The sequence below is a fragment of the Embleya sp. NPDC020630 genome (genome assembly GCF_044334985.1).
In the GTDB taxonomy this organism is placed as follows: domain Bacteria; phylum Actinomycetota; class Actinomycetes; order Streptomycetales; family Streptomycetaceae; genus Embleya.
In genome coordinates this window covers 365428-480770 of record NZ_JBIRUB010000003.1, presented here as the reverse complement: position 1 = coordinate 480770, position 115343 = coordinate 365428, and the positions used below count along the sequence as shown (strand labels likewise).

At 71.8% G+C, this 115343-nt stretch carries 83 protein-coding genes and 1 pseudogene (1 of these 84 running past the window's edge); 57 read left to right on the top strand and 27 right to left on the bottom strand.

The genetic code is table 11. The annotated features are described in order from the left end of the window. From ACH4XV_RS13530 to ACH4XV_RS13520, 3 genes are all read left to right on the top strand, one after another. A protein-coding gene (locus tag ACH4XV_RS13530; protein ID WP_395789317.1) for a CoA-acylating methylmalonate-semialdehyde dehydrogenase crosses the window boundary here: on the top strand, window positions 1-1229 show its 3' portion. 274 nt of this gene lie to the left of the window's left edge; 1229 of the gene's 1503 nt are visible here — the last part of the coding sequence; its start codon lies beyond the left edge, outside the window; it ends in the stop codon at window positions 1227-1229. Between the two features lie 164 nt (window positions 1230-1393). Next, window positions 1394-2353, top strand: a complete 960-nt coding sequence (locus tag ACH4XV_RS13525; RefSeq protein ID WP_395789315.1) for a metallophosphoesterase — start codon at window positions 1394-1396, stop codon at window positions 2351-2353. Between the two features lie 106 nt (window positions 2354-2459). Next, window positions 2460-3254 (top strand): tyrosine-protein phosphatase, encoded by a 795-nt coding sequence (locus ACH4XV_RS13520; RefSeq protein ID WP_395789313.1) that lies wholly within the window; start codon window positions 2460-2462, stop codon window positions 3252-3254. Between the two features lie 99 nt (window positions 3255-3353). Here the strand turns inward: ACH4XV_RS13520 and ACH4XV_RS13515 are convergent, their stop codons facing one another. Next, window positions 3354-4772: an APC family permease gene (locus tag ACH4XV_RS13515; RefSeq protein ID WP_395789311.1), complete on the bottom strand. Its 1419-nt coding sequence runs from the start codon at window positions 4770-4772 to the stop codon at window positions 3354-3356. Between the two features lie 239 nt (window positions 4773-5011). Continuing rightward, window positions 5012-5659: a phosphatase PAP2 family protein gene (locus ACH4XV_RS13510; RefSeq protein ID WP_395789309.1), complete on the bottom strand. Its 648-nt coding sequence runs from the start codon at window positions 5657-5659 to the stop codon at window positions 5012-5014. A gap of 383 nt (window positions 5660-6042) precedes the next feature. On the opposite strand from ACH4XV_RS13510, the gene ACH4XV_RS13505 reads away from it, so the two are divergent. Beyond that, a complete protein-coding gene (locus tag ACH4XV_RS13505; protein WP_126638447.1) occupies window positions 6043-6630 on the top strand; it encodes an anti-sigma factor antagonist in 588 nt (195 codons plus the stop codon). 232 nt (window positions 6631-6862) lie between these two features. Here the strand turns inward: ACH4XV_RS13505 and gabT are convergent, their stop codons facing one another. Beyond that, window positions 6863-8218, bottom strand: a complete 1356-nt coding sequence (gene gabT, locus ACH4XV_RS13500; RefSeq protein WP_395789306.1) for a 4-aminobutyrate--2-oxoglutarate transaminase — start codon at window positions 8216-8218, stop codon at window positions 6863-6865. 256 nt (window positions 8219-8474) lie between these two features. On the opposite strand from gabT, the gene ACH4XV_RS13495 reads away from it, so the two are divergent. From ACH4XV_RS13495 to ACH4XV_RS13445, 11 genes are all read left to right on the top strand, one after another. Continuing rightward, window positions 8475-10877 (top strand): hypothetical protein, encoded by a 2403-nt coding sequence (locus ACH4XV_RS13495; protein WP_395789304.1) that lies wholly within the window; start codon window positions 8475-8477, stop codon window positions 10875-10877. 43 nt (window positions 10878-10920) lie between these two features. Continuing rightward, window positions 10921-12441: a PucR family transcriptional regulator gene (locus tag ACH4XV_RS13490; protein ID WP_395789302.1), complete on the top strand. Its 1521-nt coding sequence runs from the start codon at window positions 10921-10923 to the stop codon at window positions 12439-12441. Between the two features lie 108 nt (window positions 12442-12549). After that, entirely contained in the window at window positions 12550-13992 is a 1443-nt protein-coding gene (locus ACH4XV_RS13485) for an aldehyde dehydrogenase family protein (protein WP_395789301.1), read from the top strand. A 206-nt stretch (window positions 13993-14198) separates the two neighbouring features. Further along, window positions 14199-16124 carry an acyl-CoA dehydrogenase family protein gene (locus ACH4XV_RS13480; RefSeq protein WP_395789299.1) on the top strand — a complete coding sequence of 642 codons (1926 nt, stop codon included), beginning with the start codon at window positions 14199-14201 and terminating at the stop codon, window positions 16122-16124. Window positions 16125-16254: 130 nt separating this feature from the next. After that, window positions 16255-17517 carry a 1-deoxy-D-xylulose-5-phosphate reductoisomerase gene (gene dxr / locus ACH4XV_RS13475; protein WP_380003073.1) on the top strand — a complete coding sequence of 421 codons (1263 nt, stop codon included), beginning with the start codon at window positions 16255-16257 and terminating at the stop codon, window positions 17515-17517. Then, a complete protein-coding gene (locus tag ACH4XV_RS13470; RefSeq protein ID WP_395789297.1) occupies window positions 17514-18815 on the top strand; it encodes a M50 family metallopeptidase in 1302 nt (433 codons plus the stop codon). Before dxr ends, ACH4XV_RS13470 begins: the two co-directional genes overlap by 4 nt. A 161-nt stretch (window positions 18816-18976) precedes the next feature. After that, the gene (ispG, locus tag ACH4XV_RS13465) at window positions 18977-20134 is read left to right on the top strand and encodes a flavodoxin-dependent (E)-4-hydroxy-3-methylbut-2-enyl-diphosphate synthase (protein ID WP_380003075.1); all 1158 of its coding nucleotides are present in this window, start codon (window positions 18977-18979) and stop codon (window positions 20132-20134) included. Between the two features lie 260 nt (window positions 20135-20394). Then, window positions 20395-21843, top strand: a complete 1449-nt coding sequence (locus ACH4XV_RS13460) for an alpha/beta hydrolase (RefSeq protein ID WP_395789295.1) — start codon at window positions 20395-20397, stop codon at window positions 21841-21843. Further along, on the top strand, window positions 21840-23336 hold the full coding sequence (locus ACH4XV_RS13455; protein ID WP_395789293.1) for an alpha/beta hydrolase: 1497 nt from the start codon (window positions 21840-21842) through the stop codon (window positions 23334-23336). The genes ACH4XV_RS13460 and ACH4XV_RS13455 overlap by 4 nt, the downstream gene beginning before the upstream one ends. Window positions 23337-23438: 102 nt before the next feature. Beyond that, window positions 23439-24296, top strand: a complete 858-nt coding sequence (locus ACH4XV_RS13450) for a GNAT family N-acetyltransferase (protein ID WP_371863021.1) — start codon at window positions 23439-23441, stop codon at window positions 24294-24296. Between the two features lie 64 nt (window positions 24297-24360). Further along, a complete protein-coding gene (locus ACH4XV_RS13445; protein WP_395789291.1) occupies window positions 24361-24888 on the top strand; it encodes a GNAT family N-acetyltransferase in 528 nt (175 codons plus the stop codon). A 32-nt stretch (window positions 24889-24920) separates the two neighbouring features. On the opposite strand, the gene ACH4XV_RS13440 is transcribed toward ACH4XV_RS13445, so the two are convergent. From ACH4XV_RS13440 to ACH4XV_RS13430, 3 genes are read right to left on the bottom strand one after another with little or no spacing between them, the layout of a single operon-like run. Then, window positions 24921-25838 carry an aminoglycoside phosphotransferase family protein gene (locus ACH4XV_RS13440; protein WP_395789289.1) on the bottom strand — a complete coding sequence of 306 codons (918 nt, stop codon included), beginning with the start codon at window positions 25836-25838 and terminating at the stop codon, window positions 24921-24923. Continuing rightward, on the bottom strand, window positions 25835-26320 hold the full coding sequence (locus ACH4XV_RS13435) for a ferritin-like domain-containing protein (protein WP_395789287.1): 486 nt from the start codon (window positions 26318-26320) through the stop codon (window positions 25835-25837). The genes ACH4XV_RS13440 and ACH4XV_RS13435 overlap by 4 nt, the downstream gene beginning before the upstream one ends. Continuing rightward, complete coding sequence (locus tag ACH4XV_RS13430) at window positions 26317-26787, bottom strand: hypothetical protein (RefSeq protein WP_395789285.1); 471 nt, start codon at window positions 26785-26787, stop codon at window positions 26317-26319. The genes ACH4XV_RS13435 and ACH4XV_RS13430 overlap by 4 nt, the downstream gene beginning before the upstream one ends. A 232-nt stretch (window positions 26788-27019) precedes the next feature. Here ACH4XV_RS13430 and rimP point away from each other — a divergent pair, with 232 nt between their 5' ends. The 9 genes from rimP (at window position 27020) to ACH4XV_RS13385 (ending at window position 36520) form a co-directional block, all read left to right on the top strand. Next, window positions 27020-27583, top strand: coding sequence for a ribosome maturation factor RimP (gene rimP / locus ACH4XV_RS13425; protein WP_395789283.1), 564 nt, complete (start codon window positions 27020-27022; stop codon window positions 27581-27583). A 3-nt stretch (window positions 27584-27586) separates the two neighbouring features. Then, complete coding sequence (gene nusA, locus ACH4XV_RS13420) at window positions 27587-28609, top strand: transcription termination factor NusA (RefSeq protein WP_078977439.1); 1023 nt, start codon at window positions 27587-27589, stop codon at window positions 28607-28609. 8 nt (window positions 28610-28617) lie between these two features. Continuing rightward, a complete protein-coding gene (locus ACH4XV_RS13415; protein WP_395789982.1) occupies window positions 28618-28986 on the top strand; it encodes a YlxR family protein in 369 nt (122 codons plus the stop codon). A 98-nt stretch (window positions 28987-29084) separates the two neighbouring features. Next, window positions 29085-32258, top strand: coding sequence for a translation initiation factor IF-2 (infB, locus tag ACH4XV_RS13410; RefSeq protein ID WP_395789280.1), 3174 nt, complete (start codon window positions 29085-29087; stop codon window positions 32256-32258). A 224-nt stretch (window positions 32259-32482) separates the two neighbouring features. After that, a complete protein-coding gene (locus ACH4XV_RS13405; RefSeq protein ID WP_078977441.1) occupies window positions 32483-32776 on the top strand; it encodes a DUF503 domain-containing protein in 294 nt (97 codons plus the stop codon). Between the two features lie 167 nt (window positions 32777-32943). Continuing rightward, complete coding sequence (gene rbfA / locus ACH4XV_RS13400; protein ID WP_395789278.1) at window positions 32944-33438, top strand: 30S ribosome-binding factor RbfA; 495 nt, start codon at window positions 32944-32946, stop codon at window positions 33436-33438. After that, the gene (locus ACH4XV_RS13395; RefSeq protein WP_395789276.1) at window positions 33435-34565 is read left to right on the top strand and encodes a bifunctional oligoribonuclease/PAP phosphatase NrnA; all 1131 of its coding nucleotides are present in this window, start codon (window positions 33435-33437) and stop codon (window positions 34563-34565) included. Before rbfA ends, ACH4XV_RS13395 begins: the two co-directional genes overlap by 4 nt. Continuing rightward, window positions 34562-35455, top strand: a complete 894-nt coding sequence (gene truB / locus ACH4XV_RS13390) for a tRNA pseudouridine(55) synthase TruB (RefSeq protein WP_395789275.1) — start codon at window positions 34562-34564, stop codon at window positions 35453-35455. Before ACH4XV_RS13395 ends, truB begins: the two co-directional genes overlap by 4 nt. A 114-nt stretch (window positions 35456-35569) precedes the next feature. Then, window positions 35570-36520 carry a bifunctional riboflavin kinase/FAD synthetase gene (locus ACH4XV_RS13385; RefSeq protein ID WP_395789273.1) on the top strand — a complete coding sequence of 317 codons (951 nt, stop codon included), beginning with the start codon at window positions 35570-35572 and terminating at the stop codon, window positions 36518-36520. A 53-nt stretch (window positions 36521-36573) separates the two neighbouring features. Here the strand turns inward: ACH4XV_RS13385 and ACH4XV_RS13380 are convergent, their stop codons facing one another. From ACH4XV_RS13380 to eccE, 3 genes are all read right to left on the bottom strand, one after another. Further along, window positions 36574-40377 carry an AAA family ATPase gene (locus tag ACH4XV_RS13380; protein ID WP_395789271.1) on the bottom strand — a complete coding sequence of 1268 codons (3804 nt, stop codon included), beginning with the start codon at window positions 40375-40377 and terminating at the stop codon, window positions 36574-36576. Window positions 40378-40581: 204 nt separating this feature from the next. Beyond that, entirely contained in the window at window positions 40582-41412 is an 831-nt protein-coding gene (locus ACH4XV_RS13375; RefSeq protein WP_395789269.1) for a hypothetical protein, read from the bottom strand. 40 nt (window positions 41413-41452) lie between these two features. Beyond that, on the bottom strand, window positions 41453-42739 hold the full coding sequence (eccE, locus tag ACH4XV_RS13370) for a type VII secretion protein EccE (RefSeq protein WP_395789267.1): 1287 nt from the start codon (window positions 42737-42739) through the stop codon (window positions 41453-41455). Window positions 42740-42906: 167 nt separating this feature from the next. Between eccE and eccB the strand changes: the two genes are divergently transcribed. The 4 genes from eccB (at window position 42907) to mycP (ACH4XV_RS13350) (ending at window position 46905) form a co-directional block, all read left to right on the top strand. Then, on the top strand, window positions 42907-44385 hold the full coding sequence (eccB, locus tag ACH4XV_RS13365) for a type VII secretion protein EccB (protein ID WP_395789265.1): 1479 nt from the start codon (window positions 42907-42909) through the stop codon (window positions 44383-44385). A gap of 276 nt (window positions 44386-44661) precedes the next feature. Further along, window positions 44662-44967: a WXG100 family type VII secretion target gene (locus tag ACH4XV_RS13360; RefSeq protein WP_380003093.1), complete on the top strand. Its 306-nt coding sequence runs from the start codon at window positions 44662-44664 to the stop codon at window positions 44965-44967. A gap of 136 nt (window positions 44968-45103) precedes the next feature. After that, window positions 45104-45391, top strand: a complete 288-nt coding sequence (locus ACH4XV_RS13355) for a WXG100 family type VII secretion target (protein WP_078977448.1) — start codon at window positions 45104-45106, stop codon at window positions 45389-45391. Window positions 45392-45663: 272 nt separating this feature from the next. After that, window positions 45664-46905, top strand: a complete 1242-nt coding sequence (gene mycP, locus ACH4XV_RS13350) for a type VII secretion-associated serine protease mycosin (protein ID WP_395789262.1) — start codon at window positions 45664-45666, stop codon at window positions 46903-46905. Between the two features lie 372 nt (window positions 46906-47277). Here the strand turns inward: mycP (ACH4XV_RS13350) and mycP (ACH4XV_RS13345) are convergent, their stop codons facing one another. The 4 genes from mycP (ACH4XV_RS13345) to eccCa form a co-directional block, all read right to left on the bottom strand. Next, window positions 47278-48534 carry a type VII secretion-associated serine protease mycosin gene (gene mycP / locus ACH4XV_RS13345; protein WP_395789260.1) on the bottom strand — a complete coding sequence of 419 codons (1257 nt, stop codon included), beginning with the start codon at window positions 48532-48534 and terminating at the stop codon, window positions 47278-47280. A gap of 353 nt (window positions 48535-48887) precedes the next feature. Next, a complete protein-coding gene (locus tag ACH4XV_RS13340) occupies window positions 48888-49118 on the bottom strand; it encodes a hypothetical protein (protein ID WP_395789258.1) in 231 nt (76 codons plus the stop codon). 1109 nt (window positions 49119-50227) lie between these two features. Next, complete coding sequence (locus ACH4XV_RS13335) at window positions 50228-50629, bottom strand: hypothetical protein (RefSeq protein ID WP_395789256.1); 402 nt, start codon at window positions 50627-50629, stop codon at window positions 50228-50230. Between the two features lie 235 nt (window positions 50630-50864). Beyond that, a complete protein-coding gene (gene eccCa / locus ACH4XV_RS13330; RefSeq protein WP_395789254.1) occupies window positions 50865-54815 on the bottom strand; it encodes a type VII secretion protein EccCa in 3951 nt (1316 codons plus the stop codon). Between the two features lie 275 nt (window positions 54816-55090). Here eccCa and eccD point away from each other — a divergent pair, with 275 nt between their 5' ends. The 6 genes from eccD (at window position 55091) to ACH4XV_RS13300 (ending at window position 62172) form a co-directional block, all read left to right on the top strand. Then, the gene (gene eccD / locus ACH4XV_RS13325; RefSeq protein WP_395789252.1) at window positions 55091-56491 is read left to right on the top strand and encodes a type VII secretion integral membrane protein EccD; all 1401 of its coding nucleotides are present in this window, start codon (window positions 55091-55093) and stop codon (window positions 56489-56491) included. A gap of 144 nt (window positions 56492-56635) precedes the next feature. Continuing rightward, entirely contained in the window at window positions 56636-56923 is a 288-nt protein-coding gene (gene rpsO, locus ACH4XV_RS13320) for a 30S ribosomal protein S15 (protein ID WP_020553079.1), read from the top strand. Between the two features lie 327 nt (window positions 56924-57250). Next, the gene (locus ACH4XV_RS13315) at window positions 57251-59476 is read left to right on the top strand and encodes a polyribonucleotide nucleotidyltransferase (protein WP_380003103.1); all 2226 of its coding nucleotides are present in this window, start codon (window positions 57251-57253) and stop codon (window positions 59474-59476) included. Next, window positions 59473-60834: a M16 family metallopeptidase gene (locus ACH4XV_RS13310; RefSeq protein WP_395789249.1), complete on the top strand. Its 1362-nt coding sequence runs from the start codon at window positions 59473-59475 to the stop codon at window positions 60832-60834. Before ACH4XV_RS13315 ends, ACH4XV_RS13310 begins: the two co-directional genes overlap by 4 nt. A gap of 124 nt (window positions 60835-60958) precedes the next feature. Further along, window positions 60959-61711, top strand: a complete 753-nt coding sequence (gene dapB / locus ACH4XV_RS13305; RefSeq protein WP_395789247.1) for a 4-hydroxy-tetrahydrodipicolinate reductase — start codon at window positions 60959-60961, stop codon at window positions 61709-61711. A 5-nt stretch (window positions 61712-61716) separates the two neighbouring features. Continuing rightward, window positions 61717-62172, top strand: coding sequence for a hypothetical protein (locus ACH4XV_RS13300; RefSeq protein WP_395789245.1), 456 nt, complete (start codon window positions 61717-61719; stop codon window positions 62170-62172). Here ACH4XV_RS13300 and ACH4XV_RS13295 read toward each other — a convergent pair. Further along, window positions 62169-62888, bottom strand: a complete 720-nt coding sequence (locus tag ACH4XV_RS13295; RefSeq protein ID WP_395789243.1) for a TetR/AcrR family transcriptional regulator — start codon at window positions 62886-62888, stop codon at window positions 62169-62171. The genes ACH4XV_RS13300 and ACH4XV_RS13295 overlap by 4 nt on opposite strands. A gap of 169 nt (window positions 62889-63057) precedes the next feature. Then, window positions 63058-63603 carry a GNAT family N-acetyltransferase gene (locus ACH4XV_RS13290; protein ID WP_395789241.1) on the bottom strand — a complete coding sequence of 182 codons (546 nt, stop codon included), beginning with the start codon at window positions 63601-63603 and terminating at the stop codon, window positions 63058-63060. Between the two features lie 176 nt (window positions 63604-63779). Here ACH4XV_RS13290 and ACH4XV_RS13285 point away from each other — a divergent pair, with 176 nt between their 5' ends. The 8 genes and pseudogenes from ACH4XV_RS13285 to ACH4XV_RS13250 all read left to right on the top strand — a co-directional run bounded on the left by ACH4XV_RS13285 (window position 63780) and on the right by ACH4XV_RS13250 (window position 71803). Then, complete coding sequence (locus tag ACH4XV_RS13285) at window positions 63780-64502, top strand: hypothetical protein (protein ID WP_395789239.1); 723 nt, start codon at window positions 63780-63782, stop codon at window positions 64500-64502. A gap of 72 nt (window positions 64503-64574) precedes the next feature. Continuing rightward, window positions 64575-64868, top strand: a pseudogene (locus ACH4XV_RS13280) (FAD-dependent thymidylate synthase); the annotation flags it as partial. Between the two features lie 111 nt (window positions 64869-64979). Continuing rightward, a complete protein-coding gene (gene thyX, locus ACH4XV_RS13275; protein ID WP_395789980.1) occupies window positions 64980-66227 on the top strand; it encodes an FAD-dependent thymidylate synthase in 1248 nt (415 codons plus the stop codon). Between the two features lie 311 nt (window positions 66228-66538). After that, on the top strand, window positions 66539-67438 hold the full coding sequence (gene dapA / locus ACH4XV_RS13270; protein WP_395789237.1) for a 4-hydroxy-tetrahydrodipicolinate synthase: 900 nt from the start codon (window positions 66539-66541) through the stop codon (window positions 67436-67438). A 127-nt stretch (window positions 67439-67565) separates the two neighbouring features. After that, window positions 67566-69254, top strand: coding sequence for a ribonuclease J (locus tag ACH4XV_RS13265; RefSeq protein WP_126638412.1), 1689 nt, complete (start codon window positions 67566-67568; stop codon window positions 69252-69254). Between the two features lie 597 nt (window positions 69255-69851). Next, window positions 69852-70169, top strand: coding sequence for a peptidoglycan-binding protein (locus ACH4XV_RS13260; protein WP_395789235.1), 318 nt, complete (start codon window positions 69852-69854; stop codon window positions 70167-70169). Window positions 70170-70341: 172 nt separating this feature from the next. Further along, entirely contained in the window at window positions 70342-71262 is a 921-nt protein-coding gene (locus ACH4XV_RS13255) for a type IV toxin-antitoxin system AbiEi family antitoxin domain-containing protein (RefSeq protein ID WP_395789233.1), read from the top strand. A gap of 19 nt (window positions 71263-71281) precedes the next feature. After that, window positions 71282-71803 (top strand): GNAT family N-acetyltransferase, encoded by a 522-nt coding sequence (locus ACH4XV_RS13250; protein ID WP_395789231.1) that lies wholly within the window; start codon window positions 71282-71284, stop codon window positions 71801-71803. A 106-nt stretch (window positions 71804-71909) separates the two neighbouring features. Here ACH4XV_RS13250 and ACH4XV_RS13245 read toward each other — a convergent pair whose 3' ends face one another. Further along, the gene (locus ACH4XV_RS13245; RefSeq protein ID WP_395789229.1) at window positions 71910-74432 is read right to left on the bottom strand and encodes a SpoIIE family protein phosphatase; all 2523 of its coding nucleotides are present in this window, start codon (window positions 74430-74432) and stop codon (window positions 71910-71912) included. Window positions 74433-74750: 318 nt separating this feature from the next. Between ACH4XV_RS13245 and ACH4XV_RS13240 the strand changes: the two genes are divergently transcribed. From ACH4XV_RS13240 to ACH4XV_RS13205, 8 genes are all read left to right on the top strand, one after another. Next, window positions 74751-80444: a HAMP domain-containing protein gene (locus ACH4XV_RS13240; RefSeq protein WP_395789227.1), complete on the top strand. Its 5694-nt coding sequence runs from the start codon at window positions 74751-74753 to the stop codon at window positions 80442-80444. Window positions 80445-80845: 401 nt separating this feature from the next. Further along, window positions 80846-81538 carry a two-component system response regulator gene (locus ACH4XV_RS13235; protein WP_395789225.1) on the top strand — a complete coding sequence of 231 codons (693 nt, stop codon included), beginning with the start codon at window positions 80846-80848 and terminating at the stop codon, window positions 81536-81538. 110 nt (window positions 81539-81648) lie between these two features. Continuing rightward, window positions 81649-84162 (top strand): DNA translocase FtsK, encoded by a 2514-nt coding sequence (locus ACH4XV_RS13230; protein ID WP_395789223.1) that lies wholly within the window; start codon window positions 81649-81651, stop codon window positions 84160-84162. Between the two features lie 57 nt (window positions 84163-84219). Then, a complete protein-coding gene (locus ACH4XV_RS13225; protein ID WP_395789221.1) occupies window positions 84220-85011 on the top strand; it encodes a helix-turn-helix domain-containing protein in 792 nt (263 codons plus the stop codon). 81 nt (window positions 85012-85092) lie between these two features. Beyond that, entirely contained in the window at window positions 85093-86592 is a 1500-nt protein-coding gene (gene rimO, locus ACH4XV_RS13220; protein ID WP_380003122.1) for a 30S ribosomal protein S12 methylthiotransferase RimO, read from the top strand. After that, on the top strand, window positions 86589-87263 hold the full coding sequence (gene pgsA, locus ACH4XV_RS13215) for a CDP-diacylglycerol--glycerol-3-phosphate 3-phosphatidyltransferase (protein ID WP_126638402.1): 675 nt from the start codon (window positions 86589-86591) through the stop codon (window positions 87261-87263). The genes rimO and pgsA overlap by 4 nt, the downstream gene beginning before the upstream one ends. A gap of 46 nt (window positions 87264-87309) precedes the next feature. Continuing rightward, a complete protein-coding gene (locus ACH4XV_RS13210; RefSeq protein ID WP_395789218.1) occupies window positions 87310-88587 on the top strand; it encodes a CinA family nicotinamide mononucleotide deamidase-related protein in 1278 nt (425 codons plus the stop codon). Window positions 88588-88831: 244 nt separating this feature from the next. Continuing rightward, window positions 88832-89221: a helix-turn-helix domain-containing protein gene (locus ACH4XV_RS13205; protein ID WP_078977475.1), complete on the top strand. Its 390-nt coding sequence runs from the start codon at window positions 88832-88834 to the stop codon at window positions 89219-89221. Between the two features lie 113 nt (window positions 89222-89334). Here ACH4XV_RS13205 and ACH4XV_RS13200 read toward each other — a convergent pair whose 3' ends face one another. The 4 genes from ACH4XV_RS13200 to ACH4XV_RS13185 form a co-directional block, all read right to left on the bottom strand. Then, window positions 89335-90132: an SDR family NAD(P)-dependent oxidoreductase gene (locus ACH4XV_RS13200; RefSeq protein ID WP_395789216.1), complete on the bottom strand. Its 798-nt coding sequence runs from the start codon at window positions 90130-90132 to the stop codon at window positions 89335-89337. Window positions 90133-90225: 93 nt separating this feature from the next. After that, window positions 90226-90696 (bottom strand): hypothetical protein, encoded by a 471-nt coding sequence (locus tag ACH4XV_RS13195; RefSeq protein WP_395789214.1) that lies wholly within the window; start codon window positions 90694-90696, stop codon window positions 90226-90228. Continuing rightward, window positions 90693-91526 carry a DNA-formamidopyrimidine glycosylase family protein gene (locus tag ACH4XV_RS13190; protein ID WP_395789212.1) on the bottom strand — a complete coding sequence of 278 codons (834 nt, stop codon included), beginning with the start codon at window positions 91524-91526 and terminating at the stop codon, window positions 90693-90695. Before ACH4XV_RS13190 ends, ACH4XV_RS13195 begins: the two co-directional genes overlap by 4 nt. 355 nt (window positions 91527-91881) lie before the next feature. Continuing rightward, the gene (locus ACH4XV_RS13185) at window positions 91882-96486 is read right to left on the bottom strand and encodes an ATP-dependent helicase (protein WP_395789210.1); all 4605 of its coding nucleotides are present in this window, start codon (window positions 96484-96486) and stop codon (window positions 91882-91884) included. Between the two features lie 101 nt (window positions 96487-96587). Here ACH4XV_RS13185 and ACH4XV_RS13180 point away from each other — a divergent pair, with 101 nt between their 5' ends. Further along, window positions 96588-96785 (top strand): DUF3046 domain-containing protein, encoded by a 198-nt coding sequence (locus ACH4XV_RS13180; RefSeq protein ID WP_078977480.1) that lies wholly within the window; start codon window positions 96588-96590, stop codon window positions 96783-96785. 146 nt (window positions 96786-96931) lie between these two features. Beyond that, entirely contained in the window at window positions 96932-98146 is a 1215-nt protein-coding gene (locus ACH4XV_RS13175; protein WP_395789208.1) for an AI-2E family transporter, read from the top strand. Here the strand turns inward: ACH4XV_RS13175 and ACH4XV_RS13170 are convergent. Beyond that, window positions 98119-98922, bottom strand: a complete 804-nt coding sequence (locus ACH4XV_RS13170; RefSeq protein ID WP_395789206.1) for a site-2 protease family protein — start codon at window positions 98920-98922, stop codon at window positions 98119-98121. The two genes, ACH4XV_RS13175 and ACH4XV_RS13170, sit on opposite strands and share 28 nt — an antisense overlap. Window positions 98923-98990: 68 nt before the next feature. Beyond that, a complete protein-coding gene (gene panB, locus ACH4XV_RS13165; protein ID WP_395789204.1) occupies window positions 98991-99872 on the bottom strand; it encodes a 3-methyl-2-oxobutanoate hydroxymethyltransferase in 882 nt (293 codons plus the stop codon). Between the two features lie 290 nt (window positions 99873-100162). On the opposite strand from panB, the gene ACH4XV_RS13160 reads away from it, so the two are divergent. The 3 genes from ACH4XV_RS13160 (at window position 100163) to ACH4XV_RS13150 (ending at window position 103634) form a co-directional block, all read left to right on the top strand. Further along, a complete protein-coding gene (locus tag ACH4XV_RS13160; protein WP_395789202.1) occupies window positions 100163-101770 on the top strand; it encodes an MFS transporter in 1608 nt (535 codons plus the stop codon). Between the two features lies 1 nt (window position 101771). After that, window positions 101772-102464, top strand: a complete 693-nt coding sequence (locus tag ACH4XV_RS13155; protein WP_395789200.1) for a TetR/AcrR family transcriptional regulator — start codon at window positions 101772-101774, stop codon at window positions 102462-102464. Between the two features lie 114 nt (window positions 102465-102578). Then, on the top strand, window positions 102579-103634 hold the full coding sequence (locus ACH4XV_RS13150; RefSeq protein ID WP_395789198.1) for an endonuclease/exonuclease/phosphatase family protein: 1056 nt from the start codon (window positions 102579-102581) through the stop codon (window positions 103632-103634). Between the two features lie 72 nt (window positions 103635-103706). Here the strand turns inward: ACH4XV_RS13150 and ACH4XV_RS13145 are convergent, their stop codons facing one another. Continuing rightward, entirely contained in the window at window positions 103707-105494 is a 1788-nt protein-coding gene (locus tag ACH4XV_RS13145) for an NAD+ synthase (RefSeq protein ID WP_395789196.1), read from the bottom strand. A 504-nt stretch (window positions 105495-105998) separates the two neighbouring features. Between ACH4XV_RS13145 and ACH4XV_RS13140 the strand changes: the two genes are divergently transcribed. After that, window positions 105999-107360: a glutamine synthetase family protein gene (locus ACH4XV_RS13140; RefSeq protein ID WP_078977486.1), complete on the top strand. Its 1362-nt coding sequence runs from the start codon at window positions 105999-106001 to the stop codon at window positions 107358-107360. A gap of 232 nt (window positions 107361-107592) precedes the next feature. Here ACH4XV_RS13140 and ACH4XV_RS13135 read toward each other — a convergent pair whose 3' ends face one another. Further along, window positions 107593-108219, bottom strand: a complete 627-nt coding sequence (locus tag ACH4XV_RS13135; RefSeq protein ID WP_078977487.1) for a TetR/AcrR family transcriptional regulator — start codon at window positions 108217-108219, stop codon at window positions 107593-107595. 253 nt (window positions 108220-108472) lie between these two features. On the opposite strand from ACH4XV_RS13135, the gene ACH4XV_RS13130 reads away from it, so the two are divergent. Continuing rightward, window positions 108473-111481 carry a bifunctional [glutamine synthetase] adenylyltransferase/[glutamine synthetase]-adenylyl-L-tyrosine phosphorylase gene (locus ACH4XV_RS13130; RefSeq protein WP_395789978.1) on the top strand — a complete coding sequence of 1003 codons (3009 nt, stop codon included), beginning with the start codon at window positions 108473-108475 and terminating at the stop codon, window positions 111479-111481. Here ACH4XV_RS13130 and ACH4XV_RS13125 read toward each other — a convergent pair. From ACH4XV_RS13125 to ACH4XV_RS13115, 3 genes are all read right to left on the bottom strand, one after another. Continuing rightward, the gene (locus tag ACH4XV_RS13125; RefSeq protein ID WP_395789194.1) at window positions 111445-112413 is read right to left on the bottom strand and encodes a phosphatase PAP2 family protein; all 969 of its coding nucleotides are present in this window, start codon (window positions 112411-112413) and stop codon (window positions 111445-111447) included. The two genes, ACH4XV_RS13130 and ACH4XV_RS13125, sit on opposite strands and share 37 nt — an antisense overlap. A gap of 197 nt (window positions 112414-112610) precedes the next feature. Further along, complete coding sequence (locus tag ACH4XV_RS13120; RefSeq protein ID WP_395789192.1) at window positions 112611-114056, bottom strand: MFS transporter; 1446 nt, start codon at window positions 114054-114056, stop codon at window positions 112611-112613. A 202-nt stretch (window positions 114057-114258) separates the two neighbouring features. Beyond that, window positions 114259-115251, bottom strand: coding sequence for an HNH endonuclease (locus ACH4XV_RS13115; protein ID WP_395789190.1), 993 nt, complete (start codon window positions 115249-115251; stop codon window positions 114259-114261). Between the last annotated feature and the right edge of the window lie 92 nt (window positions 115252-115343).

Genomic DNA, 115343 nt, shown 5'->3' with positions numbered 1-115343 from the left:
ACGGCAAGGTGCACTCGGACGCGCTCGGCGAGATCGCCCGCGGCCAGGAGGTCGTGGAACTCGCCTGCGGCATCCCGCATCTGCAGAAGGGCGGCCACTCCGAGCAGGCGTCGACCGGCATCGACGTCTACTCGATCCGCCAGCCGCTCGGCCCGGTCGCGATCATCTCGCCGTTCAACTTCCCGGCGATGGTCCCGATGTGGTTCTTCCCGATCGCGATCGCCACCGGCAACACGGTGATCCTCAAGCCGAGCGAGAAGGACCCCTCGACCGCGAACTTCCTCGCCGAGCTGTGGAAGCAGGCCGGCCTGCCCGAGGGCGTGTTCAACGTCGTGCACGGCGACAAGGTCGCGGTGGACCGCATCCTGGAGCACCCCGACATCAAGTCGGTGTCCTTCGTCGGCTCGACCCCGATCGCCAAGTACGTCTACGAGAACGGCACCCGCTACGGCAAGCGTGTCCAGGCCCTGGGCGGCGCCAAGAACCACATGCTGGTGCTCCCGGACGCCGACCTCGACCTGGTCGCCGACGCCGCGGTCAACGCCGGCTTCGGCGCGGCCGGTGAGCGCTGCATGGCGATCTCCGCCCTGGTCGCGGTCGAGCCGATCGCCGACGAGCTGATCGGCAAGATCAAGGAGCGGATGACCAAGCTCGAGGTCGGCGCGGGCAACGACGCCGCGTCCGAGATGGGCCCGCTGGTCACCCGGCAGCACGCCGACAAGGTGCTGTCCTATGTACAGGCCGGCGTGGACCAGGGCGCGACGCTCGTGGTCGACGGCCGCACCCACCCGATCAACGGGGACGACACGGCCGACGGCTACTGGGTCGGCCCGACCCTGTTCGACAACGTCACCCCCGAGATGTCGATCTACACCGACGAGATCTTCGGCCCCGTGCTCTCCGTGCTCCGGGTCGACTCGTACGACCAGGGCCTGGCCCTGATCAACGCCAACCCGTACGGCAACGGCACCGCGATCTTCACCAACGACGGTGGCGCGGCCCGCAAGTTCCAGAACGAGGTCGAGGTCGGCATGATCGGGATCAACGTGCCGATCCCGGTCCCCGTCGCCTACTACTCGTTCGGCGGCTGGAAGAACTCGCTGTTCGGCGACCTGCACGCGTACGGCGCCGACGGCGTGCAGTTCTTCACCCGGGGCAAGGTCGTCACCCAGCGCTGGCTCGACCCGAGCCACGGCGGGATCAACCTGGGCTTCCCCACCAACGACTGATCGCCTCCTCGCCTCGGCGAGACCTCACGGCGAGCCCGCCGGACCCCGACGACGTGGTCCGGCGGGCTTCGCCATTTCCTCCACGCGCCTTCCCTGGCAGCATGCGTGACGGGTCGTCAGATGATCAGTCGACGGCCGTTACGGACGTGACAGGGGAACGGCGCATGCCCATCCAAGACAGTCCGGCCGGCGACACCGCCGTTCGGTTGATCCAGATCTCCGACGTGCACTACCGGGACGCCCCGGGCACCCACGGATTCGTACAGCACGACCCGGACGAGGGACTGGCCGCCACCCTGGAGGGCGCCGCCGACGCGCTCGCCGCGGCGGACGTACTGGTCGCCTCCGGCGACCTGGCCGACACCGGCGAGCCGGGCGCCTACCGGCGGCTCGGAGACGTGCTCCAGGGACTGTCGGTGCCGGTGTACTGCCTCCCGGGCAACCACGACAGCCACGACGCCTACACCGCCGGCCTGCCCCGCACCGGCGTGCACCTGGAACCCGCGGTACGGATCGGGTCCTGGCTGCTGCTGATGGTGGACACCAACGCGCTCGGCCGCGAACACGTCGGGGACGGGGTGTACCGCGACCTCGACGACCGCATGACACGTGCCGACGGGCCGGAGCTGAGCGCGCCGGAGGCGGCCCGGATCCGGGAGATCCTGGCCGGCTCGGACGCCGAGCACGCGCTGCTGTTCCTGCACCAGCCGCCGCTCGCGGAGATCTGTCCGAACCTGGACCCCTCCGGCCGACTCGGCGCGCTGCTGCGCGACTTCCCGCGGATCCGGGCGATCTCCGGCGGACACCTGCACGGCTCCCTGGAGGGCGAGTTCGCGGGTGTACCGGTGTTCGTGGCGCCCTCGACCACGTACAGCATCGACTACGAGGGCAGGCACTTCGACGGCCCCGGCTACCGGACCTTCACCCTGCACCCCGACGGCCGGGTGGAATCCGCCGCGCACACCGTGCCCGGGCCGATCACCGACGCGATGCGGGCCAGGCCCGCGCCGCGCTTCCTCACCGACCTGATGATGGGCCTGGTGACGGTCGAGGAGCTGCGCGCGCTGACCGACGAGCAGTTCGAGGAGCGGTTCGGCGAACCCCGGCCGGTACGGGGCGCCTGAGCCCGACGCACAGCCCGCGCGGCGGCCCGATCGACCCCGACCGATCGACCCCGGCCCCGGATATCGCGGCTGTTCCCATCCCGGCCCGACCAGCACGAGGAGACACGTGACACAACATCAGGCGCACGCCGGAGTCGCTCTCGAAGGCGTCCGCAACTTCCGCGACATCGGCGGTCTGCCCACCGTCGACGGCCGACATGTCCGGACCGGTCGCTACTTCCGCAGCGGCCACCTGGCCACGCCCACCGACGCCGACCGGGCGAGTCTGGCCCGACTGGGCATCCGGCTCGTGGTCGACCTGCGCAGCCCGGCCGACATCGAGCTGGATGGCGCGGACGTGCTGCCCGAGGGCGCGCGATGGCTCAACCTGTCGATGTCCGACCCGGCCCGGGGCGCGGAGTTCTGGCGCGACATGCGCTCGGCGGACCTCGACGTGCTGCGCGAGCGGCTGGGCGACGGGCGGGCGGAGAAGTCGATCGCCGCGGACTACCGCGACCAGGTGGTGAGCCGGGTCGACAAACACGCGGCGCTGGTGCACGCGCTGATCGAGGCCGACGGCCTGCCGGTGGTGGTGCACTGCTCGGCCGGCAAGGACCGCGCGGGCATCGCGGCGGCGCTGGTCCAGCGCCTCCTGGGCGTCGGCGTCGACGACGTGGTGGCGAACTACCTGATCAGCAACGACCCGGCGCACCGCTACACGCCCAACAGCGACCGGCTCGCGATGCGCCCCGGCCTGCTGGAGCTGTTCCGGCCGTTCCTGGAGGTGCGCGAGGAGTACCTGCGCGGCGCGCTGGAGGTGATGGACACCCACTGGGGCGGCTTCGACGCCTACCTGGAACGCGGCCTGGGCCTGGACGCGGACCGACTGGAGCGGCTGCGCGCGGCGCTGCTGACCGACTGACGAAGGGCCGAGCCGTACCGGCCCGGAGCACACCCGAGGGCGGTGCCCACAGGAGGAGGCACCGCCCTCGGGCGGGTGGTCACGGGAACCGGGGAGGGTTCAGGAGTCGTCGGCCATCAGCTTGATGTTCCAGCGGGTCTCCTGGCGCGGGCGCAGGTAGAGCACCCAGTACAGCGCGGCCACCACGACGATGCCGCCGGTGATCTCCAGCGCGCGCATCGGCTGTTCGGTCAGCACGTAGATCATCGCCGCGATCAGCAGCACCGGGATCGCCGGCCACAGCGGCATCCGCCACGCCTGGCCGCTCTTGTGCACACCCCGGCGGGCGACCAGTGCGGCCAGCGCCACGGTCAGGTAGAGCGCGGCGACCGCGACGCCGGTGACCTCGCCGAGGATGTCGAGGTTGACGAAGCACAGCAGTGCGCCCGGCACACCGACCACCAACGTGGACACCCACGGCGAACCGAACCGGTTCACCTTGCCGAAGGCCCGGTTGATCGGTTCGGGCCAGGCCCTGTCCCGCGCCGAGGCGTAGACCACGCGCGAGTTCTGGATCACCATGACCACGCCCGCGTTGATGATCGCCAGCGCGATGCACAGCCCGATGAAGGTCGCCATGCCGTGGTTGGACCAGCCCTCGACCAGGCCGAGGATGTCGCCCTCGGCCAGTGCCGCCTGGGACGGCGCGCCCAGCGAGATGGCGATGGTCGGCACGATCAGGATCACGCCGCCCAGACCCAGGGTCCACAACACCGTGCGCGAGACCGTGCGCCGCGGGTTCTCCATCTCCTCGGCCAGGTAGACCGCGGTGGAGAAGCCCTGCAACGCGAAGAGCGCGCCGGCCATGCCCGCGATCAGCAGGCCCATCTTCAGCGGGTCGGTGGTGCCTGCCGCGGCGTCCGCGACCACCTCGGGCTTGACCAGCGTCGAGGCGGACTGGTGCACGTTGCCGAACCCGAGGAAGGCCACGATCGCCGCGGCGACCACCTCCAGGGCCAGGAACACACCGGTCACCCACGCGTTGGCGCGCAGGTCGAGCAGGCCCATGATCGTCGCCAGGATCATCACCGCGGCGCCGGCCCACATCGTGTCGACCGTGGCGATCGAGGTCAGATAGTCGGCGGTGCCGAGCGCGATGATCGGCGGCACGATCATCACCACGACGGTGGCGATGATGAACACCAGCCAGCCCATGAAGCGCCCCATCAGGGTGCCGACCATGGCGTACTCGCCGCCGGCGCTGGGGATCAGCGTGCCCAACTCGGAGTAGCAAAACGCCACCCCGATACAGAGCACGGCGGCCACAACCAGGGCCAGCGAGGTGCCGGACCCCAGGTCCGCGAACATGCCCGGCACGATCACGAACAGGGACGACGCGGGGGTCAGACAGGACAGGGTGAGCAGTGTGCCGCCGACGACCCCGATGGATCGTTTGAGCGGGGCGGGTGCGCCACCGACGTCTTCGAGCGTGACTGGAGTCAGGGTCCCGGACGGCGGTGGGGTGGTTTCTACAGCCATGAGCGCTACCTCTGCGGGACAGAGCGGGGTGCGGTTTATCGCCTCCGGGACGGATGTGAGCCGTTCGCACGTTCCGAACGGTGCGGCGTAATACAAACGCCCGTTTGATCACGCGTCAAGGTTCCGCTACCAACTGATTCCGTAGGTTGTTCACCCGGATTTCGTCGGATAACGCTTCAAGCTGGCAGGTGATGGTGCGTAATCCGCAGATCGGCATGCGGGAAAAGTTCTCCGACCGTTCACCTGGCGAGACGGTCGCCGGATCCGGTCCTCGTCCGGTCCGCCGGGCCGTGCGTCGGACGGGTCGCCATCCGGGCCGTCAGGTGCGCCGCCGCCCACAACACGATCCCGCACAGGGCCCACGCGGCCAGCACATCCGCCAACCAGTGGTAGTCGCACCACAACAGGGAGAGGCCGATCGCCGCGCACAACACCACCGCGCCGTGACGCCACCACCGGGCCGCGCGCGCGGAGCCGACACGCCCGAGCAGCAGCGCGGCCGTGCCGTAGCAGATCGTCGAGGTGGCGGTGTGGCCCGACGGGAAGAAGCCCCACTGGTCGGCGGGCAGCGGCGACTCGCTCGGCCCGGTCCGGCCGATCAGGTCCTTGCCGGCGATCACCGCGACCGTCACCACGAGCACCGCGCCCGCCGCGATCGTGATCGGGTACGCCCGGCGCAGCCGCCACGCGGCGAACAGCGCCGCCGCGGCGAGCGTGAAGCCGGCGGGGAGCGGTCCACCGAGGTCGGCGAGGGTGTGCATGGGTCCGTCGAGCCAGGCCGCGCCCGTGGCCTCGGCGAGGTTCCGCGTGCCGTCGCGGACGATCCGGTCCAGCGTGATCGAGGGTCCGCTTTCGGCCATCACCTGCACGGTGAGCACCAGGAGCACGACGGCGAGAAGCAGCGGCGCTGCGAGGCGGCGCGTGTACTGTGAGTGAACAGACCACCGCCCCGGAACGGGGGGCGTTGTCCCGGGGCGGCCACCGGCTTGCTCAGGGCCGGTGTCGGAGGAAGGTCTGTGCATCTCACTCGAAGATACGCGGAGAAGGCGTTGTCGAGTTCCCCGACGCGCGGCCTCCTTACAAACCCTGCACACGTTCTCCACGGCCTGGAAGGTGGGACATACACGCTGTACGTTGGAGCATTGAAGGTTGTGAGCGGGGTCACAGCGTGCGTGGCGTGACTCCGGACACCCCGGAGGGTCCAAGCACACGGAGAACATCCGTAAATAGGACAAATAGACGGCGGCTTGAGTGACGTCGCATTGACGCAATGTCGTCGATCGCCCCTCTGCTGTCAGCACGCAAAGGTAGGGTTGGCCAGGTGGTTGAAGAGTCCGATTACTCGACATACCGCGTGCCGTGCATCCCGGCCCCTGCGGGGAGCGGGCGCGTCCGCCGGATCGAGGCTCCGGTGGTTTCCAAGGGCGTCAAGGCGGGCGGTGCCGTGTTCGATTCCTCGGTGGAACCCCGGCCGGGTCGCGGCGCGGGCGCGATGGGTGTGGTCCTGACCAGCGACCGCCAGCTTCGCGTCGTGCGCACCACCCGACCGCGCGGCCTCCGGCTCGAAGGCGAGATCGACCTGGCGAACGTGGACGTGGTGCGCCGCGTCCTCGCCGCCGCCGCGCGCGACGGTGGCGACGTCCGGGTGGACGTGAGCAAGCTCGTGTTCATCGACGTCGCGGGGCTGCGCGTGTTCGTCGACCAGGCCGGCGCGTTGGCGCGGCGTGGTGGGCACATGGTTCTGGTCGGCGCGAGCCGGCAGATGGTGCGCGTGCTCGCCCTGTGCGGGTGGGACGCCGTCCCGGGCCTGACCATGGTCGAGCGGATCGCTCCGGCGCCGCGCCGACCACGGATCTGATCGCCCGAACCCGATTGCTCGACCCCGATCGTTCGACCCCGATCCTCGAACCCCGAGTCCCGAGTCCCGAATCCGGGTCCGAAGCATCTGGATGCGGTCGCCCGCCGAGCGCGGGTCCGACCTTGCGACCCGATTTCCCGACACGACGCCGAACCCCCGGCCGCCGGAGCATTCCGGTGACCGGGGGTTCGTGGTGATCGGACCGTTCGGGCCGTTCGGGGTGGCGCCCGACTCAGACCGTGGCGGCGAAGGCCTGCTCCAGCAGGTCCAGGCCCTCGACCAGCAGGTCCTCCGGGATCACCAGCGGCGGCAGGAAGCGCAGCACGTTGCCGTAGGTGCCGGCGGTCAGCACCACCAGGCCCTGCGCGTGGCACGCCTTGGCGAGCGCGCCGGCCAGCTCCGGGTTCGGCTCCTTCGAGCCGGGCTTGACCAGCTCGATCGCGATCATCGCGCCGCGCCCGCGGACATCGCCGATCTCGGCGAACTTCTCGCTCATCGCGCCCAGTCGGCCCAGCATGATCTCGCCGATCCGGCGGGCCGCGCCGTTCAGGTCGAGCGCGCGCATGGTCTCGATCGCGCCGAGCGCCGCGGCGCACGCGACCGGGTTGCCGCCGTACGTGCCGCCCAGACCACCCGCATGGGCGGAATCCATGATCTCGGCGCGCCCCGTCACCGCGGCCAGCGGCAGGCCGCCCGCGATGCCCTTGGCGGTGGTGATCAGGTCGGGCACGATGCCCTCGTCCTCGCACGCGAACCACTGGCCGGTGCGGCAGAACCCGGTCTGGATCTCGTCCGCGACGAAGACGATGCCGTTCTCCCGACAGAACTCCACGATCCTGGGCAGGAAGCCCTTGGCCGGCTCGATGAAGCCGCCCTCGCCCAGGATCGGCTCGATCACCACGGCGGCGACGTTGTGCGCGCCGATCTGCTTGGTGATCGCGTCGATCGCCTGCGCGGCGGCCTCCTCGGCGCAGTTCTCCGCGCCGGTGAGCCAGCGGTAGGGGTAGGCGACCGGGACCCGGTACACCTCGGGCGCGAACGGGCCGAACGACTCCTTGTACGGCATGTTCTTCGCGGTCAGCGCCATGGTCAGGTTGGTGCGACCGTGGTAGCCGTGGTCGAACACCACGACGGCGGGGCGCTTGGTGTGGGCGCGCGCGATCTTGATCGCGTTCTCCACCGCCTCGGCGCCCGAGTTGAACAGCGCGGTGCGCTTGTCGTGGTCGCCGGGGGTCAGCTCGTTCAGCTGCTCGGCGACGGCCACGTACGACTCGTACGGGGTCACCATGAAGCACGTGTGGGTGAAGCGCTGCAACTGCTCGGAGGCGCGACGCACCACGCCCTCGGCCGAGTTGCCGACGCTGGTCACCGCGATGCCGGAGCCGAAGTCGATCAGCGAGTTGCCGTCCACGTCGACGACCACGCCGCCACCCGCCTGGGTCACGAAGACCGGCAGGGTGGTGCTGACGCCGCGCGGGACCGCCGCGTTGCGGCGGTTCATCAGCTCGGTCGACTTCGGGCCGGGGATGGCGGTGACGAGCCGGCGCTCCTGCGGGAGCGAGGGCCCGCCGGGCTGCGAAGCGCCCATGCTGGTCTCCTGTGGGGTCGAGGTGGGTCGGCGCGGTGGCACCGTGGTCCTCTCCGCAGGCTAGGCGCCGGGTGGTGTTCGCCGCATGCGCCGCATCGGTGAGTCGCCCGGTTGCTTGTGTCCGGGATGGACAAATGCCGATCGGGCAGAACAACTCCGAACGGATTGCGGACTCGCCTCGGAATGATCGTCACGAGCGCGGGTTCCGCGCCTAGATTGAGTCCCGGCCGAAGGTGTGGTTCCGGAAGGGCGAGGCGTGAACGTGGAACGGTCGGATTCCCCTGCGTCGCGGGCCGTCGAGGCCGAGGCCCTTCGCGGTGATCGCAGCCGCGGTGATCGCGGCCGAAGCGATCGCACCCGCGCCGACGAGCCGCCGGGCCGTCGCCCGCCCGCCGGCCGGGCCCGGGTGCCGGCGCCGGCCTCGCCCGGACGCGGCCTCGACCCCGACGGCTTCGACCTGCGCGGCTGGCTGCGCGGGCCGCGACACCGCGAGGCCCCCGGCATCTACGGATTCGGGCGCGACGAGCGGGAGATCCGGCTGCGCGCGGCCGAGCGCGACGCCCGCACCCGGCCCGAGGCCGCGCTGGTGCGCAGGGCCGTGCTGTGGCTGGTGATCGCGATCGCGAGCCTGAACTGGGTGATCCTCGCCTACGTCTGGCTGGTCCGGAAGATCCTGCCCGAGTTCCTGTGGCCGCTGCTGTTCAACAACCTGCTCTACGTCCTGGTGTTCGCGCTCTTTTGTTACCTCGGCCGCTGGTACGAGATCGCCTGGCCGTTCCTGCGCCCGTGGTGGCAACGACTGGACCGGCGCGCCGAGCTGAACGGGCGTCCGCGCCCCGAACAGTGGCGCCGGGCCGCGCTGTTCCTGGTGCTCGGCTTCGTCGCCTGGATCGTGCTGATGCGGCCGTTCGTCGCGCTGCTCCTGCTGATCTTCCCGCGCGGGGCGCTGCACGACATGCAGTGGCTGGTGCGCCTCGTCTACAACGGCGGCTTCGTCTACGCCGCCGCGGTGCTCGGCCGCTGGCGCGTGGTGGTCGAGCCGTACACCCGCGCCCCGCGCGAGCACGCGACGCCCGAGGACGAGGAGGCGCCCGTCGACGCCGACCTGTGGCCCGAGTTGCGCGACGCGGGGCAGCACGAGGCCGCCGACGTGCTCGACGACGAGGTGGCGGCGGGGCGATTGCGGGACGTGGACTACCTGCGGCTGCGCCGGGTGATCGAGGCGGGCGACCAGGACCCCGAGTATCTGGCGGACGTGGCCGAGGAGATCGTCGATCACGGCGCCGCGGCCTGTCGGCACGGCTCCGGGCAGCGCGATGTGCGGCCGCGGCGGGCCGAGCACGACCTGCTGACCGGGCAGGTACGGATCGGGGCGGGCACCGACCACGCGCGCAATCCGGCGCTGTACCGCGCCGCCGACTTCGCCCTGGACCCGGACGTGCTCGGCGCATCGATGCTGGTGGTCGGCGCGTCCCGGGCCGGCGAGCCGGGGCGGCTGCTCGAACCGGTCGTGGAGGCGATGAGCCTGCGCGCGCTCACCGGCACCGCCTCGCTGCTGGTGATCGACGCCAAGGGCGACGAGTTCGAGCGCCCCGGCGGCTACGACCGCGAAGTGATCGTCGGCGACCGCGACTCGCCGTGGGGCCTGGACCTCTACGGCGGCGCCGGCACCCCCGAGGACGCGGCCGATCGGCTCGCCGCCGCCGCGCTGCCGCCGAGCGCGCTGGGCCTGGGCGAGGGCGCGAGCAACGCGCTGCGCCAGGTGCTGGGCGCGTATGTGGCCGGGCACGACCGCTATCCCGACGTGGGTACGCTGCTGGACCTGCTCGACGGCACCGAGGCCGCGCTGACCGCGCTGGAGGAGGCGTTGCGCGCGGCGGGCCGCTACCCCGAACACGAGCGGGCGCTGCGGGCGATGGCGCGCGGCGACGACGACGCGCGGATGCTGGTGCAGCGGCTCGCGGTGCTGGAACGGCCCGGCGTCGCCGAGCTGTTCCACGCCGACCGGGAGCGGTTCGGCGCGGGCGAGATCGACCGGCCGCTGCGGGTGCGGATCGCGCTGAACGAGGCGGCGCACCCCGAGGCGGCCCGGCTGATCGGCCGGCTCGTGCTGGCCCAGTTCGTCCAGGCGATGGCCACCCCGCGGCGCGAACGCGGACCGCGCCGGGTGTTCGCGTGCCTGGTCGCCGACGACGCGGGACGGCTGATCGACGAGTACGCGGCCAAGGGCCTGCAGTGGGCCCGCAACCGCCGGGCCGGCCTGGTCCTGTCGGTGCGCTCGCTCGACGACCTGGCCCCGGCGCTGCGGCACGGCGTGTTCGCCGCGGCCGGCTGCAAGGCGATCGTCCCGGGCGCCTCCCGCGCCGACGCCGAACTGTTCGCCGAACACTGGGGCATGACCAGGGAGCAGGAGCGCTCGATCACCATGGGCTCGCCGGAGGGCGGCCTGGTCAAGCGGCTGCGCTACTCGGTGCTCGGCGCGCTGTTCGGCGAGAAGGCGAGCGGACGCTCCGAGCGGGTGACCACCCGCACCGTCGAGCGTTATCGCTGGTCGCCGGCCGAGCTGACCAGCGACCTGCCCACCGGGCACGCCGTGCTCAGCCTGACCACCCGAAAAGGCGAGCGCACGCCTCCCGTGCTGATCGATCTCGGCCGCTGAGTCACACTGGAGACCTCTCCCACTCCAGTCTGGACAAACCGACATGCCGCCCACCCTCGCCTCCCTGGTCCGCGCGCCCGCCCTCGACCTGCGCGTGCTCGCGGGCAAGGGCGGCCTGGAGCGCGAGGTGCGGTGGGTGCACACCAGCGAACTGGCCGACCCCACGCCCTACCTGGAGGGCGGCGAACTGCTGCTGACCACCGGGATGAAGCTCGGCCGCAGCAATGCCGAGCGGCGCGCCTACGTCGAGCGGCTGGCCGCGGCCGAGGTGGCGGGTCTGGGCATCGGCGTGGGCCTGACCCTGGACCGGGTGCCCGCGGTGATCGTCGAGACCGCCGAGAGCTGCGGCTTCCCGGTGTTCGAGGTGCCCCGGCCGACCCCGTTCATCGCGATCAGCAAGGTGGTCTCCTCGGCGCTCGCGGCCGAGCAGTACGAGACGGTCACCACCGGATTCGCGGTGCAGCAGGAGTTGACCCGGGCTGCCGCCGGGCGTGAGGGCGCCGCGACGCTGATCCGCCGACTCGCGGGCCGGCTCGACGGCTGGGCCGCGCTCTACGACGCCGACGGTACGCTGCGCCAGGTTGCGCCGGCGGCGGCCCGCCCGCGGACCGAGGCGCTGCGCGCCGACATCGACAAGCTGCGCCGGATGCCCGCCCCGTCCTCGGCGTCGCTCCAGGAGGACGAGGGCGGCGGGCGGGTCGTGGTGCAGTCGCTGGGCGCCGAGCGACGGATCAGCGGGTTCCTGGCGGTGGGCACCGACCGGCCCGCGCGTACCGCCGACCGGCAGACCCTGGGCACCGCCGCGTCGCTGCTCACCCTGGCCTTGGAGCAGTCCAGGGCGGGCGCCGACGCCGGCGCCCGGATGCGGACGGCGCTGTTGCGGCTGCTGCTCACGGGGGAGCGGGCGACACCCGCCGAACTGGCCCACGACATCGCGGCCGATCTGCCGCCGGGGCCGTGGCGGATGGTGGTGGCCACCGGACCGGACGCGGCGGTGGCCGCGTTCGCGGAGCGGCTGTGCGCGCGGGCGGTCCGGGCGGGCACCCCGGCGCTGACCGGCGAACTGGCCGGCGCGACGGTGCTGGTGTTGCCGGAGTCGGTGGACCCGGTCGAGCCGGTCGACCTGCCGGGGCTGGTCGCGGGCGTGTCCGGTCCGGTCGAGCCGGACCGGGCGGATGAGGGCTATCGGCAGGCGCTGGGCGCGCACGCGGTGGGCCTGCGCTCGCAGAAGGCGCTGACCGTGCACGGCCGGGACGCGGGCGGCCTGCTGCCGCTCCTGGACGGCGACGCGGTGCACGCGTGGGCCGATCAGGTGCTCGCGCCGCTGCGCGCGCACGACGCGGGCGGTCGGGGCGACCTGATCGTCTCGCTGCGCGCGTGGCTGGCCCGGCACGGGCAGTGGGACGCGGCGGCGGGGGATCTGGGCGTGCACCGCCACACGCTGCGCTATCGCATCCGCCGGGTCGAGGAGATCCTCGGCCGCACTCTGGACGATCCGGACACCCGCGCGGAACTGTGGTTCGCGCTGCGCGACACGACCGGCACCGCCGAGGACAAGTCGTAGCACCGGCGGGCCGGGATTGGCCGGCATGGACAAAAACCCGTACGCCCGATCGACGTACCGTGGACGACACCGGGATCATCGGCGCCCGTTGACGGAGAAGGAGCAGCAGTGACCACCACCCACGCGTTCTGGCTGGCGGGCCGCCAGGCCACCGGCGAGTCGACCTTCGACGTCACCAACTCGTACGACGGCCGGCTGGTCGGCCGGGTCTCCGAGCCCACCGACGCGCAGATCGAGGAGGCCGTCGCCGCCGCCCACGCGAGCGCGCACGAGTTCGCCGCGCTGCCCGCGTACCGCCGCGCCGCGGCCCTGGACCACGTCGCCCGGCGCCTGGGTGAGCGCACCGAGGAGATCGCCCGGCTGATCACCGCCGAGAACGGCAAGCCGATCAAGTGGGCCCGCGGCGAGGTCGGCCGCGCGGTGTCGGTGTTCCGCTGGGCCGCCGAGGAGGCCCGCCGGTTCAACGGCGAGGGCATGCGCCTCGACACCGACGCGGGCGGCACCGGCCGCTACGCGCTGGTCCGGCGGATCCCCAAGGGTGTGGTGCTCGGCATCGCGCCGTTCAACTTCCCGCTCAACCTGGTCGCGCACAAGGTCGCCCCCGCGATCGCGGTCGGCGCGCCGATCATCCTCAAGCCGGCGCCGGCCACCCCGCTGTCCGCACTGGTCCTGGGCGAGATCCTGGCCGAGACCGACCTGCCGGCCGGCAGCTGGAGCGTGCTGCCGGTGCCCAACGACCGGATGCCGGCCCTGGTCAAGGACGAGCGGCTGCCGGTCATCTCGTTCACCGGCTCGGGCCCGGTGGGCTGGAGCATCATGGACTCGGTCCCGCGCAAGCACGTGACCCTGGAGCTGGGCGGCAACGCCGCCGCCGTCGTGCTCGCCGACTGGTCCTCCGAGGCGGACCTGGAGTGGGCCGCGCAGCGGATCGCGACGTTCTCCAACTACCAGGGCGGCCAGTCCTGCATCTCGGTGCAGCGGGTGATCGCCGACACGAGCGTGTACGACCGCCTGGTGGAGAAGGTCGTGGCCAAGGTCGCCGCGCAGGTCACCGGCGATCCCGAGGACGACGCGGTCGACGTCGGCCCGCTGGTCAGCGTGGCCGCCGCCGAGCGGGTGCAGGCGTGGGTGGACGAGGCCGTACAGGCCGGCGCCAAGGTGCTGACCGGCGGCACCCGCGACGGCGCGAACTACGCGCCGACCGTGCTCAGCGAGGTCCCGGCGGGCGTCACCATCGCCTGCGAGGAGGTCTTCGGCCCGGTGCTCACGCTGACCCGGGTGGACGGCACCGACGCCGCCTTCGCCGCGGTCAACGACTCCGAGTTCGGCCTCCAGGCCGGCGTGTTCACGCACGACATCCAGACCGCGTTCCGGGCCCAGCGCGAACTGGAGGTGGGCGGCGTGATCATCGGCGACGCCCCGTCCTACCGCGCCGACCAGATGCCGTACGGCGGCGCCAAGAACTCCGGCGTCGGCCGCGAGGGCGTCACCTACGCGATGACCGACTTCACGTACGAGCGCGTGATGGTCCTCACCGGCCTCGACCTGTAGGCCCCACCGACGAAGGGCCCGGCCACCTGGGGTGGTGTCGCCGGGCCCTTTCGCATGCCTGGGAACAACGCGGCGCATGGCTTGACGTCGGCGGTGGCATAGCTCTGGACAAAACCCCGTCACCCGGCATTCAGTGGACGTGCACGGGCAGGTAACACCGGCCGGTAACAACGTCGGTTCCGCTGCGAGTCCGCGAGGAGTCCGCCATGCCCCCTGTCAGCGAACGCGAAGCGCGCAAGGTCGCCGAGGAAGCGCGACAGCAGGACTGGGACAAGCCCAGCTTCGCGAAGGAGTTGTTCCTCGGCCGGTTTCGGCTCGACCTGGTCCACCCGCACCCCGAGGCGGACGCGGAGGAGATCCGCCGGGGGGAGGACTTCCTCGCGGTGCTGCGCGAGTTCCTGACCACCCGGGTGGACGCGACCGTGATCGAGCGCGACGCGCAAATTCCCGACGAGGTGATCAAGGGCCTCGCCGAGATCGGCGCGCTCGGAATGAAGGTCGACACCGAGTACGGCGGCCTCGGCCTGAGCCAGCTGTACTACAACAAGGCGCTGGTCCTGGTCGGTTCGGTCAACGCCGCGCTCGGCGCGCTGCTGTCCGCGCACCAGTCGATCGGGGTGCCGCAGCCGGTCAAGCTGTTCGGCACCGACGACCAAAAGCGCGAGTTCCTGCCGCGCTGCGTGCGCGAGGTCAGCGCGTTCCTGCTCACCGAGCCCGACGTCGGCTCCGACCCCGCCCGACTGGCCACCTCCGCGGTGCCCACCGAGGACGGCGACGCGTACATCCTCGACGGGGTGAAGTTGTGGACCACGAACGGCGTGGTCGCCGGACTCCTGGTGGTGATGGCCCGGGTGCCCGAGGCCGAGGGGCGGCGCGGCGGGATCACCGCGTTCGTCGTGGACGCCGACAGCCCCGGGATCACCGTGGAGAACCGCAACGCCTTCATGGGCCTGCGCGGCATCGAGAACGGCGTCACCCGCTTCCACCGGGTCCGGGTGCCCGCGGCGAACCGGATCGGCGCCGAGGGCGCGGGCCTGAAGATCGCGCTGACCACGCTCAACACCGGCCGGCTCTCGCTGCCCGCGATGTGCGCCGGCGCCGCCAAATGGTCGCTCAAGGTCGCGCGCGAATGGGCGGGCGAGCGCGAGCAGTGGGGCCGTCCGATCGCCGCACACGAGGCGGTCGCGGGCAAGATCGCCTACATCGCGGCCAACGCCTTCGCGCTGGAGGCGGTCCTGGAGCTGACCGCCCGGATGGCCGACGAGGGCCGGCGCGACATCCGGATCGAGGCGGCGCTGGCCAAGCTGTACTCCTCCGAGGTGGGCTGGCTGGTCAGCGACGAACTGGTGCAGATCCGCGGCGGACGCGGCTACGAGACCGCCGCCTCGCTGCGCGCCCGCGGCGAACGCGGAGTGCCGGCCGAGCAGATGTTGCGCGACATGCGAATCAACCGGATCTTCGAGGGCTCCACCGAGATCATGCACCTGCTGATCGCCCGCGAGGCGGTGGACGCCCACCTGGCCGTGGCCGGCGACATCATCGACCCCGACGCGGACCTCAAGGCCAAGGGCAAAGCCGCCGCCGACGCGGGCGTCTTCTACGCCAAGTGGCTGCCCAAACTGGTCGCGGGCAAGGGGCAGGTGCCCACCTCCTACCGCGAGTTCGCCCCCGCCGGGCTGCCGAGCCTGGCCGCGCACCTGCGCTTCGTCGAGCGCACCTCGCGCCGGCTGGCCCGCTCGACCTTCTACGGCATGGCCCGCTGGCAGGGCGCGATGGAGCGCAAGCAGGGCTTCCTCGGCCGGATCGTCGACATCGGCGCCGAACTGTTCGCGATGAGCGCGGTGTGCGTGCGCGCCGACATGCTGCGCCGCCACGACGCCGAGCAGGGCCGGGCCGCGTACGAGCTGGCCGACCTGTTCTGCCGGCAGGCGCAGATCCGGGTGGACGAGCTGTTCGGCCGGTTGTGGACCAACACCGACACGCTGGACGGGCGAGCCGTCGAGGGCGTGCTGGCGGGCCGCTACCTGTGGCTGGAGGAGGGTGTGCTCGACGTCTCCACCGAGGGCCCCTGGATCGCCGACGCGACGCCGGGACCGTCCAAGGTGGAGAACGTGCACCGACCCGTCGGCTGAGCCACGCGCGGGGGCCGGCGGGCGGGTACCGCGGGCCCCCGCGCGCCGACTCGCGCCGTTCGGGGCGGTCGCCGCGGGCAATCGGCCGACCTGTGCTCGGTGCCCCGCCGGCGCGGGCCACAATGGACGGATGGACTCCCTGGCCGATCCGTACGCACCCTTCGCCGCCCCCGACCAGCCGCCCGGCCGACGGGACGTCGTCCTGCTCGGTTCCACCGGGTCGATCGGCACCCAGACCATCGACGTGGTGCGCGCCCACCCCGAGCTGTTCCGCATCGTCGGCCTGTCCGCCGGCGGCGGCCGGGTCGACGAACTGGCCCGGCAGGCGCTCGAACTCGGGGTCGAGGTGGTCGCGGTGGCCAAGGCGTCCGCCGCGCAGGACCTGCAACTGGCCTTCTACGCCGAGGCGCAGCGCCGCGGCTACGCCAAGGGGCAGTACAAGCTGCCGCGCATCCTGGCCGGCCCCACCGCCGCCACCGAACTCGCCGAACACCCGTGCGACGTGGTGCTCAACGGCATCACCGGCTCGATCGGCCTGGCCCCCACGCTGGCCGCGCTGACCGCAGGACGCACCCTCGCGCTGGCCAACAAGGAGTCGCTGATCGTCGGTGGCCCCCTGGTCAAGGCGATCGCCAAGCCCGGCCAGATCGTCCCCGTCGACTCCGAGCACTCCGCGCTGATCCAGGCGCTGCGCGGCGGCCGGGCCGATCAGGTCAAGCGGCTCGTGGTCACCGCCAGCGGCGGCCCGTTCCGCGGTCGCACCCGCGCCGACCTGGTCGACGTCACCCCCGCGCAGGCCGCGGCACACCCCACCTGGGACATGGGCCCGGTGATCACGATCAACTCGGCGACCCTGGTCAACAAGGGGCTGGAGGTGATCGAGGCGCACCTGCTCTACGACATCCCCTTCGACCGGATCGACGTGGTGGTCCACCCGCAGTCGATCGTGCACTCGATGGTGGAGTTCACCGACGGCTCGACGCTGGCCCAGGCATCCCCGCCGGACATGCGGCTGCCGATCGCGCTCGGCCTGTCCTGGCCCGACCGGGTGCCCGACGCGGCGGCCGGCTGCGACTGGACGAAGGCGGCCACGTGGGAGTTCTTCCCGCTCGACCACGAGGCCTTCCCGGCGGTCGGGCTGGCCTGCGCCGCGGGCCGCGCCGGCGGCACCGCGCCCGCGGTGTTCAACGCGGCCAACGAGGAGTGTGTGGACGCGTTCGTCGCGGGACACCTGGGGTTCAACGGCATCACCGACACCGTCGCCGCCGTGGTGAGCGAGCATGATGTACGTGGGGACGGCAACCGGTTGACACTGGAGGACGTCCTCGACGCGGAGGACTGGGCGCGCCGACGGGCACGCGAGATCATCGCCCACGGAGGAGAACCCCGTTGACCCTGTTCATGACGATCCTCGGCATCGTCGTCTTTGTCGTGGGCCTGCTGTTCTCCATCGCCTGGCACGAGGCGGGCCACCTGGTCACGGGCAAGATGTTCGGTGTCCGGGTGCCGCAGTACATGGTCGGCTTCGGCAAGACGTTGTGGTCGAAGAAGATCGGCGAGACCGAATACGGCCTCAAGGCGATCCCGGCCGGCGGCTACTGCCGGCTGATCGGGATGTTCCCGCCCGACGCGTCGGGCAAGGTCCAGGCCCGCAGCACCTCGCCGTGGCGCAGCATGATCGAGGATGCCCGGGAGGCGTCCTACGAGGAGGTCGGCCCCGGCGACGAGGACCGGATGTTCTACCAGCGCAAGCCGTGGCAGCGCACGATCATCATGCTCGCGGGCCCGTTCATGAACCTGATCCTGGCCATCGGGCTGCTCGCGGTGTACCTGATGGGCTTCGGGATCAACAAGACCACCTCGACGGTGAGCACCGTCTCCGAATGTGTGGTCAGCGCCGACGCGAAGACCGACAAGTGCCCCGAGGGCGCCAAGGCGGCACCCGGCAAGGCCGCGGGGCTGCTGCCGGGCGACCGCATCGTCTCGTTCAACGGGCAGAAGATCGGCGACTACGACAAGCTCCAGGGCCTGATCCGCAAGTCGTCCGGCGAGGTCACCCTCGTGGTCGACCGCAAGGGCCAGAAGCTGACCCTCAAGCCGGTGCTCGAACAGAACAAGATGATCAAGATCGACGGCGACGGGCGGGCCGTGCCCAACCAGTACGTCACCACCGGCTTCCTGGGCATCAGCCCCGCGACCGGGATCCAGCGCCAGAGCGCCGCCGAGTCCGTCGAATTCACCGGTGACATCGTCAAGAACGCCTTCCACGGCCTGTTGCGCATCCCGCAGAAGGTCCCCGCTCTGTGGGGCGCGGCCTTCCAGGGCGACAAGCGCGACCAGGACTCCCCGGTCGGCGTGGTCGGCGCGGCCCGGGTCGGCGGCGAGGTCGCCGCGCTGGACGTGCCCCCGTCCCAGCGGGTCGGCCTGATGATCTTCATCATCGCCGGCTTCAACGTGTCCCTGTTCCTGTTCAACATGCTGCCGCTGCTCCCGCTCGACGGGGGCCATGTGATCGGCGCGTGGTGGGAGGCGATCCGTCGCCGGATCGCGAGCCTGCGCAAGCGTCCGGACCCGGGCCCGTTCGACGTGGCCCGGCTGATGCCGGTCGCCTACGTCGTGGCCTCGATCTTCATCGCCTTCACCGTCCTGGTGTTGATCGCCGACCTGATCAACCCCGTGAAGGTCACCTAGGTCCTCGCGGAGAACGCGCCCGTATCCCGACCGGGCCGGCCCACCGTGTGTCGATCAGGCAACAGGGGGACGGCACAGGGGTACGGGCGCGTCCGTACCGGAAGGCGGTGGCGTAGCGTTGACGACGACCTACCCGCCGAACCCACGGGACTCAAGCGAACATGACCGCGATCCAGCTCGGAATGCCGTCCGTACCTGCCCGGCCCCTCACGCCGCGCCGCAAGTCACGGCAGATCATGGTCGGCAACGTGGCCGTCGGCGGAGACGCCCCGGTGTCGGTGCAGTCCATGACCACCACCCTGACCTCCGACGTCAACGCCACGCTTCAGCAGATCGCCGAGCTGACCGCGTCCGGCTGTCAGATCGTCCGTGTCGCGGTCCCCTCGCAGGACGACGCCGACGCGCTGCCCGCGATCGCGCGCAAGTCGCAGATCCCGGTGATCGCGGACATCCACTTCCAGCCGAAGTACGTCTTCGCCGCGATCGACGCCGGTTGTGCCGCGGTGCGGGTGAACCCGGGCAACATCAAGCAGTTCGACGACAAGATCGCCGAGATCGCCAAGGCGGCCTCCGCGGCGGGCACCCCGATCCGGATCGGCGTCAACGCCGGATCGCTGGACAAGCGACTGCTCGCCAAGCACGGCAGGGCCACCCCCGAGGCGCTGGTGGAGTCCGCGCTGTGGGAGTGCTCGCTGTTCGAGGAGCACGACTTCCGCGACATCAAGATCTCGGTCAAGCACAACGACCCGGTCGTGATGATCGAGGCCTACCGGCTGCTCGCCGAGCGCTGCGAATACCCGCTGCACCTGGGCGTCACCGAGGCCGGGCCCGCCTTCCAGGGCACGATCAAGTCCGCGGTCGCGTTCGGCGCGCTGCTGTCGCAGGGCATCGGCGACACCATCCGGGTCTCGCTGTCCGCCCCGCCGGTCGAGGAGATCAAGGTCGGCAACCAGATCCTGGAGTCGCTCGGACTGCGGCAGCGCGGCCTGGAGATCGTCTCCTGCCCGTCCTGCGGCCGGGCCCAGGTCGACGTGTACAAGCTCGCCGAGGAGGTCACCGCGGGCCTGGACGGGCTCAAGGTGCCGCTGCGGGTGGCCGTGATGGGCTGCGTCGTCAACGGCCCCGGCGAGGCCCGCGAGGCGGACCTGGGCGTGGCGTCCGGCAACGGCAAGGGGCAGATCTTCGTCAAGGGCGAGGTGATCAAGACCGTGCCCGAGTCGAAGATCGTCGAGACGCTGATCGACGAGGCGCTCAAGCTGGCCGAGCAGATGCAGGCCGACGGTGTGATCAGCGGCGAGCCGATCGTCGACATCGCCTGAGCCGGTCGCCCGAGCCGGTCGCCCGAGCCGGTCGCCGGGCGGGGCGTCGCCGGGGGCGGATTTTCGGCCGGCGTGCGATCCGGCCGCGGTCGGTTCGATCCGGTCGGGTCCACCCCCGTCCGCCCCGGTTCGAGCCCGACCGGATCAATCGGCTCGCCCACGCGAGTGACATATCGTTGATGCGCCCCGACCCCAGGTAATCGACCCCGATCATCGAGACACATGATCGGGGCGTCGCCCCCGGGGGAGGGGCGTCGCGCGTGGGACGCATCGTCGTGGCCGTAGTGGCCGTCGCCGCCATGATCGCGGGCACCGCCGCAGGACCCGCGAGCGGTCCCGATACGGCGCACCCGGCCGTCGGGAGCACGCCCGGCGTCGTGTGGGGCGGTTGCCCTGACGACGTCGCCGAACCGGGACTGCGCTGCGGCACGCTGGCCGTGCCCGTCGACCACGCGCGCCCCGACGGGCCCACCACCACGCTGGGCCTGTCGCTCGCGGCGGCGACCGGCGGGCGGGCCCGGCGCGGCACGATCGTGGTCAACCCCGGCGGACCGGGCGGCGGCGGGATGTGGCTGGCCGGGCTGGTCCGCCGCGCCCTGCCCGAACGGGTGCGGCAGAGCTACGACATCGTCGGCGTCGACCCCCGCGGCAACCACCACAGCGACCCGATCTCGTGCGTCGACGCGAGCTTCGACCGGGCGCCCAGGCCCGACCCGGTGCCCGCCACGGCGCGGGACGAGGAACGGCTGGTCGAGCGCGCCCGCACCTATGCCGGCGGCTGCGCCGAGCGCGCCGGCCGGCTCCTGCCGCACCTGGGCACCCTGGAGAACGCCCGCGACCTGGACCTGGTCCGCGCCGCGCTCGGCCGGCCGAAACTCTCCTTCATCGGCTGGTCCTACGGCACCTATCTGGGCGCGGTCTACGGGCAGTTGTTCCCCGAGCGGGTCGACCGGATGATCCTGGACAGCATCGTCGACCCGCGCCCCGACCAGGTCTGGTACGGCTCCAACCTGCGTCAGGACGTCGCCTTCCAGGGCCGTTGGCGCGACTTCCTCGACGCCTTTGGCGCCGACCTCGACCCGATCTTCACGCGTGTGCTCGCCGCCGCCCGAACCCGCCCCCTCGACGCCGCGGTCGGCCCGGCCGAGCTCTACGACCTCGCCACCCGGACCCTGTACGGCTCGCAGAACTGGCCCGGCTTCGCCGACGCCCTGCGCGCCTGGGACCGCGGCGACCCGGCTCCGCTCGCCGCGCTGTACACCCCGCCCACCGCGCAGGACGCCAACGGCACCGCGATCTACACCGCCGTCGAGTGCCACGACGGGCCGTGGCCGCGCGACTGGGCGGTGTGGGACCGCGACACGCGCGCCGTGGACGCCACCGCCCCGCTCACCGCCTGGTCCAACACCTGGCTGAACGCGCCCTGTGCGTTCTGGCCGGTGCCCGCCCGGACCCCGACGCGCATCGACGGCCACGACCTGCCGCCGGTGCTGCTCATCCAGGGCACCCGCGATCCGGCGACCCCGCCCGCCGGTGCGAACGCGCTGCACGACGCGCTGCCCTCCTCGCGCCTGATCACCGTGCTCGGCGAAGGCGACCACGGGATCCTCGCGTTCCAGCCCAACGACTGCGTCCTGGCCGCCGCCGCGGCCTACCTGACCGACGGCACGCTCCCGGCGGGCCGCGACACCACCTGTGAGGAATCGTGACCCGCGCCGTCCGCGCCCTCCTGGCCGGCGCGCTCACCGCCGCCGCGCTCACCGCCGCCCCCGCCCCGGCCCGCGCGGGCACCGAGCCGGTCACGTGGGGCGACTGCCCGACGGGCACCGCGCCGGGCGAGCGCTGCGGCAGCATCGGTGCGCCGCTCGACCACGCCCGCCCCGACGGCGCCCGGATCCGGGTCGGCGTCTCCCGGGTGCCGGCCACCGGGAGCCGGGCCGAGTACCAGGGCGTCCTGGTGGTCAACTTCGGCGGCCCCGGCGCCTCCTCCGTCGGCTCGATGGCCGCGCTGGCCGGCGGCCTGCCCGAGCGGCTGCGCCGGGCCTACGACCTGATCGGCTTCGACCTGCGCGGGCGCGGCACCAGCACGCGGGTCGTCTGCACCGACCCGGTCACCTTCAGCCGAGGGCCCAGGCCCGATCCGGCCGTGCCCGCCGGTCGCGCCGCGCACCTGGCCGCGACCCGCGCGTTCGCCGACGGCTGCCGGGCCTTTGCGCCCGACCTGCTGCCGCACCTGACCACCCGCGACATCGCCCGCGATCTCGACCTGGTCCGGGCCGCGTTCGGCGCGGAGCGGCTGAGCATCCTGGGCTACTCGTACGGGACCTACCTGGGCGCGGTGTACGGGCAACTGTTCCCTCGGCGGGTGCACCGGATGGTCCTGGACAGCGTGGTGGACCCCACCGAGGTCTGGTACGGGACCGGATTCCTCCAGGCCCGCGCCTTCTCCGCGCGTCAGCGCGACTGGGCGGCCTGGGCCGCCGACCGCGACGACCGCTACCACCTGGGCACGAGTGCGGCCCGGGTGCTGGCGACCTGGGACGTGCTGCGCGCCCGCCTCGTGGCACGGCCCGCCGACGGGGTCTTCGGCGGCGTCGAACTCGACCAGTTCACGATCGGCTCGCTCTACACCGACCGGGACTGGCCCCGGCTGGCCGGCGCGCTCGCCGACTACGCCTCCGGCGACGGCGCGGCGCTGGTCGCGTCCCGGCGGGCGGCGACCACCGAGGAGGTCAACTTCGAGTCGGTGTTCCAGACCGTCTCCTGCGCGGACGCCCCCTTCCCGGCCGACGAGCGGGTCTTCGACGCGGACATGGTCCGACTCCGGGCCCGCGACGGCGCGCTCGGCGCGGCGATCGCCTCGCCCGGGGCGTGCCTGTACCTGCAGACCAACACCGCGCCGCCGACCCGGATCGACGGCGCGGGACTGCCCGGTGTGCTGCTGATCCAGTCCGTCGGCGACCCGGCCACACCCTACGAGGGGGCGCTGCGCATGCACGACGCGCTGCCCTCCTCGCGGCTGTTGACCGTGCGCGGCAACGGCAACCACGGGCACTACCTCGTCGACGGCCCGTGCGTGGACGACCGGGCCACGGGGTACCTCGTCGACGGGACCCTGCCCGCGAACGACATCGAATGCGACGCCGCCGCGCCGGAGGGCCCCGTGACGCGCCGACCGGGGGTGCCGAGGCTGCCGCGCTGACCCGCCCGCCGATCCCCGTACCTCCCGGGCGGCACATACGGCCTGGACCTGCATAGGGTGGTGCCGCAACAACCGGCATTTCCCCAAGGTCCGCCCGATGGCATGGTGAGGCACGTGCTGAGCTCGGTTTCCACCAAGGTCCTGGACGGGACCGACCTGTCCGCCGTCCAGGCGCTGCTCGACCGCGACCCGGTCACCAACGTCTTCGTCGCGTCCCGGGTCCGGCTCGCCGGTGTCGATCCGTGGCGCCTGGGCGGCGAGCTGTGGGGCTACTACGAGGGCGGCCTGCTCACCTCGCTGTGCTACGCGGGGGCGAACCTGGTCCCGGTCGAGGCCGGGCCCGACGCGATACGGTCCTTCGCCGAACGCGCCCGGCGCCAGGGTCGGCGCTGTTCGTCGATCGTCGGCCCCGCCGAGGCGGCGGCCGGTCTGTGGCGGCTGCTCGAACCCGCCTGGGGACCCGCCCGCGACGTACGCCCGGTGCAGCCGCTGATGGTCGCCGGCCGGCCCTCGGCCGAGGTGCCCGCGGATCCGCTGGTGCGCCGGGTGCGGCCGGACGAGCTGGATCTGGTGATGCCCGCGTGCGTGTCGATGTTCACCGAGGAGGTCGGGGTCTCGCCCCTGATCGGCGACGGTGGCACGCTGTATCGCGCACGGGTGTCCGAACTCATCGCCGGCGGCCGTGCGTTCGCTCGGATCGAGGACGGCAGGGTGGTGTTCAAGGCGGAGATCGGCGCGGTCACCCGACACGCGTGCCAGATCCAGGGTGTGTGGGTGGCCCCGGAGCGGCGCGGTGAGGGGCTGTCCGAGATCGGCATGGCGGCGGTGCTGCGGCACGCGCTCGCCGAGGTCGCGCCGGTGGCCAGCCTGTACGTGAACAGCTACAACGGCCCCGCCCGCGCGGCCTATCGGCGGGTCGGCTTCGCCGAGACCGGTGCCTTCATGAGTGTGTTGTTCTGATGCGGCATGAGTGTGTTGTTCCGATGCGGCGCCGGCGGCTCGTCCCGATGGAGTGCGTGTGCTGATGGAGTGGACGTGCCGGGTCGTCGACCTCGCCGCGTACGCGGACGAGGCGGTCGAGGTACAGGCCCACGCGTTCGGGCTCGCCGACGACGAGATCGCGGTCCGGCAGCGGATAATGCGCCGCCACGCGGCCTTCGCCGGGGTGCGCTCGCTCGGCGCGTTCGACGGCGCCGGTCGCCTGGTCGGCTTCGGCTACGGCTATCCGAACCTCACCGACCAGTGGTGGAGCCTGGTGATCGAGCCGCACCTGGCCCGGGAGGGCCATCGGGCCTGGCTGGACGAGTCGTTCGTGGTCGGCGAGTTGCACGTGTTGCCGCGCTGGCAGGGGCACGGCATCGGCCGCACCCTGATCGGCCTGCTGTGCCGGGGCCAGGACCGCTCGCACATCCTGCTCTCCGCGATCGACGAGCAGACTCCGGCGCGCCGGCTCTACCGCGGCTTGGGCTTCGTCGACCTCGCCCGCCCGGTGCTGTTCCCGGGCAACAACCGGCCCTACACCGTGATGGGCGCGATCCTGCCCTTCGCGTGACGCCGCCCGCGCGCCGGTCGCCGGGGAGCGGCTCAGGACAGCCACTCCGCGACCGACAGCAGGTCCTCGCCCGCCGGGTCGTCCACCGACAGGCACCACAGGCCCAGCGCCAACGCCTGCACCAGCGCCCACCCGCGCACCCGCTCGGGGTCCAGGTCCAACGCGTTCGCCAACCACGTCACCCGCCGCCGTACCAGCGCCTGCGGACGCGGCTCGGCGACCACCGTGGCCATCCGGTCCCGGACCAGCGGCCCCAGGTCGAAGGCCCGCTCGCCGAGCATCGGCCGCGGATCGATGGCCAGCCACTTCGCCCGAGTGCCCGCGAGCACGTTGCCGTGGTGGCAGTCGGTGTGCAGCACCACCACCTCCGGCTGCGACGCGGCCAGTTCGGCGCACAGCGCCACCGCCTCGTCGACCAGCGCCTTCGGGCACGGCCCGGCGAGTTCCGCGTAGCGCCGCGGGATCGATTCGCCCCAGTGCCCGGCCCGCTCCGCGACCGGCTCGATCGGGCAGTCGGCGGGCGGGGCCACCCACAACCGGCGGATCACCTCCGCGGCCTCCAGCATCGCCCGGTCCTCCGCCAACGAGCGCAGCGAGACGTCCGGTTGCAGCCGCTCCAGCAACAGCGCGCCGCGCGCCGGATCGGCCTCCAGCAACCGCACCGCGCCCGCGCCGTCCCACAGCGCGAGCGCGGTCGGCTCGTGTGCGGTGTAGCGATCCACGAAGCCCAGCTTGAGCGTGGCCGGCGTGTCGTCCGCCCGGCGGACCAGGAAGGTCAGGCTCAGCGCGCCACCGGGAATGATCGGCCGCTCCACGGTCAGCCCCCAACGCGCCGCGTACTCCGCGACCGCGTCCGGCAGCCCCGCGAGCCACTCGCGCGCGGCCTCCTCGCCGCACCAGCGCAGCGCGGTCCGCGTCAGCCGTTCCGGTACCTCGACCCGATCGTTCATGTGCGGCCCCCCGCCGTCGCCGTCCCCGAACCACCCTCCTCGGGCACCCCCGGGAAGGGCGTACTCGCCCCCCGCCAGCGCACCCCCCACACCGCGGCCTCGCGCAACCAGCCCGCCGCCTCCGCCCGCAGCGGTGCCCCGGCCGCGGCCACCAGCGCGCCGAGGTGCAGCGCGACCCCGTCCTCCAGGTACACCGCGAGCCGGGTCGCGTCCGCCGCCGTGGCCACCGGGAAGGGCACCGTGTACGCGGGCGCCGCCGGCGGCGCGGTCGCGCCCCGGTCGGCGATCAGCCGGGTGATCGTGTCCCGCCGGGCCCGATGCGCGTCCAGCGCGGTTCGTGCCTGGGTCCGGGCGGCGCCGGTCAGCCGCCCGCCCGCGATGCCGTACCCGTAGACCGCCGCGTGCTCCGCGTCCAGCGCGTCGCGCAGCGCCTTCACCTCGACGGCGGCGGCCCCCGACGGGGCCGGACGCGGCGTACTCACGATGCGCTCCGAAGCAGTTGGGCGTGTCCCGCCAGACACGCCGAGGTGGCGGCCAGTCGGCGGGCGAGATCGGGGGAGACCCGGTCCAGGTCGACCAGTCGCTCGTCCGAGGCCTGCTGCGCCCGGTCGGCGATCGTGGTGGTCGCCGCGGCGAGGTCGTCGGGCGCGGTCCCGGGGGGCGGCGCGGGGTGTGTCGCGCGGCCGGCGAAGGCGGTCAGGTGCTGCCGCAACTCGACCGACAGCGGCCGGATTCGCTCGGCCAACGGGGCGTGTCGCGCGGCCACCGCGTCGTAGTGCGCCAGCAGCGCCCCGGTCGCCGCGTACGCCCGCTCGCGTGCCGCGTCGTCGGCCTTGCGCCGCCCCTGGTCCGAACCCCCGCCGTCGTCGCAACCGGCGACCGCGGCGGCGATCGTCGCCGCGGTCACGGCGCCGAGGACGGCCCGTCGCGTCGGCCCCGCGTCGCGCATGCGTCCCGCTCCTGAACCTCGTCCGTGATGTCCGTGCCGCCTCCGGCCGTGTCGGACGCTACCGCATGGCAGGGACTGTGGAGCCCGCCGGACATCCGGCGGACAACCCGTGTACGCCGGGCGGACGTGCGCGAGATTGCTCCCGGACCGGATACTGTTGTCCTCCCCCGACCCGCCCTCCGGCGGTCGACGCACCTGAGACAACAGCACACGCAGCCGAGGAGTCACCCGGATGAGTACCACCACGTTGGACCGGCTGCGGGAGTTGCTGGAGCCGGTGGTATCGACCCTTGGCGTGGATCTCGAGGAAGTTTCCCTCACTCCCGCCGGCAAGCGGCGTGTGCTGCGCGTGATGGTGGCCGCCGACGGCGGCGTCGACCTGGACAAGGTCGCCGAGGTCAGCCGCGCGGTCTCCGACGTGCTCGACCCGAGCGACGTGCTCGGCTCGCTGCCCTACCTGCTGGAGGTCACCACCCCCGGCGTGGACCGCCCGCTGACGCTGGAGCGGCACTGGCGCCGCGCGGCCGATCGACTGGTCCTGGTGCAGCTGCACGACGGCGGCACGGTGACCGGCCGGATCGGCGCGAGCGACGCGGAGGGTGTGGAACTGGACGTCGACGGCACACCGCGACGGTTGACCTGGGACGAGGTGGCCAAGGCCGTCGTACAGGTCGAGTTCAACCGCAAGGGCAAGGACTCGGCGACGAACGCCGAGACCGAACAAGACGACGAGGACGACGACACCGGTGTCGAGCACGACACCGACGCGGACGACACCATGGACGAGGAGGCGTAGGACGTGGACATCGACATGAGCGCCCTGCGCGGGCTCGAGCGCGAAAAAGAGATCAAGTTCGACCTCCTGGTCGAGGCCATCGAGTCGGCCCTGTTGATCGCCTACCACCGCACCGAGGGCAGCCTGCCCAAGGCGCGCGTGGAGCTGGACCGGGCAAGCGGTCACGTCACCGTATGGGCGACCGAGACCGACGAGGCCGGTCAGCGCGTGCGCGAGTTCGACGACACCCCGGACGACTTCGGCCGGATCGCGGCGACCACCGCCAAGCAGGTGATCCTGCAGCGGCTGCGCGACGCCGAGGAGGAGATCACGTTCGGCGAGTTCGCCGGCCGTGAGGGCGAGATCGTCGCCGGTGTGGTCCAGCAGGGCAAGGACAACCGCAACGTCCTGGTGGACCTGGGTCGCATCGAGGCGATCCTGCCGCCCCAGGAGCAGGTGCCGGGCGAGCGGTACGCGCACGGCATGCGCCTGCGCTGCTATGTCGTACAGGTGCGGCGTGGGCCCAAGGGGCCGTCCATCACGCTCTCGCGCACCCACCCCAACCTGGTGCGGAGGCTGTTCGCGCTGGAGGTCCCGGAGATCGCCGACGGCAGCGTCGAGATCGCCGCGATCGCCCGCGAGGCCGGCCACCGCTCCAAGATCGCCGTCTACTCCACGCGCGCCGGGCTCAACCCCAAGGGCGCGTGCATCGGGCCGATGGGCGCGCGCGTGCGCGCCGTGATGGCCGAGTTGAACGGCGAGAAGATCGACATCGTCGACTGGTCGGACGACCCCGCGCGGATGGTGGCCAACGCGCTGTCGCCGGCGCGGGTGAGCAAGGTCGAGATCGTGGATCTCGCCGCGCGCTCCGCCCGGGTGACGGTGCCCGACTACCAGCTCTCGCTGGCGATCGGCAAGGAAGGGCAGAATGCCCGACTTGCCGCGCGATTGACCGGATGGCGCATCGACATCCGGCCGGACACCGAGACCACCGATTCGGACGACCGGACCCGGTCGACCGAACCAGGTCGCGGTGAGGAGCGGTAGACTTGAACATGTCTGGTCGCAGGCGTGCCCGAGCATGCCCTCGTACAAGGTCGGAGGAGCGGGAAATCATCGCCCCTCCGTGCCGAACGTGCGTAGGTTGTCGGCAGCGTGCGGCCAAGGCCGACCTATTGCGGGTCGTGGCGGTCGAGGGCGTTTGTGTCCCCGACCCCCGCGGCCGAATGCCCGGGCGGGGAGCGCATCTGCACCCCGATCCGGAGTGCCTGGCCCAGGCGGAGCGCCGCAAGGCGTTCGTTCGGGCTTTGCGCGTGCCGGGGCCGCTGGACTCGGCACCACTGCGTGCTTTTTTGAGCGGTGATGGGTTGTCAGAGGTCGGTCGGACAGGTCCAGCGAAGCGGTACCTCGCGAGTCGGAAGTAGGTCGAGATTGCGATGAGCACTCGATGAGTACGCGATGAGTACAGACATGCGGTAGTGACGGTCCGGCGGACGACCAACCCCGGACCAGAAGGAGCGACGTGGCAAAGGTCCGGGTATACGAACTCGCCAAGGAGTTCGGAGTCGAGAGCAAGGTCGTCATGGCCAAGCTCCAAGAACTCGGTGAGTTCGTTCGTTCGGCGTCCTCGACGATCGAGGCGCCGGTTGTTCGCAAATTGACGGAAGCACTCAAGACGGAAGGCGGGCCCACCCGCCGCGCCCCGCGTCCACCGGCCTCGTCCGGTGCGTCGCAGGGTGCCCCCTCCCCGCAGGGCGCCTCGCGCCCTGCCCCCGCTCCGGGCCCGCGCCCGGCGGGTGCGCCGACGCCGGGCCCGCGCCCGACGCCGCGCCCGGCCCCTCAGGGCAGCACCGCCCCGCCCGAGGTGCCGGCCGTGCCGGCCGCGGAGGCGGCTCCGGCCGCCCCGCGTCAGGCGGAGCGTCCCGCGGCACAGTCGGGTCCGCGTCCGGGCGGCGCGCCCGCTCCGGGTCCGCGTCCGGCCGCACGTCCCGCCGAGCGCGGTCCGGCCGAGCGTGGCCAGGGCGACCGCGGTCCCGCCGAGCGCGGTCCGCGTTCGGACCGTCCCGCCGCGGCCTCCTCGGGTCCGGCGGCGGGCAGCCGTCCGGGTCCGCGTCCGGGTGGTCCCGGTCAGGGCGGCCCCGGTGGTCGTCCCGAGCGCGGTGACCGTCCCGAGCGCGGCGAGCGTTCCTCCGGTCCGCGTACCGGCGGCGCACCGTCCGCCGGCGGCCCGCGTGCCGGCGGTCCCGGTCAGGGTGGTGCCCCCCGTCCGGGTGGCGCGCGTCCGGCCGGCCCGCGTCCGGGCAACAACCCCTTCACCTCGGGCAGCACCGGTATGCCGCGGCCGCAGGCCGCCGGCGGCGGTCGCCCCACCCCGGGCGGCATGCCGCCGCGTCCGCAGGGTCCGGCGGCCGCCGGCCCGCGTCCGGGTGGCTCGGGTGGTCCCGCGGGTCCGCGTCCGGGTGGTAGCGCAGGCCCCGGTGGCCCGCGTCCGAACCCGGGCATGATGCCCAACCGTCCGGCGCCCGCGCGTGGCCCGGGTGGTCCCGGCCGTCCGGGCGGTGCGCCCGGTCGTCCCGGTCCCGGTGGCGGCGGCGGTCGTCCGGCGGGTGCCGGCGGCGGTGGCGGTCGTCCCGGTGGTGGCGGTGGCGGCTTCGGCGGTCCCCGTCCCGGCGGTGGCGGCGGCGGCGCTCCGGGTCGTCCCGGTGGCGGCGGCGGCTTCGCCGGTCGTCCCGGCGGCGGCGGTCGTGGCGGCCCGGGTGGTCGCGGCGGCACGCAGGGCGCGTTCGGTCGTCCCGGTGGGCGTCCGGGCCGCGCGCGCAAGTCGAAGCGTCAGCGTCGTCAAGAGTTCGACCAGATGCAGGCTCCGTCCGCCGGTGGCGTGATGGCTCCTCGCGGCAACGGGCGCGTCGTCCGGATGTCGCGCGGTGCCTCGCTCACCGACTTCGCGGAGAAGATCAACGCGAACCCGGCCGCACTGGTCCAGATCATGTTCAACCTGGGCTCGATGCTGACCGCGACGCAGTCGGTGAGCGACGACGAGCTGCAGACCCTCGGGGCCGAGCTCGACTTCGTGATCCAGATCGTCTCCCCGGAGGAGGAGGACCGCGAACTGCTCGAGTCCTTCGACCTCGAATGGGGCGAGGACGAGGGCGACGAGGACGACCTCGAGGCGCGTCCGCCGGTGGTCACCGTCATGGGTCACGTCGACCACGGCAAGACCCGCCTGCTCGACGCGATCCGCAAGACGAACGTGATCGCGGGCGAGGCCGGTGGCATCACCCAGCACATCGGTGCCTACCAGGTCGCGACCACGGTCAACGACGTCGACCGCAAGATCACCCTGATCGACACCCCCGGTCACGAGGCGTTCACCGCCATGCGTGCCCGCGGCGCCAAGTCGACGGACATCGCGATCCTCGTGGTCGCGGCGGACGACGGCGTGAAGCCGCAGACGATCGAGGCGCTCAACCACGCGCAGGCCGCGGGCGTGCCGATCGTGGTGGCGGTCAACAAGATCGACAAGGAAGGCGCGGACCCGACCAAGGTGCGCGGCCAGCTCACCGAGTACGGGCTCGTGGCCGAGGAGTACGGCGGCGACACGATGTTCGTCGACATCTCGGCGAAGCAGGGCATGGGCATCGACGACCTGCTCGAAGCGGTCGTGCTGACCGCCGACGCGGCGCTGGAGCTCACCGCCAACCCGCACCAGGAGGCCCAGGGCATCGCGATCGAGGGTCACCTCGACAAGGGCCGCGGCCCGGTCGCCACCGTCCTGGTCCAGCGCGGCACGCTGCACATCGGCGACGCCATCGTGGTCGGCGAGGCCTACGGCCGCGTCCGCGCGATGATCGACGAGAACGGCAACAACCTCACCGAGGCCACGCCGTCGCGTCCGGTCATGGTGCTCGGCCTGACCTCGGTGCCCGGCGCCGGTGACAACTTCCTCGTGGTCGAGGAAGAGCGCACCGCGCGGCAGATCGCCGAGAAGCGGGCGGCCCGGGAGCGCAACGCGGTCCTGGCCCGTCGGTCGAAGCGGGTCTCGCTGGAGGACCTGGACAAGGCCCTCAAGGCCGGCGAGATGCAGCAGCTCAACCTCATCCTCAAGGGCGACGGCTCCGGTTCGGTGGAGGCGTTGGAGGACGCGCTGCTCAACCTGGACGTCGGCGAAGAGGTCGAGCTGCGGATCATCGACCGCGGCGTCGGTGCCATCACCGAGTCCAACGTCACCCTGGCGATGGCCTCGGACGCGATCATCATCGGCTTCAACGTCCGGCCGGAGGGCCGGGCGCGGACGATGGCCGACCGCGAGGGCGTCGACATCCGCTTCTACTCGGTGATCTACCAGGCCATCGAGGAGATCGAGGCCGCGCTCAAGGGCATGCTCAAGCCCGAGTTCGAAGAGGTCCAGCTGGGCACGGCGCAGATCCGCGCGGTGTTCCGCTCCTCCAAGCTCGGCAACATCGCGGGCTGCATGGTCACCGGCGGGACGATCAAGCGCAACACCAAGGCGCGGATCATCCGGCAGGGGGCCGTGGTCGCCGACAACCTCAACGTCGAGGGCCTGCGCCGCGAGAAGGACGACGTCACCGAGGTCCGCGAGGGCTTCGAGTGCGGTATCAACCTCGGTTCGTTCAACGACATCAAGGTCGAGGACATCATCGAGACGTTCGAGATGCGGGAGAAGCCGCGAGGCTGATCCGGTAGGGCGTTCGAGCGCCTCCGGCCGCCGATCCGGTGGTCGAAGGCGCTCGAACCCGCCGAGACGAGGCGGCGGATCCGCCCGGTGCGCACCGGGCGGATCCGCCGTGTCGCGAAGCAGTGTGGTGGTATCCGGGCCGCGACGTGCGTGCCCGGCTCTTTTCGTCGGCGGCCCCGGTGGCCCCGACCCGAGGCCTCCCGGGCCGGCCAGGCCCGTCGCCTATGTTTGTGGGAACGATCAGCCTCGATGTGTTGTTCGGCGATGTGCACTCGTTGAAGGAAAAACGATCTTTGATCCGCCCCATCCTGGCGGACCTTCAGCGCAAGAATGCCGTTGCCGCCGCCGAGGTGGAGCATCAGGATTTGCATCGGCGCAGCGTGATCGGGGTCGCGGTGGTCTCCGCGACCGTCGAGCGGTGCGCCGAGGTGTTGGACAGCTGCGAGCGGCTCGTCGCGGGCCGGCCCGAGTTGGATCTGCTCTCCGCACGCCGCAGGGTGTACGGGGACGACGACTGACGGACCGGCGGCGACGGCGGTCGCGGACGCCGTGGCCGCGGCCCCCGGTCGCGGCCACGGCCGTGGTCGTCGCAGTCGCAGGGAAGAAGAACGAGAGCGGCTCCCGCGCCCGGTGACCCCGGGCGCGGGGGACCCCGCCGAAATGCCGAGCAATCGCAGGAGGATCAGTGGCCGACACCGCGCGGGCGCGCAAACTCGCGGACCGCATCCAGGTCGTGGTCGCGGAGACCTTGGAGCGCCGGATCAAGGACCCCCGTCTGGGGTTCGTGACGATCACCGCCGCACGAGTGACGGGTGACCTCCGTGAGGCGACCGTCTTCTACACGGTCTACGGCGACGAGACCGAGCGCGCGGCGACCGCCGCCGCGCTGGAGAGCGCCAAGGGCGTGCTCCGCAGCGAGGTGGGCCGGCAGACCGGCGTGCGCCACACCCCGTCGCTGACGTTCGTCGCCGACGCCCTTCCGGACAGCGCCAAACTCATCGACGATCTCCTCGCCCGGGCGCAGCAGGCCGATGCGGCGGTACGCTCAACCGCCGCGGGCGCCGGCTACGCCGGTGACGCGGACCCCTATCGGACCCCGGCCGCGGACGACGCCGACGACTCCGACGACGAGTCGACGGCGCAGACCAGGGCGGACACACAGGAGGGCGACCGACCTTGACACCAGGCGTGGCGGCGGACCGGGACTCCGGTCCGGCCGCGGGAGCGAAGCCGCGGACCGGCGGTGGTTCCGACGCGGAGACGAGGCCGCCGAGCGCGCCGGGTGCGGCCGACTGGGACGAGGCGGTACGCCTGCTCCTGACGGCCGAGGACATCACCCTGCTGGCCCACGTCAGCCCCGACGGCGACGCGCTGGGTTCGGCGCTCGCCGTCGGGCTCGCGCTGCGCGAGCTGGGGCGGAACGTGCGGGTCTCCTACGGCGACGACCCCCTCGTGGTGCCGTCCTCGTTGGAGTTCCTGCCCGGTCAGGACCTGCTGGTGCCGCACACCGAGGTCCCCGAGAAGCCGGAGCTGGTCGCGGTCTTCGACGCGGCCGGTTCGGCCCGGCTGGGCCTGCTGGAAGGCAAGGCCAAGGCGGCCGGGGCGCTCCTGGTGGTCGACCACCACGCCTCCAACACCCGGTTCGGCACCCATCACCTGATCGACATCGACGCGCCCGCCACCGCGGTGCTCGCCGACGAGTTGATCACCCGGCTCGGCGCCACGCTGACCGCCGACATCGCCACCGCGCTGTACACCGGCCTGGTCACCGACACGGGCTCGTTCAAGTACGTGGGGACCACGCCCGAGACGCACACCTTCGCGGCCCGGCTGATGGCCACCGGGATACGGCACGACCTGATCCAGCGGGCGATCTGGGACACCTGCCGGTTCGGCTACCTCAAGGTGCTCGCCGCCGCCCTCGCCGGGGCCCGGCTCGACACCGGCGCGGCCGGCGGTCTGGGCCTGGTGTCCACGGTGATCACCCGCGCCGAGCGGGCCGCGCACGGGATCCGCCTGGACGAGATCGAGGGCGTGATCGACGTGGTCCGCAAGAGCGGCGAGGCCGAGGTCGCGCTGGTGCTCAAGGAGGACGACGACGGCGCGCTGCGCGCCTCCGCGCGGTCCAAGGGCGCGGTGGACCTGGGACGGGTCTGCGGGGCCTTCGGCGGCGGCGGACACGCGTTCGCGGCGGGTTTCACCGCATACGATCCACCGGCCGAGGTGGTGGCCCGATTCCGGGACCTCCTCGCCGACGCACTACTGCCGGTCGCCCCGGCGCAGGCAACCCCGGGAGACGACGCGTGAAGCGCCGCAACGCAGGACCCCCGCCGCCCGACGGTCTGGTGATCGTGGACAAGCCGGCCGGACTGACCTCGCACGACGTGGTGGGCCGGCTGCGCCGGATCGCGGGCACCCGTCGGGTGGGCCACGCCGGGACGCTGGACCCGATGGCCACCGGCGTCCTGGTGATCGGTGTCGAGAAGGCCACCCGCCTGCTCGGCCACCTCGCGCTCACCGAGAAGGGCTACGACGGCACGATCCGGCTCGGGCAGAACACGGTCACCGACGATGCCGAGGGCGAGGTCACCGACTCGACCCCGGCCGGGCATGTGGACGACGCCGCGATCGCGGCGGGAGTGGCCGGGCTGACCGGGCCGATCATGCAGGTGCCCTCGAAGGTGTCGGCGATCAAGATCGACGGCAAGCGCTCCTACTCGCGAGTGCGGGCCGGCGAGGAGTTCGAGCTGGCCGCCCGCCCGGTCACCGTCTCCGCGTTCGAGGTGCTGGCCACCCGGCGCGAGGGCGAGACGATCGATCTGGACGTGCGGGTGACCTGCTCGTCCGGGACCTACATCCGGGCGCTGGCCCGGGACCTGGGCGCCGGGCTCGGCGTGGGCGGGCACCTGACGGCGTTGCGGCGCACCAGGGTCGGTCCGTACGGCCTGGACCGGGCTCGCACGCTGGAGGAGCTGGAGGAGTCCTTCGGCGTGTTGCCGATCGCCGACGCGGCGGCGGCGGCCTTCCCGCGCCGCGAGGTGAGCGAGGACGAGGCGCGGGCGGTCTCGCACGGCGGGCGGCTGCCGGCGGACGAGGCGTCGGGGCCGGTGGGCGTGTTCGGGCCGGACGGGACCTTTCTGGCGTTGGTGGAGAACAGCGGGGGCGTGGCTCGGCCGCTAGCGGTGTTCGTGGGCTGAGGTGGTGGGGGCGGCCCGGGGTGATCGTCGCCACGGCGGGGTCGGGGCCGGGTGGGGGCCGGTACGTGGGAGGCTGGACCCGCGACACACCACGGAGAACGAGGAGCGGTTACGGTGCAGCGTTGGCGGGGCTTGGAGGACGTCCCCAGCGATTGGGGACGCTCCGTCGTCACGATCGGGTCCTATGACGGTGTGCATCGCGGACACCGGCGGACGATCGGCCGAGCGGTCGAGATCGGTCGCGAGCGCGGTCTGCCCGTGGTCGTGGTCACGTTCGACCCGCACCCCAGCGAGGTGGTCCGCCCGGGCAGCCATCCGCCGCTGCTGACGCCGCATCATCGGCGCGCGCAGTTGATGGCCGACCTCGGGGTCGCGGCGGTCCTGGTTCTCCCGTTCACCCTCGAATTCTCCCGGCAGAGCGCGGTCGACTTCGTCCGCCAGGTGCTGGTGGACACGCTGCACGCGGCCGTGGTGGTCGAGGGACGCAACTTCCGTTTCGGCCACAAGGCGACGGGCAACGTCGCCCTCTTGGAGGAGTTGGGCGTGGCGAACGACTTCACCGTCGTCGAGCCGGAGCTGTTCGTCTCCGGCGAGGTGACCTTCTCGTCCACCGTGGTCCGGGCCCGGGTCGCCGAGGGCGACGTGGCGGGCGCGGCCGAACTGCTCGGCCGGCCGCACCGGGTTGAGGGTGTGGTGGTGCGCGGGGACCAGCGCGGGCGCGAGCTGGGCTATCCGACGGCCAACCTCGAGGTGCTTCCGTATACGGCGATTCCGGCCGACGGGGTGTACGCGGGGTGGCTGGTGATCGACGGCGAGCGGTTGCCGGCGGCGATCTCGATCGGGACGAACCCGACCTTCGACGGTACGGAGCGCCGGGTCGAGGCGTACGCGCTGGACCGGACCGACCTGGACCTGTACGGGGTGCACGTCGCCGTGGACTTCCTCGAATACCTGCGCGGGACCGTGCGGTTCGAGTCGGTCGACGACCTGCTCGACCAGATGGCGCGGGATGTGAAGCGGGCGCGCGAGTTGGTCGACGCCACGGATCTCGACGCCGCGGGCTGAGTGAAGCGACCAGGGCCGCCCCGGAGATGTTCTCCGGGGCGGCCCTCGTGCGTTCAGCCCTGTCGCGGTGGTTGCCAGTCGCCGGGCGGGGGCTGCTGGTAGTACGGCTGTTGGGGCTGTGGTTGTTGCGGGTGCTGCGGCTGTTGCGGTTGGTGTTGGTGTTGTGGGTGCTGTTGCTGCTGTTGGTACGGCTGCTGTTGCGGTTGGCCGTAGTAGGGCTGCTGCGGCGCTTGTTGCCCGTAGTGCGGTTGCCACTGCTGTTGTTGCTCGCCGGGCTGGGTGCGATGGAAGTCCTCGGCGACCAGCGCGGCGAGTTCGAAGTACGCCTCGCGGGTCTTGGGGCGCATCATGTCGAGGTCCAACTCGGCGCCCGCGGACAGGTGTTCGTCGAAGGGCACGACCACGACCGCGCGGCAGCGGGTCTCGAAGTGGGCGACGATGTCCTCGGTCTTGACCATCTTGCCGGTCTCACGGACTCCGGAGATCACCGTGATGCTGTTGGCCACGAGGTCGGCGTAGCCGTGTGCGACCAGCCAGTCGAGTGTGGTGCTGGCACTGGTCGCGCCGTCCACGCTGGGCGTGCTGATCACGATCAACTGGTGGGCCAGGTCGAGGACTCCGCGCATCGCGCTGTAGAGCAGGCCGGTGCCGGAGTCGGTCAGGATGATCGGGTACTGCTTGCCGAGCAGGTCGATCACCGAGCGGTAGTCGTCGTCGTTGAACGTGGTCGACACCGCCGGGTCCACGTCGTTGGCCAGGATCTCCAGGCCGCTGGACGACTGTGAGGTGAACCGCCGGATGTCCATGTAACTGTGCACGTGGGCCATCGAGTTGACCAGGTCGCGAATGGTCGCGCCGGTCTCCCGGCGGACCCGGCGGCCGAGGGTGCCGGCGTCCGGGTTGGCGTCGATCGCGATCACGCGGTCCTGGCGCTCGGTGGCAAGCGTCGAGCCGAGGGCGGTGGTGGTCGTGGTCTTGCCGACGCCGCCCTTGAGGCTGATCACCGCGATCCGGTAGCAGCCCAGGACGGGTGTGCGGATGCGTTCGAGGCGTTCGGCGCGGCGGGCGTCGGCGGACTTGCCGCCGAGCCGGAAGCGCGGGGTCTGCCGGCGGGGTTGCGGTTGTTTGCGCAGCAGGCGGTCGCTGGTCAGTTCGACGGCCGCGGTGTAGCCGAGGGGGGCGCCGCCGACGGTGCGGGCCGGGCCGCCGCCGTCGGGGGACCAGGGCTGCTGCTGGGATTGCGCATTGCCCTGGGGCGGGGTGCCCGGGTGGTAGGGCTGGGGCGCCTCGGGGTGTTGGGCGGCGTACGGGTCGGCCGGGTCGGGGTGTTGGGGCGTGGGGTGGTTGGGGTATCCCGGTTGCCCTGGCTGTCCCTGTGCTCCCGGTGCCGCCTGGGGGCCGGGGGCGCCTTGTGGAGGGGTGCCCTGGTGGGGCGGTTGGGCCTCGGTGGGCTGGGCGGCTGCGGGGGGTTGGCCGTACGGGGGCTGCTGCGGGGCCGGGGCGCCCTGGGGCGGGGTGCCCTGGGCGTAGGGCGGTTGCGGGTGGCCGGGGTTCGGCTGTCCGTAGGGGGCACCCTGGGCGTAGTCCGGTCCCTGGGGGCCGGGGGGTGCCTGGCCGTAGGGCGGCTGAACCGGCTGCGCCTGGGCGTACGGGTTGGGGCCGCCCTGCTGCGGATCGGGCTGCGGGTACGGGGCGTGGGCCTGCGGGCCGGGGGCGCCGTGCGGCGGGGTGCCTTGGGCGTACGGGCCGGGGGCCTGCTGGTACGGGCCGGGGGGCTGGGCGTACGGCGGTTGGCCGCCGTGCTGCTGTTGCTCCGGCGCGGCGGCCTGGTCGTTGCCGCCGCCGAACGCACGGCGCATCCACGAACGTTCGTCGCGCTGCTGCTGCGGGGGCGCGATCGGCGCACCGCTCGGCGGCGGCAGCGGTTGTCCGGTCGGCGGCGGTGCCGAGCCGCCCCAGGCCTCGCCGTGGCCGGGGGCGGAGCCGGACCAGGCCGGCGGCGGCAGCGGCGAACCCTGCGGGGGCGTCATCGGGCGCGGCGGGGCACCGGTCGGCGGGCCCTGCTGCGGGACGCCGGGCGGTGCGGCCATGTCGTCGGTGACGGGCGGGATCAGCCGGGTCGCCTGATCGGGGGTCGGGGCGCCCTGCTGACCGGGGTAGGGCTGCTGCGGGGCGTCCGGGTGCGCCGGGCCCTGGTACTGCGGGTAGGGCAGCGGCGCGCCCTGGGGCGGGGGCGGCTGCTGGGGCTGTCCGTAGGGCGAATACGCGCCGGCGGGCGGCTGTTGCGCGGGGGCGGCCGGCGGGGCGGGGGGCTGGGGCTGCTGCGGATGGGCGGCGGCCGGTGGCTGCGGCGCCTCCGGTGCCTCGGGGGCCCGGGGCGGCTGCGCTTCGGCGGCGTGGGGGGCGTACGGGTGTCGGTCGTAACCCTGCGGCGGCTGCGGTGGCGGCGCGGGTGCGTCGGCCGGCTCTGTCGGAGGGGCTTCCGGGGCCGGCGGGGTCGGTCCGTCGGCGGAGAGGCCGGGGATCGGCGTGCCGCCGACGGGGGTGGTGGGCACGTCGTGCGGGTCGAACGACGCGGGCGCGTCCGGGCGGGCTTCCGCCGCCGGGGGCGCGTCGTCGGCGCGAGCGGGTGCGGCGTCGGGCTGCGGGGCGGCATCGCCGGGCGGATCGGCGGGCGACTGCTCCGGGGCCGCGGTGTCGGTCGGGCGCGCGTCGCCGGCCTCGATGTCGGGGCGGGGCGGCTCGATCGGCTCCGGGGCCTCCGGGCTGTCCGGGGCCGCGTCGACCGGAGCACCGGCGGGACCGGACTCGGCCGGCTCCGTGGTGGGGCGGCTCGGGTCGCCGGGTGTGTAGGCCGGGCCGGGGTGGTTCGCGTCGCCGGACGGCGGGACGACGGTGGTGCGGTCGTCGGCCGGGGGAGTGGGTTCGGTCCGGTTTCCGTCGAACGACGGCGGGACGACCATCGTCGGGTCGCCCGGGGTGTAGGCCGGGTCCGGGCGGTTTTGGCCGTGGGAGGGCGGCACGACCGTCGTCCGGTCGTCCGTCGGTACGGGCGCGCCCGGGTGGTCCCGGTCGAGGGACGGGGGCACGACCATCGTCGGGTCGCCGGGGGTGAACGGCTGATCCGGTCGGTTGTCCTGGGCGGCCGACGGGGTGGCCGGGCCCGGGCGGTCCTGATCGGTCACCGGCGGCATGACCATGGTCTGGTCGCCGGGGGTGAAGGTCGGGCCGGGGCGGTCCTGCGCGGCGGGCGGTTGGCCGCCGTACGGCAGGGGGGCCGCGGGCTCGTGGGGGGTGTACTGCGGCGGGGCCTGGGGTGCGGGCGCGTCCGTGTCGACGCGGTACGGCGCCGGCGGCGCGGTGTTCGGGTGCGCCGCGCCGGGTCCGGTCGGGCCGTGTGCGCCGTGGTCGACGGCGGCCGGGGGCGCGGGCTCGTGCGTGCGGGCCTCGTGCGCGCGGGGGTCGCCGGCCGACGGTCGGTGGGTGGGCTCGTGCGGCGGGGTGCCCGTGCCGGGCGGGCCGGCGGGCGGCGCTACCGGTGCGCCGGAGCCGTACGGGCCCGGGGCGCCCGCGGTCGGACCGGCCGGGTGCGCGGCGCCGTGGTCCGCCCCGTACGGCAGCGGCGCGGGCGCGTCCGGCGTGCGTGCCGGCGGTACGAGCGTGGGGTCCTCACTGCCGTAGCGGGGCGCCTGGATCGGCCCCGGCGGTGCGGGCGCACGGACCCCGGACGGGGGTGGCGCGGGCGCGCCGCCGTCCTGGTGGGTGTACCACGAGGGCATGGTGAAGTCGGGTCCCGACCACTCCTCTTCCTCGTCCGCCCCCGCCTCGATGTGTGCGCCGTCCTGCTCGCTGCTCACGGTGTGGTCCTTCCGATCGTCCGGAGGCGGCTCGGCATCAGAGCACACGGCGCCGCCGTCGGCCGTACCCCGACCAGGGTCGAGGTTGCCCCCTACACGAGCCTCACAGCGTAGTCAGCGGCGTCGGCGGTCGTCGCCGGTCCGTCCACTGTTCGCGTCGAGGCGGTGCGCGGAACCGCGCGGTCGGTGTGCCCGGATACCGGGTCAGTCCATCCGGCGCGGCGGCCCGAGCAGGTCGAGTTCGGCCCGAGTGGGCGTCAGCATCACGTACTTGCGCGATTTCCTGGTGCTCCACAGGGTCAGCTCGTCGGCGAGCGTGGGCAGTGCGGCCTCGTCCTCGCCGGGCAGGCTCAGCACGCTCGCGGCCGCCTGCGCCTCCATCGGTGAGACCCGCTGGATGCCGATCAGTCCGACGCCCGCACCTATCCGCTGCCGGGCCTGCGCCGGGTCCAGGAAGGGCAGCAGGGTCAGCGTGGTCTGCCAGGCGGCCGGCGCGAGCCGATTGCGCGGCGGCCGGGCGCCGCAGTCGCGGACGACCAGGACCGGGCTGCCGGGGGTGGGGCCCTGCGGGCCGAGCCGACCCACCTGATGCACCGTCACGCACGGCTGCGCGCCGCCCGCGGCCTGGGCCATCGCGGACCACAGCTGCGGACGGCCGGACTCGATCGCCACCCGGGCGCCGATCGCCGCCGCCCGCAACGCGATGATCTGCACCACATACGCGCCGCCGACGAATGCCACCTCCAGCGGCTCGGGCCGGAACAGGCCCAGGACCGCCGGATCACGATCCGCGTCGACCCCGATCACCACACCGTCGTCGCCCACCGGCAAGCCGAGCGCGGGCAACTGGTCGGCGGTCAGCAGGTGCCGCTCGTGGCGCGGGCCGATCAACCGGGCCAGGCCGCCGCGCCGCGCCGGGCGCGGCGCCGGGGTGCCTGACCCCGGGGTCGGATTCGGCGTCGGCGTCGGCGCGGGGGCCGGATTGCGCCCGTTCGGCGCCCGACGTCGGCCGCGGCCGGTGTTGGTCGTGCTCACAGGTGGATCCTCCCCGTACGCATGCTGATGTGACGCTTCGTTACGCCAGGCCGCCGAGCGGCAGCGTGGCGAGCAGGGCCGGCTGCTGCTCCCAGTCGAGCCGGGTCAGCCCGATCCGCTCGGAGCGCGCCCGGCGCTCCAGTTGCCGGGTCACGTCCGCCAGTTCGCTGCCGGAGCGGGCGGCGATCCGTACGTGCGTGGTGAGCGCGGTGGTCCCGCCCACGCCGTGGGTGGCGGTCAGCGCGAAGGTGGTGGCGATCGCCGGGGTCGCGGTCAGCGCCCCCACCAGGTCGGAGGTGCGTCCCTGGGTCAGCTGCGGCCAGCGGTTCGCCCAATAGGTGGTGTGCCACCGGTCGTCGCAGCGCCACGCGCGCTTGGACTCGGTGGTCCGCCGCCCGCCGCGCCCGTACTGGCGCGTGGTGCGGTTCACGCTGCACGAGGTGGCGAGCGCCTGGACCAACTCGGTCTCGTCCAGGGCCCGGGCCTCGAAACCGGCGCCGGTCAGGTTGCCGGCGAGCTGGTTGACCGCGCGCAACAGCGCCCGCTGGGCGCCTTCCTCGCCGCCGCCGCGCGCGGCCACCGCGCCCGCGCACAGCTCGGGTTCGAAGCGCAGCGCGATCCAGGTCAGCCGCAGCGCGGGCACGTCGTGCAGGCCCTGCTCGACGAGTTGCCGGTAGGAGCGGGTGGCCAGTGCCTCCTCGGGCAGGTGTGTGGCCGGCGCGGGCTGGGTGTGCTGGACCACCTGGACCGAGGCCAGTGTCACGTCGTCCACGTCGAGTGTGCTCACGATCGCGGGCAGCGGCAGCGGGCGTTGGGCCCGCGAGGGGCGCAGCGGTTCGTCGCGCGAGGTGACCAGCAGTACGGCGGTGAGGAAGGTGCCGTCGCCGATCAGGCCGATCGAGCGGCGGTCGCGGTCGGTGACCGAGCTGGTGGTCAACCGCGGCGCGCACTCCAATACCGGAACCAGGACCGGGTCCGCGTCGTCCGGCACGGCCGGCATCCGACGCCTGCGGCGAAAGTCGTACACGATCGGCAACCACTGCGCGAGCCACCGGCCGCGCAGCCGCACGAGCGCGGGCACCACCAGCACGATCGCCACCGCGCCCAGACCGATCAGCACCGCGGGATTGGTGGCCAGGCCGATCGCGACCAGCAGCACGGCGAGTTGGATCAGTACGATCTGCTGGACCAGCACGCCGCCGATCCGGCCCGCGCGCGGATGTACCCGCAGCGAGGCGCGTTGGGGCGGCGTTTGTGGTGACGACCCGTCGGGTGGTGTGGGCGGGCGGGTCTGCCGATGCGTCCCTACCGGCGCGGGTGCGGCCACGTTTGTAGATCCCCCATGTCACGACTTGTCCCCGTACGCCGTCGCCCGAGTGTCACAACGAGTGCGGCACACCGTACGGTACGGGGCCGGGGGTCTGGCCGCGACCCTGCGACCGCGGCGGTGATAGAACCGTCAGCCGGAGCGTTCGGTCGATCACGGGGAGAACGATGGCATCGCGCCGCGAGCAACTTGAGGCGTACATCTTCGCGCGCCGTCGCATGGTGGCGGCCTTCCTGCAACCCGCGCCCGGCGGTGGCACCGAGGAGAACGCCCCCAAGCCGATGCGGATGGTCACGCCCAGCATCGTGGTCGCGATGCTGGTGCTGGCCGGGTTCGGGGTCGTCGGTCTGATCAAGCCCGGGACGCCGCCCGGTTGGAAGGACAAGAGCAGTCTGATCGTGGGCCGCGACTCGGCCAGCCGATACGTCTTCCTCGACGGCAAGCTGCACCCCGTGCTCAACATCGCTTCGGGCCGACTGCTCCTGGACCCGGGCAACTTCAAGGTCAACATGGTGCCGGAGAAGCAGCTCAACAGTGTGAGTCACGGCGCGCCGCTGGGTATTCCGAACGCGCCCGACCGGCTGCCCACGGCCAAGGAGGTCCGGGGGCGCAAGTCCTGGACCGTGTGCGAGCGTCCGGCGATCGGCAAGGACGGCAGGCCCGACCCGGCCGGCGAGCCGCAGCGCAGCGTGTTCATCGGCGCGGCCCCCGCGGACGGGCCGCTCGCCCCCGGGCAGGGGCTGTTCGTCCAGGACCGCAACCAGCGCAAGTACCTCGTCTACCAGGGCAAGCGCTACGCGGTGGAGGCGCCGACCGTGATCGGCGCGCTCAACCTGGTCGGCATACCGGCCCAGCCGATGAGCGACTCGTGGCTGGCCACGCTGATCGACGGCGGGGTGATCGACCACCCGCTGCCGGCCGACTACGGCAAGCCCACCTCGCTGCCGCTGGCTCGGGAGTACAACCGGATCGGCATCGTGCTGCGGGCCGAGGGAGGTGCCCAGCGGCAGAACTACGTGGTCACCATGGAGGGCGTGATGCCGATCAGCGAGCTGACCGCCGTCCTGCTCACCACGAACCCGAGGGTCAAGGAGGCGTACGGCAACACGACGCCGAACGCGTTCCCGGTGAACATCGGCACCCTCGGCACCGCCGTGGTGCAGGACCGCACCTACGCCGCGGAGAAGGGATGGCCGGAGATCCCGCCGACTCCGATGAACCGGATGACCCGCAACGACCTGGAACTGCCGCGCAACGTGGTGTGCAACACCTTCGCCGACGACTGGCGCGGCACTCAGCCGGTGACCACGCAGTCCGCGGGGACCCGGCCGCCGGAGCAACTGGTCGACGGCATGGGCGGGGTGTGGGTCAAGCCCGGCGCGGGGGCGCTGTACCGGGAGGTCACCGGTACACCGGGGGAGGGCGGTCCGATGTATCTGGTCGCCGACTCGGGACTGCGCTACAGCGTGCCGGAGGAGGCGCAGTCCGGCGGTGCGCAGGCGCAACCCTGGCAGGAGAGCGAGGCGAAGCAGCGCCTGGGGTACAAGGGCGTGGAGGCCAAGGCGTTGCCCCGGGCGTGGTCGGAACTGGTGTCGCGGGGACCGCAGTTGAGTACGGCCGACGCCAAGAAGCCACAGGGTTCCTGAGCCTGGGGGCGGGAGTTGAGGTAGCGTCGTGGGGGTCGTGAGTGGCGACGAACCGACCCGAAAGCACCACTGAAGACCTGCGCATTGCACTGGACCCGCAGGGGTATTCACTGGGTCAAGGTTCCGTAACCTTGCGTAGGGCGTTGCTTGGGTGGCGTCCGGGGTTGCGGTTAGAGTTCCCACGACGTCGCAACGGTGACGTTGGTGCGGGGGCACCCGACACGGGTGACACGAACCTTCCCTCGCGCACGTCTGTCTCATGGGGGATGGTGAAACATGGCAGGTGAAGCGTTCAAGATCACTCCGCAGATGTTGGCGGAGTTGTCGAAGAAGGTTCAGGGTGTCGCGACCGACCTCGAGGCGGCCATCCAGGAGATGAACCGCAAGGTCGACGCGATCGAGGGTCAGTGGCAGGGTGCTGCCAGGACCCAGTTCGACCCGCTGCAGGAGCAGGCCGTGCAGAAGGCGCTCGGGGTCAAGCGCGCTCTGGAGGCCATCTCGGGGGCGATGGGCCACAACGCCAACTCGTACGACCAGACCGAGACGACGGTGTCCGGCAACATCTCGAAGTTGATGTTCTGACCGAGGTTCGTTCCGGGATTCGTACCGTCGTCGCCGTGCGCCTGGCCGCCCCCGTCGCCGACGGTCGAGTCCGCTCTCGTGGCGCTCGGGGCGATGCCCCGGTCGTACGCCCGTCATCCGACACTGGGGAGAAAGCATGTCGCAGGTAGTTGTCACTTTCGCCGCGCTCGAACAGGCCGCAGCCGATATTCGCGCCCTCAACGCCCGTCTCGCCGACATGCAGTCGGGTCTGAAGCGGGACATCTCGCCGGTCACCGAGTCGTGGTCCGGTGACGCCCGCGAGGGTTACCTCGTCCAGCAGGCGAGCTGGGACCAGAACGCGCAGGGGCTGCAGGACGCGCTCAACGGCATCGCCGACGGCCTGATGCGCGCGGCCGACGCGTACCGCCAGACCGAGGCGTCGAACGCCAAGATGTGGCAGTAGTCGCCGCTTCGATCCTCGGCGCGGTGCGTCGGCGGCGAAGTGCGTGAGTGCATGTATGCGCGAAGGTGCGAGTGCGCGGGTGCATGTGTGCGAGTGCATGTGTGTGCGAGTGCGTGTGTGAGTGAGTGGCGTGATGTGAGGAGGCGGGCTCGTGCCCGCCTCCTCCCGCGTCCGTCATCGGTCTTACGGGGGCCGGGGACACCCAGAAGACGAATCGCCCGGCCTGGTGGACCGGGATCGGGCGGACGGTGATCCGGAAGGCGAACGAACCGATGCGACCCGTGCGGCGACGGTGGGCGGCACCCCTTCTGGCGCTGGGTCTGGTGCTTCCCGCCGGATCGGTGGGCGCCGCCTCGGCGGACTCTGTGCACCGTGTCCCGGCGGACACCGCGCTGCTCGCGGGGAGCGACTGCCAGTACCCGTCCAAGCCGATGCCCGGCAAGCCGTGGTCGTTGCAACGGGTGTTGCTCGACGAGTTGTGGCAGAAGTCGACCGGCAAGGGCGTCACAGTCGCGGTGATCGACAGCGGGATAGACGACGACAACCCGCAGTTGGCGCCCGCGATCGTGGCCGGCAAGGACTTCTTCAACGACAAGGCGAACGGCACCGACGACACCAACGGCCACGGCACGATGGCCGCGGGCATCATCGCGGCCCGCCCCGGCGATCGGCTCACCCCCAGGCTGGAGACCGGATTCGCCGGGATCGCGCCCGAGGCGATGCTGCTGCCGATCCGGCAGAACGGCGGCGACGACGCGACCAAGGGCAACGAGGACACCCTGGCCCAGGCGATCGACTTCGCGGTGGCGGGGGGCGCCTCGGTGATCAACATCTCGCAGGACACCGTGGGCGGCCAGGCGCCGGGTCAAAAGTTGCAGGACGCGATCCAGCGCGCGCTGGCCAAGCAGGTCGTGGTGGTGGCCGCGGCCGGCAACTCCGGCGACAAGGACAACCTCGACTCGTGGCCCGCGAAGTATCCGGGCGTGCTGGGCGTCGGCGCCGCCGACCGCAACAACGAGCGGGCGCCGTTCTCGCAGAACAAGCCGTACGTGGGCGTGATGGCGCCCGGCGTGGACATGTGGTCGACGGTCCCCAAGGGGGGCCACTGCCGGGGTGACGGCACCTCGTTCGCGACGCCGTACGTAGCGGGCGTCGCGGCGCTGATCCGCTCGGCCCACCCGAACTACACCGCGGCACAGGTGATCACCCTGATCGAACAGACCGCCCAGCGCACCGCCCCGGGCCACGTGGACGGCGTCGGCTGGGGCGTGGTCGACCCCCTGCGCGCCCTCGCCTTCACCGGGATCCCCGGCTCCGTCCCGGTCCCCGACCCCAAGGTCGACCGCAGCACGGAACTGGTCAACGTGGCCCCGCTGGCCCACGGCCCCTCCCGAGCCGACCGCGACCGCCGCAAGGCCTCGGTGATCCTCTTCGTCGCGATCGGCCTCACGATCGTGGTGATCTGCGGCGCAATCGTCATCCGCGACGCCCGAAACCGCCCTTCATCCGGCTGAACGGCGGGCCGCCGGCCACGGCCGATCGCGGAGGACTTCCCCACCGGCGCCACCCCGCTCGGCGGGCCCCGAGGAGACACGCAAGACAGTGAGGTCCGCCAACATCGGTGTGCGGCGCTCCCGGGATGCTTCGCCCAAGAACATACGGCCGATCCTGGCATCGATGCTCATCGCACGATCGCGTGGGGCTGCGGGCTCGGAGTGATGCCCGCCGAAAACGCGGCCCCGGTCCACGCGCTCGAACGCCCCGATGAACGACTCCGGCCGCTGAGGGAGTTGAAGGCGGCCATCGTGGCAGACGTGCCCGAAGCGGCCTGCGCGGGCGGCGGCGCGGCTTCGGTGGCGTAGGCGGGATCGGGCGTGCCGTCGCGTTCAGCGCCGGTCATAGGGGCCGCCGCCCGGCGGGTGGTAGGTCGGTGGCACGGTGGGCCGGGGCGGCGCGGCGGCCTGTTGACGGGCCGCGAGCTCGCGGGCTCGGCGACGGCGCATGGTGACGACGGCGGCGCCGGCGCCGAGGACGACGACGGCCGCGGTGCCGATGAGGATCGGGACGAGGAGGTTGTCGCCGTCATCGGACTTGCCGGCGACTGCCGCCGGGGGCGCGGTAGTTGCAGGCGGCGCGGTCGCTGGGGGCGGGCCGCTCGACGCGCCGGTGGCGGGCGGCGCACTCGGCTTGTCCCCACGCACCCCGACAAGCGGATTCACATCGGCCGGCCCAGGCGTGTCGGTGGCGGCAAGGGCTTTGCGGGGACTCACGGCCCCGTAGCCAAAGGTGTCGGAAGGAACAGGCTCGGTAGGCCGATTGGCAGTATCGATCAGCCGCCGAATAACCTGATTCGCAGTCCAATCCGGATGCACCGACCACACAAGCGCCGCCACCCCAGAGGTAAGCGCGGTGGCATCACTGGAACCGGTGCCCAGGCAGTAGCGGGTCTCGGTGACGCAGGCGCGAGGGATGTCGGCGCCCGGGGCCGCCAGCGCGACCCACGACCCGCGCACGCTGTTCTTGGCGGGTTTGCCTTCACGATCCACTGCGCTAACGGCTAGAACTCCTGGGCGTGTCGCTGGGTAGACCGGTACGTTGTCTCGGCTATCCGGTGTATTTCCTGCGCCAGCGACGACTAGTTTTCCCTTGCTGAGCGCGTACGCTACAGCCTCCCCCTCAGTCGGAACATTGTTGCCTCCGGCCAACGAGATGCTGATGATTTTGGCATCGGAATCTGCGGCTAGACGAATGCCCTCCGCCACCGAATTTGTGTCCTGCCGACCGACCAAGCCATCGAGAGCTCTGAACGGCAGGATTTTGGCTCCGGGAGCCACGCCGTAGATTCCCTGCCCGCCACCAGCTCTGCCGTGACCAGCAATGAGACTCGCCATACCGGTGCCGTGACCATTGGCATCCCCGGCTGTGCTTAAACTAGGCAATACCTGCCCCACCAAATCCGGATGCGTAGCGTCGACGCCAGAGTCGATTACTGCAACCGTGATGCCGTTGCCGCGAGAAATCTTCCATGCCTCGTCGATTTTCCATGTATCCAAGTACCATTGCTGGGCGCGGAGGGAATCGGCCCGGGCGGGTGGTGCAAAGGTTCCACTGCCGATCAGAATCACGAAGAGCGTGCTGAGCATGACGGACAGCCGATGGGCTTGCAAAGGTCGTCCGCTCATACGACGTAGGTGTCCTTCCAAGGGTGGGAGGGGCGTGATCTATTCGATGACAGGTGGGACCACACCCGGCCGACGGGGGCCATCCCAGACGTTGTCGTCTTCATTGTCCACGCGAGGTGTGCGCCGACGGACCTGTTCCGAGCGAGCACCGCCTGTAAATGGGGTTCGTTCCCCGGGAGCCACAGGGTTGTGCTGTGTGCCAGCACCGACGGTTCTGGTTGCATTTGGCTCCGCAGAAAGCGCTTGCAACCTAGGGGAGTTGCGACTGGACGCGGCACGAGAGACGTTACCGACGGATCCACCTTGCGAAGCGGCTAGACGGCGACCAGATCCGCTAGTTGGTCGACCTGCTGGGAAGGCTGGCGCACCTGCTGCTCCGGGCATGCCTGCCGTACGCCCTGTCGGCCCTGACGTGGACGTGCCGCCAACGGGATTCGATGCTGGGCCGCGAGCTTCGGGCCGAGCGCTGAAGGTACCTCGCCCACCCCCATTTCCGGGCGCAGTCCCACTTCCCGGGACCACCCCTGGAGCTCTGCTTCCACCATGCGGGGGCGCGTCTCCTGGTCCTCCGGCGTAGCTAATCCGTGGGGTAGCCCCCGGACCTCTGGTGGTGCGGCTGCCTCCGGTGTGGGGCGTTGTGATCTGTCCCGAAACTGTGGAAGTGATCGGGCTAATCCCTGGAAGCCCACTGGGCGGATTGCCAGTAGGCATGGAACTGGGATTACTGCCGGAGCCTTGCGGAGCCCAGGGAACATCAGTTGCCGGCGATGCAGTGAGTGAAGTGCCACCTTGCAAATTTGTCGACTGCGGGGTGTAGGGGGTCGTCTCGCCAGGAGATCCGAAGCCAGGCACCCTGCCATCGCTCGGTTGTCCCGCAGGTGCCGAATAGATTCCGCTGCGCGAGCCGCTCGGTCCTGAACGAGTTTGCGGGGTGCCGCCGCTATGTTCACCGGCAGTACCGCCGACTGAGCTCGTGTTGGTGACTCCTACAATGGTTCTCTCTTGGTCGATTGGCCCGTATCCCGGGGGATTGGGGAATACCGGCGCCTGTAGGGCCTTCAGGTCGGAGGCGGCGACGCGGTAGGTCGAGGCCAACGTGCGCATTTGGGTTACTGCTTCGCGGTGGGCTGCGTCTACCTGGGCTTTGGCTTCCTCGTGGGCCTTGATGGGGTCGACGCCGCCGGGGGGTGGGTTTGTGGCGGCTGAGACGACCGCTACCGGGCCCTGGTTGGCTGTGGCCAGGACTGTCGGGGGCACCCGCGGCATGCGCATCTTGGCTACGAAGATTTGCTGGCCCACGTGGTTGACGTGGGTGCCGGCTGCCGAGACGTAGTCGCCGAGGCCGGCTGCGGCGGCTGTGACGCCGCCGGCCCAAGTGCGGAAGCTTTCCGCCGCCGGGCCTTCCCAGGCGCCGCTGAGGGCCTGGATGCACTGGGTGAGGCCGTCGGTGGCGGTTTGGATGCGCTGTGCGGTTCCGTGCAGCTTGTCGGCGTAGATGCCCAGTGCCGAGGGGTTCGCCCCCGCGATCATCGCCTGCAGTTGTTCGAGCGTGTATCCCTCGAAGTCGGTTCCGCCGCCGCCCGGTCCCCCGGTCGGCGCGCCGTCCGCGTGCACCATCAGATTCCCCCCACGACGCCGGATTCTTGAAGTCGTGTCATTCCAGGCCCACCGTGCCGCCCGACTTGGTCGTCGATCCCGTCGTCACCGGCGTCTGTCCACCCTGGCCGATCCGCGCCATGATCTCGTTCAACGCGCGGCGCGTGTCGTCGTCCACGTCGGCCGTGTTCGCGCCGGTGACCTTGATCGACAACTTCATCGCCGTGATCTGGTCGTGCAGCGTGGCGATCAGTGCGCGCAATCGGGTGGCGGTCTCCTGGATCACTCCGCCGATCATCGGGGCCTCCGCGAAGGACACTCCCAAGTCGTTTGCGCCGATCCCGTGTTCGGCCGGATTCGCCCCCGGATCCTCGCCGACCAGATCGGCGAGCACTCCCTCCAACGCCCCCTGAAACTTCTCCAGCATCTCCAGGCTGATCTGAAAACCGGATCCCGCCATAGCCAACGTTTCCCCCGGGCTTGGTGACCTTCGGCCGCGACCCTCCCCGGCGGACGTCGGACACGCCTGCGCGTCGCGGCGCTGACCATTGATCCACGAATGGTGAGCGGACCGCAAGAGGAGGCTGACGTTCCGTTATAACTATTCGGATGGTGGGTTCGGCGTGCCGTCGCAAAACGGGGCCCGACCGCCTTGCGGTCGGGCCCCGTTCGCGGCGCGTGCCGGCGAAACGCCGTCAGTTGTCCGGCAGCCAGGCCGTCTGGATCAGCTGCACGCCTCGCCGCCTGGTGATCAACTGGCCACGCCCCGGCGGGAGTTGGGTCGGCTTGACGTTGGCCATCAAGGCGCCCTCGTCCCGGTTGCCGGACAGGATCAGGCCGGACGTGCCCAGGTCGAGGAGCTTTTGCAGCACGGGCTCGTACAGCGCTCGGCCCGCACCGCCGCTGCTGCGGGCGATGATCAGGTGCAGGCCGACGTCGCGGGCCAGTGGCAGGAATTCGGCGATGCCGCCCACCGGGTTGCCGCTGGAGGAGGCCACCAGGTCGTAGTCGTCGATCAGCAGGAACAGTTCCGGGCCGCTCCACCAGCTCCGGTTGCGCAGCTGTTCCTGTGTCACCTCCGGCCCCGGGAGCCGCCGTTCGATGCCGCCGCGGATCTCGGCCATGAACGAGGTCAGCGCCGGCGCCGCCGCCGCGTACTCCAGCAGGTGCGATTCCGGGACCACGTCCAGGAGCGTGCGCCGGTAGTCGGACACGATGATCCGCGCCTCGGCCGGGGTGTACCGCTCGGCGATGCCCCGGGAGAGCAGCCGCAGGAAGTTGGTCTTGCCCGACTCGCTCTCGCCGAACAGCACGAAGTTCGTGTCGACGTTGAAGTCCAGGTACACCGGGCTGAGCGTCTGCTCGTCCACACCGATCGGGATCCCCCGACCGGACACCTGCGCCGGCGTCGGCAGTTGCTCGTACGGCAGCAACATCGGCAGCACCCGTACCGGCGGCGCGGGCGGCCCCGCCCACGCCGCCTTGACCGCGCCGACCATCGCCGCCATGCCCTCGCCCAGGTCCTCCGCCGTCGACGAGCCGTCGATCCGGGGCAGCGCGGCCAGGAAGTGCAGCTTGTCCGGGGACAGACCGCGACCGGGCGCGCCGGAGGGCACGTTCGCCGCAAGCCGCCGGTCGACCTCGGACTCCATCGTCTCGCCGAGCCGCAGTTCGAGCCGGGTCTGGATCTGGTCCTTGAGCGCGGGCCGGATCTCCGGATGCCGGGACGCGGAGAGCACCACGTGCACCCCGAAGCCCAGACCGCGCGTGGCGATGTCGGTGACCTCGGCCTCCAGCGCGTCGAAGTCGTTGCGCAGGGTCAACCAGCCGTCGACGAACAGGAAGACGTCGCCCCACGCCTCGTCCGGCAGCGTGCCCGCGGCGCGGCGTCGGCGGAAGGTGTCGATCGAGTCGATGTTGTTGACCCGGAACATCTCCTCGCGCCGGTCCAGGATGCCCTTGACCTCGCTGACGATCCGGCGCACCCGCTCGGCGTCGAGCCGCCCCGCCACCCCGCCCACGTGCGGCAGATCGCTCAGCGCGACCATCCCGCCGCCGCCGAAGTCCAGGACGTAGAACTGCACTTCGGCCGGTGTGTGGGTGAGGGCGAACGAGGTGATCATGGTGCGCATCAGCGTGCTCTTGCCGCTGCGCGGGCCGCCCACCACGAGCGCGTGGCCGGCCGCGCCGGACAGGTCCGCGTACATCACGTCGCGGCGCTGCTCGAACGGCTTGTCCACCAGGCCCAGCGGCACCACGAGGCGGCCGTTCGCCCCCCATTCGGGCGAGCTCAACCCGCGCTCCGCGGTGACCCGCAGCGGCGGCAACATCCGGTCCACCGAGTTCGACTCGGCCAGCGGCGGCAGCCACACCTGGTGCGCCGGCGGGCCCTGGTTGACCATCCGCCGCACGATCACGTCGAGCACGGTGTCCGCGAGCGCGCTGTCGACGTCCGGCTCGGGTTCTGGCTCCGGCGGCAGGTCCGGCTGACGGTTCCACGTGTTCGCGGCCGTCCACCGGCTGTCGAACAGCACCGGCATCGGCGAGCCCGTGCGGTTGCGCCGGACCCGGTCCGAGGCGCGGTAGGTGCCGGACACGTACGCGGCCTTGAACTGCACCATCGACTCGGTGTCGAACTTGAGGTAACCCGCGCCGGGCACCGACGGCAGGTGGTACGCGTCGGGTACGCCGATCGCCGCGCGCGACTCGGCGGCGGAGAAGGTGCGCAAGCCGATCCGGTAGGACAGATAGGTGTCCAACCCGCGCAGCCGGCCCTCCTCCAGCCGCTGCGACGCGAGCAGCAGGTGTACGCCCAGCGATCGGCCGATGCGGCCGATCTGGATGAACATGTCGATGAAGTCCGGCTTGGCGGTCAGCAGTTCGCTGAACTCGTCGATGATGATCACCAGCGAGGGCAGCGGCTCCAGGGCCGCGCCGGCCACCCGGGCCCGCTCGTAGTCGTGCATGTTGGCGTAGTTGCCCGCCGAACGCAGCAACTCCTGGCGCCGGTTCAGCTCACCGGTGATCGAGTCGCGCATGCGGTCGACCAGGGTCAGGTCGTCGGAGAGGTTGGTGATCACCGCCGCCACATGCGGCATGTCCGACATCCCGGAGAAGGTCGCGCCGCCCTTGAAGTCGGCGAGCACGAAGTTGAGGATCTCCGAGCTGTGCGTGGTCGCCAGCCCGAGTACCAGGGTGCGCAGCAGCTCCGACTTGCCGGAACCGGTCGCGCCGACGCACAGGCCGTGCGGACCCATGCCCTCCATCGCCGCTTCCTTGATGTCCAGCATGATCGGCTCGCCGTTCTGGCCGATCCCGATCGGCACCCGCAGCCGGTCGTTCGGCGGCCTGGGCCGCCAGGTCTGCGACACGTCGACCTGGGCCGCGTCGCCGATGCCCATCAGGTCGGTGAAGTCCAGGTTGGCCAGCAGCGGTTCGTCGTCGTCGTGCGCCGACAGCCGCAGCGGCGCGAGCTTGCGGGCCAGCGCCTCCGCGTCGCCCGCCGACAGGAAGTCCGGCACCCCCTCGTACGCGCCCGCCGTCGACTCCAGCGTCAGCCGGTCCTCCTCGGCGATGATTGCCAGCCCGCCGCGCAACTCGTCCAGCGGCCCGGGGACCACCTCGACGATGGTCACGCCCTGCAGCCCGTCCGCGCCCGCCAGCAGCGAGTTGGCCGGCACCCCGCCACCGTCGAGCACCACCACCAGATGCGGCTGGTCCAGCACCGGCTGCGCACCGGCCGCGAACCGCGAACGCCCGGCCAACTCCTCGGCCAGCCACTCCTCGATCTCGCCGAGGTCGCCGGCGATCATCCGCACCGAGCCCGCGCCGTCCGACTGGGACGGGTGCTGCACGTGCGGCAGCCACTTGAGCCAGTCCCAGCGCGGCAGCGAGTTCGTGTCGCACGCGACCACGATGCGCACGTCGTCGGGGGAGTGCAGCACCGCGAGTTGGCCCAGCATCGACCGGGTCAGCCCGTACACCCGCTCCGGCTCGCCCGAGACGGTCAGGTGATAGAAGGAGCGCAGCGAGACCGCCATCGGCAGATCGTCCAGCGTCGCCTGGGTGCGCAGGAACCGCCGCATGGCGTCCGCGCACAGCGGCTCCAACTCCTCCAACGGCGCGGTGTCCGGCGCCACCAGCGGGGTGGACAACTGCTGCTGACCCACCCCGACCCGGACCTGCCCGAAGTCGGGGTCACCGGCCCGCCGTTCCCAGATCCGCCGCTCGCCCGCGGCCACCGACCACAACTGGCCCGGATCCGGATGCGTCCACAACTGCGCGTCGCGCTGCTTGCGGGCGGTCCGTCGGACCTCCTTGCGCTGCTGGGCGAGGTACTTGAGGTAGTCGCGCCGGGAGTCGAGCATCTGCACCCGGTTGCCGCCGCGCGACTTGAGGATGTTGGCGACCACCATGACCAGCGACGAGATCATCATCATGCCGCCCATGACCATCATCATCTTGGGCGCGCCCGGCATGAAGAAGAAGCCCGCCGACCCGAGCATGCCCATCATCGGGAGCACGCTCATGATCCAGTTCTGATCGGTCGGGCGCTCCAACTCGGGTGGCGATTGGAGCCGGATCTCCTCCGTGGGGACAGGAGAGGGCAGCACCCTGGGCGGGCGCTTGACGATGACCACGGTCAAGGTGAATCAGCCTCATCCGTCGCGAGGATCCCGGACACGGATCGAACCCGCCGCAGAGCACGGAAAAAGGAGCAGGTGATGTGAGTCAACCCACCCCCGTCAGGGTCGTCTCCATGACACACGGTGGACAGGTGGTCCGTTCGTGTGTGCGCCGCATCCTACTGGCCGGTCTTCCCGACGCCACCGTCGCGTGAAGCGGTGACGTATAGAGTCGTCGTCCCGCCTCCTCGGGGTCGCGGGACACGGGGCGGCTACAAGCAGGGGGATCTGCACAGGTGAACTCCACGACCACGACGGTCACCACCGGGTTCGCCCGGATCACCGTCATCGCACCGGACTGTCGCGTCGACCTCGCGCTGCCGGAGGAGGTCCCGCTCGCGGAGCTGTACCCGGAGATCCTGCGGCTGTCGGGGCAGACCCAGCGCAACGGCGCGGTGACCGGCTTCCAGCTCACCAGGCTCGACGGCGAGGCGCTGGACAGCGGGCTCACGCTGGCCGCGCAACACGTACGCGACGGCGAACTGCTGCGCTTCACGGCGCTCGCGGACGCGCCGCCCCCGCCGGTGTACGACGACGTCGCCGACTCGGTGGCCACATCCGTCGCGGGCGAGCACCGGCTGTGGACACCGGAGATGTTGCGGATCGCCGGCCTGTCCGGCGCGGCCGTCTTCTTCACCCTCGGCGCCGTCGTGCTCTGGCGCATGACCCCCCTGCCGCACGGCCTGCCCGCCATCGTCGGCGGCTCGCTGGCCCTGGTGCTGACCGTGGTCGCGGGCGTGCGCGCCCGGGTGTACGGGGACCACTCCGGCGGCGCCGTGCTCGGCCTCGCCGCCCTGCCGAACGCGTTCCTGGCGGGCCTGGGCCTGATCGAGCCGCCCGTCCGCGAGGGCCCGGGCCGGGTCCAGTTCCTGGTCGCCTGCGTCGCCGTGCTCGTCGTCTCCACCCTGATCGCCGCCCTGCTGCCCGCCCGCGGCGCCGTCTACATCGCGGGCGCGGGCGCCGGCGCCCTCGGCACGCTCGCCACCTTCGGCCTGATCACCGTCGACGGCGCCCCCCGCGAGGCCGCCGCGGTCACCGGCACCGTCGCCCTCGCCATGATCGCCTTCCTGCCCTCCTGGGCGGCCCGCCTCGCCCGGCTGCCGATCGGCTTCCTGCCCTCCGACGCGCCGACCTCCCGCCAGAGCGACACCCTCGACCACGCCGACGTCGCCGCCCGCGCCCGCCGCGGCCACGAGGTGCTCAACGGCCTTGCCGGCGCGTGCGCCGCCGCGCTCGTCGCCTCCTGCGTCGTGCTCGGCGGCGTCGACACCCTGTGGGCCCGGGCGCTGACCGCCGTACTCGCCCTGGTCACCCTGTGCCGGGCCCGCCTGTTCCGGCACACCACCCAGGTCACCGTCCTGTACACGGCCGGCCTGCTCGGCCTGGCGATGCTGTTCGTCGGCCTGGCCCTGGACACCGGCATGGCGGACATGGAGCGCCAGGGCTGGATCTTCGCGCTGGTGTGCGTGGTCGGCGCGCTGCTCGCGATCGTGGCGACCACCGTGCCGTCGCGCGGTCTGTCCCCCTTCTGGGGGCGGCTGATGGACGTGCTCGAAGGCATGCTGATGGTGTCGGTCGTACCGCTGTGCCTGGCGGTGCTGGATCTGTACGACAAGCTGCGGAACATCACGGCCTGATGCGCTCCTGCTAGGGTTGTCCGTATCCCGGAGCCGCGTGCCCGGGATGCGTGCTGCCCACGGGCCGCGCGCCCGCACCATGTGAGCCCAGTCGCCGCCGTGAGTAAGACCGGTGGCGCTCACCACCTTGCAGAGGGAGAACACGTGTCGCTCGACACCGCAACGAAGAAGCAGATCATGGCCGACTACGCCACCAAGGAAGGCGACACCGGCTCCCCCGAGGTGCAGGTCGCGATCCTGAGCTACCGGATCAACGAGCTCACCGCGCACCTCAAGGAGCACAAGCACGACCACCACAGCCGCCGGGGCCTGCTGCTCCTGGTCGGCCAGCGTCGTCGCCTGCTCGGCTACCTGGCCAAGAAGGACATCGAGCGCTACCGCACGCTGACCGACCGCCTGAGCATCCGCCGCAGCGGCGTCGGCATCCGCTAGCAACACACGACGGGGGAGCGGCTTGCACAAGCCGCTCCTTCGCCGTATCCGGACGCGGTCTTTGTAGGCTGTGTTCCGCACGCGGGCATCCGCGGTGAGATAGAACAAGACAATCGACGTCGGTCGCGCCTCGCGCACGCCCGGCGACGAGGACGAACGACAGACACTGGGAGCGCCGCGTCGCGACCAAGGCGCCGACCTCCAGCGCCGGTCCTCGGTAGTGGCCCCCGGGTAACGCACCCGGGTGCTTCGATCGAAGACCGGCACGGTCGGCCCTCAGGCGTCATGCGCCGCGGACCTCCCTCGAAACGAACGAGGAGGGCACCCGTGGAGGGTCCCGACATCAGCTTCGCCGAAGCAGTCATCGAGAACGGCACCTTCGGCAACCGCACCATCCGCTTCGAGACCGGCCGGCTCGCCAAGCAGGCCGCCGGCTCCGCCGTGGTCTACCTGGACGACGACACCATGGTGCTCTCGGCCACCACCGCCTCGAAGCGCCCCAAGGACCAGCTCGACTTCTTCCCCCTGACGGTGGACGTCGAGGAGCGCATGTACGCCGCGGGCAAGATCCCCGGCTCCTTCTTCCGCCGCGAGGGCCGCCCGTCCGAGGACGCCGTGCTCACCTGTCGGCTGATCGACCGTCCGCTGCGCCCGTCCTTCAAGAAGGGCCTGCGCAACGAGATCCAGATCGTCGAGACGATCATGGCGCTCAACCCGGACCACCTGTACGACGTGGTCGCGATCAACGCGGCCTCGATGTCCACCCAGCTCGCGGGCCTGCCGTTCTCCGGCCCGATCGGCGGTGTCCGGGTGGCGCTGATCGACGGCACCTGGGTCGGCTTCCCGACGCACACCGAGCTCGAGCGCGCCGTGTTCGACATGGTTGTCGCGGGCCGCGTGCTCGACGACGGCGACGTGGCGATCATGATGGTCGAGGCCGAGGCCACGACCGGCACGATCGAGCTGGTCAAGGGCGGCGCCGAGGCGCCGACCGAGGAGGTCGTCGCCGACGGCCTCGAGGCCGCCAAGAAGTTCATCAAGGCGCTGTGCGCCGCGCAGGTCGAGGTGGCCGACAAGGCCGCCAAGGAGACCGGCGAGTTCCCGGTCTACCTGGACTACCAGGACGACGTCTTCGAGGCGCTGGCCGCCGCGGTGACCGACGAGCTGTCGGCCGCGCTGACCATCGCCGGCAAGCAGGCCCGCGAGAGCGAGCTCGACCGGGTCAAGGACCTCGCCGCGGAGAAGCTGCTCCCGGCGTTCGAGGGTCGCGAGAAGGAGATCGGCGGCGCGTTCCGCGCGCTGACCAAGAAGCTCGTCCGTCAGCGCGTGCTGCGCGACAAGGTGCGCATCGACGGTCGTGGGTTGACCGACATCCGCACCCTGTCGGCGGAGGTCGAGGTCATCCCGCGCGTGCACGGCTCGGCCCTGTTCGAGCGCGGCGAGACCCAGATCCTGGGCATCACCACGCTGAACATGCTGCGCATGGAGCAGATGCTCGACACGCTCTCGCCCGAGACGCGCAAGCGCTACATGCACAACTACAACTTCCCGCCGTACTCGGTCGGCGAGACCGGCCGCGTGGGCTCGCCCAAGCGCCGCGAGATCGGCCACGGCGCGCTCGCCGAGCGCGCCCTGCTGCCGGTGCTGCCCGCGCGCGAGGACTTCCCGTACGCGATCCGCCAGGTGTCCGAGGCGCTCGGCTCCAACGGCTCGACCTCGATGGGCTCGGTCTGCGCGTCCACGATGTCGCTGCTCAACGCCGGTGTGCCGCTCCGGGCGCCGGTCGCGGGCATCGCGATGGGCCTGATCTCGGACGAGGTCGACGGCAAGACCGAGTACGTGTGCCTGACCGACATCCTCGGTGCCGAGGACGCGTACGGCGACATGGACTTCAAGGTCGCCGGCACCAAGGAGTTCGTCACCGCGCTCCAGCTCGACACCAAGCTCGACGGCATCCCCGCGTCGGTGCTGGCCGCGGCGCTCAAGCAGGCCAAGGACGCCCGTCTGCACATCCTCGACGTGATGATGGAGGCCATCGACACTCCGGACGAGATGTCGAAGTTCGCGCCGCGCATCATCACCGTCAAGATCCCGGTGGACAAGATCGGCGAGGTCATCGGCCCGAAGGGCAAGATGATCAACCAGATCCAGGACGACACCGGTGCCGAGATCACCATCGAGGACGATGGCACGATCTACATCGGTGCCTCGGACGGCACCTCGGCCGAGGCCGCGCGGGCGACGATCAACGCGATCGCCAACCCGACGATGCCCGAGGTCGGGGAGCGTTACCTGGGTACGGTTGTCAAGACCACCACGTTCGGCGCGTTCGTGTCGCTCATGCCCGGCAAGGACGGCCTGCTGCACATTTCGCAGCTGCGCAAGATCGCCGGTGGCAAGCGCGTCGAGAACGTCGACGACGTGATCAAGGTCGGCGACAAGGTGCAGGTCGAGATCGCCGAGATCGACCAGCGCGGCAAGCTGTCGCTCGTCCCGGTCATCGAGGGCGAAGGCGACGCCGCCGAGGACACCGAGGACGCTGCCGCCAAGTGACGTCCTCCTCGTCGAAGAACCAGGCCGCCGCGTCCGCGCAGCGGCCTGGTTCCACGAAGACCCTGCTGCGTGACGCGGACGGTGTGGGTGCCGTCCGCCGCACGGTCCTGCCCGGCGGCCTGCGGGTGATCACCGAGAACATGCCGTCCGTGCGCTCCGCGACCTTCGGCATCTGGGTCGGGGTGGGCTCGCGCGACGAGACCCCCGCCCTGGCCGGCACCTCGCACTACCTCGAACACCTGCTGTTCAAGGGCACCGCGAAGCGCGACGCGCTGGAGATCTCCGCGGAACTGGACGCCGTCGGTGGTGAGATGAACGCGTTCACCACCAAGGAGTACACGTGCTACTACGCACGCGTGCTCGACACCGACCTCCCGCTCGCCATCGACGTGATCTGCGACATGGTGACCGGCTCGCTGATCGACTCCGAGGACGTGGACGCCGAACGCGGCGTGATCCTCGAGGAGATCGCGATGAACGAGGACGAGCCCGGCGACCTGGTGCACGAACTCTTCTACGACGCGATGCTCGGCGACGCCCCGCTCGGGCGGCCCGTGCTGGGCACCGTCGAGTCGATCAACGCGCTCACCCGGACCCAGATCAACGGTTACTACCGGCGCCGGTACAAGGCGCCGAACATGGTGGTGACCGCGGCCGGCAACGTCGACCACGCCAAGGTGGTCCGGCTGGTCAAGAAGGCGTTCGCACAGGTCAAGGTGGATGAGGACGCGGTCGCCGCGGCGCCGCGCGTCGGCGGTCGCGGGACGCGTTCGGCCGGCAGCGTCCGGGTGCTCAACCGGCCGACCGAGCAGGCCCATCTGGTTCTGGGGATGCCCGGCCTGGCCCGCGACGACGACCGGCGGTTCGCGCTCAGCGTGCTCAACACGGCGCTGGGCGGCGGGATGAGTTCGCGTCTGTTCCAGGAGATCCGGGAAAAGCGCGGGCTGGCCTACTCGGTCTACTCGTTCCACTCCGGCTACGCCGACCTGGGCGTGTTCGGCATCTATGCCGGCTGCCAGCCCAAGAAGGCCCGCCAGGTGATCGAGATCTGCCGGACCGAGCTGGAGCGGGTGGTGCGCGACGGGCTGCCCCGGGACGAGATCGATCGGGCGATCGGCCAGCTGCGCGGTTCGACCGTGCTCGGCCTGGAGGACACCGGGTCGCGGATGAGTCGGATCGGCAAGAGCGAACTCGTCTACGGCGAGCACCTGTCCGTCGACGAGGTGCTGGCTCGGATCGCCGCGGTGACCGCCGACGAGATCCACGACGTGGCGAAGGTCCTGTTCGCCGCGCGGCCGACGCTGGCCGTGGTCGGACCGTTCGCCGACGACGCGGACTTCGTCGCCGCGTCGGCCTGAACGACGGCGAAACCGTGCCGGCCGGGTCGCGAGCGGGTCGGCGGGCACGGAAGTTGGTGCGCTGCGATCGGCCGCGGTGCCGATCGGGGCGAAGAACTGTGCTGACGGGAGAGTGCGCGACATCATGACTGCGATCCGGGTGGGTGTGATCGGTGCGGCCGGCCGCATGGGCACCGAGGTGTGCCGTGCCGTCGAGGCGGCGGACGACCTCGAACTGGTGGCGCGCGTCGACGAGGGCGACGACCTCGCCGACCTCGCGAAGGCGGGTGCGCAGGTCGCCGTGGACTTCACCCATCCGGGTGTGGTCATGGGCAACCTGGAGTACTGCGCGGGCGCCGGGATCCACGCCGTCGTCGGCACCAGCGGCTTCACCCCCGACCGCTTGGCGCAGTTGCGCGAGTGGCTGGCGAAGAGCCCGGAAACCGGCGTCTTGATCGCGCCGAACTTCGGCATCGGCGCGGTGCTGATGATGCGGTTCGCGGCCCAGGCGGCGCGCTTTTACGAGTCGGTCGAGATCGTCGAACTGCACCACCCGAACAAGGTCGACGCGCCCAGCGGCACCGCCCGCCGGACCGCCGAGCTGATCGCCGAGGCACGGGAGGGCGCCGGCCTCGGGGAGATGCCCGACGCGACGGTGGACGACCCGGACGGCGCGCGCGGCGGCAAGGTCGACGGCGTGCCGGTGCACGCGGTCCGGCTGCGCGGCCTGGTCGCCCACCAGGAGGTGCTGCTCGGCGACGACGGCGAGATGTTGACCGTCCGGCACGACTCGTTCCAGCGCACGTCCTTCATGCCGGGTGTGCTGCTCGGGGTGCGTCGTGTCGTCTCCACGCCCGGCCTGACCGTGGGCCTGGAACACTTCCTCGATCTGGGCTGAGCATCGTGAGGCAACGTGTCACCGCGCTCGTGCTGATCGCGGTTCTGGTCTTCTACGTGTTCCTCGTCGGCAGTCGCGGCATGATCGCGATTCGCGACGGGCGGCCGGTCACCGTCGTGCTCGGGCTGGCGATCCTGCTCGTGCCGGTGGTGGGCGCCTGGTACATCTGGCGCGAGGTGCGCTTCGGCTTCGCGATGCAGCGGCTGGCCCGCGAGTTGGAGGCCGAGGGCGGGCTGCCGGCCGACGAGTTGGCCCGCACTCCCGGCGGACGGGTCGATCGGGACAGCGCCGACGAGGCGTTCGAGCGGCGCAGGGCCGAGGTGGAGGCCGCGCCCGACGACTGGCGGGGCTGGTATCGGCTGGCCGTGGCCTACGGCGACGCGCGCGACAACGCGCGCGGGCGCCGGGCGATGCTGACCGCGATCCGCCTGCACGCGGGCCGGGCGCCGGCCACGCGCTAGGGTCTGGCGCCGGCCGGCTGGTCGAGTTCCGCGGGGCCGGCCGGGTGGGGTGTGGCCGGCTGCGCGGCGGTCGGGTCCAGGGCGGTGAGCAGCCGGGGCGATACGGGCGCGGCCAGGATGCCCGCCACCGCGTCCACCAGGTCCTCCACGAACGCCGCGGGCGGCAGCACGTCGTGCGCCTGCCCCTCGTGGACGCGCTGCTCGCGATCGGCCGTCGCGTGTACGGCCAGGCTGCCGCCAAGGCGTAGCCGGTTGCGCCGCACCGCGCTCGGCAGGTGGCCCAGGGCCAGGTCGATCAGGTGGGCGAACTCCGGCGAGCTGCCCTCCAGGCCCATCGCCGGCAGCGCGTAGGCGGAGGCGCCCGGGTGCTGGTGCACCCGGGCCAGAAAGCGCAGGTAGAAGCTGCCCCCGACGTCGATCTGCTCGGCCAGCGGGCGCACCATGGCCTCGGCCAGGGCCCGGGGGTCCCGGTCGAGGCCGGCCCGGACCAGTGCGCGGACGAGGTCCTCGCGGCGCCCGTTGACCGCCGTGAGCCGGAAGCCGAAGATCGCCCGGATCAATTCCTCTTTGCTGCCGAAGTGGTACTGCGCGGCGGAATTGTTGCGCTGACTCGCCGCGACACTGATCCGGCGCAGTGAGATCGCGTCGATTCCGTGTACGGCGAACAGCCGCTCGGCGGTGAGCAGAAGGCGCTCGCGGGTCGGAGTTCGGCTCACGGCGCCCACGTTAAGTCGGCTGACTTACCCACTTCAATGGCACGTCGGTGTGGTCTTCACTGTTCGTCGGCCGTTTCGCCCGCCGATTTCCCGCTCGCGTCACGGGGATTGCCGTCGGGCGGAAACGGATCGACCCCGGCGTGGGGCACCGAACGTGGTCGGATTCGGCTCAGGGCATCGGGGAGACCGCCGTGTGCAGTCGCACCTGGCGGATCACCGCGCCGCCGGCTTCGTCCACCCACAGTTCGCGGGTGGCGCCGTCCGCGGCCCAGCCCGCGCCGGTCAGGAAGTCGTACAGCGGCTTGTCGTTCTCCAGGACCCAGGTCACCAGCGTGTCCACGCCGTCGGACACCGCGTCCGCGACGACCGCGGTGAGCAGCCGGGAGGCGTGCCCCTCGCGCTGTCGGGCCGGGTCGATCACCAGGATCGCCAACTCGCCCGCCCGGGCCGGGTCGAGGTCCTCGTCCGAGCCGGGGACGAGGGCCGCGAAGCCGGCGGCTGTGGAGCCCGCGCAGGCCACGAGCACGCGGTGGCGCGGTGAGGGTGGCGCGACCGCGGCGTCCTCCCATTCGGCGGCCAACGCCTCGGGTGTGGCCGCCGCCAAGGCCGCGGCGGGCAGCACCCCGGTGTAGGCGTCGTGCCAGGCCCGGGCGTGCGCGGCGCCCAGGGCGGGGCCGTCTCCGGAGTGGGCCGGCCGTACGTAGCAATCGCTCATGTGGTGCCCCCATCGTCGAGTTCGGCGCCGATTCTCGCGCGCCCGACGGTTTCCTGTCCGTTGCTCGCCGAACACACACACCCGTGGGCGACACGCGCCGCCGGCGTTCCCGCCCCTGCGCGTGGCGTGCGACGCTGTCGGCCAAGGATTGGTGGGCGCGGCAGCGGAGGATGGTCATGGGGGTCCGGGTCCGACGAATCGCCCCGGTGTGCGCGGTGGTCGCGGTGCTCGCGACCGGCTGCATGGTGGGTCCGACGATCGACGACGAGAAACCGAAGCCGGCCGCGGCCGGCCCCACCGGCAATCCGCCGGACCTGCCCGACAAGAATCCGACCGACGGCTCGACCCCGGCCGCCCCGCCGCCCTCGGGCGCGCCGCCGGCGTCCGACCGGACCGGACAGAAGAAGCAGACACACACCTACTCGAACGGGCTGACCGTCACCGCCCTGGCGCCGACGGTGACCCGGACGGCGGCCGTGCCCGGCGAGCGGCGCGAGACGGTCGACGTGGCGATCCCGATCCGCTACGGCAACCGCACCGGATCGAGCCTGGTCGCCGAACTGTTCCAGGTGACCCTGTACGCGGGGCCGGACGCGCTGCCGTGCGCCCTCGCCAAGGTAGGCCCGGCCCGCAGCGGCCCGGGTGAGGCCGCGGTGAACGCCGACACGGTGATCACCTACAACTTCGCGGTGCCGAGGGACCTGGTCGGGAAACTGGAGGTCCAGGTGCAGCCGTACATGGGCCGACTGGACCGGGTGACCTTCACGACATCCGCGGCGCTGCCGGCGGGTGCGCCGACGCGGCCCGCCGAGGGGCCGTCGACCCAGCCGAGCACGGTGGTGGTGCCGCGCTCCACGCCGACGAGCGCGGGGACGAGCACGGCTCCCAGCGGTGGTTAGGCTTGTCCGCCGCCGCACCCCCCTTCATCGACGCACGGCCGCGTGCGTTTGCCCGACGAGGAGCCACCCCGCGTGACCGAAACACCCCAGGAGAAGGCGGCCGACGTGCGATTCCGGGACGACGTGACCGTCGAACTGATCAAGCACAGCGCCTCGGACCAGGACGTGCTGTGGGCGGCCCGGGTCTCCACGGCGGGGGAGAAGTCCCTCGACGAGTTGGACAAGGACGCCTCGCGGTCCAGGGGATTGATCAACTACCTGATGCGCGACAAGCACGGCAGCCCCTTCGAGCACAACTCGATGACCTTCTTCGTCGGCGCCCCGATCTTCGTCTTCCGCGAATTCCACCGCCACCGCGTCGGATGGTGCCTCGCCGGTGACACGCAGATCACGCTGGAGAGCGAGGGAGGGCACCTGCGGCGCCGTTCGATCGCGGATCTCTACCGACTGTGGCATCACGGCGTCGAGGACACGCATGTGGTCGACAGGGGAGGGGTCACCCCGCACAAGGGGACGGGGAAATGGCGCGCCCAGGTCAGGCATGAGGGGCGGTACCACTTTCTCGGTTCGTACGAGGATCGGCAGCCGGCTGAAAGCGCCGTGGCCACATTCCGCGCGGAGCACCCCAACCGTCGCCGGCGGGTTCTGCAATCGGTGCGTCGCAACCACGTGCGCTGCTACGACGAACGCACGCTGGTCGCCGAGCGGGCGCAGATCCTGGACGTCATGCAGTCGGGGGTCAAGCAACTGCTGAAGATCACGACCGCCGACGGCCGTTCGCTGCGCTGTTCCGGGGATCATGCGATCTTCACGCCCGACGGGTGGGTCAAGGCCCGGGAATTGGCCGTCGGAGACGAGGTGATGGTTTCCGCAACGATGGTTCGCCCGTCGGAGGCCCTGGTACCACCGAGTCTGCGTCGCGGTATCGGGGTCTGGACGTCGATGCAGCGACAGCGGGCGATCAGGGACATCGACGTTTGTTACCTGTGTTCGAAAACGTATCCTCGCGAGGAACTGACGCTCGATCATGTGGTCCCGGTCGCGGCGGACCTGCTCAAGGCGCTCGACCCGCGCAACCTGTCGCCGGCTTGTGTGGACTGTCACCGTCGCAAGAGCGCCGACGAGCAGGCGTTGGCCCGTCGGGGCGGCAAGATGGCGGTGGCCAAGCCGGAACGGATCGTCGCCGTCGAGCCGGATGGTGAGGAGATGACCTACGACCTTTCGGTCGAGGGTCCCTGGCACAACTTCCTGGCCGACGGAATCGTGGTGCACAACTCGTACAACGAGGAAAGTGGGCGTTATCGGGAGTTGTCGCCGGTGTTCTATGTGCCTGCGGCGGAGCGGCGGCTGGTGCAGCGGGGCAAGCCGGGGGCGTATGAGTTCGTCGACGGCACCGCCGAGCAGCACGCGGTCGTCGACGAGGCGACGCGGGCGGGCTACGAGTCGGCGTACGCGGCCTACCGGCGCATGCTGGAGGCGGGTGTCGCGCGGGAGGTGGCGCGGACCACGTTGCCGGTCGGGCTGTACTCGTCGATGTACGCGACCTGCAACGCGCGCTCCCTGATGCACTTCCTGGGGCTGCGCACCAAGCACGAAGACGCGACCTTCCCGTCGTTCCCGCAGCGCGAGATCGAGATGGTCGCGGAGCGGATGGAGGCGGCGTGGGCGGAGTTGATGCCGCTGACGTACGCGGCGTTCAACGCCAACGGCCGGGTCGCGCCGTAGGGGCGAGCGCGGGGCCGGGGCTGGCTGAGCCGTCCGAGTGGTCAAATCGGCACATAGGGTGACATCGGAAATTTTTCGCCAGAATCCCTAAGGTTTCGCCCGTCGTGGTCGATACTGAAAGAGATCAGGCGCTGCTCGAACCCCCGAGCGGGCAGCGCCTGGTCCCTTGTTTCGTGCGGCCCGGTCCCCGGTTTCGTCCGGGTGTCGTTCGGGCCGGTGGGGCGGGCTCCCGGGCGGTGGAGGTCTCGGTGGAGGTCTCATAGGGCGGGTGCTACCCGCAGGTCAGGTGCCGGCCCGGTACGGTTTGGGCCATGGCTCCGACGTCTACCCCCCAGACCCCCTTCGGCCGGGTCCTCACCGCGATGGTGACCCCCTTCACGGCCGACGGTGCGCTTGACCTCCCCGGCGCCCAGCGCCTGGCCGCCCACCTTGTCGATGCCGGCAACGACGGACTCGTCGTCAACGGCACCACCGGCGAGTCGCCGACCACGAGCGACGCGGAGAAAGAGCAGCTGGTCCGGGCGGTTCTGGAGGCCGTGGGCGATCGTGCGTTCGTGGTCGCCGGCGTGGGTACCAACGACACTCGGCACTCGGTCGAGCTGGCCCGGCAGGCGGAGGCCGCCGGTGCGCACGGTCTGCTCGTGGTCACCCCGTACTACAGCAAGCCTCCGCAGGAGGGCCTGTACCGGCACTTCACCACGGTCGCCGACGCGACCGGGCTGCCGGTGATGCTGTACGACATCCCCGGTCGCAGCGCCGTGCCGGTCGAGACCGAGACCCTGGTCCGGCTCGCGGAACACCCCCGGATCGTGGCGAACAAGGACGCCAAGGGCGACCTCGCCTCGGCGAGTTGGGTGCTGGCCCGCACCGACATGGTGTACTACAGCGGTGAGGACATGCTGAACCTGCCGCTCCTGTCCATCGGCGCGGTCGGTGTGGTGAGCGTGGTCGGACACCTCGTTTCGGCGGAGCTTCGCGCGATGATCGACGCCTTCACGGCCGGCGACGTCGCCAAGGCGCGCGAGATCCACCAGCGTCTTCTTCCGGTGTGCACCGGCATTTTTCGTACCCAGGGCGTGATCCTCACCAAGGCCGCACTGGGATTGCAGGGCCTGCCCGCCGGGCCGCTGCGGCTGCCGCTGATCGAGGCCGACGAGGCACAGATCGCGCAGCTGAGGCAGGATCTTTCGGCGGGTGGGGTAGAGCTGTAAACAGGAATATCTGTAAGTAGTGCCCCGGGCGGGTACCACACCCGCTCGGGCCGAACACGAGCTTTTGCGCGTTCCCGTCCGGCCGAGTTTCGATCGGCCGGACGGCGGCACGTGGCGAGGAGAGAACTTGAGCCATCCCCACCCCGAATTCGGCCCGCCGCCGGTGCTGCCGAAGGGCGGCCTTCGGGTCACCCCGCTGGGCGGCCTCGGCGAGATCGGCCGAAACATGACCGTCTTCGAGTTCGACGGCCGGCTGCTGATCGTCGACTGCGGGGTGCTGTTCCCCGAGGAGGAGCAGCCCGGAGTCGACCTCATCCTGCCGGACTTCAGCTCGATCCGGGATCGCCTCGACGACATCGAGGCGGTCATCCTGACCCACGGGCACGAGGACCACATCGGCGCGGTCCCGTATCTGCTGCGGGAGAAGGCCGACATCCCGCTGATCGGGTCGAAGCTGACCCTCGCGTTCATCGAGGCTAAGCTCACCGAGCACCGCATCCGGCCGTACACCCTCGAGGTCAAGGAAGGCGACATCGAGCGGCTGGGGCCGTTCGAGTGCGAGTTCATCTCGGTGAACCACTCGATCCCGGACGCGCTCGCGCTGGCGATCCGCACCGAGGCCGGCACCGTCGTGCACACCGGCGACTTCAAGATGGACCAGTTGCCGCTGGACAACCGGCTCACCGACCTGCCGGCGTTCGCCCGGCTGGGCACCGAGGGCATCGATCTGCTGCTCGTGGACTCCACGAACGCCGAGGTCCCGGGCTTCATCCCGGCCGAGCGGGACATCGCGGGCGTGCTGGACCGGGTCTTCGCCGACGCCGACCAGCGGATCATCGTGGCCAGCTTCGCGAGCCACGTGCACCGCATCCAGCAGGTGCTCGACACCGCGTACGCCTACGAGCGCAAGGTCGCCTTCGTCGGCCGCTCGATGGTGCGCAACATGAAGATCGCCGGGGAACTCGGCTATCTGAAGATCCCCGCCGGTCTGGTCGTGGACGTCAAGACGCTCGACGACCTGCCGCCGGACGAGGTGGTCCTCGTCTGTACCGGCTCGCAGGGCGAGCCGATGGCGGCGCTGTCGCGGATGGCCAACCGTTCGCACCAGCAGATCCGGATCGTCGAGGGCGACACCGTGGTGCTCGCGTCCTCGCTGATCCCGGGCAACGAGACCTCGGTCTACCGGGTGATCAACGGGCTGACCCGGTGGGGCGCCAAGGTCGTGCACAAGGGCAACGCCAAGGTGCACGTCTCCGGCCACGCCTCGGCCGGTGAACTGCTGTACTTCTTCAACCTCACGCGCCCGCGCAACCTGATGCCCGTGCACGGCGAATGGCGCCACCTGCGCGCCGCCGCCGATCTGGGCGTCAAGACCGGGGTGCGCAAGGACCGGGTGGTCCTCGCCGAGGACGGGCTCACCGTCGACCTGGTCGACGGTGTCGCCAAGATCACCGGGAAGGTGCAGGCCGGATACGTCTACGTGGACGGTTTGTCCGTGGGCGACGTGACCGAGTCCTCGCTCAAGGACCGTCGGATCCTGGGCGAGGAGGGCTTCGTGTCCGTGTTCCTCGCCGTGGACTCCAGCTCGGGCAAGGTGGTCGGCGGGCCGACCATCACGGCGCGGGGATCGGGTATCGACGACGCCCGGTTCGACGCGGTGATCCCGAAGATCGAGGAGATGCTGCAGAAGGCGGCCGCCGACGGGGTGGCGGAGCCGTATCAGTTGCAGCAGCAGGTGCGGCGGATCGTGGGCAAGTGGGTGTCGGACACCTATCGGCGCCGGCCGATGATTCTGCCGGTTGTGGTGGAGGTCTGAGACCTCGTCGATCGTTTTGCGTGGGGCCCGCTACGAAATCTTCGTAGCGGGCCCCGTGTGGTTCGGGGGTGGGGTTGGGGGTGGGCGTGGTTCGGGGAGTCGGCGGTTGTGGTCGGGGGCGGTGGCGGGTTGTTGACCGGATGTGCGAGGCGGTGGGTGTGGGGTGGCTGCGTTTGGCGGGTCATGGCGGCCCTTGTCGGGCATGTTGTGTGGCGCGGGGGAGGGTGATGGTGGCGTAAAGCGGGGGTGACATGGGGGGTTTGTGGCTTTTTTGTGGTGTGAAGGTCGGGTTCTCGTACTTATGGGTGGTTCGACTGCCTGCTCCTAACGTCGGTCGTGTTCGGAGGGCAGCCGCTCTCCGGGCGCTGGACAGGTCGACACGGTCGACAGGATCGGCAGTCAGGAGCACACATGTATGCGGTACAGCGGAACCGGCGTTGCGGCGGTCCACGAGGGGGCACTCCGCCGCCCGCGCCTTCGGGCGCGCCGATCCCGGTGCCCGGGCGGCGGCCGGCCGCCGGGTTCGGGCGATCGCGGCGTGGGCGGGTCGCGGCGCTCGCGCTGAGTTCGTGTGCGGCGCTGGGTCTGGGCGCGGGGATGACGGGCCCCGTCTCGCCGGCGGCGGCCGCCCCGCGCTGCGACCACGTGGCGAAGGACAACCGGCCGGAGCTGCGTGAGGGGGATCGGGACGACGCGGTCGCCCAGGTGCAGTGCCTGATCGATACGAGGTCCGGAGCCCCCGGCGAGTTGCCGGAGACCGGGGTGTTCGACGCGGCCACCGCGGACGGGGTCCGGTGGGTGCAGAAGTGCAACGGCCTCGATCCGTCGGGGGTCACGAACGAGGCCACCTGGAAGGTGCTCTATCGCGCGAAGAAGGGATGCGGGCGGCAGGCGGAGCACACCGGCACCGAGTAGCGGGTGCGGGCCGGGCGGGAGGCGGAAGGGGCGTCGGCGGGTCGGCCGGGGTCGGGTCGTGGGGGCGGCCGGGCCGAAGTCGTACACAGGCCGGGTGTGATGGTCACACCCATCCCGGGGGCTGTGGACGACGGACGGCGCGCGTGGAGGGGGCGCGCGCACACTGGCCCGCATGACGCCGACCGATCTTTCCGCACTGCTGTCCCGGCCCTTCACCCTCGCCGTCGCCGCCCGCCACGGGGTCGGCCGGTCGGTCGTCCGACGCCTGGTGCGCGACGGCGACGTGCGTCGGGTCATACACGGGGTCTACGTCGGCGCGCACGTCGACGACACGCCGGAGGTGCGGGCCCGGGCCGCGGTCATGGTTCTGCCCCGCGGGGCCGTGGTCTGTGGGCGCACCGCGGCGAGGTTGCACGGCGTGCGGGTTCCGGCGCGGCCCCGGACGCAGGCGCGGCGCGCGGCACCGATCGAAGTGGTCGTGCCGGTGGGGGCGGCTCTGCCCCGCCGGCACGGCTGCCGGGCGCGGATCATGGCGCTCGGGCCAGGGGAGACGGTGTGGCGGGCCGGGATTCCGGTCACCTCGCCCGCCCGGACCGCGGCGGACCTGGTCCGGACCTCGGATCGGGAGACCGGCGTGGTGGTGCTCGACGGGTTCCTGCGGGCCGGGCTGATCGCGCCCGACACGTTGGCGGCACTGGTCGAGCGCTACGCCGGACATCCGGGGCGCCATCGGCTCGCCGAGGTGGTGCGGCTGTCCGACGGGCGCAGCGCGGGCGAGGACGAGACCCGGCTGCGGCTGGCACTGCTCGACGCCGGGGTGCCGGCGGCCGAGGTCGGCTGGGAGATCCGGTCGGCGTTCGGTCGGGTCCTGAAGCGCTTCGCGCTGGCCTGGCCGGGGGCGCGGGTCGGGGTGGAGCTGACCGACGACCGGCAATGGGTCAGGGCGCGGCCTCGGAGCATCGCCGGGCAGAGCTGGCTCGTATTGCACTGCCCGACGCTCCAGGCGCGCGAGCGGCCGGCGGCCACGGTCGCCCGGATCGGATCGGAGTTGCGGCTGCGGGAGCGGCGAAATCGCGGCGACATCGCCGCGTAGGCGCCGGCATGCTGCGGCGATGAACGTGGACGAGGCAGGGCCGGTGGTCACCGATCGGCTGGAGTTGATTCCGGTCGAGGTCGGTCACGCCGAGGAGATGGCGCGGGTGCTGGGTGACCCGGCACTGCACACCTTCATCGGTGGTGAGCCGGAGGACGTGGACGCGCTGCGGGCGCGCTACACGCGCTGGGCGAAGGGGTCGCCGGATTCCGGCGTGGTCTGGTTGAACCGGGTGATCCGGCTGCGGTCGCGGGGGTGTCTGGTGGGCACGGTCCAGGCCACGGTGGGGCCCGGTCCGGTCGCCGAGGTGGCCTGGGTGGTCGGAACCCCCTGGCAGGGCCGGGGCATCGCCAAGGAGGCGGCGGTCGCGTGGGTGGCCTGGCTCCGAGCCGGAGGCATCGAGGAAATCCGCGCCCACATCCACCCGGCCAACACAGCCTCCGCCGCAGTAGCCGAAGCGGCGGCCCTGACCCCCACCGAAACCTGGCAGCAAGGCGAACAACGCTGGTCCACGACCCACACGACGCCGACCCCCGAGTGAACCCGACCACACCACCCGCATCCGCGACTCGCCCCGCTGCGCTCTCCGCCGGCGCCGGTGGGTCCGGTCGGGGATCGGCCCGGTGATGTGTGGGTGTGGGGTGGGGTCAGGCGTCGCCGGAGACTCTCAGGACCAGGATGGCCATGTCGTCTCGGGCCTGTTCTTCGGCGAATTGTTCGACCGCGCGGTGGATTCGGGCCGCTACCGCGCCGGCGGTCAGGCCCGTGCAACCGGACAGGACCTCGGCCAGGCCGTCGTCGCCGAGCATGCGGGTGCCCTCGCGGCGTTCGGTGACGCCGTCGGTGACGCAGACCAGGACGTCGCCCGGGTCCAGGTCCACCGTCTCCAGGACCAGGTCGACCTCGTCCAGGACGCCGAGCAGCGGTTGCGGGGTGGCCACCGCGTCGACCGTGCCGTTGGGGCGCAGGCGCAGCGGGAGCGGGTGGCCCGCGGAGACCAGGCTCAGGCGTACGCCGCCGCCGTCGCGGTGGGTCATGTGGCCGTGCAGGAGGGTCAGGAACCGGCTGCGCGGGCCCTCTTCCAGGATCGCCGTGTTCAGCCGTTGCAGGACGGCGGGCACCGACATGCCCTCTCGGGTCAGCAACCGCAGCGCCGTGCGGGCCAGTCCGGTGACCGCGGCGGCCTCCGGGCCGGTGCCGCACACGTCGCCGATGGCGAAGCCCCACTTGTCCTCGCCGATGGTGAACAGGTCGTAGAAGTCGCCGCCGACCTCGTTGCCCTCGCCGGAGGCCTGGTAGACGACCTCGACGTCCACTCCCGGCACCTTGGGCAGCTCCGGCGGCAGCAGGCTGCGCTGGAGGGCCTGGCTGGTCGCGTTGCGCTCGGAGTACAGCCGGGCGTTGTCCATCGCGAGCGCGGCGCGGCGGGACAGGTCCTCGGCGAGTTCCAGGGTGTCCCGACGGAAGCGGTCGCCGGCCAGGATGCCGAAGGTCAGCATGCCGATGCCGCGTCCCCGGGCGACCAGCGGCAGCGTGACCGCCTCGCCGGTGACCAGGTCGGTGTGCTCGCGGACCACCTCCGGGTCCAGGGACCGCAGGCCCAGCCAGCGCCGGGCGCCGGGCGTGGGCTGCGCGCGTGGCGCCTCGGCGCGGTCCAGCAGTGCGCGCAGGTCGTCGATCCGCATCTCGTCGGCGTGCCACACCACGCTCAGCACCGGGGCGTGCGACTCGCCGGTGTGCACCGCACACCACGTGCCCAGTCGCGGCACCACGATCTGGGCGATCATGGCCAGCGTCATCTCCGGGTCGAGGGTGCCGGCCAGCAGATCGGACGCCTCGGCGAGGAAGGACAGCGAGCCGCGCCGGACCCGCTCCAACTCGGACAGGCGCGCGCTCTCCACGGTCAGCGAGACCCGGTCGGCGGCGCGCTGGAGCCGGGCCGCGTCGTCGTTGTCGAAGCGGGCCGCAGACTCCGAGGCGACACCGAGCGTGCCGGTGAGCCGGCCCTCGACCTTGAGCGGCACGGTCACCGCCGAGCGCATCCGGGTCTCCTGGAGGATCGGCACCGCGTCGGGCCCGGCCTCCAGGTCCTCGTGCACGGCCGGCATCCGGGCCGAGCCGTAACGGCCCACCGAGGTCTCCACCGGCACCCGCGACAGCCGATGCACCGCGCCCGCCAGACCGGTGGTCGCGCGCACCTCCATCTCGCTCTCGTCGTCGGTGGCCAGCAGCACGAACGCGGCGTCGGCGTCGAGCAGGTCGCGGGCACGTTCGACCGCGCGCTGGAGCAGGTCCTCCAGGCCCAGTCGGTTCAGCCCGTCGATCCCGTCCCATTCGCTGTCCGCCGGGATCGCCGCCCCGGTACGACCACGCGAGCCGTCCCGGTTCTCCAGCAGCGCGCGGGCCTGCGCGGGCACCAGGAGCGCGACCAGCGCGGGGTCGCCGTCGGCGTCACGCAGCCGCACGTGCGAGGCGAAGACGCGCGTGGCCACCCCGTCGGCGGCGCGCACGTCGTACCCGCCTTGCCAACGGGACAGCTCCAGCATCTCGTCCAGGGTCAACTCGGTGCCCGGCGTCTGCGGCCAGGCGACCAGGTCGCCCAGCGCCATGCCGATCGCCTCGGTCTCACTCAGACCGAACAACCGGGTCGCCTCGGGGCTCCAGTGGGTCACCTTGCGCGAGGCGTCGGCGTGCACCACCGCCACGCGGACCGGCACCGTGGCGTCGGGCAGCGCGTTGGCGGGCAGCAGCGGCCCGGCCGAACTGGTCGCCGAGACCGGATCGGGCAGCTCGAGCCGGAACCACACCCGTTTGACGTTCTTGGCGTATTCGACCCCCCACGCCGAGGCCAGCGACGCGGACAGGAACAGCCCGCGGCCGCTCTCGTCGCCGTCGTCGAAGCCGGTCGCCGGCTCCGGCAGCTCGCGGCTGGGGTAGTGGTCGGTGACCTCGATCTGAACGCCGCCGTCGTAGCGCACGCACGAGACCTCGGCCGAGGTGCCCGCGTGCACGATCGCATTGGTGACCAACTCGCTGGTCAGCAATACGGCGTCGTCCACCACGTCGCCGGCGTCCCAGTCGGTGAGCGTTTTGCGGACGAACGAGCGTGCGGCCGCCACGGACCTGCCCTCGGGTGCGAAGGCAGCGCTCATCCGGGCAGTGATGAGCATGCTCGTTCCCTGGTCCATACACTCCCGCATCTGCGACGAACGGCGGCTGCGGTGACGAATCCGGCTCCACAGTCCGGCAGATTCGCACCCTATCGGTTTCGGACGATCGGGCGGACCCCTCCAAACAGTGACGCATCGATCACGATTCCGACAGATGTCCGGTCCGAGCGTGCCTTCAGGGCCCGCACTTTCCGGATGACAAGCACCATCCTCCCGGACCGCCTCTGCTCTCAACCCTGTGAGTGAAAGACTGTGGATGGCAAGCGGCCGGAGGCACGGACGGTCGCGGCGAATCGGGTCCGGCGGAGGAAATGCGAGATGGCGAAGGCTTCCCCAGCGCAGGCGCGGACTGCGGCCGTCCGGCAGGGCCGGCACGACGAGCAGGATCTGCGGCGTCTGCTGGCCGCCCTGACCGGGGTCCGTGACGGCAACTTCCGCAAACGCCTGACGGTTTCCGGCGACGGGATCATGTCCGAGATCGCCGTCGTGTTCAACGACATGGTCGAGCGCAACCAGCACCTGTCCGGCGAGTTGGCCCGGGTGCGCCGGGTGGTCGGTCGCGAGGGCAAGCTGACCGAGCGGCTGGACCCGGGCCCGGGCGAGGGCGCCTGGGCGACGAGCATCGACGCGGCCAACGCGCTCGTCGAGGACCTGGTGCGCCCCACCGTCGAGGTCGGCCGGGTGCTGGCCGCCGTCGCCGAGGGTGATCTGTCCCAGCGCATGGACCTGCGGATCGCCGAACAGCCGCTGCGTGGCGAGTTCCTGCGGATGGGCCGCACCGCCAACGGACTGGTGGACCAGCTCAGCGCGTTCGCCGACGAGGTCACCCGGGTGGCCCGCGAGGTCGGCACCGAGGGCAAGCTCGGCGGGCAGGCCCGGGTGCGCGGCGTCTCCGGCAGCTGGAAGGACCTCACCGACTCGGTCAACACGATGGCCAGCCGGTTGACCCTCCAGGTGCGCGACATCGCCCTGGTGACCACCGCCGTGGCCAAGGGGGACCTGTCCCGCACGGTCACCGTCGAGGTGGCCGGCGAGATGCTGGAGCTGAAGGAGACCGTCAACACGATGGTCGACCAGCTCTCCGGCTTCGCCCAGGAAGTGACCCGGGTGGCCCGCGAGGTGGGCACCGAGGGCCGACTGGGCGGCCAGGCCCGGGTCGAGGGCGTCTCGGGGACCTGGAAGGACCTCACCGACTCGGTCAATATCATGGCGGGCAACCTGACCGCCCAGGTCCGCGACATCGCCCAGGTGACCAAGGCGGTCGCGTACGGCGACCTGTCGCAGACCATCACCGTGTCCGCGCGCGGCGAGATGGCCCAGCTCGCCGAGACGATCAACGCGATGACCGGCACGCTGCGCACGTTCGCCTCCGAGGTGACCCGCGTGGCGCGCGAGGTCGGCTTCGAGGGACGGCTCGGCGGCCAGGCCCAGGTCCCCGGCGGCGCGGGCATCTGGAAGGACCTGACCGACTCGGTCAACACCGCCTTCTTCAACCTCACCGCGCAGGTCCGCGACATCGCCGGGGTGACCACGGCGGTCGCCCAGGGCGACCTGTCGCAGAAGATCACCGTGGACGTCTCCGGCGAGATGCTGGAGCTCAAGAACACCGTCAACACCATGGTCGGCCAGCTGTCGGCCTTCGCCTCCGAGGTCACCCGCGTCGCCCGCGAGGTGGGCAGCGAGGGCATCCTGGGCGGCCAGGCGCAGGTCTCCGGCGTGGCGGGTACGTGGAAGGACCTGACCGACTCGGTCAACGTGATGGCCGGCAACCTGACCGGCCAGGTCCGCAACATCGCCCAGGTCTCCACGGCGGTGGCCCGGGGCGACCTGTCGCAAAAGATCACGGTCGACGTCTCCGGCGAGATGCTGGAGCTCAAGAACACCGTGAACACCATGGTGGACCAGCTGTCCGCGTTCGCCTCCGAGGTCACCCGGGTCGCCCGCGAGGTCGGCGGCGAGGGTCGGCTCGGCGGCCAGGCCCGGGTGGTGCCGGGCGTCGCGGGCGTGTGGCTCGACCTCACCGACTCGGTGAACTTCATGGCGGGCAACCTCACCGCCCAGGTCCGCAACATCGCCGAGGTGACCACGGCGGTCGCGCGCGGCGACCTGTCCAAGAAGATCGACGTGGACGCCCGCGGCGAGATCCTGGAGGTCAAGAACACCGTCAACACGATGGTCGACCAGCTCTCCGCGTTCGCCGACGAGGTCACCCGCGTCGCCCGCGAGGTGGGCACCGAGGGCCGACTGGGCGGCCAGGCCCAGGTGCTCGGGGTGGCCGGGGTGTGGCGCGACCTGACCTACTCGGTCAACTCGATGGCCGGAAACCTCACCGAACAGGTGCGCAGCCTGGGCCAGGTGACCACTGCCGTGGCCCGCGGCGACCTGTCGCAGAAGATCACGGTGGACGCCCGAGGCGAGATCCTCGAACTCAAGAACACCGTGAACACCATGGTCGACCAGCTCTCCGGCTTCGCCGACGAGGTGACCCGGGTGGCCCGCGAGGTGGGTACCGAGGGCCGCCTCGGCGGGCAGGCCGACGTCAAGGGCGTCTCCGGTACCTGGAAGGACCTCACCGAGTCGGTCAACGTGATGGCCGGCAACCTGACCGGCCAGGTCCGCAGCATCGCCGACGTGACCACGGCGGTGGCCACGGGCGATCTGTCCAAGAAGATCACCGTCGACGCCCGGGGCGAGATCCTGGAGCTGAAGGAGACCGTCAACACGATGGTCGACCAGCTCTCCGCGTTCGCCGACGAGGTCACCCGGGTGGCCCGCGAGGTGGGCACCGAGGGCCGCCTCGGCGGGCAGGCGCGGGTGCGCGGGGTCTCCGGCATCTGGAAGGACCTGACCGACAACGTCAACGTCATGGCCAACAACCTGACGTCCCAGGTGCGCAACATCGCCCAGGTGGCCACCGCCGTCGCCGACGGCGACCTGTCCCAAAAGAGCACCGTCGAGGCCAAGGGCGAGATGGCGGGCCTGGCGGGCACGATCAACACGATGGTCGACACGCTGCGCGCGTTCGCCGACGAGGTCACCCGCGTGGCCCGCGAGGTGGGAACGGAGGGCATTCTGGGCGGCCAGGCGCACGTGCCCGGGGTCTCGGGCACCTGGAAGGACCTGACCGACAACGTCAACTCGATGGCGGACAACCTCACCGGCCAGGTCCGCAACATCGCCAAGGTGACCACCGCGATCGCTGGCGGCGACCTGTCGCAGAAGATCGACGTGGACGCGCGCGGCGAGATGCTGGAGCTCAAGACCACCATCAACACCATGGTCGACCAGCTCTCGGCGTTCGCCGGCGAGGTCACGCGCGTGGCGCGCGAGGTGGGCACCGAGGGCATGCTGGGCGGCCAGGCCGAGGTCGAGGGCGTCTCCGGTACCTGGAAGCAACTCACCGAGAACGTCAACGAGTTGGCCGGCAACCTGACCCGCCAGGTGCGGGCCATCGCCGAGGTCGCCACCGCCGTGACCCGGGGCGACCTGTCGTTGCAGATCGCGGTGGACGCGTCCGGAGAGCTCGACGAGCTCAAGGACAACATCAACCAGATGATCTACAACCTGCGCGAGACCACCCGGGCCAACCGGGAGCAGGACTGGCTCAAGACCAACCTGGCCCGGATCTCCGGTCTCATGCAGGGCCGCCGCGACCTGATGGCGGTCGCCGCGCTGATCATGAGCGAGCTGACCCCGGTCGTGGACGCCCAGCACGGCGCCTTCTTCCTGGCCGAGTTGACCCAGGAGGACGTGGTCGAGCTGCGGCTGATCGCCTCCTACGGCTACCAGGACGGCGGCGGCGTGCCCACCCGCTTCCGGCTCGGCCAGTCGCTGGTCGGCCAGGCCGCGCTGGAGAAGCGCTCGATCCTGATCCTGGACGCGCCGCCCGGCTACATCAAGATCGCCTCCGGCCTGGGCGAGGCCGCCCCGGCGAACGTGATCGTGCTGCCGGTGCTGTTCGAGGACCAGCTGCTCGGCGTGCTCGAACTCGCCTCGTTCCGCCCGTTCACCAAGGTGCACCGCAACTTCCTGGAGCAGCTGAACGAGCAGATCGGGGTCACGGTCAACACGATCATGGCCAACTCGCGCACCGAGATGCTGCTCGCCGAGTCGCAGCGACTGACCGAGGAACTCCAGGAACGGTCCGAGGAGTTGCAGCGCCAGCAGGGCGAGCTGCGGCACTCCAACGCCGAGTTGGAGGACAAGGCGGCGCTGCTCGCCCGGCAGAACCGGGACATCGAGATCAAGAACCGGGAGATCGAACAGGCCCGGCAGGCGCTGGAGGAGCGGGCCGAGCAGCTCGCGCTGTCCTCCAAGTACAAGTCCGAGTTCCTGGCCAACATGTCGCACGAGCTGCGCACCCCGCTGAACAGCCTGCTGATCCTGGCCAAGCTGCTCGCCGACAACGTCGAGGGCAACCTGACCCGCAAGCAGGTCGAGTTCGCCGAGACCATTCACGGTGCCGGGTCCGACCTGCTCCAACTGATCAACGACATCCTCGACCTGTCCAAGGTGCAGGCCGGGAAGATGGACGTGCGTCCCGCGCGGATCGCGCTGGCCCAGCTGATGGACTACGTCGAGGCGACCATCCGCCCGCTGACCTCGGAGAAGAACCTCGAGTTCACGGTGCACGTCTCGCCCGCGGTGCCCGGGATCCTGTTCACCGACGAGCAGCGGCTGCAACAGGTGTTGCGCAACCTGCTCTCGAACGCGGTCAAGTTCACCGACTCCGGCTCGGTCGAGGTGTTGATCACGCTCACCGACGACATCCCGCTGACCAACACCGAGTTGGACAACGCGGAGCACGCGGTGGCCTTCTCGGTGATCGACACCGGCATCGGCATCGCGGTGGACAAGCTCAAGGTGATCTTCGAGGCGTTCCAGCAGGCCGACGGCACCACCAGCCGCCGCTACGGCGGCACGGGCCTGGGCCTGTCGATCAGTCGGGAGATCGCCTGGCTGCTCGGCGGCGAGATCCACGCGGAGAGCATGCCGGGACGCGGCAGCACGTTCACCCTCTACCTCCCGCTGGACAGCGTCCTGGTCCCGGGCGACGAGATCGGCCACGACCGCGATACCGAGTTGCCGCCGGCCCCGTACCGGGCGGCGCTGCCCGCCGCCGCGCCGTCCACCCCGCTGCTCAGCGACGCCCCGGAATTGCCCGGGGAGGGGGAGGACGAGCCCGAGGACGTGGGCGAGGTGGCGCCGCGCCGGGTCCTGGTGGTGGAGACGCCGCAGTCCGACGGCGCGCCGCTGAGCACCGCGCTGGCCGGGCTCGACGGGCAGATCGACCTGAGCACCGCCGCCGACGAGGGCGAGGCGGTGCGCCTGCTCGCCGAGGCGCCGCCGGCGTGCCTGGTGGTGGACCTGCGGCTGCCCGACGAGGGCGCGTGGCAGGTGCTCGACGCGGTCGCCTCGCGGAACGAATTGCAGAGCCTGCCCGTCGTGGTGCACGTTCCGGCCCGCCCGACCCGCTCCGAGTCGGGCCGGCTGCGCGGCTACCGGCGCCGGATCGTGCTGCTCCAGCGGGTCTCCACCCCCGACGCGCTGGCCCGGGCGGTGCTGGGCGCCACCGGGCCGGTGCGGGCCGATCACACCGGCCCCGCCAAGCCGGTGGTCGAGCCGTTCGAGGGCACCTTCGACGGCGAGCGGGTGCTGATCGTCGACGACGACGTGCGCAACGTGTTCGCGCTGACCAGCGTGCTGGAGCAGTACGGACTCAGCGTGCTGTACGCGGAGAACGGCCGTGAGGGCATCGAAGTGCTCCAGGGACACGACGACATCGCGATCGTGCTGATGGACGTGATGATGCCGGAGATGGACGGATACGCCACCACATCGGCGATTCGCCGGATGCCGCAGTACGCGGGGCTGCCGATCATCGCGTTGACCGCCAAGGCGATGAAGGGGGATCAGGAGAAGAGCATCGACTCCGGAGCCTCCGACTACGTGGCCAAACCGGTCGACACGCGGCACTTGTTGGGACTCATCCGCACTTGGCTCGACCACTAGTTCGCTTCTCGGGTGGCAAGCACCACATGATGGAACCCGTATGGTCGAACCGGCGTTGAAGGGGTGGAGGGGTCGATGCGGTGTTGTCGCAACCGTAGGTCGGGCTGTGGTGACACCATGCGGTCGTCTGTTCCGGAATACCTGCCGAGCCCATCGCCTGGCCACTACCATGACCGGGACGAGCACCGCCCGGAACGTGTGCTCGACCGGCGTGGAGTGCGTCGGGGCGATCTCGGCCGACGGTGTGCCGGACCGAACCGTGTCGATCGAGGCCGTGTCATTCTGGGCAGCGTCAGCAGTGCCGGCAGTGTCAACCAGGCAAACCGAAAACATGCACAAGGACGAGTGGAGCCGACCGATACGCGGGGTCACCCACCGTGTCGGATCGAAGAGGGTGGGCCATGACGGAGAAGGCCAAGATCCTCCTGGTCGATGACCGTCAGGAGAATCTGCTCGCCCTGGAGGCGATCCTGTCCGCGCTGGACCAGACCCTGGTTCGGGCGCATTCGGGCGAGGAAGCCCTCAAGGCGCTGCTCACGGACGAGTTCGCGGTGATTCTGCTCGACGTCCAGATGCCCGGAATGGACGGGTTCGAGACGGCCGCGCACATCAAGCGGCGGGAGAAGACCCGCGATATCCCGATCATCTTCCTGACCGCGATCAACCACGGTCCGCACCACACCTTCCGCGGTTACGCGGCCGGTGCGGTCGACTACATCTCCAAGCCCTTCGACCCGTGGGTGCTGCGCGCCAAGGTCTCGGTCTTCGTGGACCTGTACAAGAAGAACTGCCAGTTGCGCGAGCAGGCCACGCTGCTGCGCGGGCGCCTGGAGGGGCCCGCCGGCGGCGACCGGGCCGGGGCGGACGTGATCGCGGAGTTGTCCACGCGGCTGGCCGCGGTCGAGGAGCAGGCCGACGGCATGGCCAAGCAGGTCGAGTCGAGCGACGACCCGATCCTGGCCGCCTCCGCGGTGCAACTGCGCCGCCGGGTGGCCCGGATGCGCGCCGCGCTCGACGCCCTCGCGCCGGCCACGGCCGGCCACGGCGGACCCCCGCTGGTCCCGGCCCCGGACAAGGGCGAGGCGGCCGGCTGACCCCGGAGCGCCCGCGCGGACCGGACCGTCGACGACGGCCCGGTCCGACACGGCGCGCGCTCCGGGCCGGGACGCATGAGGTGGAGAGGGTCCACCGGTAACCTCGGGACATGGCCACACGTGCGTCCGGCGGCGGAGCGCAACCGCGCACGGCCGCGAAGAAGAAGGCTCCCGCCAGGAAGGCGGCCCCGCCCCCGCCTCCCCCGCCGAAACTGCTCGGTGGGGTGCCCGCGTTGCTCGGGAAGGCGCTCAAGGGGCTGTGGCTGGGGCTGGCGCACGCGTTCGGTTCACTCGCGCGGGGCATCGGCTCCGGCGCGCGCGGACTCGACCCCGCGCATCGTCGGGACGGGCTCGGGCTCGCCCTGCTCGGCCTGGCGATAGTGATCGCCGCGGGCGCGTGGGGCACCATCGACGGCGCGGTCGGCGAGGGGGTCAACGCGGTCGTCGCGGGCCTGGTCGGCCGGCTGGACGTGCTGGTGCCGTTCCTGGTCGGCGCGTTGGGCGTGCGGGTGATGCGCCATCCCGACCAGAAGGACGCCACCGGGCGGATCGTGATCGGCTGCACGGCGCTGGTGTGCGCGGTGCTCGGGTTGATCCACGTCGGGTGCGGGACGCCGCAGCCCGGTGACGGCGCGGCGGCGATGCGCGACGCGGGCGGGCTGGTCGGCTGGGCGTTCGCGACCCCGCCGGTGCACCTGGTCACCCGGTGGGTCGCGGTGCCGCTGCTGGTGCTGCTGATCGTGTTCGGGCTGCTCGTGGTCACCGCGACGCCGATCAACGCGGTGCCGGAGCGCCTCGGGGTCTTCCTCGGCTTCATCGAGGGGCCCGAGCCGGAGCCGTACGACGAGGACGACGACCGCCCGAGCGGGTTCGCCGGCTTCGACGAGGACGACGAGCCCGCGCCGGCGCCGGTGCGCAAACCCCGGCCGCGCCGCCGCCCGAGCCCGGCGGCCAAAACCGGCCATCCGGACGCGGTCGACGTGGCCGCGGCCGCCGCCGCGGCGCTGGACGCGGGCGACGCCGGCCTGATCGTCCCGCCCGCCCGCTCGCGCAAGGCCGCCGCCGCCCGGGTGGTGACCGATCTGCGGGCCCGCGCCGCCGACGCCCCGGCGCACACCCCCGCGCCGCCGCGCAGCGAGCAGCTCAGGCTCTCCGGCGACATCACCTACCACCTGCCCGGCCCCGCGCTGCTGCGCAAGGGCCCGCCCGCCAAGGCGCGCAGCAAGGCCAACGACGACGTGGTCGCGGCGCTGTCCAAGGTGTTCGAGCAGTTCAACGTCGACGCGCAGGTCACCGGCTTCTCCCGGGGCCCGACGGTGACCCGCTACGTGATCGAGCTGGGCCCGGCGGTGAAGGTGGAGCGGATCACCGCGCTGGCCAAGAACATCGCCTACGCCGTGGCCAGCCCGGACGTACGGATCATCAGCCCGATCCCCGGCAAGTCCGCGGTGGGCATCGAGATCCCCAACACCGACCGCGAGATGGTCAGCCTCGGCGACATCCTGGCCTCCGACACCGCCGCCGGCGACGCGCACCCGATGATCGCCGCGCTGGGCAAGGACGTCGAGGGCAACGACGTGGTGGCCAACCTGGCCAAGATGCCGCACCTGCTTGTGGCGGGCGCCACCGGCGCGGGCAAGTCGAGCTGCATCAACGGCCTGATCACCTCGATCATGATGCGCGCCACGCCGGAGGAGGTGCGGATGGTGCTGGTCGACCCCAAACGGGTCGAACTCACCACCTACGAGGGCATTCCGCACCTGATCACACCGATCATCACCAACCCGAAGAAGGCCGCCGAGGCGTTGCAGTGGGTCGTGCGCGAGATGGACATGCGCTACGACGACCTGGCCAACTTCGGCTTCCGGCACGTCGACGACTTCAACGTCGCGGTGCGCGCCGGCAAGCTGAAGGTGCCGCCGGGCAGCGAGCGCGACATCCAGCCCTACCCGTACCTGCTGGTGATCGTCGACGAGTTGGCCGACCTGATGATGGTCGCGCCGCGCGACGTCGAGGACTCGATCGTGCGGATCACCCAGCTCGCCCGCGCCGCGGGCATCCACCTCGTGCTGGCCACCCAGCGCCCCAGCGTGGACGTGGTCACCGGTCTGATCAAGGCCAACGTGCCCTCGCGGCTCGCGTTCGCCACCTCCTCGCTGGCGGACAGCCGGGTCATCCTGGACCAGCCCGGCGCGGAGAAGCTGATCGGCAAGGGCGACGCGCTGTTCCTGCCGATGGGCGCGAGCAAGCCGATCCGGATGCAGGGCGCCTACGTCACCGAGGAGGAGATCGAGGCGATCGCCCGGCACTGCAAGGAGCAGTTGCAGCCGGAGTACCGCGACGAGGTCACCGCGGGACCGGATCGCAAGAAGCAGGTGGACGAGGACGTCGGCGACGACCTCGACCTGCTCTGCCAGGCCGTCGAACTGGTGGTGTCCACCCAGTTCGGCTCGACCTCGATGCTCCAGCGCAAGCTGCGCGTCGGCTTCGCCAAGGCGGGCAGGCTGATGGACCTGATGGAGAGCCGGGACATCGTCGGACCGAGCGAGGGCTCCAAGGCGCGCGAGGTGTTGATCAAACCGGATGAAATCGAGCAGGTTATGGCCACGTTGCGCGGAGAATGATCGGACTTAAGTGATGATTGGTGTCAGTCGTGATGAATGACACATAAGGGGCTAACAGTGTCGATCGGTCAAAGCCTCGCCGAGGCGCGCGTACGGGCCGGTCTCACCGTGGATCGGCTCAGTGAGGTCACCCGGATCCGACAGGTCATCATCGAAGGCATCGAACACGACGACTTCGAGCCGTGCGGGGGCGACTTCTACGCCCGCGGCCACATTCGCACCCTGGCGCGCGCCACGGGCCTGGAGCCCGCGCCGTTGATCGCCGAGTACGACCACACCGTCGGCGGCACGAGCACCCCCCGACCCACCGAGATCTTCGACTCGCCGCGCAAGTCGATCGAATACCGCCGCCCCAACTGGACCCTGGCCATGGGCGTCGCCGTGGTCATCGTGCTGATCTTCGCCTTCGTACAACTCGCCGGCGGCCGGGCCGACGACGAGAAGGAGACCGCGTCCCGGGTCGCCCCGACCACCGCCGCCCCCGCGGCCCCGGCCCCGCCGCCCCCGCCGCCGTCCTCGGTCGCGCCGGTGAGCAAGGCTCCGGAGTTCCCGCCCGGCGTGGTGGTCACCATCACCGCCGTCGACGGGCGCAGCTGGGTCCGCGCGTTCGACTCCAGGGACAAGCAGATCCTGGAGACGATCCTGGACAAGGGCGAGGCCAAGACCTTCGAGGACCCCACGCAGCTGCAGGTCCAGGTCGGCAATTCGGGCGCCGCGCGACTGAACGTCAACGGCCGGGACCTGGGCCCGGCGGGTGAGGACGGCGAGGTGGTCAAACGCACGTTCGTACCCGGCGACCCGGTCCCGCAGATGCGGACGAGCGCGTCGGCGAGCCCGTCGCCCCGGTGACCGGGCATCGTGACCTCCCCGGAACCATCCGACGCTTCCCTGCGTCCGGTCCACGTCCGCGTCTGACGTAGGCTTTCCGGCATGTCCGCCCGCGATACCACCCGCCCCGCCGCCCCGGCCGAGAGCCCCGCCGCCCTGCGCACCGTCGCCCTGGTCACCCTCGGCTGCGCCCGCAACGAGGTGGACTCCGAGGAACTCGCCGGCCGGCTCGAGGCCGACGGGTGGGCCCTCGTCGAGGACGCCGCGGACGCCTCCGTCGTCATGGTCAACACCTGCGGCTTCGTCGAGTCCGCCAAGAAGGACTCGATCGACACCGTCCTGGAGGCCGCCGATCTCAAGGGCGACGGCCGTACACAGGCCGTGGTGGCGGTCGGCTGCCTGGCCGAGCGCTACGGCGACCAGCTCGCGGGCGCGCTGCCCGAGGCCGACGCCGTGCTCGGCTTCGACGACTACGGCGACATCTCCGGCCGGCTGCGCTCGATCCTGGCCGGCGAGAGCCACATCCCGCACGCGCCCCGCGACCGCCGCGCACTGCTGCCGATCACCCCCGTCGAGCGCCAGGCCGCCGACGTCGCGGTGCCCGGCCACGGCATCCCCGAGGACCTGCCCGAGGGCGTCGCGCCCGCGTCCGGGCCGCGCGCCCTGCGCCGCAGGCTCGGCTCGGGGCCGGTGGCCTCACTCAAGCTCGCCTCCGGCTGCGACCGCCGCTGCTCGTTCTGCGCCATCCCCTCCTTCCGCGGCTCGTTCCTGTCCCGCCGCCCCTCCGACGTGCTCGCCGAGGCCCGCTGGCTGGCCGAGCAGGGCGTCCGCGAGATCGTCCTGGTCAGCGAGAACTCCACGTCCTACGGCAAGGACCTGGGCGACCTGCGCCTGCTGGAGACGCTGCTGCCGGAACTGGTCGCCGTCGAGGGCATCGAGCGGGTGCGGGTCAACTACCTCCAGCCCGCCGAGATGCGCCCGACGCTGATCGACGTGATCACCGGCACGCCCGGCGTCGCGCCCTACTTCGACCTGTCCTTCCAGCACGCCTCGGAGCCGGTGCTGCGCCGGATGCGCCGATTCGGCTCGGTCGAGGCGTTCGTCACCCTCATGGAGCAGATCCGGGCCAAGGCCCCCGAGGCCGGCGCCCGATCGAACTTCATCGTCGGCTTCCCCGGCGAGACCGAGCAGGACGTGGACGACCTGGAGCGCTTCCTGATCGCAGCCCGGCTCGACGCGATCGGCGTGTTCGGCTACTCCGACGAGGACGGCACCGAGGCGGCGAACTATCCCGACAAGCTCGACGCCGACGTGATCGAGGCCCGCGTGCAGCGGATCTCCCGGCTCGCCGAGGAACTGGTCGCACAGCGCGCCGAGGACCGGATCGGCACCGAGATCGTCGTGCTGATCGAGGAACTCGGCGAGGACGGCAGCGCCGAGGGCCACGCGGCCCACCAGGCCCCCGAGACCGACGGCTCGACCACGGTGGTCGGCGAGGGCCTGCGCGTGGGCGACTTCGTCCGGGTCCGGGTCACCGACAGCGAGGGCGCCGACCTGTACGGCGAGGCGATCGATGTGATCGTGCGCGGGGGCGATCGGTGACGGCCGAACCGGCACCGCCGCGCCGGCGCCCGGCCGAGGCCGTTCGGGCCGCCGCCGCCAACCACCCGCCGAAGCCCGACCGCCTCGGCGACCCCACCACCTCCGTCAGCGCCTGGAACGCCGCCAACGCGCTCACGCTGATGCGGGTGGCCCTGGTGCCGGTCTTCGTCACCCTGCTGCTCCAGGACGGCGGCCACGACCCCGCCTGGCGCGCCTGGGCCTGGGCCGCGTTCACCGTGGCCAGCATCAGCGACCTGTTCGACGGCAAGCTCGCCCGGATGCACAACCTGGTCACCGACTTCGGCAAACTCGTCGACCCGATCGCCGACAAGGCGCTGATGGGCGCCGCGCTGATCAGCCTGTCCGCGCTCGGCGACCTGCCCTGGTGGGTCACCCTGGTGGTGCTCGCCCGGGAGATCGGCATCACCCTGCTGCGCTTTTGGGTCATCCGCCACGGCGTGATCCCGGCCAGCCGGGGCGGCAAGGCCAAGACCATGCTCCAGGGCAGCGCGATCGGGATGTACACACTGGTCATGACCGGCCCGCTGGCCAGCACCCGGGCCTGGATCATGGCGGCCGCGGTGATCGTTACCGTGGTGACGGGCCTGGACTACATCGTCAAGGCCGTACGACTGCGACGCGGCACCCCGGTGCCCGCCGGACAGGGCTGACCGTCGGGACGAATCCCGACCACGGGGGAAGCGGGGAAGCGGGACCATGCGCGAATTGAAGATCGAACTCGTCGCGGTGGGGGACGAGTTGCTGGTCGGCGACGTGGAGAACACGAACGCCGGCACGCTCGGCCGCCGACTCACCGCCGCCGGTCTGCGGGTGAGCGGGGTGTCCACGGTCGGCGACGGCCTCGACGCGATGACCGACGTCCTCACCCAGGCCGTCCGGCGCGCCGACGCGGTGATCGTCTCCGGCGGCCTCGGCCCCACCTCCGACGACCGCACCCGCGAGGCGATCGCCGCCGTCGCCGGTGTGCCGTTGCGCCGCGACCCGGCGATCGAGGACTGGCTGCGCCGGCGCTACCGAGGCATGAACCGCACCCTCACCGCACTCGGCCTCCAGCAGGCCGACGTCCCCGAGGGCGGGCGCAGCCTGCCCAACGCGAACGGCAGCGCGCCCGGCATCGCGGTGGTGATCGGCGACGTGGCGGTCTACGCGATCCCCGGCCCGCCGCACGAGATGATCGCGATGACCGAGCAGCAGGTCCTGCCCGACCTGCTGCGCCGCGCGGGCGAGCCGCCGACCCGCGCGCAGCGCCAACTGCTCACCGCTTCGATCGGCGAGGGGGTGATCGCCGCGATGCTCGAGCCGCTGGAGAAGGAACTCGCCCGGAACGGCGCGGTCGAGGTCGCCTACCTGGCCACCGCCGGACAGACCCGAGTCAAGCTCACCTCCGCCACCCCCGGCGGCGCCGCCGAGGTGGACGCCGCCGCCGCGCGGGCACGCGAACTGCTCGGCGGGTGTGTCTACGGCGAGGCCGGCGACACCCTCGCCGGCGTGGTGCTCGACCTGCTGCGCGAGCGCGACGCCACCGTCGCGGTGGCCGAATCGCTCACCGGTGGCCTGATCGCCGCCGAGTTGACCTCGGTGCCCGGCGCGTCCGCGAGCGTGCGCGGCTCGGTCACCGCGTACGCCACCGACCTCAAGGGCTCGGTGCTCGGCGTGGACGCCGATCTGCTCGCCGCGGAGGGCGCGGTTCACCCGGATGTGGCCGCGCGCATGGCCGAGGGTGTGCGCGACGTCATGTCGGGTACGTACGGGGTGGCCACGACGGGGGTCGCCGGTCCGGACCCCCAGGACGGAAAGCCCGTGGGCACCGTATACATCGCGGTGGCCGGCCCCGAGGGAACAATCGTGCTCTCCCTGCTGTTCTCGGGCAGTCGGGGCAGGATCCGCGAGATGACCACGGTCCGCGCGCTCGACCTGCTTCGGTGTGTGGTGGCCGGCCTGCCGACCGAGCAGGACCCGGCGTGTACGGGGTGACCGGGCGCGCCGATCGGCCGACGAGACCATGGCGGCCGGGCGTCCGGGGGAGACACAAAAGGCCGGCCGAGGACGTGCAGCGAATCGAGGTGGGAGTGAACCGGAACGCCTATGGACCCTGGGGACCCCCGCCGTCAAGGTTCCACGCCCTGAGTGAACAGGACGGCAAGGCGGGCACACCCGCACGGTCGGGCAGGTACGGTGGGGCTGTGACCCCCCGAGCCGCCCTAGGAGGGAGCGACCGATGATCCTGCTCCGTCGCCTGCTGGGTGACGTGCTGCGGCGCCAGCGCCAGCGTCAGGGTCGCACCCTGCGCGAGGTTTCGTCCTCAGCCCGGGTATCCCTTGGCTACCTGTCCGAGGTCGAGCGCGGCCAGAAGGAAGCCTCGTCCGAACTGCTCGCCGCGATCTGCGACGCGCTGGACGTGCGCATGTCCGTGCTCATGCGGGAGGTCAGCGACGAGCTGGCCCTCGCCGAGCTGGCCTCGGCCGAGGCGATGCGCCCGGTCCTGGAGCCGGTGGGTGCCGGCTTCACGCCGAACGAGCGCGCCACCGAGCGTCAAAACAACGACCGGACGTCGGGCGCCGCCCCGATCGCCGGCGACAACGCGGTGAGTGTGGTGGTGGCGGCCTGAGCCGCGGCCGCGCGCCGGGCACCGGGCCCGATCGACCCGAACACGACACCGAGGCCCCGTCCCCGAAAACGGGAGACGGGGCCTCGGCATGGGCGGGACCGATCGCGGGCGGCCTACCAGGGCATCGCGACGCCGCCGTTGGGGCGCAGGATCTGGCCGGTGACGAACTTGGCGGCGTCCGAGGCGAGGTAGGCCACCGCGTAGGAGATGTCGGTGGGCTCGCCGACGGTGCGCAGCGGGGCCATCCGCGCCATCGGCGCGGCGACGGCGGCCTTGCGCTCCTCGTCCTCGTTGCCGTCCGCGTCGGTCCAGTGCCGGCCCGTCATCCCGGTGACGATCCAGCCCGGCGCGACCGCGTTGACCCGCACGCCGCTCGGGCCGACCTCGGTGGCCAGCGTCTTGGTCAACTGCACCACCGCGGCCTTGGCCGCGCCGTAGCACAGCAGCCCGGACGTGGCGGTGTCCACCGCGCCGGAGGCCATGTTGACGATGCTGCCGAAGCCCTGCGCCGACATCACCCGCGCGGCGGCGCGGCAGCCGAAGAAGACACCCTTGAAGTTGATCGCCAGGACCCGGTCGAGGTCGGCTTCCTCGGTCTCGATCACCGTGCTCAGGTGCATCACCCCGGCGATGTTGGCGAGTACGTCGAGCCGGCCGTGCGCGGCGACCGTGTCGTCGATCAGCGCGTCCACCTGTGCGGCCCGCGAGGTGTCCACGGCGGCGGCGGTCGCGGCGCCGCCGGCGGCCACGATCGCCTTGGCGGTCTCCTGCGCCCCGGCCTCGTGGATGTCCGCGCAGACCACGGTCGCGCCCAGTTCGGCCAGCACCTCGGCGCTGGAGCGGCCGATGCCCGACGCCGCGCCGGTGACGACGGCGACCCGGCCGGTCAGATCGAGGGCTTCACGGAACACGGGTGACCTCCCGGCGCTGGTCGAGTATGGCGCGCCGACCGTACGAGCCATCTGACGAACAGTCAATAAAGGTGTGGGCCGGGGAGATCGGCGTCACCGCAGGCCCTCCTGGCGGCGGCACCAGCGGTGCGTCTCGCCGCCGGCGGGGAACACGCCGGCCGCCGCGAGGGCGTCGCAGGGGTCGGCGGGCATATGCGCCGGCCGTCCGGTCCGGCCGTCGCCGGTGTGCGCCGACCGGGGCGGGTGGGCCGGGCCGGTCTGCGTCCGGGGGCGCGGGCGGGCGGCCGGCGGTGCGGCGTCCTCGGTGGGATCGTCCGCCGGCGGTGTCGGCTGTTCGGTCGTGGCCGGCTCGGCCGAGCCGCCCGCCAGGGCGGTGATCGCCGGCGCGGGCTCGCCGGCGATCGGGTCGATGGGGGAGGGGCCGGTCGGCCCGTGCGGCGCGGCGGCCGCGGGCGGGGTCTGCGGGCGCGGTACGGGGGTCGGCGCGGATACCGAGGTGCAGCCGGCCGAAACCAGGAACAGCACGGGCAGCACCAGGACGGACAGGATCCGGGGAGGGGTCATGCCCGGTACGACGAACCACCGGGTCGTCGGTCACCGGGTGTACCTCCATCGGGTGACGGCTGGCAGCGTGGACACCAGAAGGTCACCCTCGGCGGATCGCCCAGATCGGCCCGCCGGATTCCGCTGCCGCAGCGCGCGCACGGGCGACCGGCGCGCCCGTAGACCCAGTGGCGCCGGCCCGGCCGGGTATCGCCGGTGGTGACGTGCCCGACCCGGTCCCGATTGGCCGCGAGCAGGCGCTGGGCCAGTACCGCCCAGGCGAGCGGGTCACCCGCCTCGGCGACCGGGGTCCACGGTGCGACGCCGCGCAGGAAGCACAGCTCGGCCCGGTACACGTTGCCGATCCCGGCCAGATTGCGCTGATCGAGCAGCGCCTCGCCGATCGGCCGGCGCGGGCGGGCGGCCAGCCGCCGGGCCGCCTCGGGCGCGTCCCAGTCCGGGCCGAGCAGGTCCGGGCCCAGATGCCCGACCACGGTCGACTCGTCGGCGCCGCGCAGCAGCTCCACCACCGGCATCCGCATCCCGACCACGGTGTGCGCGGTATTGGCCAGCACCAGTCGGATCGCGTGCCAGGGGCGGGGCAGCGGGCGCGCGCCGGTGTCCTGGACGTGCCAGGTGCCGTCCATGCGCAGGTGGGTGTGCAGCGTGACGCCGCCCTCGATGCGGGTCAGCAGGTGTTTGCCGCGCGGGACCACTTCGAGCACCGAGCGGCCGGTCAGATCCACCGTCGCCACCGCGGGCACGCGAAAGTCGGTCACGGTCAGCTCGCGGTCCACGAGCGCCGCGCGCAGTCGCCGCGCCGCCTGGTACACGGTGTCGCCTTCGGGCATACCGCCATTGTCCCGGCCGCGCCGCCGGCCGTGCGCCCCGGCCCGGGGCCGGCCCCCGAGTCCCCCCGGACCCGTCGGTGCGGCCGCCCCCGGGGGTCGGTGACGCCACGGGACACGCGCTGCCGCGCGCTGCTTCGCGCTGCACGGACCGACGTCGCGAACGCGCGGCCAGGAACACGTCCGCGACGCCGGATCCGAGTGCACCCGACCGTGACGCGTGCAGGGTCGCCACGGGCGGGATGGTGCCGGCCGGTCCACCGGGATCGCTCCCGGGTCGCCGTCCGTGACCACGATCCTGCGGGACGTACATGACCGGGGTGTTTCGCGGACCGGGCGCTCGTGTAACGAAACGATGTCACCCTCGGAGGCGGAGCCCCTTCGGGGTGGCATGGAACCCGGCCGCCTCCAGCGCCTTGCCCAGCGAGGAGGTCAGCACCTCGGCGCCGTCGGCCTTCTCCACGGTCAGCTTGCCCAGCGCGCCCGCGCGCACCGCGTCGGCCAGCGCCTCGGCCGCCGGACCCACCCGATCCGGGTCGTCGGTCCACGACAGCAGGGTGCGACCGCCGCGTTCGACGTACAGGATCGGCTCGCCGTCGAGCAGGATCACCAGCGCGCCGGCCTTGCGCCCGGGCCGGTGGCCGCCGCCGGCCTCGCCCGGTCGGTCCGGCCAGGGCAGCGCGGCGCCGTACGGGTTGGCCGGGTCGGCGGCGGCCAACACCACCGCGTCGGGCCGCTCGTGCGGCTCGCGGCGCTCGCTCGCGTTGTGCACCGCGCGCAGCCGGTCCACCGCGCCGTCGGCGGCGAACTGGGCCGCGCCCAGGCCCTCCACGAAGTAGCCGCGGCGGACCCGGCCGCCCTCCTCGAACACGCTCAGCACCTTGTACGCCGCCGCGAAGCCGCCGGGGCTGCCCTCGGCGACCACCGCGCCGCGGGTGACCACGCCGTGCCGGTCGAGCAGCGTCTCGGCCAGCGCGTGGGCGCGCCGGGTCGGGTCCGGCTCGGGCACGGGGGCCAGCGACCAGCGCCCGGCCACGGTCGGCGGCCCGGTGCGCGCGCTCGCCACGGGGCGGCCCCGGCTCAGGCCCGCGTACCGCCCGCGCGGGGTCGCCCGCCGGGCCCGGTGCGCGGTCGAGCCGGAGGTGCGCCCCGACCCGAGCAGCGCCCGCAGCGGGGTGAGCGTGTCCCCGGTGACCCGCCCGGCCCACACCAGGTCCCACAGCGCCTCGGCGATCGCCGCCTCCGACGCCGGCGTCTTTGAGGCCAGCCGCTCCGTCAACTGCCGGAAGAACAGCGCGTACCCGCCGTCGAGCGCGGTCAGGATCGCCCGGTGCAGATCGCCCGTGTCCAGCGGCACCGGGGGTGGCAGCAGGTAGGGGGCCGCGTCGGCGAGGTAGAGCGAGAGCCACCCGTCCTTGCCGGGCAGCGCGCCGTGCCCGGCCCACAGCACCTCGCCCGCCGCGCACAACTCGTCCAGCATCGCGGGTGTGTAGCCGACCACGCGCGAGGGCAGCACCAGCTTCTCCAGCGCCGACGCGGGCACGCTCGCGCCCTGCAACTGCTCGATCACCCGGACCAGTCCGTCCAGGCCGCGCACCCCGCTCGCCCCCACGCCCTGCCACGCGGTGAGGAAGCGGGCGAGGGCGACCGGCGGCACCGGTTCCACCTCGTGCCGCAGTGCGGCCAGCGAACGACGGCGGAGCATCCGCAACACCTCGGCGCCGCACCACTCCAGGCCGGACCCGCCCGGGCGGAACTCGCCGGAGACCACCTGCCCGTTCGCGGCCAGCCGCTCCAGCGTGCCGGTGGTCACCGCGACGCCCAGGCCGAACCGGGCCGCGACATCGCCCGCGCGAAACGGGCCGTGTGTCCGCGCGTGCCGGGCCAGCAGGTCGCCCAGCGGGTCCTTGACCGGCTCGGTGAACGCCTCCGGGACCCCGACCGGCAGCGGCGTGCCCAGCGCGTCGCGCAACCGGCCCGCGTCCTCGATGCCGGCCCAGCGCTCCTCGCCCGCGATCCGCACCCGGATCACCCGCCGGGCCCGCTCCAGACCGGCCAACCACTCCTGCTCGAAGCCCGGCTCGGCCCGCGCCGCCACCTCGGCGGTGGTCAGCGGCCCGAGCAAACGCAGCAGATCCGCCACCCCCTCCGCGTCCCGCACCCGGCGATCCTCGGCCAGCCGCTGCAACTCGCCCTCGGTGCGCGCCAACACCTCCGGGTCCAGCAACTCGCGCAGCTCGGCCTGCCCCAGCAACTCGGCAAGGAGTCGCGAGTCCAGCGCCAGCGCCGCCGCCCGCCGCTCGGCCAGCGGCGAGTCGCCCTCGTACATGAACTGCGCGACGTAGCCGAACAGCAGCGAGCGGGCGAACGGCGACGGCTCGGTCGTGGTCACCTCGACGATGCGCACCGCGCGCGTGGCGATGTCGCGCATCAGCCCGGTCAGGCCCGGTACGTCGAACACGTCCTGCAGGCACTCGCGCATCGTCTCCAGGACGATCGGGAACGAGCCGTATTCGCTCGCCACCGCGAGCAGTTGGGCCGAACGCTGGCGCTGCTGCCACAGCGGAGTGCGCCGACCCGGCATCCGGCGCGGCAGCAGCAGGGCCCGGGCCGCGCACTCGCGAAAGCGCGACGCGAACAGCGCCGAGCCGCCCACCTCGGCGGTCACCAGCGGCTCGACCTCGGCCTCCTCGAACACCGCGAAGTCCGGCGGCAGCGCACCGGCCGCGAGGTCCTCGGGGGCGTCGCCGAACGGGTCGCCGGTGTCGGGCAGCCGCAGCACGATCCCGTCGTCGCCGTGCATCGTCTGTACGTCCAGGCCGGTGCGCTCGCGCAGCCGAGCCGCGATGGCCAGCGCCCAGGGCGCGTGCACCTGCGCGCCGAACGGCGAGTGCACCACCACCCGCCAGTCGCCCAACTCGTCGCGGAAACGCTCGACCACGATGGTCCGGTCGTCGGGGACGTGGCCGCACGCCTCGCGCTGCTCGCCCAGGTAGCCGAGGAGGTTGTCCACCGCCCACGGGTCCAGGCCCGCGGCGGCCACCCGCTCACGCGCCCGATCCGCCGGCAGCGCGCCCACCTCGCGGACGAACGCGCCCAGCGCGCGGCCCAGTTCCACCGGCCGGCCGAGCGCGTCGCCGTGCCAGAACGGCAGCTTGCCGGGGACCCCGGGGGCGGGTGAGACCAGCACCTTGTCGTGGGTGATGTCCTCGATCCGCCAGGAGGAGGTGCCGAGTGTGAACACGTCGCCCACGCGCGACTCGTAGACCATCTCCTCGTCCAACTCGCCCACGCGCGACTTCGCCTCGCCCGCGACCAGGAACACCCCGAACAGGCCGCGGTCGGGGATGGTGCCGCCGGAGGTGACCGCGAGCCGCTGCGCGCCCGGACGGGCGGACAACACGCCGGCCACCCGGTCCCACACGATGCGCGGGCGCAACTCGGCGAACGCGTCGGAGGGGTAGCGGCCGGCGAGCATGTCCAGGGTCGCCTCGAAGGCCGACGCGGGCAGCGCGGTGAACGGCGCCGCCCGGCGGATCAGCGCGAGCAGCGCGTCCACGTCGCGGTCCTCGACCGAGACCATCGAGACGATCTGCTGGGCGAGCACGTCCAGCGGATTGCGCGGCCCGCGCACCGACTCGATCGCGCCCTCGCGCATCCGCTCGGTGACCACCGCGGTCTGTACCAGGTCGCCGCGGAACTTCGGGAAGACCACACCCCGGGAGACCGCGCCCACCTGGTGGCCGGCCCGGCCCACCCGCTGCAGGCCGGAGGCCACCGAGGGCGGCGACTCGACCTGGACGACCAGGTCCACCGCGCCCATGTCGATGCCCAGCTCCAGGCTGGAGGTGGCCACCACCGCGGGCAGCCGGCCCGCCTTCAGGTCCTCCTCCACCTGGGCCCGCTGCTCCTTGGACACCGAGCCGTGGTGGGCCCGGGCGAGCAGCGGCGGCGCCCCCTTGCTGCTGCCGGCCTGGGCCATCAGCTCGGCGGGCGAGGCGTCCTGGGGCAACTCCTCGCCGGTCGCCCGCTCGTAGGCGATCTCGTTCAACCGGCCGCACAGCCGCTCGGCCAGGCGGCGCGAGTTGGCGAACACGATGGTCGAGCGGTGCGCCTGGATCAGGTCGACGATGCGCTCCTCGACGTGCGGCCACACCGAGGTCTTGCGCTCGTTGCCGGCCTCGTCGAAGTCGCCGGTGCCGCCGCCCAGCTCGCCCATGTCCTCGACCGGGACCACCACGGACAGCTCGAACGTCTTGGCCGACGGGGGCTGGACCACGTGCACCTCGCCCGTGGCGCGCATCCACCGGGCCACCTCGTCGACCGGGCGCACGGTCGCCGACAGGCCGATCCGGCGGGCGGGCCGCTCCAGGAGTTCGTCCAGCCGCTCCAGGCTCAGCGCCAGGTGCGCGCCGCGCTTGGTGCCGGCGACCGCGTGCACCTCGTCCACGATCACCGTGTCCACCCCGCGCAGCGCCTCGCGGGCCTGCGAGGTCAGCAGCAGGAACAGCGACTCGGGCGTGGTGATCAGGATGTCCGGCGGCCTGGTCGCGAACCGGCGCCGATCGGCCGCGGGGGTGTCGCCGGAGCGCACCCCCACGGTCACCTCGGGCTCGGGCAGGCCCAGCCGCACCGACGCCTGCCGGATGCCGGTGAGCGGGCTGCGCAGGTTGCGCTCGACGTCGACCGCGAGCGCCTTGAGCGGCGAGATGTACAACACCCGGCAACGTCGCCGGGGATCCTCCGGCACCGGCTCGGCGGCGAGCCGGTCGAGCGCGGACAGGAAGGCGGCGAGCGTCTTGCCGGAACCGGTCGGGGCGACGACCAGCGCGTCCTTGCCCTCGGCGATCGCCCGCCAGGCGCCCTCCTGGGCCCGGGTCGGCGCGTGGAAGGCGCCGGTGAACCACGCCCGGGTGGCGGGGGAGAAGCCGGCCAGGACGGAAGCGGAATCGTCGTGTGGCATAACTCCCCATGGTGCCCGGTGGCTCCGACATTCGCGTCGGTCGACAGGCGGGCGGCGGTGTGGGCGGCGGGCCGGCCGGCCCGCACCGGGATACTGGTCGTATGGGACTCACCGACTTCTGGCGACGCATGCGCGCGCACTTCGGCGACTCGTACTTCGAGTCCTTCGCCCGCGACCACGTGATGTCCGAACTGGGCGGGCGTACCGTGCACGAGGCGCTGGCCGCGGGCATCGACGCCAAGGACGTCTGGCGGGGCGTGTGCGTGTCGATGGACCTGCCGACCACCAAACGCGCCTGAGCCCGGCGTCCGGACCGGGACCCGGCTGGGTCCCGCCGGTCCGTGCGGGCGAATCTGCACAAAACCACCCAACGTGACGCTCTAGTCTCTTTCTGTCATACGACGCATGGCATCGCACATGTCGCGCGACCGGACAGGGAGCCCACGTGACCACACCCGACAGCCGGACCACCCGGGTCGCGGCGCGCGACCACATGCCGTCCTGGTTGCCGCGGGCGGTGTTCCTGGTCCTCGTGATGATCGCCGGCTTCCGGCTGCTCGGCTGGACCCTGAGCCAGTTGCGCACGCTGCTGACCGACCTGCTGGTGGCCTTCTTCCTCGCGCTCGCGTTCGAGCCCGCCGTGGACCGGCTCGCCCGCCGCGGAATGCGGCGCGGCGTGGCCACGGGGATCGCGTTCGTGACGGTCTTCCTGGCCTGCGCGGGATTTGTGGCGGTGGTCGGCTCGCTCCTGGTGGACCAGGTGGTCGCCTTCGCGAACCACCTGCCGCGCTACCTGGAGGACCTGGTCGCGTGGGCGAACCGCACCTTCGGCACCGATCTGACCGTGGAGAAGATCCAGGGGAAGATCTTCAAGGACACCGGCACCGTGCAGGGCTACGCCGAGGAGGTGGCGAACCACGCGCTCGGCTGGTCCGCCCGAATCGTCGGCGCGCTGTTCCAGCTCTTCACCATCGCGCTGTTCACCTTCTACTTCACCGCCGAGGGTCCGCGGATGCGGCGCGCGGTGTGCTCGCTGCTGCCGCCCGGCCGTCAGGCCGAGGTGTTGCGCGGGTGGGAGATCGCGATCGACAAGACCGGCGGATACCTCTACTCGCGCGCCGCGCTCGCGCTGATCTCGGCGTTCGCGCACTACGTCGCGTTCCTGGTCCTCGACCTGCCGTACGCGATCCCGCTGGCGTTGTGGGTCGGGCTGATCTCGCAGTTCGTGCCGACCGTGGGCACCTACATCGCGATCGTGCTGCCCGCGCTGATCGCGCTGACGGTGAGTCCGGTGGCCGCCGTGTGGGTGGTGCTGTTCGCGACCGCCTACCAGCAGTTCGAGAACTACCTGCTGCTCCCGAGGATCACCGCGCGCACGGTGGAGATCCACCCGGCGGTGGCGTTCGGCTCGGTGATCGCGGGCGCCGCGCTGCTCGGCGCGGTGGGCGCGCTGATCGCGATCCCGGTGACGGCCACCGCGCAGGCGTTCGTCGGGAGCTACCTGCACCGCTACGAGGTGCCCGAACACCACCTGACGCCCGACGAGACCCGGCCGCCGAGGCGGCCGGGTCGGCTGAGCCGGCTGTGGCGGCGGAGCGGGGACTCGGCGGGATCGGCGGAGGACGCGGACGCTCAGGACCAGAAGCGGAACAGCCGGTAGCCGTCGCCGGCCAGGTACGGCGACACGTCCAGCGCGTCGGTGATGTGGTCGACCACGTCGTAGAAGTAGTGGTTGACCGACGGCGACCACAACAGCGCGAACAGGAACAGGATCGCGTAGGGCGCGTACGGTGCGATGGCCCGGCGGAACTCGAAGGGCAACCACGGCTCCAGCACGCCGTATCCGTCCAGACCCGGCACCGGCAGCAGGTTCAGCACCGCCGCGATCACCTGGAGCTGGATCAGGAACGAGAACGCCGCCACGAAGGTCGCGCTCGCCCCGTCCACCACGCCGGACGACAGCAGCAGCGCGAGGACGCCGGCCAGCACGGCGTTGGTCAGCGGTCCGACCGCCGACACCAGACTGTTGCGGGCCCGGCCGCGGATCGCGCCGCGGTCCAGATAGACCGCGCCGCCGCTGAGCGGGATCCCGCCGAGCAGCACGAAGACGGTCGGCAGGATGAAGGACAGCAGCGGGTCGCTGTACTTGAGCGGGTCCAGGGTCAGATAGCCCTTGCCCACCACGCTGTGGTCGCCCGAGCGCAGCGCGGCGAAGGCGTGCGCGAACTCGTGCAGGCACAACGAGACCAGCCAACCCGACATGACCAGCAGGAACACGCTGGTGCGGGTGGCGGGCTCGGAGGTGCCGTCGTCGTGCCACGCGTACCAGCCCGAGGCGACGCAGACCGCGACGATGGCGAGGAAGACCGGGCTCGGCCGCACATGGCGCAGCGAGCCGGCCGCGGGGCGGCCGTAATCTCCGTAGGGGTGCGTCACGAACTGCTCCAGACAGGCGGAAGGGCCGTACGACCGGGAGTTCGCATCGTACGGCCCTGCCGGGACACTCAGTGGAACGCGTGTTCCGGTGCCGGGTAGGCACCCCCGACCACGTCGCCCGCGAACGCCTTGGCGGCGTCGCCGAGCGCGCTGCGCAGGTCGACGTACTGCTTGACGAACCTGGGGGTGTGGCCGGTGGTCATGCCGGCCATGTCGGTCCACACCAGCACCTGTGCGTCGGTGCCCGCGCCCGCGCCGATGCCGACGGTGGGGATGTCGAGGAGGTCGGTGACCCGGGCGGCCAGCTCCTCCGGCACACACTCCAGGACCACCGCGAACGCGCCCGCGGCCTGCATCGCCTTGGCGTCGGCGATCAACTGCTCGGCACTCTCCGCGTCCCGCCCCTGTACCCGGTAGCCGCCGAAGGCGTGCACCGACTGCGGGGTGAGCCCGAGGTGGGCCATCACCGGGACACCCGCGGCGACCAGGGCCTCGACCTGGGGCACCGAGCGCCGCCCGCCCTCCAGCTTGACCGCGCCGGCGCCGGCCTCCTTGAGGAAGCGCACGCCGTTGCGCAGCGCCTGCTCGGGGGATTCCTGGTACGAGCCGAACGGCAGGTCGGCCACGATCAGCGCGCGCTTGGTGCCGCGCACGACCGAGCCGGTGAGCATCACGAGCTGGTCCATCGTGACCGGCACGGTGTTCTCGTAGCCGAGGTGGTTGTTGCCGGCCGAGTCGCCGACCAGAAGTACGGGGATGCCCGCGTCATCGAAGACCGAGGCGACCATCGCGTCGTACGCGGTGAGCATCGGCCACCGCTCGCCGGCCCGCTTGGCCCGGGCCAGGTCGCGCACGGTGACCCGGCGCCCGGTTCCGTCGCCGCCGTACAGGGTCAGTCCCGGACCCTCGGCCGAAGCGGATATCGGCTGCGCGGACTTGTTGCTGGACATGGTGTTCTCCCGACTCGAGGCGCTCGGACGGCGTCCCCGGACAAGGCCATGGTGACATGCCTCCGAACAGCACAACAGAGGCGTCGGGCGGGGGATTCCGGGTGGCCGGAGGCGGGTCGGGAGCCGGTCGGAGGGCGGTCGTGGGCAGGTCGCGGACCGATGGTGGACCGATGGCGGGCCGCGACGTTTGCCGAGGCTTTGCAATACGAGACCGTCTCGTTTCGTAAAGGCTCGCTAGCCTGAAGGGGAATCGAGCAGTGTCCACGTGTCGTACGAATCGAGCCTCACCCGTGACCGCAGCGAACGTTCCCCCGATACGCACCGTCGACGAGCACATACACCGCCGGCGCTGGGCCATCCTCGGCGTCCTGGTGATCAGCCTGCTGGTCGTCGTCCTCGACAACTCCATCCTCAACGTCGCGATCAAGACCATCGCCGACCCGGACAAGGGTCTGGGTGCCACCCAGAGCGAACTCCAGTGGGCGATCAACTCCTACACGCTGGTCTTCGCCGGCCTGCTGTTCACCGCCGGCATCCTGGGTGACCGCTTCGGTCGCAAGCGCACGCTGTTGTTCGGCATGGTGATCTTCGGTCTCGCCTCGCTGCTGTCCGCCTACTCGCAGAGCCCGGGTCAACTGATCGCGGCGCGCGCGGTGATGGGATTCGGCGGCGCGTTCGTGATGCCGGCCACGCTCTCCATCATCAGCAACGTCTTCGAGCCGCAGGAGCGGCCCAAGGCGATCGGCATCTGGTCCGGCGCGGTGGGTCTCGCGATCGCGATCGGCCCGATCACCGGCGGCGCGCTGCTGGACCACTTCTGGTGGGGCTCGGTGTTCCTGATCAACGTCCCGATCGTGATCGTCGGCATCGTCGCGATGCTGGTGCTCGTGCCGGACTCGCGTGATCCCCGCCCGGGCCGGCTCGACCCGATCGGGGTGGTGCTGTCCATCGCGGGCCTGGTCTCGCTGGTCTACGGCATCATCCGCGGCGGCGACGCGGGCTGGGGCAGCATCGAGGTGATCGGCACGATCGTGCTCGGCCTGGCCGTACTGGCCTTCTTCGTCTGGTTCGAAAAGCGCAGCGACCACCCCGCGCTCGACGTGCGGTTCTTCCGCGACCCGGCGTTCTCCGCCGCGGCCGCCGCGATCGGCCTGATCTTCTTCGCGCTCCTGGGCGTGACCTTCTTCATGGCCTTCTACCTGCAGAGCGTGCGCGGCTACACCCCGCTGGAGACCGGTCTGCTGCTGCTCCCGCTGGCGGTCGCGCAGCTGTTGTTCTCGGCGCGCAGCTCGGTGATGGTCAAGCGGTTCGGGGTGCGCGCGGTGACCACCGGCGGCATGCTGCTGGTCGGCCTGAGCTTCCTGTCCTTCCTCTGGATGGACCGCACCTCGCCGATCTGGATCCTGTGCGTGGTCTTCTTCTTCCAGGGCGCGGGCATGGCGCACGTGATGCCGCCGGCCACCAACTCGATCATGTCCTCGCTGCCGCGCGAGAAGGCCGGCGCCGGATCCGCGGTCAGCAACACCGTGCGCCAGGTGGGCGGCGCCCTCGGCGTGGCGATCCTGGGTTCGGTGTTGTCCTCGGTCTACCGGGACCGGATCTCCGGCGACCTCGACAAGCTGCCGCCGAACGTGCCGCGCGGCCCGGCCGGCGACTCGGTCGAGGCCACCCTCGCGGTCGCCGGCCGGCTCGGCGACCGGGGCGCGGCGCTGGTCGACCCGGCCAAGGACGGCTTCATCGACGCGATGCACGCGGCCTCGATCGGCTCGGCGGTGGTCGGCCTGATCGGCGCGGTCGTGGTGTTCCTGTGGATGCCGCGCCGCGATGCCGGGCAGACTGCCCCGGGAGCGGGCCGACCCGGGGAGCCCGTCGAGGAACAGCGCTCCGCGAAGGTCTGACATGCAGCCTGCGACATCCCGATCAGCGGTCGAGCCGACGCCGGCCGACGCCACCGTGCACACCGACCCCGCCGTCGAGATCGACGTCGAAGACCCCGGCGCGGCGGACAAGCCGCGCCGGGGCCGGCCCCGCAGCGAGGAGGCCGAACGGGCGATCCTGCACGCGACGTTGCGACTGCTCGCCGAGCACCAAAGCATCACCGGCCTGTCCGTCGAGGCGGTGGCCCAGGAGGCGGGGGTGGGCAAGGCCACCATCTACCGCCGCTGGCCCGGCAAGGAGGCGCTGATCATCGCGGCGATCGAGGCCGCCGAGGTGACCCCGACCGTGCTCGCGGGCCGCTCGTTGCGGGAGGACCTGGTCAGCGTGTTGGAGAACATGCGCCGGCAGGCCATCGACAAGCGCGGCGACGGCCTGATGGGGGTGGTCGCGGGCGAGATCCGCAACCATCCGGAGCTGCATCGGCGCTACCACGAGGTGGTGGTGGAAAAGCGCCGGGCGATCCTGCGGGATCTGCTCCAGCGCGGGATGGACTCCGGTGAGCTGCGTGCCGACCTTCCGATGGAAGTCCTGATGGACCTCGTCACGGGCCCCATACTGGTACGCAAGCTCGTACGGGAGAACGCGAGTCTGGATCCGGAGCTGCCGGGCCAACTCGCGGATGCGCTGCTCGGCGGAATCCGCGCTCGCTCCTGAGCCCAAAGGGAACCTATCGGCCGCTTCCCGGCGTCCGTTTCGACGTAGGCGACGTTTTGTTCGTACGTTGACGCGGACAGTCGGGACCCGTACCCCGGGACATCAGGAGGCAGCATGACGTGGCCCACCACGACCGATACCGGAGCCGAGCCGCAGCCGGCCGGCGACGGCGGTCCGCGGCGCGGGTCACGTTGGTCGTGGGAGTCGATCCGGGACGGCGCGGTCCGCGTCTGGCGCACCCCGCCGTGGCGGCGCGGCCGGGTGATCGCGGTGTTCGCGGTGCTGGCCGCACTGCCGATGGCCTTCCACCGGCTCGTGCCCAACACCCCGGGCAACTGGGGCAGCTTCATCGAGACCTTCCTGCCCTGGGCGGGCCTGGTCGTCCCGGTGCTGCTGGTCTGCGCGGCGATCCGCCGCTCGTGGACCGCGGTCGCCGCGACGATGTTGCCGGTCCTGGTCTGGGTGACCATGTTCGGCGGCTTCTTCCTGCCCGGCCGCGGCGGCGGCCCGCACGACCTGCGGGTGGTCAGCCACAACGTCAACGCCGACAACCCCGACCCGGCCGGCACCGCCCGCTCGCTGCTCGGCTCGGGCGCCGACGTGATCGCGCTCGAGGAGCTGCCCGAGGGCGCGTGGAAGCAGTACAACGCCGTGCTCAAGGACCGCTACCCCAACGTGCAGCACGAGGGCACGGTGGCGGTGTGGACCACGGCCCGCTTCTTGATGAGCAAGGCCGAGGCGATCGACGTCGGGATGGGCTTCACCCGGGCACTGCGCACCGTGATCACCACGCCCAAGGGCGACGTGCCCTTCTACGTCGCGCACCTGGCGTCGGTGCGTTTCGGCCCGAGCGGCTTCACCGTCGGCGACCGCAACCGCACGATCGACCGGCTCGCCTCGTCGCTCGCGGTCGAGACCGCGCCGCACGTGATCCTGGTCGGCGACCTCAACGGCACCACCGACGACCGCGCGCTGCGCCCGGTCACCCGCTACCTGCGCGATGCCCAGGACACGGCGGGCACGGGCATGGGCTTCACCTGGCCCGAGTCGTTCCCGATGGCCGCGATCGACCACATCATGTACCGGGGCATGGCCGCGGCCGACGCCAAGGTCCTCGGCAGCACCTCGAGCGACCACAAGCCGGTCCAGGCGGACCTGCGCCTGAAGTGAGGCGCCGCGAAGCCGCCTGCCGCAGGGCCCGACCGCATCGGTCGGGCCCTGCGGGCGTCTCGGCTTGCGGGCTCAGGCCGGTCCGGCTCCCGGTCGGCCGCTTTCGCGCCAGCGGCTGGTGATGGGTAGGCGGCGGTCGCGGCCGAAGGCCTTGAGGGAGATCTTGGTGCCCGGGGGGTATTGGCGCCGCTTGTATTCGGCGGTGTCGACGAGGGCCAGGATGCGGTCCACCAGCGCCGGCTCGAAGCCCGCGGCCACGATCGCGTCGCGGCCCATGTCCCGTTCGACGTAGTCGTCCAGGATGTCGTCGAGCAGTTCGTAGGGCGGCAGCGAGTCGGTGTCGACCTGGCCCGGCCGCAGCTCGGCGCTGGGCGGCTTGGTGATCGAGTTGACCGGGATCGGCGCGACCTCGCCGCGTCGCTCGGCCTCGGCGTTGCGCCAGCGGGCCAGCCGCCACACGGCGGTCTTGGGCACGTCCTTGATCGGCGCGAAGCCGCCCACCGCGTCGCCGTACAGGGTGGAGTAGCCGCAGGCCAGCTCGCTCTTGTTGCCGGTGGCCAGGACCAGGTGGCCCTCCTGGTTGGACAGGCCCATCAGGGTGGTGCCGCGCACCCGTGCCTGGAGGTTCTCCTCGGCGAGGCCGGTCAGCCCGAGCGCGGCCAGGTAGGCGTCGACCATCGGCGCGATCGGCACCTGCCGGTAGTCGAGCCCGATGCGCTCGGCGGTGTCGGCCGCGTCGTCCCTGGAGTGTTCGGAGGAGTAGCTGCTGGGCATCGAGACGCCGTACACGTTGCCGCCGCCCACCGCGTCGGCCGCGATCGCCGCGACCAGCGCCGAGTCGATCCCGCCGGACAGGCCGAGCAGGACCGACTTGAAGCCGTTCTTGGCCACGTAGTCGCGCAGACCGGTGACCAGCGCCCGGTAGATCTCCGCGTCGTCGGACAGGGCCGGCGCGATGGTGTGCTCGGCGGCGGGCGCGGGCGGCGGGGCGGACTCCTCGGTCAGCACCACGTGCCGGATGGTCAGGTCGTCGGCCACCGTGTCGTCCGTACGGGCGAGTCGGGCGTCGACGGTGCGCTGCGGCAGGTCCAGGTCGGCCACGAGCAGTTCCTCGTGGAACTGTGCGGCGCGCGAGAGCAGCCGGCCCTCGGCGTCCACGATCAGCGAGTCGCCGTCGAAGACCAGCTCGTCCTGCCCGCCGAAGGCGTTGACGTAGGCGAGCGTGCAGTCGGCCTCGCGGGCCCGGCGGCGGACCAGGTCGAGCCGCGAATCGTCCTTGCTCACCTCGTACGGCGACGCGTTGATCGACAGCAGCAGTCCGACCCGGGCGGCGCGCGCGGCGGCCACCGGGCCGCCCTCCTGCCACAGGTCCTCGCAGACCGCGATCGCGATGTCCACCCCGCCGACCCGGGCGACCAGGAGCCGGTCGCCGGGCACGAAGTAGCGGTATTCGTCGAATACGCCGTAGTTGGGCAGGTGGTGCTTGGCCGAGCGGGCCGCGATCCGGCCCCGGTGCAGCACCGCGACCGCGTTCTGCGGGGCGCCGGCCGGGCGGCCCAGGCGCGGCGCGGACTCCTCGCACCGGTCCAGATAGCCGACCACCACCGCGATCTCGCCCAGCCCCTCGGCGGCGAGCCGGTCGGCGAGGTCCTCCATGGCCAGTCGGGACGCCTCGACGAAGGACGAGCGCAGTGCCAGGTCCTCGACGGGGTAGCCGGTCAGGGCCATCTCCGGGAAGGCCACGAGTGTCGCGCCGCGCTCGGCGGCCCGCCGGGTGCGGCCGACCACCAGTTCGGCGTTGCCGTCGAGGTCGCCGACCGTGGGGTCGATCTGGCTGAGGGCGATGCGAATCCGGGTCACGCGTTCCAATGTACCCGACCCTTGACGTCAAAGTGACGAATAGTCGACGGAGGTCGGCGCAGACCACCCCTGGCCCGCTCGCGACCCGCCCGCGGCCCGTTCGTGCGGACCGGGCGCGGCGTGCGATGGCGGCCCCTCGGCCGGAGGGAAAAGCGCAGGCCAACAGCGGGCGAAAGGCATTCGCCCGGGCGGGCCCGGGGCTCGGCGTCGAACCGCCCGGAGGATACCCTTGGCACGGTTCACCACCGGGCCCCGACGACTCGCCCGACGGAATTTCCCGGCGGGTGTGATGCCGCACGAAACAGCCGCCCCACAGGTCGTCCCCGAGCGGTTTCGGGGTACCGGAGCACGGGGCGTGGCGACGCACGGCGACAGCTGTACGCGGCCGAGGACGCAACGCAAAGGGCACGTAATGTGCTCGAAACCCCGCAGCGGGATACTCGGGTGCCCGCGGTGCCCCTGCCGATCGCTCACAGGCCGTCCGACCTGCAAGGATAGGGAATTATGGATAAGCAGCAGGAGTTCGTGCTCCGCACCCTCGAGGAGCGCGACATCCGGTTCGTGCGGCTCTGGTTCACCGACGTGCTCGGCTTCCTGAAATCCGTCGCGGTGGCACCGGCCGAACTCGAGCAGGCGTTCGCCGAGGGCATCGGCTTCGACGGCTCGGCGATCGAGGGCTTCGCGCGCGTGCACGAGTCGGACATGCTCGCCAAGCCGGACCCGGCCACGTTCCAGATACTGCCGTGGCGGGCCGAGGCCCCCGGTACCGCTCGCATGTTCTGCGACATCCTGATGCCCGACGGCTCGCCGTCCTTCGCCGACCCGCGCTACGTGCTCAAGCGCACCCTGGAGCGGGCCTCGGAGAAGGGCTTCACCTTCTACACGCACCCCGAGATCGAGTTCTTCCTGTTGAAGGAGAAGCCGGTCGACGGGACCCCGCCGACGCCGATCGACCACAGCGGCTACTTCGACCACACCCCGCAGCCGGTCGGCCAGGACTTCCGCCGCCAGGCGATCACCATGCTCGAGAACATGGGCATCTCGGTCGAGTTCAGCCACCACGAGGGCGCGCCGGGCCAGCAGGAGATCGACCTGCGCTACGCCGACGCGCTGAGCACGGCGGACAACATCATGACCTTCCGCCTGGTGGTCAAGGAGGTCGCGCTGGAGCAGGGCGTGCACGCGTCCTTCATGCCCAAGCCGTTCTCCGAGCACCCGGGCTCGGGGATGCACACCCACCTGTCCCTGTTCGAGGGCGACCGCAACGCGTTCTACGAGGCCGGCGCCGAGTACCAACTCTCCAAGGTCGGGCGCTCGTTCATCGCGGGGCTGCTGCGGCACGCGGGCGAGATGGCCGCGATCACGAACCAGTGGGTCAACTCGTACAAGCGGCTGTGGGGCGCGTCGGCGCGCACCGCGGGCATGGGCGGCGAGGCGCCGTCGTACATCTGCTGGGGCCACAACAACCGCTCGGCCCTGGTGCGGGTGCCGATGTACAAGCCCACCAAGGGGCAGTCCACCCGGATCGAGGTGCGCCAGATCGACTCGGCGTGCAACCCCTACCTGGCGTACGCGGTGCTGCTCGGCGCCGGGCTCAAGGGTGTCGAGGAGGGCTACGAGCTGCCCCCGGGCGCCGAGGACGACGTGTGGGCGCTGACCGACGCCGAGCGGCGCGCGCTCGGCATCGCGCCGCTGCCGCAGAACCTGGCCGAGGCGATCGCGCTGATGGAGCGCAGCGAGCTGCTGCCGGAGATCCTGGGCGAGCACGTCTTCGAGTTCTTCCTGCGCAACAAGCGGCACGAGTGGGAGGAGTACCGCCAGCAGGTGACTCCCTTCGAGCTGAAGCGCTACCTGCCGGTGCTCTGAGGCGGGCGCCGGCACGGCGGCGGGTCCGGCATCGCGCCGGCTCCGTTTCGCGGCCGGCACCGCTGCCGGTCCGGCACTGTCCCGAGTCCGGGGCGCCACCACGTCGAACGGCCCGACCCCGCCGGGGGATCGGGCCGTCGGTCGTCGGGCGGCGAGGGGCGGTCGGACGTACGGGCCCGCCGGGGGCTCGGGACGTCCGTCCGCGGCCGGGACCTGCCCGAGATGTCCGCGCTCACGACATCGGCGGGCCGAGCAGCTCCAGGATGTAGCGGACGTACGCGTCCTTCTCCTCGCCCTGCGGCAGCAGCTGCGGCGCGCCCCGGCGGATCAGCGCGATGCCGACGGTCATCGTCAGCGCGGTCAGCGCATGCCGGTAGGCGGCGTCGGCGGGCAGGCCCAGCTCCTCGGTCAGCCGGGCGCCGAACTCCAGCCGCCGGCGGGTGACCTGCTCCAGGATCGGGCCGACCACCGGGTGCTGGGCGTGGATCAGCAGTGTGGTGGTGATGTCCGCGCCGCTGGGCGCGGTGAACGCGTACTCGGTGAGTCGGCGCCCACGCTCGACCGGATCCTCGATCCGTTCGGCAGCGGCCATCAGTTCCTCGGACTCGGCCACCCAGCGCTCCAGGGCGGCCTGGATGAGCGAGTCGCGATCCTTGAAGTGCCAGTAGAAACTGCCCTTGGTGGTGCCGAGGCGTTCCGCGAGGGGTTCCACCGCGACCGCGCCCAGGCCGCCTTCCCGCATCGCCTCCAGGGCCGCTCGAGCCCAGTCCTCTCGGCTGAGGGTGCGGCGGCCGGGGCGAGCGGACCGTTCCGGTTCGTCGTCTGATTGAACCCTCTCCGAGGGAACACCGTTGCGCATGGCACCTACGCTAACGTAGGGTGACGTCCCGTACGGTGGCGTATGGCGGCTCGTCGCTACGGAGGCCTCTTCGGGCCGTGGGACGGACGGCTCGCAGAGTGGAATCGCTGTTCACCACCGGACGAGGGCGCGCCGCACATGTGTTCGCCGCGGTCGGGGGGCTCGGCGAACCCCCGGTGCGGCGCGTCCACATTCCCAGTTCCGTTCTTGATCGATCAGTCGTTTGACCGGATACGCTCGGTCGGTGACCTCTGTGGATCAGCCTCGTGAACCGGCGGCCACCGACGGGCGTCTGGTGCGACTGGGCTTCACCGACATCGCGAGCGCCGCGCGCAACCTGCGCGATCCGGCCCTGCTCGGCGCGGGCGACGATCCGCTCTTCCTGGACGCGCTGGCCGCCACCGCCGACCCCGACCTCGCGCTGCTCGGCCTGGTCCGACTCGCCGAGGCCGCCGCCGACCGCTCGGTCCTGCTGTCCACGCTCGCGTCCGCGAAGCCCTTCCGGGACCGGATACTGGGCGTCCTCGGGGTCAGCGCCGCGCTCGGCGACCACCTCGCCCGGCACCCCGACGACTGGCGCTCCCTGGTCACCTACGACGTCCGGGACGCCCGGCCCACCCCGGCCTACTTCCATACCCAACTCACCGGCGCGCTCACCGGCCTGCGCGGCGACCCGGCGCTCGACGCGCTGCGCATCGGCTACCGGCGCTGCCTGCTCTCCATCGCCGCGCGCGACGTGTGCGGCTTCGCCGACGAGCCGACCGTGGCCGCCGAACTCGCCGACCTGGCCGGCGCCACCCTGGACGCGGCGCTCGACCTGGTCCGCCGCGAGCATCCGGTCGAGGCCGAACAGTGCCGGCTGGCGGTGATCGGCATGGGCAAGTGCGGCGGACGCGAACTCAACTACATCAGCGACGTGGACGTGGTCTTCGTCGCCGAGGCCCCGCCCGGCGTGTCGGAGGGTATCGCGGTCGCCGCCGCCAACCGGCTCGCCGGCGTCCTGATGCGGGCCTGCTCGGCGACCACCGTCGAGGGCTCGATCTGGGAGGTCGACGCCAACCTGCGCCCCGAGGGCCGCAACGGCCCGCTCACCCGGACCCTGGCCAGCCACCTCGCCTACTACGAACGCTGGGCCAAGACCTGGGAGTTCCAGGCCCTGCTCAAGGCCCGCCCGGTGGCCGGCGACCCGGCCCTGGGCCGCAAGTACATGGACAGCGTCTCGCCCATGGTGTGGACCGCGGCCGGCCGGGAGAACTTCGTCGCCGACGTGCAGGCGATGCGCCGTCGGGTGGTGGACAGCATCCCGGCGCGTGAGGTGGCCCGCGAGGTCAAGCTCGGGCCGGGCGGGCTGCGCGACATCGAATTCGCCGTGCAGCTGCTCCAGTTGGTGCACGGCAAGTCCGATCCGACGCTGCGCCACGGCTCCACCCTGGAGGCGCTCGCCGCGCTGTCCGCCGCCGGCTACGTGGGCCGTGACGACGCCGCCGGGCTGAACGCCGCGTACCGCTTCCTGCGCACCCTCGAACACCGCATCCAGCTCTTCCGGCTGCGCCGCACCCACCTGCTGCCGACCGACGCGGGCGAACTGCGCCGGATCGCCCGCTCGATGGGCATGCGCTCCGACCCGGTGGGCGAGTTGGAGAAGGCCTGGAAGCAGCAGACGCTGGAGGTGCGCCGGCTGCACGAGAAGCTGTTCTACCGGCCGCTCCTGGACGCGGTCGCCCGGCTCAAGCCGGGCGAGCAGCGGCTCACCGCCGAGGCCGCGCGGGCCCGGTTCGAGGCGCTGGGCTATGCCGACCCGGCCGCCGCGATGCGCCACCTGGAGGCGCTGGCCTCCGGGGTCAGCAGGCGGGCCTCGATCCAGCGCACGCTGTTGCCGGTGATGCTGAGCTGGTTCGCCGACTCGGCCGACCCCGACGCCGGTCTGCTCGCGTTCCGGCAGGTCTCCGACGCGCTCGGCAACACGCACTGGTACCTGCGGCTGCTGCGCGACTCGGGGGCGGGTGCCTCCGGGGCGGCGGCGGAGAACATGGCCCGGGTGCTGGCCTCGGGGCGGCTCGCGCCGGATCTGCTGCTGCGCGCGCCCGAGGCGGTGGCGATACTCGGCGACGGGGACGGGTTGCGGCCGCGTTCGCGGGCGGCGCTGGAGACCGAGGTCCTGGCCGCGGTCGGGCGGGCGCCGGGGCCGGAGAGCGCGGTACAGGCGGCGCGCAGCGTGCGCCGACGGGAGCTGTTTCGGATCGTCGCCGCCGACGTGCTGGGCCGGCTGGACGTGGACGCCATCGGCCGGGCGCTGACCGACGTCAACGCCGCGACGCTGACCGGCGCGCTGCGGGCCGCCGTCGACGGGTACGAGCGCGAGCACGGGCCCATCCCGGCCCGGATCGCGATCATCGCGATGGGCCGGTTCGGCGGCTACGAGCAGGGATACGGCAGCGACGCCGACGTGATGTTCGTGTACGAGCCGATCGAGGGCGCGCCGGAGGAGCCGGCCGCCAAGGCCGCACAGCGGGTGTGCAACGAGGTGCGCCGGCTGCTGCAGATCCCGTCCACCGACCCGCCGCTGCTGATCGACGCCGACCTGCGCCCCGAGGGCCGGCAGGGGCCGCTGGTGCGCACGCTCGCGTCGTACCGGGCCTATTACGAGCGCTGGTCCAAGCTGTGGGAGAGCCAGGCCCTGCTGCGCGCCGACGTCACCTCGGGCGACGCCGACCTGGGCCGGCGGTTCCTGGCGCTGGTCGAGCCGGTGCGCTACCCGTGCCGAGGCATCGACGACGGCCAGGTCCGCGAGATCCGCCGGATGAAGGCCCGGATCGAGGCCGAGCGGCTGCCGCGCGGGGCCGACCCGACCATGCACACCAAGCTCGGCCGGGGCGGTCTGGCCGACGTGGAGTGGGTGGTGCAACTGCTCCAGCTGCGGCACGCGCACGAGGTGCCCACGCTGCGGGTGACCGGCACCCGACAGGGGTTGGCGGCGGCACGGGACGCGGGGCTGCTCGACGCGCACGACGCCCGGGTCCTGGACGACGCGTGGGTCGAGGCCACCCGGGTGCGCAACGCGGTGATGATCGTACGCGGCCGGTCCTCCGACAGCTTCCCGTCCGATGTGCGCGAGCTGGGTGGGGTGGCCCGGCTGCTCGGGCACGCGTCGGACGAGACCGGCAGCCTGCTGGAGGAGTATCGGCGGGTGACCAGGCTGGCGCGGGCCGTGGTGGAGCGGGTCTTCTACGGCGAGGACGAGACTTCGACGGGCTCGCGCTGAGGCTTCGCGCGAGGTGCGTCGGGTGTGTGGTCGTCGTGCCCGTCGTCGGCTTTCCTGTCCGGCGGCGGTGGCGGCGCGGCCCGCGGGTCGTCCGGCGGATACTGCGGGAAGCGGTACGCGGAGCGTCCGTTGACCAGGCACTGGACGCCGAAGGCCGCGGCCAGGGTGATCCAGCCGCCGACCGCGTCGAGCACGAAGTGGTTGCCGGTCGCCACGATCACGAACAGGGTCGCGATCGGGTACAGGACGCCCAGCACCTTGGCCCACAGCGGCCGGGCGAACATCACGATCGCGAGCGCGCACCACGTCGACCAGCCGATGTGCATCGACGGCATCGCCGCGTACTGGTTGGAGACGTTCTTCATGTCGCCGGACGCCATCGATCCCCACGTGTGGTGGACCAGGACGGTGTCGATGTAGTCCGCGCCGGGCAGCAGTCGCGGCGGCGCGAGGGCGTAGAAGAAGTAGCCGAACAGGGCCAGCCCGGTGGTCAGGAACAACACCGTGCGCACGGCCCGGTAGCGGCCGGGATGTTTGTGGAACAGCCACACCAGGACACCGATGGTGACCACGAAGTGCAGCGTGGCGTAGTAGTAGTTCATCGGCACGATCAACCACGTGATGCCGTTGACGGCGTGGTTCACGCTGTGTTCGATGTCGATGTGCAGTGTCTTCTCGACATCGAGGAGTCGCCAGGCGCGGTCCACCGCGAGGTGTTCACGCTCGGGCACCGCGTTGCGGATCAGTGAGTACACCCAGTAGCTCAGCGCCACCAACGCGAGTTCGACCACGAATCGCGGACGACGCGGCGTGTGCAGATATACCCGCAATCGGGTCGTCGTGGGGATCGGCTGCATGGTTTTCCGTCCGGCTTCGTCGGTCAGCCGTCGCCCCGACGGCGGCATGGTCTCTCGGCTCGGATTGCCCCCCATGACTCAAGTCTGCCAGAGCCCGCCCCCGAGCCGATCACCCCGTGGGGCCATCCGGGGGCGGTCTTCTCCTTCCTCGGACGGAGGAAACGCACGTCGCGAGGGTGCGCGAAGGCCGCCCTCCGTGGGGATGGAGGGCGGCCTTCGGAGTGTCGGACGGGGTCCGTGACATCGGTCGGGGCCCGTGGGCCGGTGTGTGATCAGGGGGTCGGGACGGACTCGGAGGCGGGGTCGGCGGAGGTCGGGTCGGCGGCGCCGGCGGGCTTGCGCAGGGTGATCGCGGCGATCACCGCGCCGGCGGCGGCGATGGCGGAGGCACCGAGGAACGCGGCGGAGAAGCCGTCGGTGAGCGCGCCGGGGTTGCCGACTTCCTGGGCGCCGTGCGCGGCGGCGACGGCGGTCATCGCGGCCAGGCCGAGGGCCGAGCCGATCTGGTAGCTGGTGTTGACGATGCCGGAGGCGAGGCCGCCCTCCTCGGGACGGGCGCTGGAGATCGCGGTGCCCAGGGACGGGATGAAGGCGAGCGCCATGCCGGCGGCGGCGAGCAGGGAGGCGGGCAGCACGTCGACCCAGTAGTTGCCGTCGGAGCGGACGAACGACAGCCACAACATGCCGCCGGCGAGCGCGATCAGACCGGTGACCACCAGCGGGTTGGGACCGAAGCGGGCGATCAGGCGCGGTGCGAGCACGATCATCATGAGCATGATGGCCACGGTCATCGGCAACAGGGCCGAGCCGGAGGCGAAGGCGCCCAGACCGAGCACCTGCTGGAGGTAGAGGTTGAGGAAGAACCACATCGGGATCCAGGCCGCGGCCATCAGCAGCTGGGCCAGGTTGGCCCCGGCGAGGTTGGGCGTACGCAGGATGCGCAGCGGCATCAGCGGCTCGGCCTTCTTCGCCTGGAGCAGCAGGAACAGGGCGATCAGGCCGATGCCGGCGGCGAGGACCACCAGGGTCTCGGCGGAGCCCCAACCGGTCTCGGGGGCACGCACGACGGCGTAGACGGCGACGCCGAGTCCGGCGGTGGCGAGGATGGCGCCGAGCACGTCGATCGAACCGCGCCGGGCGGGAGCGTCCGGCATCAGCGACGGGGTGGCGACCAGGGCGAGCACGGCGACGGGGATGTTGATGTAGAAGACCCACGGCCAGCTGGCGTATTCGGTGATCAGGCCGCCCAGGAAGACACCGGCGGTGCCACCGGCGGGCGCGGCGGCGCCGTACAGCGCGAACGCCTTGGTCAGCTCCTTGGGATTGCCGCCGAAGAGCATCATCAGCAGGGTCAGCGCCGAGGGCGCGATGAGCGCGGCACCGACACCCTGGACGGCCCGTCCGGCGAGCTCGACCCACACCTCGCCGGCGAGCCCGGCGGCCAGCGACCCGACACCCAGGATCGCCCAGCCGAGCGAGAACACCCGCTTGGCGCCGAACAGGTCGGACAGCCGCCCACCGAGCAGGAGCAGCCCGCCGAACGCGACCACGTAGGCGTTGAAGACCCAGGACAGGTCCTCCTGCGAGAACCCGAGATCGGTACGCATCTCGGGCAGGGCCACGCCGATGATCGACGTGTCCATGATGACCATGAACTGCGCAAGCGCAATGAGCGCAAGCGCCGTCCAGCGGCGCGGATTGGCTTGTGGTTCGGACATCGCGATCACTCCATAGATACGACCGGGGGGTATCCGGCGACCAGGAACATACCCGAGGGGGGTATGCAAAATCCAGAGCAGCGCGGAAAATACCTGAGGGGGGTATGCAATCGGCATGCGTAAAGCCTCATGGCATGCCAAAACTCCCGCACCGGGGTGATGCCGCAGAGGGGGCGACGGAGACCGGCAGGCTGGGAGACCGCTACTTCGCGAGCGACGCCCGAAGCTGATCGATCGTCAGCCACGTTTCACCGCGGTGCACCATGCGGTGACAGTTGGCACAGACGAGCACGAGATCGGCGAGCCTGGTCTCACCCTCCCCGGCCACATGCAGCGGCACCACGTGATGGCACTCGATGTAGCCGGCCCCGTGCGCACCGTACTTCGCCTCGAAATCGAAGTCGCACACGGTGCAACCCAGGTGGCCCCGTTCGCGCAGGACCTCGGCGATCTTGCGTTCCCGCAGGCCGCGGTCGCGTTCCCGGTAGAGGTGCCGCCGGGCGAGGAGGCGTCCCTCCGGAGCGCTGTACTCCTCGAGTTCTTCGAGCGGCGTCTCGGGAAGCCGGAGCAACTCGCCGGAGCGCAGCCCGGCCCCGATGCGCCGCGCGGCCTCGGCCATGGTGCTCGGCGCGGCGAGGAACGCGTGCAGGACCTCGACGTCCGCCCGGCCGCTCCTGCCGCGGGTCGGGTTGCCGATGCCCCGCGCCCGGCGGGTACGGAGGCCCCTGATCTTGCCGGCCACGGCCTCCGGATCTCGGAAGCCGGCTCCCCGCGTCGCTTCGGGATGGAAGGGCAGCTTCTGCAACAGTCGGGAGAGCTCGACCACGCGCTCGTCACCCGGGTCGATGTCCGCCCACCCATCGCCCGCCGGCAGCGCGCAGGCCGGCACCAACTCGTCCCAGACCCATGCGGGTCCGGACTCCCGCGTGCGTACCTCGAACCCGAGCCTGCGCAGCCACCCGGCGGCGGCTGCCCTACCCCCGCTGAACTCGTCCGACCGCAACGCCCGCCCCTGGCAGTAGCGATGGGCCACACCCGCGACGGCCTTGGAGTCGTAGTCCCTGCCGTCGTGAACCAGGACGTACTTCAGGGCCGGCCTGAAGCCGTAGGTCGCGAGGAAGTCTTCGGTCCCGAGCCGATCGCACTCCGCAAGGGCCTGCAAAACGGCGTCGCGGGTGAGCTCCCCGATCCTCATCACCCGAGTCTGTCAGCGCCCCACCACAACCCGCCACCGCCGCTGCCCCCAATCCCCGGAAACCACCACCAACCAGACCCACCCGCCCAGGA

What these genes read in the sequence shown, in the direction of transcription:
- ACH4XV_RS13525 (WP_395789315.1), top strand. Translation starts at nt 1,394, where the DNA reads ATGCCCATCCAAGACAGTCCGGCCGGCGACACCGCCGTTCGGTTGATC.
- ACH4XV_RS13515 (WP_395789311.1), bottom strand. Translation starts at nt 4,772, where the DNA reads ATGGCTGTAGAAACCACCCCACCGCCGTCCGGGACCCTGACTCCAGTC.
- ACH4XV_RS13505 (WP_126638447.1), top strand. Translation starts at nt 6,043, where the DNA reads ATGTCGTCGATCGCCCCTCTGCTGTCAGCACGCAAAGGTAGGGTTGGC.
- gabT (WP_395789306.1), bottom strand. Translation starts at nt 8,218, where the DNA reads ATGGGCGCTTCGCAGCCCGGCGGGCCCTCGCTCCCGCAGGAGCGCCGG.
- ACH4XV_RS13490 (WP_395789302.1), top strand. Translation starts at nt 10,921, where the DNA reads ATGCCGCCCACCCTCGCCTCCCTGGTCCGCGCGCCCGCCCTCGACCTG.
- ACH4XV_RS13480 (WP_395789299.1), top strand. Translation starts at nt 14,199, where the DNA reads ATGCCCCCTGTCAGCGAACGCGAAGCGCGCAAGGTCGCCGAGGAAGCG.
- dxr (WP_380003073.1), top strand. Translation starts at nt 16,255, where the DNA reads ATGGACTCCCTGGCCGATCCGTACGCACCCTTCGCCGCCCCCGACCAG.
- ispG (WP_380003075.1), top strand. Translation starts at nt 18,977, where the DNA reads ATGACCGCGATCCAGCTCGGAATGCCGTCCGTACCTGCCCGGCCCCTC.
- ACH4XV_RS13450 (WP_371863021.1), top strand. Translation starts at nt 23,439, where the DNA reads ATGGTGAGGCACGTGCTGAGCTCGGTTTCCACCAAGGTCCTGGACGGG.
- ACH4XV_RS13445 (WP_395789291.1), top strand. Translation starts at nt 24,361, where the DNA reads ATGGAGTGGACGTGCCGGGTCGTCGACCTCGCCGCGTACGCGGACGAG.
- ACH4XV_RS13440 (WP_395789289.1), bottom strand. Translation starts at nt 25,838, where the DNA reads ATGAACGATCGGGTCGAGGTACCGGAACGGCTGACGCGGACCGCGCTG.
- ACH4XV_RS13430 (WP_395789285.1), bottom strand. Translation starts at nt 26,787, where the DNA reads ATGCGCGACGCGGGGCCGACGCGACGGGCCGTCCTCGGCGCCGTGACC.
- rimP (WP_395789283.1), top strand. Translation starts at nt 27,020, where the DNA reads ATGAGTACCACCACGTTGGACCGGCTGCGGGAGTTGCTGGAGCCGGTG.
- ACH4XV_RS13415 (WP_395789982.1), top strand. Translation starts at nt 28,618, where the DNA reads ATGTCTGGTCGCAGGCGTGCCCGAGCATGCCCTCGTACAAGGTCGGAG.
- ACH4XV_RS13405 (WP_078977441.1), top strand. Translation starts at nt 32,483, where the DNA reads ATGTTTGTGGGAACGATCAGCCTCGATGTGTTGTTCGGCGATGTGCAC.
- eccB (WP_395789265.1), top strand. Translation starts at nt 42,907, where the DNA reads ATGGCATCGCGCCGCGAGCAACTTGAGGCGTACATCTTCGCGCGCCGT.
- ACH4XV_RS13360 (WP_380003093.1), top strand. Translation starts at nt 44,662, where the DNA reads ATGGCAGGTGAAGCGTTCAAGATCACTCCGCAGATGTTGGCGGAGTTG.
- ACH4XV_RS13355 (WP_078977448.1), top strand. Translation starts at nt 45,104, where the DNA reads ATGTCGCAGGTAGTTGTCACTTTCGCCGCGCTCGAACAGGCCGCAGCC.
- mycP (WP_395789262.1), top strand. Translation starts at nt 45,664, where the DNA reads ATGCGACCCGTGCGGCGACGGTGGGCGGCACCCCTTCTGGCGCTGGGT.
- mycP (WP_395789260.1), bottom strand. Translation starts at nt 48,534, where the DNA reads ATGCTCAGCACGCTCTTCGTGATTCTGATCGGCAGTGGAACCTTTGCA.
- ACH4XV_RS13340 (WP_395789258.1), bottom strand. Translation starts at nt 49,118, where the DNA reads ATGGTGGAAGCAGAGCTCCAGGGGTGGTCCCGGGAAGTGGGACTGCGC.
- ACH4XV_RS13335 (WP_395789256.1), bottom strand. Translation starts at nt 50,629, where the DNA reads ATGGCGGGATCCGGTTTTCAGATCAGCCTGGAGATGCTGGAGAAGTTT.
- dapB (WP_395789247.1), top strand. Translation starts at nt 60,959, where the DNA reads ATGACTGCGATCCGGGTGGGTGTGATCGGTGCGGCCGGCCGCATGGGC.
- ACH4XV_RS13290 (WP_395789241.1), bottom strand. Translation starts at nt 63,603, where the DNA reads ATGAGCGATTGCTACGTACGGCCGGCCCACTCCGGAGACGGCCCCGCC.
- ACH4XV_RS13285 (WP_395789239.1), top strand. Translation starts at nt 63,780, where the DNA reads ATGGGGGTCCGGGTCCGACGAATCGCCCCGGTGTGCGCGGTGGTCGCG.
- dapA (WP_395789237.1), top strand. Translation starts at nt 66,539, where the DNA reads ATGGCTCCGACGTCTACCCCCCAGACCCCCTTCGGCCGGGTCCTCACC.
- ACH4XV_RS13260 (WP_395789235.1), top strand. Translation starts at nt 69,852, where the DNA reads ATGACGGGCCCCGTCTCGCCGGCGGCGGCCGCCCCGCGCTGCGACCAC.
- ACH4XV_RS13255 (WP_395789233.1), top strand. Translation starts at nt 70,342, where the DNA reads ATGACGCCGACCGATCTTTCCGCACTGCTGTCCCGGCCCTTCACCCTC.
- ACH4XV_RS13250 (WP_395789231.1), top strand. Translation starts at nt 71,282, where the DNA reads ATGAACGTGGACGAGGCAGGGCCGGTGGTCACCGATCGGCTGGAGTTG.
- ACH4XV_RS13245 (WP_395789229.1), bottom strand. Translation starts at nt 74,432, where the DNA reads ATGCTCATCACTGCCCGGATGAGCGCTGCCTTCGCACCCGAGGGCAGG.
- ACH4XV_RS13240 (WP_395789227.1), top strand. Translation starts at nt 74,751, where the DNA reads ATGGCGAAGGCTTCCCCAGCGCAGGCGCGGACTGCGGCCGTCCGGCAG.
- ACH4XV_RS13235 (WP_395789225.1), top strand. Translation starts at nt 80,846, where the DNA reads ATGACGGAGAAGGCCAAGATCCTCCTGGTCGATGACCGTCAGGAGAAT.
- ACH4XV_RS13230 (WP_395789223.1), top strand. Translation starts at nt 81,649, where the DNA reads ATGGCCACACGTGCGTCCGGCGGCGGAGCGCAACCGCGCACGGCCGCG.
- rimO (WP_380003122.1), top strand. Translation starts at nt 85,093, where the DNA reads ATGTCCGCCCGCGATACCACCCGCCCCGCCGCCCCGGCCGAGAGCCCC.
- ACH4XV_RS13210 (WP_395789218.1), top strand. Translation starts at nt 87,310, where the DNA reads ATGCGCGAATTGAAGATCGAACTCGTCGCGGTGGGGGACGAGTTGCTG.
- ACH4XV_RS13205 (WP_078977475.1), top strand. Translation starts at nt 88,832, where the DNA reads ATGATCCTGCTCCGTCGCCTGCTGGGTGACGTGCTGCGGCGCCAGCGC.
- ACH4XV_RS13195 (WP_395789214.1), bottom strand. Translation starts at nt 90,696, where the DNA reads ATGACCCCTCCCCGGATCCTGTCCGTCCTGGTGCTGCCCGTGCTGTTC.
- ACH4XV_RS13190 (WP_395789212.1), bottom strand. Translation starts at nt 91,526, where the DNA reads ATGCCCGAAGGCGACACCGTGTACCAGGCGGCGCGGCGACTGCGCGCG.
- ACH4XV_RS13185 (WP_395789210.1), bottom strand. Translation starts at nt 96,486, where the DNA reads ATGCCACACGACGATTCCGCTTCCGTCCTGGCCGGCTTCTCCCCCGCC.
- ACH4XV_RS13180 (WP_078977480.1), top strand. Translation starts at nt 96,588, where the DNA reads ATGGGACTCACCGACTTCTGGCGACGCATGCGCGCGCACTTCGGCGAC.
- panB (WP_395789204.1), bottom strand. Translation starts at nt 99,872, where the DNA reads ATGTCCAGCAACAAGTCCGCGCAGCCGATATCCGCTTCGGCCGAGGGT.
- ACH4XV_RS13155 (WP_395789200.1), top strand. Translation starts at nt 101,772, where the DNA reads ATGCAGCCTGCGACATCCCGATCAGCGGTCGAGCCGACGCCGGCCGAC.
- ACH4XV_RS13150 (WP_395789198.1), top strand. Translation starts at nt 102,579, where the DNA reads ATGACGTGGCCCACCACGACCGATACCGGAGCCGAGCCGCAGCCGGCC.
- ACH4XV_RS13140 (WP_078977486.1), top strand. Translation starts at nt 105,999, where the DNA reads ATGGATAAGCAGCAGGAGTTCGTGCTCCGCACCCTCGAGGAGCGCGAC.
- ACH4XV_RS13135 (WP_078977487.1), bottom strand. Translation starts at nt 108,219, where the DNA reads ATGCGCAACGGTGTTCCCTCGGAGAGGGTTCAATCAGACGACGAACCG.
- ACH4XV_RS13125 (WP_395789194.1), bottom strand. Translation starts at nt 112,413, where the DNA reads ATGGGGGGCAATCCGAGCCGAGAGACCATGCCGCCGTCGGGGCGACGG.
- ACH4XV_RS13120 (WP_395789192.1), bottom strand. Translation starts at nt 114,056, where the DNA reads ATGTCCGAACCACAAGCCAATCCGCGCCGCTGGACGGCGCTTGCGCTC.
- ACH4XV_RS13115 (WP_395789190.1), bottom strand. Translation starts at nt 115,251, where the DNA reads ATGAGGATCGGGGAGCTCACCCGCGACGCCGTTTTGCAGGCCCTTGCG.